The organism is Streptomyces sp. NPDC051909 (assembly GCF_040681095.1).
GTDB lineage: Bacteria > Actinomycetota > Actinomycetes > Streptomycetales > Streptomycetaceae > Streptomyces.
This window is the reverse complement of sequence record NZ_JBFAYA010000012.1, coordinates 56,448-166,208: the sequence shown is the minus strand read 5'-3', so window position 1 is coordinate 166,208 and position 109,761 is coordinate 56,448. Positions and strand designations below refer to the sequence as shown.

At 73.8% G+C, this 109,761-nt stretch carries 110 protein-coding genes and 6 pseudogenes (2 of these 116 running past the window's edge); 63 read left to right on the top strand and 53 right to left on the bottom strand.

The window, feature by feature from the left end:
* Window positions 1–1,160: the 3' portion of an aminotransferase class V-fold PLP-dependent enzyme gene (locus tag AB0M18_RS20855; RefSeq protein WP_365760061.1), read on the top strand. 190 nt of this gene lie to the left of the window's left edge; the window shows 1,160 of its 1,350 coding nt (coding positions 191–1,350); its start codon lies off the left edge, out of view; its stop codon occupies window positions 1,158–1,160.
* A gap of 405 nt (window positions 1,161–1,565) precedes the next feature.
* On the opposite strand, the gene AB0M18_RS20850 is transcribed toward AB0M18_RS20855, so the two are convergent.
* Window positions 1,566–2,555, bottom strand: coding sequence for a winged helix-turn-helix domain-containing protein (locus AB0M18_RS20850; RefSeq protein ID WP_365760059.1), 990 nt, complete (start codon window positions 2,553–2,555; stop codon window positions 1,566–1,568).
* A 120-nt stretch (window positions 2,556–2,675) separates the two neighbouring features.
* On the opposite strand from AB0M18_RS20850, the gene AB0M18_RS20845 reads away from it, so the two are divergent.
* The 6 genes and pseudogenes from AB0M18_RS20845 to AB0M18_RS20820 all read left to right on the top strand — a co-directional run.
* Complete coding sequence (locus tag AB0M18_RS20845) at window positions 2,676–3,188, top strand: DUF2690 domain-containing protein (protein WP_365760057.1); 513 nt, start codon at window positions 2,676–2,678, stop codon at window positions 3,186–3,188.
* 341 nt (window positions 3,189–3,529) lie between these two features.
* A complete protein-coding gene (locus tag AB0M18_RS20840; RefSeq protein ID WP_365760055.1) occupies window positions 3,530–4,759 on the top strand; it encodes an MFS transporter in 1,230 nt (409 codons plus the stop codon).
* Between the two features lie 32 nt (window positions 4,760–4,791).
* Window positions 4,792–5,151 carry a nuclear transport factor 2 family protein gene (locus tag AB0M18_RS20835; protein ID WP_365760053.1) on the top strand — a complete coding sequence of 120 codons (360 nt, stop codon included), beginning with the start codon at window positions 4,792–4,794 and terminating at the stop codon, window positions 5,149–5,151.
* A 17-nt stretch (window positions 5,152–5,168) separates the two neighbouring features.
* Window positions 5,169–6,017 carry an aldo/keto reductase gene (locus AB0M18_RS20830; protein ID WP_365760051.1) on the top strand — a complete coding sequence of 283 codons (849 nt, stop codon included), beginning with the start codon at window positions 5,169–5,171 and terminating at the stop codon, window positions 6,015–6,017.
* A gap of 160 nt (window positions 6,018–6,177) precedes the next feature.
* On the top strand, window positions 6,178–6,339 hold the full coding sequence (locus AB0M18_RS20825; RefSeq protein WP_365760205.1) for a hypothetical protein: 162 nt from the start codon (window positions 6,178–6,180) through the stop codon (window positions 6,337–6,339).
* Window positions 6,291–6,656, top strand: a pseudogene (locus tag AB0M18_RS20820) (LLM class flavin-dependent oxidoreductase); the annotation flags it as partial. The gene AB0M18_RS20825 and the pseudogene AB0M18_RS20820, both read left to right, overlap by 49 nt.
* Before the next feature lie 197 nt (window positions 6,657–6,853).
* Here the strand turns inward: AB0M18_RS20820 and AB0M18_RS20815 are convergent.
* The 3 genes from AB0M18_RS20815 to AB0M18_RS20805 all read right to left on the bottom strand — a co-directional run bounded on the left by AB0M18_RS20815 (window position 6,854) and on the right by AB0M18_RS20805 (window position 10,331).
* The gene (locus AB0M18_RS20815) at window positions 6,854–8,530 is read right to left on the bottom strand and encodes an ADP-ribosyltransferase domain-containing protein (RefSeq protein ID WP_365760049.1); all 1,677 of its coding nucleotides are present in this window, start codon (window positions 8,528–8,530) and stop codon (window positions 6,854–6,856) included.
* 82 nt (window positions 8,531–8,612) lie between these two features.
* Window positions 8,613–9,290, bottom strand: a complete 678-nt coding sequence (locus AB0M18_RS20810) for a macro domain-containing protein (RefSeq protein ID WP_365760047.1) — start codon at window positions 9,288–9,290, stop codon at window positions 8,613–8,615.
* Between the two features lie 165 nt (window positions 9,291–9,455).
* The gene (locus AB0M18_RS20805) at window positions 9,456–10,331 is read right to left on the bottom strand and encodes an MBL fold metallo-hydrolase (protein ID WP_365760045.1); all 876 of its coding nucleotides are present in this window, start codon (window positions 10,329–10,331) and stop codon (window positions 9,456–9,458) included.
* Window positions 10,332–10,437: 106 nt separating this feature from the next.
* Here AB0M18_RS20805 and AB0M18_RS20800 point away from each other — a divergent pair, with 106 nt between their 5' ends.
* The 3 genes from AB0M18_RS20800 (at window position 10,438) to AB0M18_RS20790 (ending at window position 12,885) form a co-directional block, all read left to right on the top strand.
* Window positions 10,438–12,033, top strand: a complete 1,596-nt coding sequence (locus AB0M18_RS20800; protein WP_365760043.1) for a carboxylesterase family protein — start codon at window positions 10,438–10,440, stop codon at window positions 12,031–12,033.
* Between the two features lie 226 nt (window positions 12,034–12,259).
* Complete coding sequence (locus AB0M18_RS20795; RefSeq protein ID WP_365760041.1) at window positions 12,260–12,604, top strand: hypothetical protein; 345 nt, start codon at window positions 12,260–12,262, stop codon at window positions 12,602–12,604.
* Window positions 12,601–12,885, top strand: coding sequence for a hypothetical protein (locus AB0M18_RS20790; protein ID WP_365760039.1), 285 nt, complete (start codon window positions 12,601–12,603; stop codon window positions 12,883–12,885). Before AB0M18_RS20795 ends, AB0M18_RS20790 begins: the two co-directional genes overlap by 4 nt.
* 45 nt (window positions 12,886–12,930) lie before the next feature.
* On the opposite strand, the gene AB0M18_RS20785 is transcribed toward AB0M18_RS20790, so the two are convergent.
* Window positions 12,931–13,521 carry a hypothetical protein gene (locus AB0M18_RS20785; protein WP_365760037.1) on the bottom strand — a complete coding sequence of 197 codons (591 nt, stop codon included), beginning with the start codon at window positions 13,519–13,521 and terminating at the stop codon, window positions 12,931–12,933.
* Window positions 13,522–13,612: 91 nt separating this feature from the next.
* Window positions 13,613–15,094 carry a glutamate-cysteine ligase family protein gene (locus AB0M18_RS20780; protein ID WP_365760035.1) on the bottom strand — a complete coding sequence of 494 codons (1,482 nt, stop codon included), beginning with the start codon at window positions 15,092–15,094 and terminating at the stop codon, window positions 13,613–13,615.
* Window positions 15,095–15,303: 209 nt separating this feature from the next.
* Between AB0M18_RS20780 and AB0M18_RS20775 the strand changes: the two genes are divergently transcribed.
* Together AB0M18_RS20775 and AB0M18_RS20770 are read left to right on the top strand one after the other, a co-directional pair.
* Window positions 15,304–15,528 (top strand): hypothetical protein, encoded by a 225-nt coding sequence (locus AB0M18_RS20775; protein ID WP_365760033.1) that lies wholly within the window; start codon window positions 15,304–15,306, stop codon window positions 15,526–15,528.
* Between the two features lie 40 nt (window positions 15,529–15,568).
* A pseudogene (locus AB0M18_RS20770) lies at window positions 15,569–16,261 on the top strand (2-phosphosulfolactate phosphatase).
* A gap of 246 nt (window positions 16,262–16,507) precedes the next feature.
* Here the strand turns inward: AB0M18_RS20770 and AB0M18_RS20765 are convergent.
* A complete protein-coding gene (locus AB0M18_RS20765) occupies window positions 16,508–17,725 on the bottom strand; it encodes an MFS transporter (protein ID WP_365760031.1) in 1,218 nt (405 codons plus the stop codon).
* Window positions 17,726–17,830: 105 nt separating this feature from the next.
* Window positions 17,831–18,628 (bottom strand): DUF4389 domain-containing protein, encoded by a 798-nt coding sequence (locus AB0M18_RS20760; protein ID WP_365760029.1) that lies wholly within the window; start codon window positions 18,626–18,628, stop codon window positions 17,831–17,833.
* Between the two features lie 280 nt (window positions 18,629–18,908).
* On the opposite strand from AB0M18_RS20760, the gene AB0M18_RS20755 reads away from it, so the two are divergent.
* The gene (locus tag AB0M18_RS20755) at window positions 18,909–20,072 is read left to right on the top strand and encodes a nitric oxide synthase oxygenase (protein WP_365760027.1); all 1,164 of its coding nucleotides are present in this window, start codon (window positions 18,909–18,911) and stop codon (window positions 20,070–20,072) included.
* Between the two features lie 10 nt (window positions 20,073–20,082).
* Window positions 20,083–20,439, top strand: a complete 357-nt coding sequence (locus AB0M18_RS20750) for a VOC family protein (RefSeq protein ID WP_365760025.1) — start codon at window positions 20,083–20,085, stop codon at window positions 20,437–20,439.
* Between the two features lie 88 nt (window positions 20,440–20,527).
* Here AB0M18_RS20750 and fusA read toward each other — a convergent pair whose 3' ends face one another.
* The 5 genes from fusA to AB0M18_RS20725 form a co-directional block, all read right to left on the bottom strand.
* Window positions 20,528–22,561: an elongation factor G gene (fusA, locus tag AB0M18_RS20745; RefSeq protein ID WP_365760023.1), complete on the bottom strand. Its 2,034-nt coding sequence runs from the start codon at window positions 22,559–22,561 to the stop codon at window positions 20,528–20,530.
* 387 nt (window positions 22,562–22,948) lie between these two features.
* A complete protein-coding gene (locus AB0M18_RS20740; protein WP_365760021.1) occupies window positions 22,949–24,037 on the bottom strand; it encodes a tetratricopeptide repeat protein in 1,089 nt (362 codons plus the stop codon).
* Window positions 24,034–25,377, bottom strand: coding sequence for an ATP-binding protein (locus AB0M18_RS20735; protein WP_365760019.1), 1,344 nt, complete (start codon window positions 25,375–25,377; stop codon window positions 24,034–24,036). The genes AB0M18_RS20740 and AB0M18_RS20735 overlap by 4 nt, the downstream gene beginning before the upstream one ends.
* Window positions 25,378–25,459: 82 nt before the next feature.
* Window positions 25,460–25,675, bottom strand: coding sequence for a DUF5708 family protein (locus AB0M18_RS20730; RefSeq protein WP_365760017.1), 216 nt, complete (start codon window positions 25,673–25,675; stop codon window positions 25,460–25,462).
* 139 nt (window positions 25,676–25,814) lie between these two features.
* Window positions 25,815–26,492: a hypothetical protein gene (locus AB0M18_RS20725; RefSeq protein WP_365760015.1), complete on the bottom strand. Its 678-nt coding sequence runs from the start codon at window positions 26,490–26,492 to the stop codon at window positions 25,815–25,817.
* Window positions 26,493–26,738: 246 nt separating this feature from the next.
* Here AB0M18_RS20725 and AB0M18_RS20720 point away from each other — a divergent pair, with 246 nt between their 5' ends.
* From AB0M18_RS20720 to ehuA, 9 genes are all read left to right on the top strand, one after another.
* Window positions 26,739–27,206 carry a DUF5709 domain-containing protein gene (locus AB0M18_RS20720; protein ID WP_365760013.1) on the top strand — a complete coding sequence of 156 codons (468 nt, stop codon included), beginning with the start codon at window positions 26,739–26,741 and terminating at the stop codon, window positions 27,204–27,206.
* 413 nt (window positions 27,207–27,619) lie between these two features.
* The gene (ectA, locus tag AB0M18_RS20715) at window positions 27,620–28,198 is read left to right on the top strand and encodes a diaminobutyrate acetyltransferase (protein ID WP_365760011.1); all 579 of its coding nucleotides are present in this window, start codon (window positions 27,620–27,622) and stop codon (window positions 28,196–28,198) included.
* A gap of 55 nt (window positions 28,199–28,253) precedes the next feature.
* Window positions 28,254–29,522: a diaminobutyrate--2-oxoglutarate transaminase gene (gene ectB, locus AB0M18_RS20710; protein ID WP_365760009.1), complete on the top strand. Its 1,269-nt coding sequence runs from the start codon at window positions 28,254–28,256 to the stop codon at window positions 29,520–29,522.
* Between the two features lie 147 nt (window positions 29,523–29,669).
* The gene (locus tag AB0M18_RS20705) at window positions 29,670–30,086 is read left to right on the top strand and encodes an ectoine synthase (protein ID WP_365760007.1); all 417 of its coding nucleotides are present in this window, start codon (window positions 29,670–29,672) and stop codon (window positions 30,084–30,086) included.
* A gap of 52 nt (window positions 30,087–30,138) precedes the next feature.
* The gene (gene thpD, locus AB0M18_RS20700; protein ID WP_365760005.1) at window positions 30,139–31,038 is read left to right on the top strand and encodes an ectoine hydroxylase; all 900 of its coding nucleotides are present in this window, start codon (window positions 30,139–30,141) and stop codon (window positions 31,036–31,038) included.
* Between the two features lie 57 nt (window positions 31,039–31,095).
* Entirely contained in the window at window positions 31,096–32,013 is a 918-nt protein-coding gene (gene ehuB / locus AB0M18_RS20695; RefSeq protein WP_365760003.1) for an ectoine/hydroxyectoine ABC transporter substrate-binding protein EhuB, read from the top strand.
* Window positions 32,014–32,066: 53 nt separating this feature from the next.
* Complete coding sequence (gene ehuC / locus AB0M18_RS20690; RefSeq protein WP_365760192.1) at window positions 32,067–32,720, top strand: ectoine/hydroxyectoine ABC transporter permease subunit EhuC; 654 nt, start codon at window positions 32,067–32,069, stop codon at window positions 32,718–32,720.
* 16 nt (window positions 32,721–32,736) lie between these two features.
* Window positions 32,737–33,381 carry an ectoine/hydroxyectoine ABC transporter permease subunit EhuD gene (ehuD, locus tag AB0M18_RS20685; protein ID WP_365760001.1) on the top strand — a complete coding sequence of 215 codons (645 nt, stop codon included), beginning with the start codon at window positions 32,737–32,739 and terminating at the stop codon, window positions 33,379–33,381.
* Entirely contained in the window at window positions 33,365–34,207 is an 843-nt protein-coding gene (gene ehuA / locus AB0M18_RS20680; protein ID WP_365759999.1) for an ectoine/hydroxyectoine ABC transporter ATP-binding protein EhuA, read from the top strand. The genes ehuD and ehuA overlap by 17 nt, the downstream gene beginning before the upstream one ends.
* 25 nt (window positions 34,208–34,232) lie before the next feature.
* On the opposite strand, the gene AB0M18_RS20675 is transcribed toward ehuA, so the two are convergent.
* Together AB0M18_RS20675 and AB0M18_RS20670 are read right to left on the bottom strand one after the other, a co-directional pair.
* Window positions 34,233–35,054 (bottom strand): SigB/SigF/SigG family RNA polymerase sigma factor, encoded by an 822-nt coding sequence (locus tag AB0M18_RS20675; protein WP_365760190.1) that lies wholly within the window; start codon window positions 35,052–35,054, stop codon window positions 34,233–34,235.
* Between the two features lie 99 nt (window positions 35,055–35,153).
* Window positions 35,154–35,579: an ATP-binding protein gene (locus tag AB0M18_RS20670; protein ID WP_365759997.1), complete on the bottom strand. Its 426-nt coding sequence runs from the start codon at window positions 35,577–35,579 to the stop codon at window positions 35,154–35,156.
* A gap of 423 nt (window positions 35,580–36,002) precedes the next feature.
* On the opposite strand from AB0M18_RS20670, the gene AB0M18_RS20665 reads away from it, so the two are divergent.
* Window positions 36,003–36,743 carry a beta-glucanase gene (locus AB0M18_RS20665; RefSeq protein ID WP_365759995.1) on the top strand — a complete coding sequence of 247 codons (741 nt, stop codon included), beginning with the start codon at window positions 36,003–36,005 and terminating at the stop codon, window positions 36,741–36,743.
* Here AB0M18_RS20665 and AB0M18_RS20660 read toward each other — a convergent pair.
* Window positions 36,731–37,279 carry an HPP family protein gene (locus AB0M18_RS20660; RefSeq protein ID WP_365759993.1) on the bottom strand — a complete coding sequence of 183 codons (549 nt, stop codon included), beginning with the start codon at window positions 37,277–37,279 and terminating at the stop codon, window positions 36,731–36,733. The two genes, AB0M18_RS20665 and AB0M18_RS20660, sit on opposite strands and share 13 nt — an antisense overlap.
* A 260-nt stretch (window positions 37,280–37,539) precedes the next feature.
* On the opposite strand from AB0M18_RS20660, the gene AB0M18_RS20655 reads away from it, so the two are divergent.
* The 4 genes from AB0M18_RS20655 to AB0M18_RS20640 all read left to right on the top strand — a co-directional run bounded on the left by AB0M18_RS20655 (window position 37,540) and on the right by AB0M18_RS20640 (window position 40,193).
* The gene (locus AB0M18_RS20655) at window positions 37,540–38,559 is read left to right on the top strand and encodes an aldo/keto reductase (protein WP_365759991.1); all 1,020 of its coding nucleotides are present in this window, start codon (window positions 37,540–37,542) and stop codon (window positions 38,557–38,559) included.
* Between the two features lie 90 nt (window positions 38,560–38,649).
* A complete protein-coding gene (locus tag AB0M18_RS20650) occupies window positions 38,650–39,495 on the top strand; it encodes an N-formylglutamate amidohydrolase (protein WP_365759989.1) in 846 nt (281 codons plus the stop codon).
* Window positions 39,496–39,566: 71 nt separating this feature from the next.
* Window positions 39,567–39,827, top strand: coding sequence for a DUF6296 family protein (locus tag AB0M18_RS20645; RefSeq protein ID WP_365759987.1), 261 nt, complete (start codon window positions 39,567–39,569; stop codon window positions 39,825–39,827).
* A 9-nt stretch (window positions 39,828–39,836) separates the two neighbouring features.
* Entirely contained in the window at window positions 39,837–40,193 is a 357-nt protein-coding gene (locus AB0M18_RS20640) for a hypothetical protein (RefSeq protein WP_365759985.1), read from the top strand.
* A 178-nt stretch (window positions 40,194–40,371) separates the two neighbouring features.
* Here AB0M18_RS20640 and AB0M18_RS20635 read toward each other — a convergent pair.
* Both AB0M18_RS20635 and AB0M18_RS20630 read right to left on the bottom strand, forming a co-directional pair.
* A pseudogene (locus AB0M18_RS20635) lies at window positions 40,372–41,064 on the bottom strand (chitosanase); the annotation flags it as partial.
* A 114-nt stretch (window positions 41,065–41,178) separates the two neighbouring features.
* A pseudogene (locus tag AB0M18_RS20630) lies at window positions 41,179–41,508 on the bottom strand (discoidin domain-containing protein); the annotation flags it as partial.
* 350 nt (window positions 41,509–41,858) lie between these two features.
* On the opposite strand from AB0M18_RS20630, the gene AB0M18_RS20625 reads away from it, so the two are divergent.
* Entirely contained in the window at window positions 41,859–42,680 is an 822-nt protein-coding gene (locus tag AB0M18_RS20625) for a hypothetical protein (protein ID WP_365759983.1), read from the top strand.
* Between the two features lie 61 nt (window positions 42,681–42,741).
* Complete coding sequence (locus AB0M18_RS20620) at window positions 42,742–44,070, top strand: tryptophan 7-halogenase (RefSeq protein WP_365759981.1); 1,329 nt, start codon at window positions 42,742–42,744, stop codon at window positions 44,068–44,070.
* A 94-nt stretch (window positions 44,071–44,164) separates the two neighbouring features.
* Here AB0M18_RS20620 and rpmG read toward each other — a convergent pair whose 3' ends face one another.
* Complete coding sequence (gene rpmG / locus AB0M18_RS20615) at window positions 44,165–44,329, bottom strand: 50S ribosomal protein L33 (protein WP_365759979.1); 165 nt, start codon at window positions 44,327–44,329, stop codon at window positions 44,165–44,167.
* A gap of 233 nt (window positions 44,330–44,562) precedes the next feature.
* On the opposite strand from rpmG, the gene AB0M18_RS20610 reads away from it, so the two are divergent.
* Window positions 44,563–46,533 carry a protein kinase gene (locus tag AB0M18_RS20610; protein WP_365759977.1) on the top strand — a complete coding sequence of 657 codons (1,971 nt, stop codon included), beginning with the start codon at window positions 44,563–44,565 and terminating at the stop codon, window positions 46,531–46,533.
* Window positions 46,534–46,597: 64 nt separating this feature from the next.
* On the opposite strand, the gene AB0M18_RS20605 is transcribed toward AB0M18_RS20610, so the two are convergent.
* Together AB0M18_RS20605 and AB0M18_RS20600 are read right to left on the bottom strand one after the other, a co-directional pair.
* Window positions 46,598–47,494 carry a sigma-70 family RNA polymerase sigma factor gene (locus AB0M18_RS20605; protein ID WP_365759975.1) on the bottom strand — a complete coding sequence of 299 codons (897 nt, stop codon included), beginning with the start codon at window positions 47,492–47,494 and terminating at the stop codon, window positions 46,598–46,600.
* Window positions 47,495–47,552: 58 nt separating this feature from the next.
* The gene (locus AB0M18_RS20600; RefSeq protein WP_365759973.1) at window positions 47,553–47,945 is read right to left on the bottom strand and encodes a nuclear transport factor 2 family protein; all 393 of its coding nucleotides are present in this window, start codon (window positions 47,943–47,945) and stop codon (window positions 47,553–47,555) included.
* A 160-nt stretch (window positions 47,946–48,105) separates the two neighbouring features.
* On the opposite strand from AB0M18_RS20600, the gene AB0M18_RS20595 reads away from it, so the two are divergent.
* From AB0M18_RS20595 to AB0M18_RS20580, 4 genes are all read left to right on the top strand, one after another.
* Window positions 48,106–49,020: a diiron oxygenase gene (locus AB0M18_RS20595; protein ID WP_365759971.1), complete on the top strand. Its 915-nt coding sequence runs from the start codon at window positions 48,106–48,108 to the stop codon at window positions 49,018–49,020.
* Between the two features lie 50 nt (window positions 49,021–49,070).
* Complete coding sequence (locus AB0M18_RS20590; protein WP_365759969.1) at window positions 49,071–50,729, top strand: FAD-dependent oxidoreductase; 1,659 nt, start codon at window positions 49,071–49,073, stop codon at window positions 50,727–50,729.
* A gap of 205 nt (window positions 50,730–50,934) precedes the next feature.
* Window positions 50,935–51,861 carry a universal stress protein gene (locus tag AB0M18_RS20585; protein WP_365759967.1) on the top strand — a complete coding sequence of 309 codons (927 nt, stop codon included), beginning with the start codon at window positions 50,935–50,937 and terminating at the stop codon, window positions 51,859–51,861.
* Between the two features lie 139 nt (window positions 51,862–52,000).
* Entirely contained in the window at window positions 52,001–52,384 is a 384-nt protein-coding gene (locus AB0M18_RS20580) for an STAS domain-containing protein (RefSeq protein ID WP_365759964.1), read from the top strand.
* A gap of 76 nt (window positions 52,385–52,460) precedes the next feature.
* On the opposite strand, the gene AB0M18_RS20575 is transcribed toward AB0M18_RS20580, so the two are convergent.
* The 5 genes and pseudogenes from AB0M18_RS20575 to AB0M18_RS20555 all read right to left on the bottom strand — a co-directional run.
* Complete coding sequence (locus AB0M18_RS20575; protein WP_365759962.1) at window positions 52,461–53,189, bottom strand: GNAT family protein; 729 nt, start codon at window positions 53,187–53,189, stop codon at window positions 52,461–52,463.
* 362 nt (window positions 53,190–53,551) lie between these two features.
* Window positions 53,552–54,271, bottom strand: a complete 720-nt coding sequence (locus AB0M18_RS20570; RefSeq protein ID WP_365759960.1) for an RNase H family protein — start codon at window positions 54,269–54,271, stop codon at window positions 53,552–53,554.
* The gene (locus AB0M18_RS20565) at window positions 54,268–55,308 is read right to left on the bottom strand and encodes an adenosine kinase (protein ID WP_365759958.1); all 1,041 of its coding nucleotides are present in this window, start codon (window positions 55,306–55,308) and stop codon (window positions 54,268–54,270) included. The genes AB0M18_RS20570 and AB0M18_RS20565 overlap by 4 nt, the downstream gene beginning before the upstream one ends.
* An 84-nt stretch (window positions 55,309–55,392) precedes the next feature.
* A complete protein-coding gene (locus AB0M18_RS20560) occupies window positions 55,393–55,737 on the bottom strand; it encodes a GNAT family N-acetyltransferase (protein ID WP_365760188.1) in 345 nt (114 codons plus the stop codon).
* 30 nt (window positions 55,738–55,767) lie between these two features.
* Window positions 55,768–56,676, bottom strand: a pseudogene (locus AB0M18_RS20555) (pirin family protein); the annotation flags it as partial.
* Window positions 56,677–56,815: 139 nt separating this feature from the next.
* Between AB0M18_RS20555 and AB0M18_RS20550 the strand changes: the two are divergent.
* Entirely contained in the window at window positions 56,816–57,286 is a 471-nt protein-coding gene (locus AB0M18_RS20550; RefSeq protein WP_365759956.1) for a carboxymuconolactone decarboxylase family protein, read from the top strand.
* Window positions 57,287–57,297: 11 nt separating this feature from the next.
* Here AB0M18_RS20550 and AB0M18_RS20545 read toward each other — a convergent pair whose 3' ends face one another.
* The 5 genes from AB0M18_RS20545 to AB0M18_RS20525 form a co-directional block, all read right to left on the bottom strand.
* Window positions 57,298–58,032 carry a YoaK family protein gene (locus AB0M18_RS20545; protein WP_365759954.1) on the bottom strand — a complete coding sequence of 245 codons (735 nt, stop codon included), beginning with the start codon at window positions 58,030–58,032 and terminating at the stop codon, window positions 57,298–57,300.
* A gap of 82 nt (window positions 58,033–58,114) precedes the next feature.
* Window positions 58,115–59,797 carry a serine/threonine-protein kinase gene (locus AB0M18_RS20540; protein ID WP_365759952.1) on the bottom strand — a complete coding sequence of 561 codons (1,683 nt, stop codon included), beginning with the start codon at window positions 59,795–59,797 and terminating at the stop codon, window positions 58,115–58,117.
* 61 nt (window positions 59,798–59,858) lie between these two features.
* Window positions 59,859–61,175 (bottom strand): radical SAM protein, encoded by a 1,317-nt coding sequence (locus tag AB0M18_RS20535; protein WP_365759950.1) that lies wholly within the window; start codon window positions 61,173–61,175, stop codon window positions 59,859–59,861.
* Between the two features lie 198 nt (window positions 61,176–61,373).
* Complete coding sequence (locus AB0M18_RS20530; protein WP_365759948.1) at window positions 61,374–62,300, bottom strand: AAA family ATPase; 927 nt, start codon at window positions 62,298–62,300, stop codon at window positions 61,374–61,376.
* Between the two features lie 2 nt (window positions 62,301–62,302).
* A complete protein-coding gene (locus AB0M18_RS20525) occupies window positions 62,303–63,520 on the bottom strand; it encodes an RNA ligase (protein WP_365759946.1) in 1,218 nt (405 codons plus the stop codon).
* Between the two features lie 318 nt (window positions 63,521–63,838).
* On the opposite strand from AB0M18_RS20525, the gene AB0M18_RS20520 reads away from it, so the two are divergent.
* The 3 genes and pseudogenes from AB0M18_RS20520 to AB0M18_RS20510 form a co-directional block, all read left to right on the top strand.
* Window positions 63,839–64,045, top strand: a complete 207-nt coding sequence (locus AB0M18_RS20520; protein WP_365759944.1) for a hypothetical protein — start codon at window positions 63,839–63,841, stop codon at window positions 64,043–64,045.
* Window positions 64,046–64,088: 43 nt separating this feature from the next.
* A complete protein-coding gene (locus AB0M18_RS20515) occupies window positions 64,089–64,820 on the top strand; it encodes a class I SAM-dependent methyltransferase (protein WP_365759942.1) in 732 nt (243 codons plus the stop codon).
* A 241-nt stretch (window positions 64,821–65,061) separates the two neighbouring features.
* Window positions 65,062–65,283, top strand: a pseudogene (locus AB0M18_RS20510) (cytosine deaminase); the annotation flags it as partial.
* A gap of 1 nt (window position 65,284) precedes the next feature.
* Here AB0M18_RS20510 and AB0M18_RS20505 read toward each other — a convergent pair.
* A complete protein-coding gene (locus AB0M18_RS20505; RefSeq protein WP_365759939.1) occupies window positions 65,285–67,378 on the bottom strand; it encodes a prolyl oligopeptidase family serine peptidase in 2,094 nt (697 codons plus the stop codon).
* A 74-nt stretch (window positions 67,379–67,452) separates the two neighbouring features.
* Window positions 67,453–67,878: a nuclear transport factor 2 family protein gene (locus AB0M18_RS20500; protein ID WP_365759937.1), complete on the bottom strand. Its 426-nt coding sequence runs from the start codon at window positions 67,876–67,878 to the stop codon at window positions 67,453–67,455.
* Window positions 67,879–68,174: 296 nt separating this feature from the next.
* Here AB0M18_RS20500 and AB0M18_RS20495 point away from each other — a divergent pair, with 296 nt between their 5' ends.
* Together AB0M18_RS20495 and AB0M18_RS20490 are read left to right on the top strand one after the other, a co-directional pair.
* The gene (locus AB0M18_RS20495; RefSeq protein ID WP_365759935.1) at window positions 68,175–70,244 is read left to right on the top strand and encodes a phosphocholine-specific phospholipase C; all 2,070 of its coding nucleotides are present in this window, start codon (window positions 68,175–68,177) and stop codon (window positions 70,242–70,244) included.
* 201 nt (window positions 70,245–70,445) lie between these two features.
* Entirely contained in the window at window positions 70,446–71,813 is a 1,368-nt protein-coding gene (locus AB0M18_RS20490) for an NAD(P)/FAD-dependent oxidoreductase (protein WP_365759933.1), read from the top strand.
* On the opposite strand, the gene AB0M18_RS20485 is transcribed toward AB0M18_RS20490, so the two are convergent.
* Window positions 71,758–73,053, bottom strand: a complete 1,296-nt coding sequence (locus AB0M18_RS20485; protein ID WP_365759930.1) for an MFS transporter — start codon at window positions 73,051–73,053, stop codon at window positions 71,758–71,760. The genes AB0M18_RS20490 and AB0M18_RS20485 overlap by 56 nt on opposite strands.
* Window positions 73,054–73,109: 56 nt before the next feature.
* Here AB0M18_RS20485 and AB0M18_RS20480 point away from each other — a divergent pair, with 56 nt between their 5' ends.
* Window positions 73,110–73,715, top strand: coding sequence for a CGNR zinc finger domain-containing protein (locus AB0M18_RS20480; protein ID WP_365759928.1), 606 nt, complete (start codon window positions 73,110–73,112; stop codon window positions 73,713–73,715).
* Here AB0M18_RS20480 and AB0M18_RS20475 read toward each other — a convergent pair.
* The 3 genes from AB0M18_RS20475 to AB0M18_RS20465 all read right to left on the bottom strand — a co-directional run bounded on the left by AB0M18_RS20475 (window position 73,694) and on the right by AB0M18_RS20465 (window position 76,002).
* Window positions 73,694–74,161 (bottom strand): hypothetical protein, encoded by a 468-nt coding sequence (locus AB0M18_RS20475; protein WP_365759926.1) that lies wholly within the window; start codon window positions 74,159–74,161, stop codon window positions 73,694–73,696. The two genes, AB0M18_RS20480 and AB0M18_RS20475, sit on opposite strands and share 22 nt — an antisense overlap.
* 131 nt (window positions 74,162–74,292) lie before the next feature.
* Window positions 74,293–74,955, bottom strand: a complete 663-nt coding sequence (locus AB0M18_RS20470; RefSeq protein ID WP_365759924.1) for a helix-turn-helix domain-containing protein — start codon at window positions 74,953–74,955, stop codon at window positions 74,293–74,295.
* 273 nt (window positions 74,956–75,228) lie between these two features.
* Complete coding sequence (locus tag AB0M18_RS20465; RefSeq protein WP_365759922.1) at window positions 75,229–76,002, bottom strand: hypothetical protein; 774 nt, start codon at window positions 76,000–76,002, stop codon at window positions 75,229–75,231.
* 309 nt (window positions 76,003–76,311) lie between these two features.
* On the opposite strand from AB0M18_RS20465, the gene AB0M18_RS20460 reads away from it, so the two are divergent.
* The 3 genes from AB0M18_RS20460 (at window position 76,312) to AB0M18_RS20450 (ending at window position 79,785) form a co-directional block, all read left to right on the top strand.
* A complete protein-coding gene (locus AB0M18_RS20460; protein ID WP_365759920.1) occupies window positions 76,312–78,129 on the top strand; it encodes a hypothetical protein in 1,818 nt (605 codons plus the stop codon).
* A gap of 100 nt (window positions 78,130–78,229) precedes the next feature.
* Window positions 78,230–79,309, top strand: coding sequence for a dihydrodipicolinate reductase (locus tag AB0M18_RS20455; protein WP_365759918.1), 1,080 nt, complete (start codon window positions 78,230–78,232; stop codon window positions 79,307–79,309).
* The gene (locus AB0M18_RS20450) at window positions 79,306–79,785 is read left to right on the top strand and encodes a carboxymuconolactone decarboxylase family protein (RefSeq protein WP_365759916.1); all 480 of its coding nucleotides are present in this window, start codon (window positions 79,306–79,308) and stop codon (window positions 79,783–79,785) included. The genes AB0M18_RS20455 and AB0M18_RS20450 overlap by 4 nt, the downstream gene beginning before the upstream one ends.
* A gap of 66 nt (window positions 79,786–79,851) precedes the next feature.
* Here AB0M18_RS20450 and AB0M18_RS20445 read toward each other — a convergent pair whose 3' ends face one another.
* The 3 genes from AB0M18_RS20445 to AB0M18_RS20435 form a co-directional block, all read right to left on the bottom strand.
* Window positions 79,852–81,507, bottom strand: coding sequence for a GMC oxidoreductase (locus tag AB0M18_RS20445; protein ID WP_365759914.1), 1,656 nt, complete (start codon window positions 81,505–81,507; stop codon window positions 79,852–79,854).
* Between the two features lie 198 nt (window positions 81,508–81,705).
* A complete protein-coding gene (locus AB0M18_RS20440; protein ID WP_365759912.1) occupies window positions 81,706–81,987 on the bottom strand; it encodes a hypothetical protein in 282 nt (93 codons plus the stop codon).
* A gap of 91 nt (window positions 81,988–82,078) precedes the next feature.
* Complete coding sequence (locus tag AB0M18_RS20435; protein ID WP_365759910.1) at window positions 82,079–82,843, bottom strand: alpha/beta hydrolase; 765 nt, start codon at window positions 82,841–82,843, stop codon at window positions 82,079–82,081.
* 189 nt (window positions 82,844–83,032) lie between these two features.
* On the opposite strand from AB0M18_RS20435, the gene AB0M18_RS20430 reads away from it, so the two are divergent.
* From AB0M18_RS20430 to AB0M18_RS20420, 3 genes are all read left to right on the top strand, one after another.
* Window positions 83,033–85,555, top strand: a complete 2,523-nt coding sequence (locus tag AB0M18_RS20430) for a SpoIIE family protein phosphatase (RefSeq protein WP_365759908.1) — start codon at window positions 83,033–83,035, stop codon at window positions 85,553–85,555.
* A 136-nt stretch (window positions 85,556–85,691) separates the two neighbouring features.
* Window positions 85,692–85,943, top strand: a complete 252-nt coding sequence (locus AB0M18_RS20425; protein WP_365759906.1) for a type B 50S ribosomal protein L31 — start codon at window positions 85,692–85,694, stop codon at window positions 85,941–85,943.
* 109 nt (window positions 85,944–86,052) lie between these two features.
* Entirely contained in the window at window positions 86,053–86,814 is a 762-nt protein-coding gene (locus AB0M18_RS20420; RefSeq protein WP_365759904.1) for an alpha/beta fold hydrolase, read from the top strand.
* 113 nt (window positions 86,815–86,927) lie between these two features.
* Here the strand turns inward: AB0M18_RS20420 and AB0M18_RS20415 are convergent, their stop codons facing one another.
* Window positions 86,928–87,425, bottom strand: coding sequence for a peptidylprolyl isomerase (locus tag AB0M18_RS20415; RefSeq protein ID WP_365759902.1), 498 nt, complete (start codon window positions 87,423–87,425; stop codon window positions 86,928–86,930).
* 67 nt (window positions 87,426–87,492) lie between these two features.
* On the bottom strand, window positions 87,493–87,732 hold the full coding sequence (locus AB0M18_RS20410; protein WP_365759900.1) for a hypothetical protein: 240 nt from the start codon (window positions 87,730–87,732) through the stop codon (window positions 87,493–87,495).
* 189 nt (window positions 87,733–87,921) lie between these two features.
* Between AB0M18_RS20410 and AB0M18_RS20405 the strand changes: the two genes are divergently transcribed.
* Window positions 87,922–88,446, top strand: coding sequence for a hypothetical protein (locus AB0M18_RS20405; RefSeq protein WP_365759898.1), 525 nt, complete (start codon window positions 87,922–87,924; stop codon window positions 88,444–88,446).
* Between the two features lie 59 nt (window positions 88,447–88,505).
* Here AB0M18_RS20405 and AB0M18_RS20400 read toward each other — a convergent pair whose 3' ends face one another.
* From AB0M18_RS20400 to AB0M18_RS20390, 3 genes are all read right to left on the bottom strand, one after another.
* The gene (locus AB0M18_RS20400) at window positions 88,506–89,006 is read right to left on the bottom strand and encodes an NUDIX domain-containing protein (protein WP_365759896.1); all 501 of its coding nucleotides are present in this window, start codon (window positions 89,004–89,006) and stop codon (window positions 88,506–88,508) included.
* 102 nt (window positions 89,007–89,108) lie between these two features.
* On the bottom strand, window positions 89,109–89,990 hold the full coding sequence (locus AB0M18_RS20395; protein WP_365759893.1) for a YhjD/YihY/BrkB family envelope integrity protein: 882 nt from the start codon (window positions 89,988–89,990) through the stop codon (window positions 89,109–89,111).
* Window positions 89,991–90,107: 117 nt separating this feature from the next.
* Window positions 90,108–90,581: a helix-turn-helix domain-containing protein gene (locus tag AB0M18_RS20390; protein WP_365759892.1), complete on the bottom strand. Its 474-nt coding sequence runs from the start codon at window positions 90,579–90,581 to the stop codon at window positions 90,108–90,110.
* Between the two features lie 130 nt (window positions 90,582–90,711).
* Between AB0M18_RS20390 and AB0M18_RS20385 the strand changes: the two genes are divergently transcribed.
* Window positions 90,712–91,200, top strand: a complete 489-nt coding sequence (locus AB0M18_RS20385) for a PaaI family thioesterase (RefSeq protein WP_365759890.1) — start codon at window positions 90,712–90,714, stop codon at window positions 91,198–91,200.
* Between the two features lie 31 nt (window positions 91,201–91,231).
* Here AB0M18_RS20385 and AB0M18_RS20380 read toward each other — a convergent pair whose 3' ends face one another.
* Window positions 91,232–91,609 (bottom strand): luciferase family protein, encoded by a 378-nt coding sequence (locus AB0M18_RS20380; protein WP_365759888.1) that lies wholly within the window; start codon window positions 91,607–91,609, stop codon window positions 91,232–91,234.
* A gap of 108 nt (window positions 91,610–91,717) precedes the next feature.
* Entirely contained in the window at window positions 91,718–92,905 is a 1,188-nt protein-coding gene (locus tag AB0M18_RS20375) for a PP2C family protein-serine/threonine phosphatase (RefSeq protein WP_365759886.1), read from the bottom strand.
* Window positions 92,906–93,085: 180 nt separating this feature from the next.
* On the opposite strand from AB0M18_RS20375, the gene AB0M18_RS20370 reads away from it, so the two are divergent.
* The 3 genes from AB0M18_RS20370 (at window position 93,086) to AB0M18_RS20360 (ending at window position 96,074) form a co-directional block, all read left to right on the top strand.
* Window positions 93,086–93,955, top strand: a complete 870-nt coding sequence (locus AB0M18_RS20370; protein WP_365759884.1) for a MoxR family ATPase — start codon at window positions 93,086–93,088, stop codon at window positions 93,953–93,955.
* Window positions 93,952–95,355 (top strand): VWA domain-containing protein, encoded by a 1,404-nt coding sequence (locus AB0M18_RS20365; RefSeq protein ID WP_365759882.1) that lies wholly within the window; start codon window positions 93,952–93,954, stop codon window positions 95,353–95,355. Before AB0M18_RS20370 ends, AB0M18_RS20365 begins: the two co-directional genes overlap by 4 nt.
* A 134-nt stretch (window positions 95,356–95,489) precedes the next feature.
* Window positions 95,490–96,074, top strand: a complete 585-nt coding sequence (locus AB0M18_RS20360; protein ID WP_365759880.1) for a nucleosidase — start codon at window positions 95,490–95,492, stop codon at window positions 96,072–96,074.
* A gap of 39 nt (window positions 96,075–96,113) precedes the next feature.
* Here the strand turns inward: AB0M18_RS20360 and AB0M18_RS20355 are convergent, their stop codons facing one another.
* The 3 genes from AB0M18_RS20355 to AB0M18_RS20345 form a co-directional block, all read right to left on the bottom strand.
* A complete protein-coding gene (locus AB0M18_RS20355; protein WP_365760186.1) occupies window positions 96,114–97,052 on the bottom strand; it encodes a PP2C family protein-serine/threonine phosphatase in 939 nt (312 codons plus the stop codon).
* A gap of 65 nt (window positions 97,053–97,117) precedes the next feature.
* Complete coding sequence (locus tag AB0M18_RS20350; protein ID WP_365759878.1) at window positions 97,118–98,659, bottom strand: MFS transporter; 1,542 nt, start codon at window positions 98,657–98,659, stop codon at window positions 97,118–97,120.
* Window positions 98,656–99,282 carry a TetR/AcrR family transcriptional regulator gene (locus AB0M18_RS20345; RefSeq protein WP_365759876.1) on the bottom strand — a complete coding sequence of 209 codons (627 nt, stop codon included), beginning with the start codon at window positions 99,280–99,282 and terminating at the stop codon, window positions 98,656–98,658. The genes AB0M18_RS20350 and AB0M18_RS20345 overlap by 4 nt, the downstream gene beginning before the upstream one ends.
* 326 nt (window positions 99,283–99,608) lie before the next feature.
* Between AB0M18_RS20345 and AB0M18_RS20340 the strand changes: the two genes are divergently transcribed.
* The 7 genes from AB0M18_RS20340 to AB0M18_RS20310 all read left to right on the top strand — a co-directional run bounded on the left by AB0M18_RS20340 (window position 99,609) and on the right by AB0M18_RS20310 (window position 106,042).
* On the top strand, window positions 99,609–100,196 hold the full coding sequence (locus AB0M18_RS20340) for a TMEM165/GDT1 family protein (RefSeq protein ID WP_365759874.1): 588 nt from the start codon (window positions 99,609–99,611) through the stop codon (window positions 100,194–100,196).
* Window positions 100,197–100,352: 156 nt separating this feature from the next.
* The gene (locus AB0M18_RS20335) at window positions 100,353–100,970 is read left to right on the top strand and encodes a TetR/AcrR family transcriptional regulator (protein WP_365759872.1); all 618 of its coding nucleotides are present in this window, start codon (window positions 100,353–100,355) and stop codon (window positions 100,968–100,970) included.
* Window positions 100,954–102,606: an acyl-CoA dehydrogenase family protein gene (locus AB0M18_RS20330; RefSeq protein ID WP_365759870.1), complete on the top strand. Its 1,653-nt coding sequence runs from the start codon at window positions 100,954–100,956 to the stop codon at window positions 102,604–102,606. Before AB0M18_RS20335 ends, AB0M18_RS20330 begins: the two co-directional genes overlap by 17 nt.
* A 100-nt stretch (window positions 102,607–102,706) precedes the next feature.
* A complete protein-coding gene (locus AB0M18_RS20325) occupies window positions 102,707–103,381 on the top strand; it encodes a M20/M25/M40 family metallo-hydrolase (RefSeq protein ID WP_365759868.1) in 675 nt (224 codons plus the stop codon).
* 117 nt (window positions 103,382–103,498) lie between these two features.
* Window positions 103,499–103,813: a polyprenyl synthetase gene (locus AB0M18_RS20320; protein ID WP_365759866.1), complete on the top strand. Its 315-nt coding sequence runs from the start codon at window positions 103,499–103,501 to the stop codon at window positions 103,811–103,813.
* Window positions 103,803–104,858: a polyprenyl synthetase family protein gene (locus AB0M18_RS20315; protein WP_365759863.1), complete on the top strand. Its 1,056-nt coding sequence runs from the start codon at window positions 103,803–103,805 to the stop codon at window positions 104,856–104,858. The genes AB0M18_RS20320 and AB0M18_RS20315 overlap by 11 nt, the downstream gene beginning before the upstream one ends.
* Window positions 104,859–104,878: 20 nt before the next feature.
* On the top strand, window positions 104,879–106,042 hold the full coding sequence (locus tag AB0M18_RS20310; protein ID WP_365759861.1) for an oxygenase MpaB family protein: 1,164 nt from the start codon (window positions 104,879–104,881) through the stop codon (window positions 106,040–106,042).
* A gap of 4 nt (window positions 106,043–106,046) precedes the next feature.
* Here the strand turns inward: AB0M18_RS20310 and AB0M18_RS20305 are convergent, their stop codons facing one another.
* Complete coding sequence (locus AB0M18_RS20305) at window positions 106,047–106,184, bottom strand: hypothetical protein (protein ID WP_365759859.1); 138 nt, start codon at window positions 106,182–106,184, stop codon at window positions 106,047–106,049.
* Window positions 106,185–106,286: 102 nt separating this feature from the next.
* On the opposite strand from AB0M18_RS20305, the gene AB0M18_RS20300 reads away from it, so the two are divergent.
* Complete coding sequence (locus AB0M18_RS20300; protein WP_365759857.1) at window positions 106,287–106,619, top strand: cupin; 333 nt, start codon at window positions 106,287–106,289, stop codon at window positions 106,617–106,619.
* On the opposite strand, the gene AB0M18_RS20295 is transcribed toward AB0M18_RS20300, so the two are convergent.
* Both AB0M18_RS20295 and AB0M18_RS20290 read right to left on the bottom strand, forming a co-directional pair.
* Window positions 106,609–107,490 carry a cache domain-containing protein gene (locus AB0M18_RS20295; protein WP_365759855.1) on the bottom strand — a complete coding sequence of 294 codons (882 nt, stop codon included), beginning with the start codon at window positions 107,488–107,490 and terminating at the stop codon, window positions 106,609–106,611. The two genes, AB0M18_RS20300 and AB0M18_RS20295, sit on opposite strands and share 11 nt — an antisense overlap.
* The gene (locus tag AB0M18_RS20290) at window positions 107,444–108,229 is read right to left on the bottom strand and encodes a GntR family transcriptional regulator (protein WP_365759853.1); all 786 of its coding nucleotides are present in this window, start codon (window positions 108,227–108,229) and stop codon (window positions 107,444–107,446) included. Before AB0M18_RS20290 ends, AB0M18_RS20295 begins: the two co-directional genes overlap by 47 nt.
* Window positions 108,230–108,453: 224 nt before the next feature.
* Here AB0M18_RS20290 and AB0M18_RS20285 point away from each other — a divergent pair, with 224 nt between their 5' ends.
* Both AB0M18_RS20285 and AB0M18_RS20280 read left to right on the top strand, forming a co-directional pair.
* The gene (locus AB0M18_RS20285; protein WP_365759851.1) at window positions 108,454–109,506 is read left to right on the top strand and encodes an ABC transporter ATP-binding protein; all 1,053 of its coding nucleotides are present in this window, start codon (window positions 108,454–108,456) and stop codon (window positions 109,504–109,506) included.
* Between the two features lie 142 nt (window positions 109,507–109,648).
* A protein-coding gene (locus AB0M18_RS20280; protein ID WP_365759849.1) for an ABC transporter substrate-binding protein crosses the window boundary here: on the top strand, window positions 109,649–109,761 show its beginning. Its footprint extends 1,087 nt past the window's final position; 113 of the gene's 1,200 nt are visible here — the first part of the coding sequence; it begins with the start codon at window positions 109,649–109,651; its stop codon lies beyond the right edge, outside the window.

Sequence of the window (109,761 nt, the reverse complement as noted above, 5' to 3'; positions counted from 1 at the left end):
CCGCCGTCAACGCGACCTGCGGCATGGGCGACAACGCCCTCATGGATCTGGAACGCGGCACGGTGCGCATCCTCGCCGACCTGGCCGCACTCCCCGCCACCACAGGAGGGGTCCTGACCAGCGGCGGTTCCATGGCCAACCTCCTCGCCCTGGCCACCGCCCGCACCTGGTTCCTCACCCGCCACGGCTCCGGTGACGGACCCGCCTACGACCGCGACCACGCCCGCCTCACTCTCTACTACAACGCCCAAGCCCACATGTCCGTGGCGAAGGCCGCAGCCTGCATCGGCATCCCCGCCCACCGGCTGCGCCCCATCCCCAGCGATGCACAGCACCGCCTGGACCCCGCCGCACTACGCGCCGCCGTGGCCGCGGACCAGGCCGCCCGGCTTCTGCCGTTCTGCATCGTCACGACGCTGGGCACCACCGCCACCGGCGCCGTCGACCCGCTCGAACCCGTCACCGACCTGTGCCGGCGCACCGGGATGTGGCACCACGCCGACGGAGCATGGGGCGGACTCGGCGCCATGGTGCCTGACCTGGCGCCCCTCTATCGGGGCGTCGCCGACGTCGACTCGATGACCGTGGACCCGCACAAGACCCTCAGTGTGCCGGTCGGCTGCGGCGCACTCCTGGTCACCGACCCCGAGCACCTGCACACCGCCTTCGCCCACCGCGCCTCCTACCTCACCCCCGGCGAGCCCGACGCACTCCCCTGGCTCTCCCACGCCACCATCGAACTCACCCGCCCCGGCACCCGGGCCCTCGCCCTGTGGGCGACCCTGCACCACCTCGGACGCGACGGCGTGACCGCCCTGCTCCAGCACTACCTGACCCTCGCCGACCGCCTGCGCGACAAGATCACCGCCGATCCCCGCCTGGAACTCGTGGCCGGCGGCCCCTGGCCGGTCGCCTGCTTCCGCCTCACCGATACCGACACACCCGACCCCGACGCCCTCCACACCCACGTCGCCCATCACATCCAGACCGCCGGACGGGCCTACCTCGCCACCGTCACCGTTCACGACCGCACGGTCCTGCGCGCCTGCCTCTGCAACTACCGCACCAGCGAGAGCGACCTCGACCTGCTCCTTCGCGAAGTCCTCCACGCCGCCGACTCCGCGCACCACGCAGCACCCACCCGATGCACAGCCGAGTGACCACTCATCGCCGAGAACGCCTTGCCCGCGGGAAGCCACGGGCAAGGCGTCGACGTCGCTTCAGGCGATCAGCACGTGACCCAGTAGCCCGGGAGGTCTCCTTGATGGTGCTGTTGGTGTAGAGGTTCCACAGACCGAGGTTCCGGTTCGAACCGTCGGCGTAGGCATCGCCACCGGACTGGTGGGCCCGTCCGGCTTGCGTGTGGGCGTAGTTGCCGGCCGTCACACACGTGCAGCGAGCCGGTGGCGGGTGCCGGAACGGCCGCTGTCGCGCCACCGGCCGTCGTCGCGGCGATTCCGAATGTCGTTCCACCACTTCGACGGATCGCGATGTGGCGCGCATTACCGTGGAATCGAAGAGAACAGGCCTCCAGGCTGTGCCGTGAGCCGAGCCCACGGCCGCAGTCATCGACCGCGTCCCGCCTCACGCAGCAGCGCCGCCCCCAGGGGGGTGAGCGTGTGCAGCACATGGGCGGCGACGCGTTCGCTCGCGATGAGCCCCGCGTCGCGCAGGGCGCGGGTGTGGAAGCTGACGGTGGTCGGCGACACCCCGGCCGCTCTGGCGGCCTCGGTCGAGGTCACGCCGTGCGCGGACGCGAGCAGGACCGCCGTCCGCGTGCGCCCCAGCAGCGCGTCGAGCGCGGGTTGCCCGCCGCCGTAGGCCGGGTCGGGCGGTGCTTTGTGGAGCAGGGGGTAGACCAGGACCGGGGGGAGATCCGGGTCCGCCAGGGTCACCGGGCTGTGCCAGATGAAGTAGGACGGGAGGAGGACGAGGCCGCGGCCGTTCAGGTACAGGTCACCACCCACCATGTGGTGCTCGACCTCCAGCACCGGGCGCCGCCAGTTCATGTGCGGCGCGAGGCAGGACAGCAGGCCCTCGGCGCCGCCGTCGAGGAAGGCGCGGGCTCGTACGGCCCGGTCGGCGTCGATACGGGCCTGTATCTGCTCCTCGTACGGCCTGATGGCCGTCTCGTGGTACGCCCGGAGGGCTTCGGTCAACGTCCTGCGCTGCTCTGGCTCGGCCAGACGCGGCAGCCAGGGGTGGTGGCGGGTGGCATCGGCGACCAGCGCCACCTCGCGGAGCACCCGGTCCCGGGGCGTCGCCAGGATCGCCTCGAGGCCGGCCGCCAGGCCCTCCTGCGACTCCGGAGGCGTCAGGAAGTCGGGGTAGTACGCCGCGCGTGGGAACGCGGGGAGCAGCAGGGACCTCACTGTGGGCGCGAGGCCGGATTCGGTCAGCCGGTGCACCGCCGACTGATACCAGCCGGAGTACGCCCACCTGCCGCGGCGGGTCTGGAAGCGGTGCAGGCTCGATGCGATCTCCCACATCGGGTCAGGGCGTGACGCCAGGCGCGTCCGGGCCAGGTCGACCTCGGTGAAGTGGATCCGGAGCAATGAACTCCCCCTCGCGGCCTGCGCACTTCGAGCCTGTTCGCAGAGTCTGGGGCCCGCCGGGACCGGCTGACAAGATGGCCGCGTTCCGCATCCGCGGATGATGACAGAAGGGGGCAATCCGTGCAGCGAGTGCGTGTCAAGGCGCTGCTGAGCGCGCTGACCTTGACGGCGGCGACAGGCGTCGCGTGGCTCGGCCTGGCGACACCCGCCCAGGCGGCCACCTGCTACTGGTACTCCGGGCAGACCGGGACCTCGTCCAATTGCGACAACAAGGACCCCGATGTCCTCGCCGCGTCGTGCGGCGGGCAGACGATCTACTCCACGCGCTTGAAGCGCAGCTACGACGGCGTCGCCGACGGTCCGTTGCTCGAACTCCGCTACAGCTCGAGCTGCCGCACCGTCTGGGGCCGTCTGACCGGCGCCTGGGGTACCGACTACGACCAGGGCGGTTGCACCGTCACCGTCCACCGCAACTCCGACGGCCAGGAGTACTCGCGCAGTCCCGCGTTCGGGGCCACGAACACCACGGTGTGGTCGAACACCGTCTACGACGCGGGCGTGACCGCGTATGTCAAGGCGCACTGCGACACAAGCCCCGGCTACCAGTACAGCGGGCAGACCGCCGGCTACTGAGCGACACCGTCTGATCGGCCGCAGGCCGAGCGCTCGGCGGGGCCGGGAACCGGCACGGTGGCTGACGCCCCGTGCTCCGTCCCGGCCCCGCCTGGCCGTCCAGCCCAGGTCAGCCGATCGGGCGTGGCCCGCGGTCTGCTTCCGCGCGGGCGTCCCGCTCACGGTAGGCGCCATGCGCCGGCCCCTGGCTTCCCGACAGCCGACAGCCGACAGCCGACAGCCGACAGCCGACCATCGTTCCCATCCGAAAGCATGTAATCCGCGTTTGCACTTATAGCGTGTCTGCAACTATTGTTGTGGCACGTAAGCAGCCTTCTCAAGCAAACACGGATGGATATGCCATGCCGCTCGCTCTCCTTGCGCTAGCCGTCGGAGCCTTCGGGGTTGGAACGACCGAGTTCGTCGTGATGGGGCTGCTGCCCGAGATCGCCGGCGACTACGGCGTCTCCATCCCCACCGCGGGACTGCTGGTCACCGGGTACGCACTCGGCGTCGTCCTGGGTGCGCCGCTGCTGACCGTCCTGGGCAACAAGGTGAGCCGCAAGCGGATGCTCATGGTCCTGATGGGCCTGTTCGTGGTCGGCAACCTGCTCTCCGCCTTCGCGCCGAGCTTCGGGATGATGCTGACCGGCCGCGTGGTCGCCTCTCTCGCCCACGGCTCGTTCTTCGGCATCGGCTCCGTCGTCGCCGCCGGGCTCGTCGCCCCGGAGAAGAAGGCCGGCGCCATCGCCACCATGTTCACGGGACTGACCGTCGCCAACATCGTCGGCGTACCGCTCGGCACGTCCATCGGGCAGGCGGTCGGCTGGCGCACCACCTTCGCGATCGTCGCCGCGCTCGGCGTGATCGGACTGCTCGGCATCGCCCGTCTGGTGCCCGCGATGCCGCGGCCCGAGGGTGTGCACCTCGGCCGGGAGCTGACCGCCTTCCGCAACCCGCAGGTGCTGCTCGCGATGGCGATGACCGTGCTCGGCTTCGGCGGTGTCTTCGCCGCGATCACCTACATCGCGCCGATGATGACGCACGCCGCCGGCTACTCCGACGGCGCCGTGACCTGGCTGCTCGTGCTCTTCGGCATCGGCATGTTCCTCGGCAACCTGCTCGGCGGGCGCTTCGCCGACCGGGCGCTGATGCCCCTGCTGTACGCCACCCTGGGCGGCCTCGCGGTCGTGCTGGCCCTGTTCACCGTGACCGCGCACCACAAGATCCTCGCCGCGATCACCATCCTGCTCGTCGGTGCGCTCGGCTTCGCGACCGTGCCGCCGCTGCAGAAGCGCGTCCTCGACCAGGCGCACGGCGCGCCCACGCTGGCCTCGGCCGTGAACATCGGCGCCTTCAACCTCGGCAACGCGCTCGCCGCGTGGCTCGGCGGACTCGTCATCTCCGCCGGCCTCGGCTACACCTCCCCGAACTGGGTCGGCGCCGTCCTGGCCGCCGCCGCACTGCTCCTCGCCCTCTGGTCCGCCGCGCTGGAGCGCCGGGCCCCCGCGAAGGGCGCCGTCCCGAAGGACACCGACGCGGACCGGGTCGCCGCAGCCACGGCGCCCGCCCCCTCCCCCGTGCACCTCTGATCGCCTTCCACACCCGCAGCAGGAGCTTCGCCATGGGCACCCGCCACACCCGCACCCCACAAGAGGTCTTCGCCGACCACGGCAAGCGCCTCGGCACCGGCGACCTGGACCTCATCAGCGAGAACTACACCGAGGACGCCGTGTTCCTCACTCCCGAACGCGTCCTGACCGGGCGCGCGGGAGTCCGCGAAGGGATCAGCCGACTGCTCGCCGACCTTCCCGACGCCGAGTGGCAGCTGACCCCGCGGTTCGCCGGGGACGTGCTGTTCCTGCAGTGGACCGCCGCCGGCAGCGCCCACGAGGTCACCGACGGCGTGGACACCTTCGTCTTCCGTGACGGGCTCATCAGCGCCCAGACCGTCCGCTACACCCTCTCCACCCGCACCAAGTGAAGGAGCACCCGCACACCATGGCACCGGCCACCATCCCCGCCACGCCCGCCGTCCCCACGGTCACGCTGAACAACGGCGTCGAGATCCCCCAGCTCGGCTTCGGCGTCTTCCAGGTCGCCGACGACGCGACCACCGCCGCCGTCACCTCCGCCCTCGAGGCCGGTTACCGCAGCATCGACACCGCCGCGATCTACGGTAACGAGGCCGGCGTCGGCCGTGCCCTCGGCACCTCCGGGCTCGCCCGTGAGGAGCTGTTCGTCACCACCAAGCTGTGGAACGCCGACCAGGGCTACGACTCCACCCTGCGCGCCTTCGACGACAGCCTGGCCAAGCTCGGCCTGGACTATGTCGACCTGTACCTCATCCACTGGCCGACCCCGGCCCGTGACCTGTACCGCGACTCCTGGCGCGCCCTGGAGCGGCTCGCCGAGGAGGGCCGGATCCGCGCCGCCGGAGTATCCAACTTCCAGCCCGGCCACCTGCGCCGGCTGATGGACGGTGCCACGCTGACCCCGGCAGTCAACCAGATCGAGCTGCACCCCGCGCTCCAGCAGTCCGAGGCGCGTGCCTTCCACGGCGAGCACCGGATCGTCACCGAGGCGTGGAGCCCGCTGGCACAGGGCGCGGTCCTCGACGACCCGGCGATCGCCGCCATCGCCGCCGCCCATGGCAAGTCACCGGCGCAGGTCGTCATCCGCTGGCACCTTCAGCTCGGCAACGTGGTCATCCCCAAGTCGGTGACCCCGGCCCGGATCCGCGCCAACGTCGACGTGTTCGACTTCGTGCTCACGGACGAGGAGATGGCGTCGATCGCCGGTCTCGACCGCGGCCTGCGGACCGGCCCGCACCCCGACGAGCTGAACTGACCCGTGCGCCCGCACCGGGCGCATCCCCTCTTCCCCTCCCCCTGTTGGCTCGCGCGCCGCGGGCCCCGTTCCGGGCCGACCGTCCGGAACGGGGCCGGGGCCCGGGCGCGGGCGCGGGCGCGAGCGCGGGCCCGGGCGCGGGCGTCCGGAAGGACCCGCCGTGCCCACCCCCACCTCCCCGGCCCCCACCTCCCCTTCTCTCCCCTCGCTCGCCCGGCTGGCTCCCGCCGCCGGGCGTCTCACCGTCGGTCTCGAACTGCCCCTCGACAACGACTGGGGCGTCGAGCGCGGGCGCGCCGGCCCTTCGGTGTCCCCGACCTGACCGCGCGCACCCGGCTCGCCGGGCTCGCCGACCGGCTCGGCTTCGCCGCGCTGTGGCTGCGCGACGTCCCCCTCTACGATCCCGTCGCCTTCGGCGACGCGGGCAGCGTCTTCGAGACCTTCACCCACCTCGGGCACCTCGCCGCCTTCACCGAGAACGTCGTCCTCGCGACCGGCGCGATCGTGCTGCCGCTGCGCGAACCCCTTCCCGTCGCCAAGGCCGCGGCCACCGTCGACGTGCTGTCCGGCGGCCGGATGCTGCTCGGCCTCGCGAGCGGCGACCGGCCGGTGGAGTACCCGTTGTTCGGGCGGGACTTCGCCGGGCGCGGCGCCGCGTTCCGCGAGGGTGTCGAGACGCTGCGCGCCGCCTGGCGTCCCGGCCCGCGCGAACCCGGCCTCTGCCCCGGCGGCGGCCTCTGCGGGGGTGCAGCTGGAATCGGCGACCACCCCCTTGCATTGACCCGCGCGCAAACAGTGGCTCTGGAGCGCCTGCGGCGGGCCGGGGCGCCGGTGTGTCAGGAGACGAGCGGGGCGTCCACCTCGGTGAGCTTCACCGTGCACAGGCCGCCGCGCTCGGTGGTCACGTCCGTGACCTCCAGCTGGGTGCCCGGCGCGAGGATGTACTCCTCCTCTCCGGTGAACGCGGAGAAACTGCGGATGCCGACCGCACGCGCGGGGGTCACCTCGAACAGGGTGCGCTTGCCGCGGCTGCCGAGGAAGGACCGGGCGATACTCAGCTCGGAGGTGCAGGAGGAGACGCCCCACCAGGTGACCGTGGATCCGAGGGGGTACTGGCGGCGCAGGTCGAGGGCGACGCCGCGCCACAGCGGTTCGGTGCGGGCGGGGAGTCCGGAGACGGCGGAGAACAGCAGTCGCAGATAGGGCAGATAGGGCTCGACACGGCTGCGGTCCGGGGAGCGCAGCACGGCGTTGATGTTGCGGTAGAAGCCCGACTCGCAGGTGTAGAGGAAGAGCGCGGCGATGGCGTCGGCGGACAGTCCCGCGCCGGCCTGCTCGTCGGCCCGGCGCTTGCCGAACTCGCGCGAGCGGTCGATGTGCCGGCCGAGCCCGGCGAGGACTTCGGTGACCGGGGCGACGGCGTCCTCGAAGGGCATCAGCGGAGTGTCGAACACGCCGGTGACCGGCGGCAGGACGTGGCCCTCGTCCCGGACGCTCGTGAGCCGTTCCAGATACAGCTGGTGCAGTTCCATCGTGGAGGCGATGAAGGCGCCCATGCGCGCGGCGACATCGGCGTCGGGGCCCGCGGATCCCGTCCCCGTCCCTGTCCCCGTCCCCGTACCGGCTCCGTCGGCACCGCCGCCGACGGAGGGCTTGTTCCAGCCCTTGCTGGGCAGCCAGTCGACGGGGTCGGCGCCGAGTGACAGCAGGGCGTCGTTGACGGTGGCGAGATGGTCGCCCTCGCAGAAGATGTCGCCCTGAGCCGCCGGGTTGGCGTGGTCGATGTGACGGACCTCCACGCCCGGGTACTTCTTCTCCAGGCGCAGCACGGTGCGCTTCAGGCTGCGGGCGTGGGCGCCCCACCAGGCGAAGACGACTCCGCGGTCCTCCGGGTCCTCGGCGTCCTGCTTGGCCCGGAGTATCTCCTCGACGATCCGCTCGGCGACCGGCCGCCAGAAGGAGGTGTGCTGGTCGGTGCCCATGGCGCCGTCGGCGCTCGCGGTCAGCGAGGCGTTGAGCAGCAGCACACCCTGGGTGAGCATGGCCTGGAACCACTCGGGCGGCTGGACCGTGTCGCGTTCCTTGAGGAGGGCGCGGACGTCGGCGATGGGTGTCTTCTTGACGATGCCGTACTTCCACATGGCTGCCGCCTTGATGAGGCAGCGGATGCTGACGACCCGCCCGAACTGACTGTCCTTCCAGTCGTTGAAGGTGTTGTCGAACATCGCGATGCCGGTGGCGCTCTCCGGCCGCGGGTAGGGGTTCTGGCCGAAGACGACGACCTTCCACTTGTGCGGCGGGTTGGGCTTGAGCGCCTGGAAGGTCAGTTCCCGGACCGGTACGACCTGGGGGCTGCGGCCGGGCCCGATGAAGTGGCCGGCGTCGGGGCGGGCCTCGATGACGGGCTTCAGGACGGGCAGCCAGGCCTCGCCGCCGCCGGTGAAGAGTTCGGCGAGGGCCAGCGGGTCGTTCGGGTCGGGCTGGGGTGCGGGCGTGGCGGTGGCGTCGCTCAAGGAGGAACTCCCGGTCGTGGTGCCTGAGGGGTCGGGGTGGCCGGCGGCGGTGGTGCCGGTCGAGGTAGCGGTCGAGGTGGCCTCAGTGGCGAAAGGAATGCCCTTTCGGCGGCATGATCCGCACCCTCGTGGTCGGCGGGGCCTGGTCGATGCCGGCGAGCTGGGCGGTGATGGTGGCGCGCAGCTCGTCGTCGTCCTCGAACCAGTGGTCGTGGAAGAGGGTGTAGCCGGTCCACATGAGATTGGCGCAGATCCGGGCCGGGACGCGACCGGTCGCGGCGCCCATCCCGACCAGCGCGACCGAGCGGATGCTGCCGGGCGTCTTCCGGTTCTGCCGGTGCACGGCCTGGAAGGCCGCCGCGCAGGCCATGGCGACGTTGAGGGTCTCGCTCACGTTCTGCGAGGAGTCCACCATGGTCGGCGTGGAGATCACGAAGCGCGGCACGCGCGCCCCGGACGGCACGCACACGGCGCTGCCGACGGGCATCCTGCCGGCGAACCGGTCGCGGATCGCCCGCTGCACCCGCAGCTGGATGCCCGCCCCGAGGTGCCGCTTGATCACGGCGTCGACGCCGCCGTCCATCCGCCCCGCCGCGTTCGTCGGCGTGACCCACGCGTCCACGTCCTCGTCGAGGATCGAGCCCCGCCGGATCTCGATCCCGGGAGTGTCGGCGAACGCCGCCCGCCAGGCCTCCACCACACCCGCGTTGACGTCCGTCAGAACCACCCGCAGCGTGGTGTCCGCGCAGCCCATGGTCATCGATGCCCCCTGTCAGGAACGGTCTCTTCCAACACCCCCGACGCTATCGGCCACCACTGACAACGCCCCTGGCCGCAGGGGCGCTGACCTGCCGTCACCCGGTGCGCAGTGCACGGCGGTCGTGGCGCCTGGCGTGATCCTGGAAGAAGGGCGGGGCCGCCCCGTTCACGGGTGCTCGGGCAGCGGGACGAACGGGCGGTTGAGGTGCGGGGTGGCCAGGAGGGTGCCGGAGCGGGCGGCGTCGGCGAGGAGGTCCTCGCGGGTACGGCGGGCGAGGGCCGGGTCCGCCTCGTACACGTAGCGGACGGAGGGATCGGCGAGCTGGACGGCGTGGACGAGGACGTCGCCGGTGACCAGGAGGCGCTGTCCGGCGTCCTCGACGAGGAGGGACTGGTGGCCCGGGGTGTGGCCGGGGGTGGCGAGGAGGGTGAGGCCGCCTGCGGGGGCGTACGGCAATGGGCTGCGCCCGTCGACCTCGTGGAGCTGTCCGGTGCGCCGCAGGGGTTCGACGACATGGCGCCGGGCGGTGTGTTCGGCGTCGAGCGCGGCGGTCTCGGCGCGCTGGACGACGTAGCGGGCCTCGGGGAAGACGGGGATGCCGTCGGTGGTGACGGACCAGCCGTAGTGGTCGTCGTGGAGGTGGGTGAGGACGACGGTGTCCACGTCGCTCGGGCGGATGCCGGCGGCGGCCAGGGCGTGCGGGAGGCGGCCCGGGACGGGGGCCCAGTCGGACGCCGGGCTGCCGGCCGGGCCGATGCCGGTGTCGACGAGGGTGATCCGGTCGCCGGGGCCCTGTATCAGATGGCAGCGGAAGTCCAGCTCCCAGCCGTCGTCGGGGCCGAACGCGGCCGGGTCGAGCCGCCGGGCCCGGTCCCAGGCCTCCGGCGTGGCGTCCGGGAAGGCGGCGGAGGTCTGGTCGGGAAAGGTGCCGTGGGCGTCGAGGAGGGCGAGCACCCGGTAGCGGCCGAGGTGCCGCTCCGCGGCCCAACTGCCTTGGGCCGCAGAGGTGTCGGAGTGCGCGGTCGTGGGGTCTGACCTCATCGGCGGTCCCTTCCTGAGGGCGGGCGGCGTGTTCGCCCGGTCCGGTACAAAGGATCTTCGGCGCTCCGAGGGACGGTACGCCGTGGAACGGGGAGGCGGGTGGCGCATGGGCGACACGTCAGCGGCGGGGATCGAGTTCCGTACGTCGAAGGGCCGGGTGCGGGGCCGGCGGGCGGACGACGGGGTCGTGGCCGTGCTCGGCGTCCCGTACGGCGCGCCGCCGTTCGGTGAGGGCCGGTTCCGGCCGCCGCGTCCGGCGGCCGGGTGGAGCGGGACGCGTGACTGCACGGCCTTCGGACCGATCGCGCCGCAGTCGGCGCGGCTGCCGGGCGCGCCGGTGTGGAAGCCCGGGGACGAGGACGTCCTCACGCTCAACGTATGGGTGCGGCCAGGGGCCGGTGCCGGGCCGCTGCCGGTGCTGGTGTGGATCCACGGCGGTGCGTACACCTTCGGTTCGCCTGCCCAGCCCGACTTCGACGGCGCCGCGCTGTCCCGTGCCGGGGTGGTCGTGGTGAGTGTCGGCCACCGGATCGGTTTCGAGGGTTTCGGCCATGTGCCCGGCTTTCCCGACAACCGGGGGCTGCTCGACCTCGCGGCGGCGTTGCGCTGGGTCCGGGACGAGATCGCCGCGTTCGGCGGCGATCCCGGGCGGGTCACGGTCGCAGGGCAGTCCTCGGGCGCGGGGGCGGCCGTGTGCCTGATGGCGATGGAGGAGGCGCGCGGGTTGTTCCACCGGGTGATCGCCCACAGCGTGCCCAGCGCCTTCTTCGCGCCCGAGGTGGCAGCGGCGGTCGGCTCGGCCGTAGCGGCGGAGGCCGGTGTCGCGGCGACGGCCGACGGGCTGCTGTCCGCCCGGCCGGAGCGTCTTGTGGCCGCGGCCGACCGGATCGCGGCGCGCTGCCGGGAGGGCGGTCCGGTGGCGGCGGTGCAGGCGTATAACCCGGTGGTGTTCCAGCCCGTGATCGACGGCACGGTGCTGGCGGCGAACCCGCTGGACGCGCTGGCGGCCGGTGCCGCGCGGGACGTGGACCTGCTGGTGTGCCACGCCCTGGAGGAGTGCTGGTTCCTGCACCGGGTGGGGGCGATCTCGGACGTCGCCTCCGAGGCCGAACTCGACGCCTTCGCACGGGCCTTCCCGCTGCCCGCCGCCCTGCCGGCCGCGTACCGGGAGCAGATGCCCCAGGCGCCGGTACGGGACCGCTACCTGGCGCTGTTCGGCGACGCGCAGTTCGGCGAATACAGCAGTCGGCTCGCCGAGCGGCACGCCCGAGCCGGCGGCCGCGCCCATCTGTCCCGCTTCGCCCGTACGCGCCCCGTCCCGGACGGCCGGGCCCGGCCCTGGCACACCGCCGACGTGCCCTTCGCCTTCGGCAACCTCGACGCGGAGGGGGCCGACTTCCTCCTCGGCGGCGCCCCGGACGCGGACGACCGCGCCCTCTCCGCGCGCATGGTGCGCGCCTGGGCCGACTTCGCGGCGACCGGCGCGCCCGGCTGGCCCGCGCTCACCCCGGACGCCGCTCCGGTGCACCACTGGGCCGTGCCTGGGGACCATGTGACGGACGACGTCACGGCATCGGGCCGCCGGGCGCTCTGGAGGGAGATCGCCTTCGGCCCGATCCGCCTCCCGAAGCCGGAGATCGAGCCGGAGACGGAGATCCAGCCGGGAACGGAGGGTCGGCCCTCACCCTTGACCGGAGGGTGAGGGTTCACTCGACGAGAGGTGGCAGGCTGTCACCGGCGCGTGACCGCCGCCGTGAAGCCGGTGGGCCATGCGCCGCTGCCGACGGGCCGGCCCCTGGGAGCCGCTCAGCGGTCGTCCTAGGCCCGCCGAACGCCCGTACCCCGCCGTATTCCCGGTGTCCGGCACCTCCCGCCGGGGGCCGGTCCCGCAGTACCGTGGGAGCCGTACGAGACGAGGAGGCACGCGCATGAGTCCTCTGCCCCGCGACACCGCTTCCGCAGCCGCAGCCGGCGCCGTCTACGCCAGCCCGTACCGGCTCGAGGACCACGAGGGTCCGCAGACGCTCGCCGAGCTGCGCGCCGCGCTCGCGGACATCGATCCCGCCGAGCTGACCGCCTTCGACGCGCGCCTGGAGGCCGCCCGGTTCGGGTCCGGGCACCGTGCGGTCATCACGCAGGCCCGGCAGCTCGTGGCGATCCGGACCCGCCCGGAGGTGCGGGAGGCGATACGCGCCTCGCTGGCCGGCGAGACGGAACTGATCACCGTGGAGGACCTGTTCGCCGAACTCGACAAGGGCGGCCTCGCCTCGTGACCCACTGGATGGTCGAGATCCCCCGCCGGCTCTACAACGAGATCGCCCATCTCTCCCCCGGCGGCCGTCGCGCCCTCCACGACGCCCTGGCCGCGCTCGCCGAGGACCCCCGCCCGCCCGAGTCCCGGCCCCAACCGGTGCGGGGCGCGGAGTTGCGCCGCGTCGCCACCCTGCCGGCCGGCGACAACGGTCTCACCATCACGCTCCTCTACCGCGTCCACGACCCCGTCGGCGACGAGCCGGGCCGCGTCGAGATCATCTTCCTCGTCGCCGGGCCGTAGCCGTATCCGTAGCCGTAGCCAAGCTCGATCCCGGACTTCGGCTGATCAGAACTTGCCCATGTGCTGCGCCGTACGGTGGCCGAGGCGGGCCGTGAGGTCCACGACGAAGGCGTCGGACAGCGGGGGCCAGCCCCAGAACTCGAAGCAGACCGTGCCCAGGACGTAGGGGTCGCCCCACTCCCAGTCGGTGATCGGCGAGGGCGTGGCACAGGCAGGGCAGGTGGCCTCGCCCGTACCGGTGGTCTCCCAGGCTTCGACGGCGGAGCGGAAGGGGGCCCAGGCCGGCTCGTCGGCCTCGATGGAGTTCGGGTAGTCGATGAAGGTGGTGCGGGTGGCGCAGCGCGGGCAGACGGCGTATTCGGCGTCGTCCTCGCCCTGGCCGCCGACGAAGTGGTGGCGGCCGGTGATGACGGCGAGCGCGCCCGGGGGCCTGCCGAGGTCCGCCTGTATGGCGCGGGTCCACTGGGGGCCGGGGGCGTAGCCTTCGTCCGCGTACCGGCTGTACATGCCTGTGCTGTCCGGTGCGCGGGTGATGACACCCTCGGCGACGAGCCAGTCGACGACCCGGTCCGCAAGCGGCCCGGCTTCCTCCGCCGTCGCGTCGATGTCGACGATCCGCTCGAAGTAGTCCCCCACGCTTCCCGCTCCCTCCCGTCCACGGCCGCGGTCCGGCCTCGTACCCACACTCTGGCATCCGGCACTGACAACCCCTCCGGCGGCCGCCCGGTCAGTCCACCGGCCAGGTGTGCGCGGGGGCGTTGAGGTGCATGTACTCGATGTACTGACGGGTCATCCGGCGCAGCGCCTCGGGGCGGGGCAGGTGGGTGACGTCGTGGAGGTGGTGGAAGGTCTCGGACTGCCACACGGCACCGTTGCGGGCGCTGACGCAGCGCTGCTCGACGACCCCGAGGAGGGGTTCGCGCCACTCGGTGCCGAGGCCGAGGCGTTCCAGGCCGCGGTGGGCGAGCGGGAGCAGGCGGCGCAGGACGAGTTCGGTGACGGGGATCTGGCCCATGCCGGGCCAGAAGAGTTCGGCGTCGATGCCGCGGCGGGCGGCGGTGTGGAGGTTGTCCTCGGCGGCGGAGAAGGACATCCGGGTCCAGACGGGGCGGTCCTCGTCGACGAGGGCGCGGAGGAGCCCGTAGTAGAAGGCGCCGTTGGACATGACGTCGGCGACGGTGGGGCCGGCGGGCAGGACGCGGTTCTCGACGCGGAGGTGCGGGACGCCGTCGACGACGGCGTAGACGGGCCGGTTCCAGCGGTAGACGGTGCCGTTGTGGAGGGTGAGTTCGGCGAGGTGGGGGATCTCGCCGCGGTCGAGGGTGGCTTCGGGGTCCTCGTCGTCGACGAGCGGCAGCAGGGCCGGGAAGTAGCGGGTGTTCTCCTCGAAGAGGTCGAAGACGCTGGTGATCCAGCGTTCGCCGAACCAGACGCGGGGGCGCACGCCCTGGATCCTGATCTCGTCGGGGCGGGTGTCGGTGGCCTGCTCGAAGAGGGGGATACGGGTCTCGCTCCACAGTTCCCGGCCGAAGAGGAAGGGGGAGTTGGCGGCGAGGGCGATCTGGACGCCGGCGATGGCCTGGGCGGCGTTCCAGTGGTCGGCGAACTCCTCGGGGGCGACCTGAAGGTGGAACTGGGTGCTGGTGCAGGCGGCCTCGGGGGTGATGGTGTCGGCGTAGGTGCGGAGCCGTTCGACACCGTCGATCTCGATGAGGAGGTCCTCGCCGCGTGCGGCGAAGACCTGCTCGTTGAGGAGGTGGTAGCGGGGGTTCTCGGAGAGGGCGTGGTGGTCGACGTCGGCGCGGTCCAGGGTGGGGAGGGTGCCGATCATGACGAGGTGGGCGCCGACCGCGGAGGCGCGCTCCTCCGCGTGGTCGAGGGCCGCGCGGATCTCGCTCTCCCAGGCGTCGGGGCCACCGCCCTCGGCGAGGCGCCGGGGCGCGAGGTTGATCTCCAGGTTGAAGCGGCCGAGCTCGCTGGACCAGGCGGGGTCCGCGATGGCTTCGAGGGCCTCGCTGCTCCGCATGGCGGGGCGGGCGGTGTCGTCGACGAGGTTGAGTTCGATCTCCAGACCGACCTGCGGCCGCTCGACGTCGAAGCGTGACTCGCGCAGCAGACGGGCGAGCACGTCGAGGCAGGTGTGCGTGCGGTCACGGAACCGGCGGCGGTCGTCACGGGTGAACGTCTGCGCCGGGACGTCTCGGCCCATCGGGTCCTCCCGCGTGTCGTCGGGGTGCGGAACCCTCTTCTTCCTCCTCTCAGCGTGCCACTGGGTGGCGTACGGCTGCCAGCGCGGGCCCGCGGGCTGGAAGAATGGCGCCGACCACGCAAGATCCCGGAGCGCCGGGAGTTCCCGGGACACCAGGGACCGGGGCACCGGGCACCGGGCACCGGGAAACGAAACAAGGGGGAACGCGCATGATCCTGCTCGTCCTGAGCGGTGTGCTCGTGCTGGCCGCCGTGGGCTGCGGCTGTGTCGTCTGGGCGGCGCGCGGCGGTCCGCGCTGGGTGCGGGGCGTGGCGGCCGTGACGCTCGCGGCCGGTGAGCTCGTCCGTGGTGCGCAGCGGTCGAGCCGCAAGGGCCGCTCGTCGGAGCAGCAGTTCCTCGGGAACGGCGGGGGCGACGGTGGTGGCAGCGACTGAGGGTGCGCCTGCGGCGGGCCGCGGCCACCGCTTCCTCGGTATCCCCGAGCTGACCGGCCACCCGCCCCGTGTCGCCGTCGTCGTCGACGTCCTGCGCGCCTTCACCGTGGCCGCGTGGGCCTTCGCGCGCGGCCCGGAACGGATCGTCCTGGCAGCCTCGGAGGACGAGGCCCTCGCCCTCAGGCCGCCCACCCGGGCTGGCTGGCCCTGAAGGACGGGGCGCCGGCCGAGGGTTTCGACGCCGTGAACTCGCCCGGCCTGATCCGCGCCGCCGAGCCGGCGGGTCGTGCGGTCGTGCGGTCGTGCAGACGACGACGGCGGGGACCGTGGGCGCGCTGGCCGTCGCCGACGCCGAACTCGTGCTCTGCGCGGGCTTCGTGGTGGCGGGTGCGACGGCCGCGTTCCTGCGGAACAGGAGCGTCGACGGGCCGGTGACGTTTGTCGTCACCGGCGAGGGTGGGCGCGCCGCGGAGGACCTGGCCTGTGCGAGTACATCGCGCGGCTGCTCGACGCAGGCGACGCCCGGGCAGACGTGGCTCCGTACGTACGGCGGGCGCGGGACTCACGCGCGGCGGCCGATCTGGCCGAGGGGCTGCGCCGGGGCTATCGCGGCGTACACCCGGACGATTTCGCGCTCTGCCTGGAGGCGGACCGGTTCGGGTTCGCGTTGGTGGCGCGCCGCGAGGGCGCACTGACAGTGCTGCGGCCGGTCGACGTGCCCGGGCGACCCTGACGCGCGGGCGCCGGAGGCCGCCCCGTGTCCCTGGGCTTCCGTCACCGCGGCCGGCGTCGGCTGGCCAGGGGTGGCCGAGTCGCTCGGCGTCCGCCGAGCCTCCCCGCACCGGCGACGGCTGCGGGTTCCGTGGCCATGGGTCGATGGGGCGCGGCGGGGCCGGGCCGCGGCCGCCTGTCATGCGGGCATCCGGCGCATGTCCGCCGGCCCTGGCGCCTCCCGGGCCCCCTGCCCGCCGCCCTTACGTCACCGTCTCGATTCCACCCGCACCGGCCGCCGCAGCAGATAGCCCGCCGCCAGGACGATCAGCACCAGCATGCAGGCGATGAAGACCAGGCCGGCGCCTTCGAGGCCGAGGGGGTCGGCGAGGAGCCCGACGCCGATGACCGGGACGGAGATGCCCGCGTAGGCGACGACGAAGAGGGTGGAGATGACGGCCGCGCGGCGGTCCGCCGGGGCGGCCTGGGCGACGGCGGACATCGCGGCACGGAAGGCGAGGCCCTGGCCGGTGCCGCCGACCAGGGCGGACAGGACGACGAGGGCGAGGGTGTCGGTGTAGAGGGCACCGGCCAGGAGGAGCAGGCCGGCGAAGAGGACGGCGCAGCCGACCGGCAGGGAGCGGGCGACGCCGACGCGACTGACGGCGAGCTGTCCGGCGGTGGAGGCGAAGAAGGCGAGGGCGACGACGAGACCGCTGACGGCGTGGTTGTCCACGTGGAGGTAGCGGGCGAGGAAGGCCGGGCTCACCGAGGTGAACACACCGAAGAGCGCGAAGCCGACGAAGGCGGCGACGGCGGACGGCACGAACACCGCCCGGACCTGCGGGGGCAGGGCGGGCCGCTGGGGACGCACGGCGGACAGCGGGCGCCGTTCGGTGACGGTCTCGGGCAGGCGGAGCAGGACCAGCACGGAGACGGCCACCAGGACGAGGTGGACGACGAAGGGCAGCGTGAGGGGGTCGGGGGCGTATTCGGCGAGGAGGCCCGAGAGGAGGGGGCCGCAGCCGAGGCCGCCCATATTGGCGGCGGTGGCGACGAAGGTGGCGCGGGAGGCGCCGCCGGGCGGGGCGAGTTCCAGGACGTAGGCGGTGGCGGCGCCGGTGAAGAGACCGGCCGACAGACCGGAGAACAGGCGGCCCGCGTAGAGCCAGGGAAGCCCGTCGGCGGCCAGGAAGCAGCCGGCACTGGCGGCGGCGCAGCCGAGACCCCAGAGCAGGGCGGGGCGCCGTCCGACGGTGTCGGAGGCGTTGCCGGCGAGCAGCAGGACACCGATGACGCCGAACGCGTACACGGCGTAGACGACGGTCACGGTGAGCTCGGAGAAACCGAACTCCTGCTGGTAGAGCGGGTAGAGCGGGGTCGGCAGGGTGGTGCCGGCCATGCAGACGACGAACACCGCTCCGGCGAGCAGGCACGGCAGCCAGCCCCGCCGTGCCGACAGGTCCGCACCGCCGTCTTCACGCATGGCGCCGACCGTAACCCGGGTGCTCCGCCGGGCCCTGCGGGACGCACCGTGGCGGCCCCCGCCTTTCCCCCTCCCCGCGCTCCGGGGGAAGGCCCGTGCCGTGGCCTAGGACGCGACCCGCACCGGCCCCGCCGGGCGGTCGTCGTAGTAGTCGTCGTCGCCGCTGGTGACCGTGCCGTTGGTGATCTGGCTCGCGAGGCCGAGGATCAGGAACACCCAGACCAGGACCTTGGCGGGGGTGCCGAGGACCAGTGGGCGGGTGGCCGAGACGGGCTGCTGGGCGGCGGGCGCGGGCTCGTCGCCGAAGACGCCCTTGGGGTACACGGGGGTCAGCATCATCGCGTACGCGCTGAACCGCATGCGGTAGCGGACGACTGCCGCCGTCGCGGCGAACACGGGCTCGGGCAGTCGGCCCAGGACGACGGTGATGATCCAGAACACCCAGCCGATGGCGAACCAGCCGGACTGGGCGAGGCCGCTGACGATGGCCGCCGGGATCATCAGGATGATGCGGAAGAGCACGGCGAGCCGGTTGAGCGGGGTCTGGCGCAGTTCGATTCGTACGGGGTAGTCGGGGACGTCGAAGGCGAACGGCGGGTAGCGGTCGACGAGCAGCGTCGAACTGGCCGTCACCCGGGTCTGGTAGGCGAGGACGTCGCCGAGGAAGGAGTGGATCGGATCGGGCAGCCGGCCGAGGACGAGGGCGGCGAACCAGCCGACGATCGTCACGAAGAACGCGGCGATGGACAGCACGATGACCACCACGAACTGCGGGATGAGCAGCAGCCAGCGCAGGAACACCGTCCAGCGGCGCTGCCGCCCCGGCGCGGGCACGTCGAGTGGCGGGCGGAACTCGCCCTCGTCGGTGTCCGCCGTGGGACGGGGTTCCCAACCTGCGCTCATGGCCGCCGCCTCCGTGTCCCTGGGTGCCGGGTCTGGGTTGCCGGATCCCCTCGATCCTGGCGCGGCGGCACGGGCCGCGCACGGCCACGGGGGCCACGTGGGGCAACGGCGGCGCTGCGGCGGGGGCCGGGCACCATATCAGCGCAGAGGCCGCGTCAGCCGCGTTTTCGACTACTCTCCACATCTGTGCGCATGCGTACGGTAGTCATGGGGCCAGGGAGGGAACACCTTGGTCTTCAGTCTGAGTCGTCGCCGCAAATCCGCCCCCGCTGCCCCCGCCGTGCCCCCCACGTCCACGTGTCCGTATCCGCACGAGGCGGTCCGTCAGCCACCGCCCGCGCCCGCGCCCGCGCCGCTCGCGCAGGAGGCGGAACGGTTCATCCGCCAGTTCCACGAGGAGCAGCCGCACGCCGGTGACGCGGAGTCGCGCGTACGCGAGGTACTGGCCGAGATCGAGCGGACCGGGACCTACGTCCACTCCCCGGCCGAGCTGGCCTTCGGCGCGAAGGTCGCCTGGCGGAACGCGGCGCGCTGTATCGGGCGCCTGTACTGGCGGAGCCTGGTGGTGCGCGATCTGCGGGAGGTGACGGCCCCCGACGAGATCGCCGAGGAGTGCTTCGAGCATCTGCGGCTCGCCGCGAACGGGGGCCGGATCCGCCCGGTGATCTCCGTGTTCGCGCCGGACCGGCCGGGGCGGCCCGCGCCGCGGATCGTCAACGACCAGCTGGTGCGCTACGCGGGGCACCGCCCGTCCGGCGGGTCCTGGGTCGGCGACCCGCGCGGCGCCGCGCTCACGGACGAGGCGCGGGCGCTGGGCTGGAAGCGGGACGAGGAGAGGTTCCAGGTGCTGCCGCTGATGGTGCGGGAGCGGCCCGGCTCGCGGCCCGAGTGGTTCGAGCTGCCGGACGGCACGGTGACGGAGGTGCCGCTGCGCCATCCGGACCACCCGTTCTTCGCCGAGCTCGCACTGCGCTGGTACACGGTGCCGGCGATCAGCGACATGGTCCTGGAGATCGGCGGGATCCGGTATCCGGCGGCACCGTTCAACGGCTGGTACATGGGCACGGAGATAGGCGCCCGGAACCTGGCGGACGGCGAGCGGTACGACCTGCTGCGCCGGGTGGCCGACGGTCTGGGCCTCGACCGGTCGAGCGAGCGCACGCTGTGGCGGGACCGGGCGCTGGTCGAGCTGAACGTGGCGGTGCTGCACTCCTTCGAAGAGGCGGGCGTGACGATGGCGGACCACCACACCGAGTCCGCGCGGTTCCTGCGGCACATCGCGCAGGAGAGCCGGCACGGCCGGCCGACCCCGGCCGACTGGAGCTGGATCGTTCCTCCTGTCTCCGGCTCGGCCACCCCGGTCTTCCACCGCTACTACGACCCGGTGGACCCGTCGCTGCGCCCGGCCTTCCTCCCCCGGGCTGATCACCCGCACACCGCCTAGGCTCGGTGACATGACCGTGGCTCTCTTCGCCGGAATCGCCGTCAGCGACTACGCGGCGGCGCTCGCCTGGTACGAGCGCCTGCTCGGTGCGCCGCCCACGTTCCTGCCGAACGACATCGAGGCGGTGTGGGAGCTGGCGGAGCACCGCTCGCTCTACATCGAGCACCGTCCCGGGCACGCCGGGCACGCGATGCACACCCTGTTCGTCGACGACTTCGACACGGTGATCGACGACATCGCCGCCCGTGGGCTGCGCCCGGTGCAGCGCGAGACGTACGGGAACGGGGTGCGCAAGGCCACGTTCCGTGACCCGGACGGGAACGAGATCGGGTTCGGCGGAGCTCCGGCGGAGGAGCACGCGGAGTGACGCGGAGAACGACGCGGGGAGTGACGCGGGGAGTGCCATCGGGCCGGGGCCCGGCGCGGGTGTGCGCCGGGCCCCGGCCTTCGTCGGCTCAGCCCGCCGGGGCGTAGCCCGCCGGGGCGTAGCCCGCCGGGCGGGTGGTGAAGCCGGCCCGGCCCTGGGTACGGCTGCGCAGATGGGTCGCGTAGCCGAAGAGGGCGGCGAGCGGGACGGTCGCGGTGAGGACCGCCGTGTCCGCGTGGGTGGTGGAGTCGGTGATCCGGCCGCGCCGGGCGGTCAGGTCGCCGAGCACCGTGCCGACGGCGCTGTCGGGTGCGGTGACGGTGACCTCGACGACCGGTTCGAGCAGGGTCGTGCCGCCCGTGCGCAGGGCCTCGCGGAGCGCGAGCCGTCCGGCGGTGCGGAAGGCGAGCTCGGAGGAGTCCTTCACATGGGTGGCCCCGTCGGTGAGGGTGACCCGGACGCCGGTGACCGGATGGCCGCCGAGCGGGCCGTCGGCCAGGGCGTCCCGGCAGCCGGCCTCGACCGCGCGGACGAACTCCTGCGGGACCCGGCCGCCCGTCACCGCGGACCGGAACACCAGGTCCTGGCCGGAGGTGTCCTCACCCTCGTCCGCCTCGCCCAGCGGGGCGACGTCGAGGACCACGACGGCGAACTGGCCCGCCCCGCCGTCCTGTTTGACGTGCCGGTAGGTGAGGCCGGTGACGGTTCCGGCCGGGGTCTCCCGGTACGCGACCTTGGGACGGCCCACGGTGACGTCGAGGCCGTGGGCGCGGCGGAGCTTCTCCACCGCGACCTCCAGGTGGAGTTCACCCAGACCGGACAGCACGGTCTGGCCGGACTCCGGGTCGGTCCGCACGGCGAGCGAGGGGTCCTCCTCGGCGAGCCGGGCGAGGGCGACCGCGAGTCGTTCGGTGTCGCGGCTCTGCCGGGCCTCGACGGCGACGGACACCACCGGGTCTGCGGAGACCGGCGGTTCGAGGCGGACGGCGGGCGCGTCGGTGGCGCACAGGGTGGCACCGGTGCGTGCCGCCTTGGGCCCGACGACGGCGACGATGTCGCCGGCCGCGGCCTGGTCGGTCTCGGTGGTGCGGTCGGCCTGGACCCGGAGAATGCGGGCGATGCGTTCGGTGCGGCCGGTGGTGCTGTCGAGCACGGTGTCCCCCTTTCGCAGGGTGCCCGCGTAGACGCGGAGGTAGGTCATGCGGCCGATGGGTGTGGTGGTGACCTTGAAGACGAGGCCGGTGAGCGGCGCCGTGGGGTCGGCGGGCTGCTCGCCCCGTACCGGCGGGAGGTCGGCGGGGGCGGGCAGATAGGCGACGACGGCGTCGAGCAGCGGTTCGACTCCTCGGTTGCGGTAGGCGGAGCCGCACAGCACCACCACGGCCTCGCCGGTGAGGGTGAGGTCGCGCAGTGCGGCGGTCAGGGTGTCCGGGCTCAGGGTGCCGTGGGCGCAGTACTCCTCCAGGGCTCCGGGGTGCAGCTCGGCGACGGTCTCGGCGAGCCGGTGTCGTCGCCGTACCGCTTCCTCGGCCAGCGCCTCGGGTACGGGTCCGGTCTCGTACGTGTCGGAACCGGCCCGCCACTGGTGGGCGCGCAGGTGCACGAGGTCGACGACGCCGGTGAAGGCGTCCTCGCGGCCGATGGGCAGTTGGACGGGGAGCGGTACGGTGCCGAGCCGGTCGCGGATGGAGGCGACGGCGGTGTCGAGGTCGGCGCCGGCCCGGTCGAGCTTGTTGACGAAGGCGAGGCGCGGGACGCCGTGCCGGTCGGCCTGGCGCCACACGGACTCGCTCTGCGGCTCGACTCCGGCGACTGCGTCGAAGACGGCGACGGCGCCGTCGAGGACGCGCAGCGCGCGTTCGACCTCGTCGGCGAAGTCGACGTGCCCGGGGGTGTCGATCAGGTTGAGGCGGTGATCGGCCCAGTCGCAGCTGACGGCCGCGGCGAAGATGGTGATGCCGCGGTCGCGTTCCTGCGGGTCGAAGTCCGTGACGGTGGTGCCGTCGTGGACCTCGCCGCGCTTGTGGGTGGCGCCGGTGAGGTAGAGGAACCGCTCGGTGAGGGTGGTCTTGCCGGCGTCGACGTGGGCCAGGATGCCGAGGTTGCGGATGCGGGTACGCATGGTGACGTGTCCTTCGCGTGCGATGCGGTGGAGATGCAGTGCAGCGCGATTCCCGTGACGGGTGGGGCGTGCGGGAGCACGGGGACAGGGGCGGTGACAGCCGGGGGCTGCGGGCGGGCCTGTTCGGTTCGTCGCGGGTCAGCGGTGGCGGCCGCGCAGCCGGCACCGGGGCGACGAAGAGGCCAGGATCACGTCGTACCGGGCACGGGAGACGACCTGGGCACGGACGGTGGCGGTGGTGATGGCCGTGGCGCGCATGGGTGTCTCCCTTCGTTTCGTGACCGAGGGGGTGTCCGCCGGTACGCGGTGGAGTCTAGGCAGCCGAAGTCCGGCCGCGACAGCGGTTTTTCGCGGCGGCGGGAGCGGGGTCCGAGTCGGAAGGGGGGCTCAGTTCTTGGGGGCGCGGCGCTGGAGGCGGGCCCGGCTGACCCAGTAGGTGATGATCGCGCCCCAGAACAGCGGGAAGGCCAGCGAGCCGAACGCGGAGACCCGCCACAGCACCAGCGTGAGCGCCGAGTGGAGGGCCATCAGGGCCACCGCCACGGCCATGGCGACGACCGGTTTGCAGCCGCGCGAGACGAGGAGCAGCGGTCGGCGCAGCCGGGGCGGGACCCGGCGGGTCAGCCAGAGGAACCAGCCGCCCCAGCCGCCGATCATCACGGTGGCGGCGAGCAGCACGCCGATGATCGCGTCGCTCCCCTCGGCACCGGAGCGCAGGTGTACGGAGGCCATGGAGGCGGCGACGAATCCGGCGAGGGCCACCCAGCGGGAGCCGGCGACCGTGCCCCAGGCCATGGTCTCCAGGTTGTAGCGGGCCTGCCGGTCGTCGAGATCGAGGGCGGCGGACTGGACGAAGCCCTCGGCGGCCTTCGTCCAGGAGCCGGGCCGCCACCAGCGGCGGCGCAGATGGAGCAGCGAGAGGTTGTTGTGCGCCTCGCTGCTCTCGGGGTCGAGCCGCAGGGCGGTCTCGTAGGCCCGCTCGGCGACCTCGTGGTTACCGAGGCGCTGCGCGGTGAGGCCGACGAGGAAGTGGGCGTCGCTCTCCTCGGGGGCGAGGGAGACGGCGGTGCGTGCGGCCTCGTACGCGGCCCGCTTGCGTTCGAGGTGCACGGAGCGGTCGAGGACCGTGCCGAGGGTGTAGTGGGTGGCCCAGAGGTGCGGCGCGAGGGCCACGGCACGCCGGGCGGACTCCTCCGCCTGCTCGTACCGCCGGGTGGAGAGCAGGACGTGCGTGCGCATCAGCCAGCCGCCGACGGAGTCGGGTTCGGCGCGCAGGGCCCGTTCGGCGAGGTCGAGCGCCTCGGCCTCGTCGCCGAGCCGGTGCCGGCAGCGGGCGAGCAGCACGAGCGCGGTCGCGTCGTCGGGGTGCGCGGCGAGGTGGCGGGCGGCGGCCTCGGCGGCCTGCTCGTAGCGCCCGAGGTCGTAGAGCGCGTCGGCCTGGCGCAGGTCCCGGCCCGTCGGGTCGGTGGCCGTCACAGCTTGCGCTTCTTCTTCAGGTGGGCGAGCAGGTCGTCGTACATGCCGCCGTCGTTGGCGAACATGGCCACGTTGCGGGCGGAGGCGAACCAGGACTCGCTGGACGGCTTGATCTGCTTGGCCGCCTGGAGCAGGTCCCTGGTGCTGATCATGCGGATGGTGCCGGTACGGGCGGAGTCCAGGAGCGCGGCCTCGGCGGCGGACTCGCAGACGTGGGCGAGGTCGGCGCCGGAGAAGTCCTCGGTCGCCTTGGCGATCCTGCCGAGGTCGACGGACTCGATGGGCCGTTCGCGCAGGTGGTAGCGGAGGATCGCCTCGCGGGCCGGGGCGTCGGGCGGCAGGACGAGCAGGGTGCGGTCGAGGCGGCCGGGCCGGCGGAGGGCGAGGTCCACGTCCCAGGGGACGTTGGTGGCGGCGAGCACGAACACGCCCTCGTTGCGGTCGCCGTCGACGCCGTCGAGCTCGGTGAGGAGCTGGTTGACGACATTGCGCAGTCCGCTGTGGTGCATCCGGGAGCGCTTGGCGCCCAGCGCGTCGAGCTCGTCGAGGAAGACGACGCAGGGGGCCTGGCGGCGGGCGGTCTCGAAGATGTCGTGGACGTTGCGCTCCGAGGTCCCGATGTACATGTCGAGGATGTCCGCGAGCGACACCGACAGGAAGGACGCGCCGAGTTCGCCCGCGACGGCCCGCGCGATGAACGTCTTGCCGCAGCCGGGCGGGCCGTAGAGGAGCAGTCCGCCGCGCAGCGACTTGCCGTAGAGGCGGCGGAGTTCGGGATTGCGCATAGGCGCCAGGAAGGCGGCCTCCAGGCGCTCCTTGACCTCCCGCATGCCGCCGACGTCGGCGAGGCGTACGGCTCCGGGCGCGTCGACGTCCCAGGCGTCGGCGTCGCCGGGGTCGCCGAAGCCCGTGGAGGTCAGCGGTGCCTCCAGGCCCGCGACGCCGTCCCCGGCGCCGTCGCCGCCGTCGGTGAAGCGGGGGCCGACGAGGTCCGCGACCTCCTGCTCGGCGGCGGCCCAGTCGAAGGCGGGCGGATCGGCCGGGACGTCGGCGGGCGTGGCGTCGGCGGGCATGGCGTCGGCGGGCGTGGCGGCCGGAGTGGAAGGCGTCGGCGGGGGCGGCGGGGTCTGGGCCGGGAGGCCCATCGCACGGGCCATCAGGTCCCGTGCGGCCGGGTCGCCGGGGGCGTGCTGGAGGGCGGCGGCCGCCTGGCCGACGGCCTCGTCGTGGTGTCCCTCCGCGAGGAGCAGTTCGGCGAAGTGCAGCCGCAGCGGAACGTCTGCGGGGGCGGCGGCCACGGCGGCGCGGAGGCTGCGGAGCAGCGGGGACTCGTCGGACATGGGCCCAGCCTAGAAAGCGGCGATGGCCGTCCGTGCACCGGGTGTCAGTCCGTGCACCGGGTGTCAGTCCGTGCACCGGGTGTCAGGAGGAGGTGCCGTCCGCGCGGCCGGCGCGGGCGTCGAGCACGGTCCGCAGCAGGCCGGCGACGAGCGTCGCACCGCCGACGACCATCAGCACCACGCCGACCTTGGTGAGGGTGAACACGGGGATCTCGACACCGGCCGTGAACAGCTTGAGGCACAGGCCGACAAGGAAGGTGACGCCTCCTTCGAGGAGGTTCTTGGTTCCGCGGTGCATCGTGACGGCCTCTCGTGGGCGGGGGTGGCGGTGTCCTCAGCGTAGGCGGCGGGCGGCCCCGGTCTCCTCGCCCTCGTGGACGAGACCGGCCTCCGTCGAACGACGGAGGCCGGGTGGCGCGAGAGGCCGTACGCGGGGCTCAGGAGCGGCCGCGGGCGCGGCGGTTCCCGCCCCCGCCGCCCTGGCCGCCCTGGCCGCCGCGTCCTCCTTGGCCACCGCCGCCGCCACCGCGTCCGCCGCCGCCACCGCCGCCGCGGGAGCGCCTGCGGTGCGGGGAGGGCACGGGGGCCCCGGGACCGCCGGCGGCCTCCGGGGACGAGAACATCATCGGCACGGCGGGCGGGACCGGGGCCCCGGGCGCGGCGGGCGCGGGCGGAGCCGCAGGTGCGGAACCCGCGGTGGCCGCCGTCGCGGCGGCGGCGGCGCGGGCGGCGAGCGAGTCCCGGCCGGTGGAGGCGCCGCCGGCGCCGGCGAGGACGGACGCGTGGGAGATCAGCGGGGCGCAGGCCTGGCAGATCTCGGCGAGGGTCCAGACCTCGGCGATCACCGGGTTGTGGATGAGGACGAGGAGTGTCCGGCCCGTGCAGGTGGTGCGGGCGGTGTGGTGCCGGCAGTCGCTCGCCCCGCAGGCACAGGCGGCGTTCGGGCGGACGGTGGCCAGGCGGGCGTGGGCGCGGACGTGCTCGGCGGCGAAGGTCCGCAGGGACGCGAGGTCCCTGGACCGCGCCGGCATGCGGCAGCCCGGCGTGGTGCAGGTGACCGTCGCCGAGTGGTCGGGGTGACCGGTGAGGCGGATCGTCCAGGTCCGGCCTGGCACACGTGATCCAGGGAGCATGCTCAACGCGCGCGTTTCCGTTCAGGTGAGAGGGGTGTTGGCCATGGTTTTACCCCGTGCGCGCCGCAGGTTCACATCCGGACCCCCTCAGACCGCGCGTGGCGGCCGGATCCGGCCCCCGGACGGGCGCATTTCCACCGCCCGGGCGGTGTGCGGTGGCGGGCCGGGGGCCGGACACGGAGCATGGGAGACAGCTCGTGGAGATCGACGAGTGGCGGGAGTGTCCGCATGAGCGAGAACGAGGCCCAGAACGTGGCCTGGGGCGACGAGGTGTACCAGCCCGACGGCAGCGAGGTCCAGGACGACGCGGGGCTGCTCGACGCCTCGGACACGCTGGACGGGCCTCTCGACAGTCCTCTCGACGAGGGGTACGCGCCGCCGGACCGTCCGTGGGCCGTGGAGCACACCGGGGTCACGGCGGCCGAGCGGCTGCGCGGCGAGTCCCTGGAACAGCGGCTGGCCGAGGAGGTGCCGGACGACGCGGGGAACCCCGACTGGGACGGCGTCGGGGACACCGTGGACACCGACGGCGAGCCCCTGGACGGCGAGGTCGGCACCAGCCGCTCGGGCCGTCTGGTCGCCCTGGACGACGGGCGCGCCCTCTCACCCCTGGAGGGATACGCCCGGGACGTCGGCATCGACGGCGGCGCGGCCTCCGCCGAGGAGGCCGCGATGCACCTGGTCGAGGAGGAGTGACACCAGGCCCCGGGGTGACACCGGGCCTCGCGCCGGCCGGCTCGTAGGGAATGCCGACGCGCACACGGCACGTGCGACGGCACTCGGTGCCGGGCGCTGAGCGGGCCCCGCGCGGGCCCCGTGCGGGCCCTGATGCCGGTCCCCGGCGAACCCGTACTCCTGACCCCGTCGCTCCACTTCAAACGTGAAGCGGGGTAGGTTCTCACGGAAGTCTGAGGGCCGCGTCAAGACTCCGGAAGCCGTTATCCAGTCGTGACAAACGGGCAGTTCGTCCCGGAATCTCCCGATTTACCTGGCATGAAATGCCAGACTTCCCCGGCGGTATCCGCCTGCGCAACTATCGCACTTCGCCTGGTGCCCGCAAGACCGCCGCACCAGGACGTTCGCCCCACCGCTCGGTAGCTTCGGCCCACATGACCGCAGCACACATGACCTCTCCGAAGGCCGCCGTCGACATCGGACCCGCCCGCCCGGCGGACGGCGCGGACCTCTGGCGGATCGCCCGCGGGGCGGCGGGTCTGGACCTCAACTCGCCCTACAGCTACCTGCTGTGGTGCCGCGACTTCGCGGCCACGTCGGCGGTCGCCCGTGACGCATCGCAACGGCCTGTGGGCTTCGTGACCGGCTATCTGCGGCCCGAGGCGCCGGGGACGCTCTTCGTCTGGCAGGTCGCCGTGGACGATTCGCATCGCGGAACCGGGGTAGCCGGAGCACTGCTCGACGCCCTGGCCGGGCGACCGACGGCCGAGGGGCGCGGGCCGAGCCGGCTGGAGGCCACGGTCACTCCGGGGAACGTGGCCTCGGACCGGCTGTTCCGATCGTTCGCACGCCGCCACGGGGCGGCCCTGACCCGGGAGGTCCTGTTCCCCGCCGACGCCTTCCCGGACGCCGGCGACCCTGCCGCCCCCGTCACCCCGCACGACCCGGCCGCCCCGACCGCCCCGGGCCATGAGCCCGAGCTGCTGTACCGCATCGGCCCGCTGGCGCACTGACCCCGCGCCCGCACCGGCCCGACCACCCCCCGAAACACCGAGATACGGGAGAACCGTGACCCTCACCGACATCGCCCCGTCCGTCTTCGAGACCGTCGAATCCGAGGTGCGCAGCTACTGCCGCGCCTGGCCGGTGGTCTTCGAGCAGGCCCGCGGGAGCCGGCTGTACGACGAGCACGGGCGGCCCTACCTCGACTTCTTCGCCGGCGCCGGCTCGCTCAACTACGGGCACAACAACCCGGTGCTCAAGCGGGCGCTGCTCGACTACCTGGCCGGTGACGGCGTCACCCACGGCCTCGACATGTCGACGACCGCCAAACGCGACTTCCTGGAGACCTTCCGCTCGGTGGTCCTGGAGCCCCGTGCGCTGCCGTACAAGGTGATGTTCCCCGGCCCGACCGGCACCAACGCCGTGGAGGCGGCGCTGAAGCTGGCCCGCAAGGTCACCGGCCGGGAGACGGTCGTCTCCTTCACCAACGCCTTCCACGGCATGTCGCTCGGCTCGCTCGCCGCGACCGGCAACGCCGCCAAGCGAGCCGGCGCGGGCGTCCCGCTCCCCCACGTGACGCGGATGCCGTACGACCGCTACCTGGACGGCCGGATGCCGGACTTCCTGTGGTTCGAGCGGCTGCTCACCGACCCCGGCTCCGGCCTCGACCGCCCGGCGGCCGTCATCGTGGAGACGGTGCAGGGCGAGGGCGGCATCAACGTCGCCCGGGCCGAGTGGCTGCGCGGCCTCGCGGAGCTGTGCCGGCGGCACGACATGCTGCTGATCGTCGACGACGTGCAGATGGGCTGCGGCCGGACCGGCGACTTCTTCTCCTTCGAGGAGGCCGGCATCACCCCCGACATCGTCACGCTCTCCAAGTCCATCAGCGGCTACGGCCTGCCGATGGCGCTGTGCCTCTTCCGGCCCGAGCTGGACCAGTGGCAGCCGGGCGAGCACAACGGCACCTTCCGCGGCAACAACCCCGCCTTCGTCACCGCCACCGCCGCGCTCGACGCCTACTGGCGCGACGACGCGCTCCGGGACCGCACCCTGGCCCGGGCCACGCGCGTCGAGAGCGCGCTCGGCGACCTGGTCGGTGAGGACGGGCGCTCGGCTGTGGCGGTCCGCGGCCGCGGGCTCGTCTGGGGCCTGGAGTTCGCCGACGGGAAGCAGGCCGCGGCCGTGTGCGGCCGGGCCTTCGAGCTCGGGCTGCTCCTGGAGACCTCCGGCCCGTACGACGAGGTGGTCAAGCTGCTGCCGCCGCTCACCGCGACGGACGAGGAGCTCGACGAGGGGCTCCGCATCCTGGCCCGCTCCGTACGGCACACCGCCTGACCGGCACGCCGCCAGACCGGCACGCCGCCGACCGCCTCGCCGTCAGAGCGCCTGACCGCCTGACCGCCTGACCGGCGACGCCTCTCCCGTACCAGCCACCGCATCCGTATCGCCCGCCCCACCCCGTACCACCGAAAGGCCCACCGCATGATCGTCCGCAGCTTCGCCGAGATCGAGAACACCGAACGCCATGTCCGCGCCGCCTCCGGCACCTGGGAGAGCAAGCGGATCGTGCTCGCCCGCGAGCGGGTCGGCTTCTCCCTGCACGAGACCGTGCTCTACGCCGGGACCGAGACGTCGATGTGGTACGCCAACCACGTCGAGGCCGTCGTGTGCACCGCCGGCGAGGCCGAGCTCACCGACCACGAGACCGGCCGGTCCCACACCATCGTGCCCGGAACGATGTACCTGCTCGACGGGCACGAGCGGCACACCCTCAAGGTCAAGCAGGACTTCCGCTGTCTGTGCGTCTTCAACCCGCCGGTCACCGGCCGCGAGGACCACGACGAGAACGGCGTCTACCCGCTCCTCACCGAGCCCGAGGCGGACCCGGACCCGGTCTGATCCCCCCTCCCCCGCCCGCACCCCCGTACGAGAAAGGATGGCGCCACCCGTCATGACCTCCGCACCCACCCGTCCCGTCGACCTCTACCCCACCCGCGGCACCGAGGAGCAGCTGATCGGCCGCAAGGACCCCGTGGTGTGGTCCGAACCCGGCACGCCCGGCCCGTTCTGGGCCCGTGAACTGGAGGAGTTCGAGCGCGACGGCTTCGTCACGGTCGACGAGCTGGTCACCCCGGACGAGCTCGTCGAGCTGCGGGCCGAGCTGGACCGGCTGGTCGGCGATCCGGCCGTGCGCGCGGACGAGCGCGCCGTCGTCGAGCCCCGCTCGCAGGAGATCCGCTCGGTGTTCGAGGTGCACCGGATCAGCGAGGTCTTCGCCCGGCTCGCCGCCGACCCGCGGATCGTCGGGCGGGCCCGGCAGATCCTGGGCTCCGAGGTGTACGTCCACCAGTCGCGCGTCAACGTCAAGCCCGGCTTCGGCGCCAGCGGCTTCTACTGGCACTCGGACTTCGAGACCTGGCACGCCGAGGACGGGCTGCCGCAGATGCGGACCGTGTCGGTGTCGATCGCGCTCACCGCGAACCACACCACCAACGGCAGCCTGATGATCATGCCCGGCTCTCACCGCACCTTCCTCGGGTGCGCCGGCGAGACGCCGAAGGACAACTACAAGAAGTCGCTGCGGATGCAGGACGCGGGCACGCCGTCCCACGAGGCGCTGACGACCTTCGCCGAGGCGTGCGGGATCCGCCACTTCACGGGTGCGCCGGGCTCGGCGACCTGGTTCGACTGCAACGCGATGCACGGCTCGGGCGACAACATCACGCCGTACCCGCGCAGCAACGTCTTCCTGGTGTTCAACAGCGTGGAGAACGCGCCCGAGTTGCCGTTCGCGGCGCCGGTCCGCCGCCCCTCCTTCATCGCCTCGCGCGACATCACCCCGCTCGGCTGACCGCTGACCGTCCCCCGCCCTCGCACACTCCCCCGTCGCCCTACCGGAAGGACCGCCATGTCCCGACCCGCACCCCTCGACCGGCGGGGATTCCTCGCCCTGGCGCCCGCGATTGGGGTGGCCGGCCTCCTCGCCGGGTGCAGCCGCACCGAGGTGGGCACGGGCGCGCCGAAGGCGGACGCGGAGCTGCTGACGAGGCTGCGCGACCAGGGCTTCGTCCGGGTCGGTTTCGCCGGTGAGGCGCCGTACGGCTTCCAGGACGGCGACCGGCTCGCCGGCGAGGCGCCGACGCTGCACCGGGAGGTGTTCACGGCGCTCGGGGTACGGGAACTGCGGCCCACGCTCACCGAGTTCGGCTCGCTCATCCCGGGGCTCCTGGCCGGCCGGTTCGACGTGGTGAGCGCCGGGATGTCGATCACGCCCGAGCGCTGCGCCAAGGTGATCTTCTCCGAGCCCGAGTTCGTCTCCCCCACCGCGCTGATGGTGCGCAAGGGCAATCCGAAGCGGCTCGGCGACCTCGCGTCCGTGGCGCGGGCCGGCGCGACCGTGGGCGTCCTGTCGGCCGCGGTGGAGGCCTCGTACGCCAAGGCGGCGGGGGTGCCGGACGGTGCGGTGAAGACGCTGGCCAAGCAGCAGGACGGACTGGACGCGCTGCTCGCCGGCCGGATCGACGCCTTCGCGCTCACCGGTATCTCGCTGCGCTGGCTGGCACGGACGAACGCGGGCGCGGCGGTGGAGGTGACGGCCCCGTTCGTGCCCGAGGTGAACGGGGTGAAGCAGTGGAGTGCGGGCGGGGCGGTGTTCCGGCCGGGCGCCACGGGCCTGCGGGACGCCTTCAACCGGGAACTGGCCCGGATCACCGGTGACCCCGCCCGCTATGTCGGCTTGATCGGGAGCTACGGGTTCACCGAGCGGGAGGCGCCGCCGCGCACCCTGCGCACGGCGGATCTGTGCGCGGGCCGGGGCGCGGCGTGAGCGGGTTCCTGGCGGAGGACTCGTTCCTGGCCGAGGGCTCGTTCCGGGCCGAGCTGGGGAAGGCGCTGCCGCGGCTCGGCGAGGGGCTGCTCGTCACGGTCGAGGCGACCGTGCTCGGCGCGGCCCTTGCGCTGGTCCTGGCGTACGCGCTGGGACTGCTGTCGCGCTCGCGGCGGCGGCTCGTACGGGGCGCGGCGCGCACGGTGGTCGAGTTCTTCCGTGGCACGTCGCTGTACGTGCAGCTGTTCTGGCTGTTCTTCGCGCTGCCGATGCTCGGTTTCCGGCTCGAACCGCTGGCCTGCGGTGTGCTGGCGCTCGGCCTCAACTACGGCGCCTACGGGGCCGAGGTGGTGCGCGGCGCGATCGCGGCGGTGCCGCGCGCCCAGGTGGAGGCGTCCGTCGCCCTGGGCATGAGCCCGGGACAGCGGCTGCGCCGGGTGGTGCTGCCGCAGGCGCATCCGCTGATGGTGGCGCCGTTCAAGAACCTCCTCGTGCAGCTGCTGAAGGCGACGCCGCTGCTCTCGCTGGTGACGGTGCCCGATCTGACCTTCGAGATCGACCAGTTGCGGTCGGCGACCGGGGACACGGCGGCGGCGTATCTGCTGCTGCTCGTGGTGTACGGGGTGCTGGCGGGGGTGCTGAGTCTGCTGATGAACGCCCTTGAGCGGGCCGCCCGGGCGCGGCTGGGTGCGGGGAGCGGGACATGATCACGGGGAGTGGGACATGATCTGGGACGGACCGGCGGCCGTGGACGCGCTGCCCGTGGTCCTGAAGGGCTTCGGGATCACGCTGCTCTCGACCGTCCTCGCCTTCGCGGTGGCGGCGGTGCTCGGTCTGGTGCTCGCCCTCGTCGGGCGCACCGCGCCCCGGTGGCTGGCGGCGCCGGTGAACGCGGCCGCCGCCTTCGTACGGTCGACACCGCTCCTGGTGCAGCTGTTCGCGGCGTGGGTGCTGATCCCGGCGCTCGATGCGCTGGCGCTCGGTGTGCTCGTCCTGGGCGTGCACTACGCCGCGTACCTCTCCGAGGTGTACCGCACGGGCATCGACTCCGTGCCGAAGGGGCAGTGGGAGGCGTGCACGGCGCTCTCCCTGCCCCGCCGGCGGGTGTGGCGGGCGGTGGTGCTGCCGCAGGCGGTGCGCAACGTGCTGCCGCCGCTGGGGAACTACGCGGTCGCCATGTTCAAGGAGACTCCGCTGCTCTCGGTGATCACGGTGCACGAGATGGTGCACGAGGCGAACACCTTCGGCTCCACCCACTTCGCCTATCTGGAGAGCTTCACGCTGGCCGCCGCGGTGTTCCTGCTGGCGAGCTGGCCGACGTCCATGCTCGTACGACGACTGGAGGCACGCCTTGCAGAAGGAGCATGACCGCGACCGGCATCCGGCCGAGGCGGTGCGCTTCGACCGGGTCACCAAGCGGTTCGGGGACCACACGGTGCTCGACGGGCTGGATCTGACGGTCGGGCGGGGCGAGCGAGTCACCCTGATCGGGCCGAGCGGCTCGGGCAAGACCACGATCCTGCGGCTGCTGATGACGCTGGAGCGGGTGACGGAGGGCGTCATCCACGTGGCCGGCGAGCCGTTCTCCCACATGCCAAGGCCGGGATCGGGGCCGGGATCGGGGCCGGGGTCCGGGCCGGGGTCCGGCGCCGGCGGGCTCGTACCGGCGAGCGAGCGGTATCTCGCCGACCGGCGGCGCGGCATCGGCATGGTGTTCCAGCACTTCAACCTGTTCCCGCACATGAGCGTCCTGGAGAACGTCGTCGAGGCGCCGGTGCACGTGCTCAAGGAGGACCGGGAGGAGGCCGCGGTGCGGGCCCGGGCGCTGCTCGGCATGGTCGGCCTCGCCGACAAGGTCGACGCCCGGCCGACGCGCCTGTCCGGCGGGCAGCAGCAGCGCGTGGCGATCGCCCGCGCGCTCGCGATGCGCCCGGAGATCCTGCTCCTGGACGAGGTGACCTCGGCGCTCGACCCGGAGCTGGTGGCGGAGGTCCTGGACGTGCTGCGGGACATCGCGCGGGACACCGACATCACGCTGCTGTGCGTGACCCACGAGATGGGCTTCGCCCGGGACGTCTCCGACCGGATCCTGATGTTCGACCAGGGCCGGGTCGTGGAGTCGGGGCGGGCCGACGAGCTGCTCGACGCGCCCGGGCACGAGCGGACGCGGGCGTTCCTCAGCGCGGTCCGCTGAGGATCGCCGCGCCCGGCCGACCCGGTCAGTTCGCTTCGGCGGGGGCCTCGGCGAGCAGTCCTTCGCGCAGCCGCGCGAGGGAGCGGGCGAGCAGCCGGGAGACGTGCATCTGGGAGACGCCGAGCCGGGCGCCGATCTCCGACTGGGTCATCTCCTCCACGAACCGCAGGTGGAGCAGGAGCCGGTCCCGCTCGTCGAGGAGTCCGACGAGCGGGGCGAGGGTGTGGAAGTCCTCGAAGAGTTCGAGCGCCGGGTCCTCCTCGCCGATGAAGTCGGCGAGCGAGGCGTCCGTGTCGTCCTCGTCGCCGCCGCCTCCGCAGGCGGCGTCGAGGGAGGCGCTGTGGTAGCCGTTCGCGGCGATCTGCGCCTCGACGACCTCGTCCTCGGAGAGGTCCATCCGCTCGGCGAGTTCGGCGACCCGCGGGGTGCGGCCGAGCCGGGAGCTGAGCTCGTCGTGGGCCCTGGCGAGTTCCACCCGGGCCTCCTGGAGGCGGCGCGGGACGTGCACGGCCCAGGTGGTGTCCCGGAAGAAACGCTTGATCTCGCCGACGATGTACGGCACGGCGAAGGTCGCGAACTCCACCTGCCGGGTCAGGTCGAAGCGGTCGATGGCCTTGATGAGTCCGATGACCCCGACCTGGACGATGTCCTCCGTCTCGTCGCCCCGGGCACGGAAGCGCTGCGCCGCGTACCGGACGAGGGAGGTGTTCATCTCGATCAGGGTGTTGCGGACGTACTGATGGTCCTCGGTCCCCTCCTCGCGCACCGCCAGTTCGCGGAGGAAGACCTTCGTCAGGGCGCGTGCGTCCTCGGGCGCGATCTCGCGCGGTGCCTCGAACACGGGCAGGTCGCGGTACGTGCCGGCCGTCGTCGTCGCCTTGACCCTCTCGGTCCGCACGGGGACAACCTCCTGTCTCTCGCGGATCGTTCGTCTGTGCCGCTTCGCCTACCCCCGCTGCGCGGGGGCACGCGTGGCGAGTCCGGGCGCGACGAGGACGGCGGTGACGCGCTTGCCGTGCGGCTCGGGCTCGGTCACGACGTACCGGCAGAGCGCGGCCACGATCTCCATGCCGTGGCCGCCGACCCGCTCGGGGTCGGGTGGCCGGAGCACCGGTCCGGCGGTGGAGCCGTCGCACACCGATATCGCCAGCGTGCCGTCGCGCAGCACGAGTTCGAGGCGGAGCGGGCCGGGGGCGTGCTTGACGGCGTTGGTGACCAGTTCGCTGACGACGAGCAGTGCCGTGTCGGTGTCCACACCGGGGGCGGTGCCGGCACTCCCGTGGAGGAAGCGGGCGGTGGCGTCCCGGGCCACGGTGACCGTGCCGACGCCTCCGGCGTACCACCACCCGGCCTCGGCGGTGTGCTCGGTCATGGCCCTTCCCGCTCCTCTCTGTGCTCTTCTCCCGTCCGTGGATGCGTCGCTCCTGCCCCGGCTTTCCGATCCCACACCTCACGCCCCGTCGGGCGGAGGGGCGCACGGGGCGCGGAGGACTCGAACACGTGCCTCCCGTCCGCCTGCCCGAAAGGATGAACGCCGGGCGTCGGCGGCGTTTCGCGGACGGGCCGCCGTCACCCTGCTGCCGTGCGCATGGAACACGAGATCACCGTGCCCGCGCAGCGGGCTCCGGAACCGGCTGCCGGTGCCGGTGCCGGTGCCGGTGCCGGTGCCGGTGGGAGTGAGCCCGGATGGCGAGTTCACGACACGGAGTGAGGGCCTCCGCATTCCTGGGGTCCCCTCGGGCACCACACACACGAGCCCGCGGCCGGGCCACGGCCGCCGACACGAGGAGCCAACATGCCGAGCCGACAGCCGGCCGAAGAGCCGGTCTCCATCACGGATGTCACGACGGACTTCACGACGGACTTCACGACGGTCTTCACCGCCGACTTCTCCGCGCCGGACCAGTGGGTGGCGGGCCGGTCGTGGGCGTATCCCGACGGCGGGCCGGTCAACCCCGGCGACAACAAGCTCGACTACCTGGTCGAGGACCCGACGTACAGCCGGTCGGGGTTCTTCCGGGCCACCCGCCGCCGGGACGGGCTGTGGGACGCGGGCCTGCTGACCACCGAGGGCAGCCGCGAGGGCTTCCAGGTGCGGACGGGCGACGTCCTGGAGGCCCAGGTGCGGCTGCCGGAGGAGATGGGCGCCTGGCCGGCGATCTGGACCTGGCGGGACGGCGGCCAGGAGGTCGACGTCTTCGAGTACCACCCGGACAACCCGGATCTCCTCGAACTGTCCAACCATGTCCGCGGCACCCATCTCTACCACCGCTCACCGGCGGTGCGGCCGGGCGGATCGATCCGGCTGCGCACCGAGTTCGGCGCCCGGTCGGTGGTGTGGTGGGTCGACGACCAGAAGGTCTTCGCGGACCGACGGGGTGTCGGACGGTCCTGGCACGCCTACCTGATCGTCAATCTGTCGGTGTGCGCGGGCCGCTACCACCCGGCGCCCGACCCGGACGTGGACGAGATGTCCTGCGAGGTGCGCGGTCTGCGGGTGTTCCGGCCGAGCGCCGGCGGCCCTCACCACCAGTAGGCCGGATACCTCGGCGCGCCGCGGCGGAGCCGGGAGACCGCGAACTCCATGAGCACGAGCACGATCGACGCGCCGCACAGCAGCGGCACCAAGCGGGCCGGCGCGGGCGACTGCAGGACGACCACGACGGCGGTCGCGCAGGCGGGCGCGTGCGGCGTGCGGGCGAGGAGGGTGAGGGCCAGCGTCACTCCGACGGCGATCGCGGCGGCCCAGGCGGTGGCACCGGCCAGGGCCAGGATCGCGTAGCCCGCCCCGGCGGCGAGCAGATGGCTCACGACGACGCTGCGCGGCTGGGAGAGCGGCAGCGTGGGCGCGCCGTGCACGAGCGCGGCACTCGCGGCGAGCGGCGGTATCAGCACCGGCTCGTGGATGACCCCACCGATCGCGACGAGCCCGAGCAGGACGAGGGTCACGGCGCCGATGCTGTGGAACGCCGCCGCCGGCGCCGGCCGGGCCGGGGCCCTGACGACGATCCGGGGCTCGGTGGCGCGGTCCGGGGTGGTTCCGGTCTCGGGTGCTGCGGTGTCGGTGCTCATGGTGACGTCAGGTGGTTCCACCCGAGCCCGGACGGGCGGACACCGCCTCGATCACCTGGGGATTCTGGTCTGCCAAAAGGACGTCGAGCGGTGCCTCCGGGAGACGAGGGTGCCGGGCGGCCTCCGCGCGTACGAAGGCCTCGGGATCGGCGGCGAGCCGCCGGAGGCCGACGATCGGCTGCCGGGTGTGGAACTTCTCGCCGAGCTCCCGGACCGATTCCGGCTGCCGGCCGGCCGACGGCCTGTGGGAGGGTGAGGACGTGACCTCGACCGAGACGAATGACGAGCGCCGAGCCAGGGACAGGGACGCGGACGCGGACATGGCCGCGGACGGCGGCCGGGTGGCGCTGGGCTGCATGGGGCTGGGCGGCGACTGGGACAGCGACGCGTACGCCCCAGCCGACGTGGACGCGGCCGAGGCCGTGGTCCGGGCGGCCCTGGAGAGCGGGATCACCGCCTTCGACCACGCCGACATCTACGGCCGCGGCAAGGCGGAGGCGGTCTTCGGCGAGGTGCTCGCGCGTACGCCGGGGCTGCGCGAGCGGATCACCCTCCAGTCGAAGTGCGGCATCCGGCTCGCGGACGGCGACCGGCCCGGCCTGTACGACCTGCGCGGGCCGAGCATCGTCCGCCGGGTCGAGGAGAGCCTGACCCGGCTGCGCACCGACGCCCTCGACGTCCTCCTCCTGCACCGGCCCGACCCGCTCGCCGACCCCGCCGAGATCGCCGCCGCGCTGGAGTCCCTGCACCGGCAGGGACTGGTGCGCCGGTTCGGTGTCTCCAACATGAACGCGGCGCAGATCGCCCGGATCCAGGACGCCCTGGACGGTCTCGGCTCGGGGCTGCGGCTGGTGGCGAACCAGCTCGAGATGAGCCTGCGGCGGCGGGACTGGTTGGAGGACGGTGTGCTCGTGAACACGCCCGCCTCGGCCGGCGTCGGCTTCCCGGCGGGAACGGTCGAGCACTGTCTGCGCCGCGGGATCGCGCTGCAGGCGTGGGGGCCGCTGGCGCAGGGACGTTTCACGGGACGTCAGGAGACGCCGGAGGAGCAGGCCACCGCCGCGCTCGTCGCCGGACTCGCCGCCGCCAAGGGCACCACCCCGGAGACGATCGTGCTGTGGTGGCTGCGGCGCCACCCGGCCCGGATCGTCCCGGTGATCGGCACGACCAGCCCGGACCGGATCCGCGCCTGCCGCGACGCCGCCGTCGCCGAGCCCAGCCTGGACCACGAGGAGTGGTACCGGCTGTGGATCACGGCCCGCGGCGCCGCGCTGCCGTAGGGCCCGCAGGCCAGGCCTGTTCCCCCGGGCCGCTGACGACGCACGACGTCCACGACGTCCACGACGATCGCCACCGAGGAGTCCGACCCGATGACCACCGCCAACGACACCGACACCTCTCCCGGTGCCCATGTGCTGCTCGCCGGCGCGCCGGACTCCCCGGTGCTGCTGCACGTGCCGCACTCCTCGCGCGTGGTGCCGCCGGAGGTGCGGGCCGGGATCGTGCTCGGGGACGCGGAGCTGGAACGGGAGCTCGACCACATCACGGACGCGCACACCGCGGAGATCGCGGCCGTGGCCGCGGCGTCGGCGGGCACGGCGCCCTGGCGGTTCGTCAACCGGCTCTCGCGGCTCGTCGTCGACCCCGAGCGGTTCCCCGACGAGCGCGAGGAGATGCTGGCCGCCGGGATGGGCGCCGTGTACACGCGCACCACGCACCGCGCCGAGCTGCGCCCGTCCGGCTTCGACCCGGCGCCGCTGCTCGCGCGGTACTTCGCGCCGTACGCGGAGGCCGTGACCCGGGCCGTGGACGCGCGGCTCGCGGCGACCGGCCGCGCGGTGATCGTGGACGTGCACTCGTACCCGACGGCGCCGCTCCCGTACGAACTGCACGGGGACGGGCCCCGGCCGCCGGTCTGCCTCGGCACCGACGCCTTCCACACCCCGCCCGCGCTGCTCGCGGCGGCGCGGCGGGCGTTCGCCGGGTTCGGCGGGGTCGGGACGGACAGTCCGTTCGCGGGGACGTACGTTCCGCTCGCGCACTACGCGCGGGATCCGCGGGTCTCGGCGCTGATGGTGGAGATCCGCCGCGACGGCTACATGAGCGAGCCGGGCGGTCCGGCGGGGCCGGGGGCGCGGGCCCTCGGGGTGGCGCTTGCGGCACTGGTGGACGCGGTGACGGACGAGGTGATGAGTGGCGGTCCCGGCGGTTCCTGACGTCGCCGGGAGTCCAGCGGCGGGGTCGCGCGCGCCGGGCGGGATCGGCTCGGGGACGTAAAATGAGGCGGGTGAGCGCACGCAGATACGAGCTGGTGTTCTCCGACGGCGCGGGCGAGGCCCGTGACGCCGTGACCGTCGAGCGGACCCCGGCGGCCGGTCCCGGCGGCCATCCGGTCTATGAAGACGCGACGGGCATCATCCGGGCCGAGATCAGCGATCGCGGCGAGGTGCGGATGCTCGCCTCGGGCGGGCATCAGGAGACGCCGCAGGGCGTCGTCGCCCGGCCGCTGCCGGAGGCCCCGGACTCCGCGGCTCCGAATGTCGCCTAAGCTGCCGAGATGACTTTCGACCCCGCTTCCGCAGCCGCCCCCGGTTCCGCCTCCGCCGCCGAGCCGGCGGGCCCGCGGCACGTCCGCGTCACCATCGAGCTCATCGCCGAGATCACCGACGAGGAGGCCCTCAAGGCCGCCGCGCTCGACCAGGTCCGGGACGACGCCTACATGGAGGACGCGGAGCGTGCCGAAGCCCTTGAGGCCATCGACATCGACCCCTCCGGCTCCCTCGCCCACTTCATCGACCCGGTCGCGCTCCTCGGCTCCGTGCCGGGCGTCGAGCTGGCCGCCGCCACCTGGGAGTCCGCGCGTACGGAGTACGACCCGGACGAGGAGACCTGGGAGGAGCACGACCTCGGCTGATCCCGGGCCTCTCCCGGGCCTCTCCCGGGCCGGTCCGGGTGCACGGGCGGGGAGCGGCCGGGCGGCCGGTGGCGCGCCCGCTTCCGACTGATCCGGCGCGGGCGCGGCACCTGACGACGGCGGCGGCGGTACGGGGCGGACCCGCCACCCCGCGCCGGCGCCGCCACGCCACCGGGACTCAGCTGGTGATGGAGAACGGGTCTCCGTAGACGCTCCAGTACAGCGGGGTGTTGAGGTCGAAGTTGTTCTCGTTGAGGAAGCGGCGCTGGGCGGTGCTCACGCGGGTGGTGTCGCTGTGGGCCTCCTCCTTGCGCATCTCCTCCTCGCGGGCGTCGAGGAAGGCGTTGAGGTACGTCTTCTCGTTGCCGCCGCGCGAAGGCGGCGTCGCCCGGGACATGGCGACCGCGCGGATGGAGCGGAAGCCGTCCTCGCCGTGCATGACGGCGGCGTCGTAGTAGGCGAACTGGCCGAGGGCGCGCAGGCCGTCCGACTTCGCCTGGGAGACGGCGGGGTTGAAGTAGACCCGGTCGCGCTCCTCCTCCTGGGTCTGGGTGAAGACGGAGTCCTGGGCGGCCTGGCGCCAGGCGGAGGTGAAGCCGGGGTCGAGGCCCTCGTGGGAGTCGGTGCCGTTGACCTCGCGGAGGGCGGGCAGGTACCGGGCGAGCGGGTTGCCGGGCTTCTTCTGGGTGTAGCGCTCGACGAGGTCGAGCATGTCGCCGGTGCCGGAGCAGAAGCCGATGATGCCGGCGGTGTAGCCGCGGCCGTCGCCGATGTCCTCGATGTAGGCGAACTGCGCGCGCCAGTCGAGGGAGGAGTTCTCGAAGGAGGACACCAGCTTCATGGCGATCTCCTTCTTCCGCGGGTCGTCCAGGTTGGTGCCGGTCGACGGCGGCGGGGTGGTCGAGCCGGTGCCGTAGGCCTCGACCTCCCAGAGGGAGTAACCGTACGGGGTGCCGCGCTGGGTGCCGAAGACGCGGAGGTAGCGTCCGGTGCCGTCGACGGCGAGGTCGTCGGTGCCGCCGTCGCCGGTGGTGGTGGCGTACACCTGGCGCCAGGTGGAGCCGTCGTCGGAGAGTTCGACGCGGTACGCCTTGGCGTAGGCGGCCTCCCACTTGAGGACGACCCGCTTGACGGCGGTGCCGGCGCCGAGGTCGATCCGTATCCACTGGTTGTCCACGCCCTCGGCGCTGGCCCAGCGGGTGGTGGTGGAGCCGTCGACCGCCTTGCTGCCGGTGAGCGTGCTGGTCTCGTTGGACGAGGTGGTGACCGCCCGGCCCTGCGCGAGGTTCCCGTCCGCCGCGCTGGCGGAGGGCATGAGCCCGGACAGGGCGGGCAGCAGGAGCCCGGTCGCCGCGGCGGCGACGAGGGCGGCGGTGCGGTGGCGGCGGAGGGCGTTGATGGTGGGGGGCATGTGGCTCCACTTTCTCGGGGTGGTCCCGTGTTCAGGTGGACGGATTCCTGACCAAGAACAGTTAGGAAAGCTTCCTAACTTGAGGCTGGAGCGTATGGGTGCCGTGACGTGCCCGCAAGAGGGCGGACGCCGAAGGGAGTTGAAAAACCGCCACCGGGCGCCGGCCCGGCACCGCCGAAATCGCCCTTGACCTGCGCTTCAGCCCGTCGCAGACTTGCCCGGCCCCGGGGAGGGGCGACAGGGAGGGGAATCGCATGAGCACGCTCGACGCCTGGCAGGATCGCTGCGAGCAGCTGTTCGTCGCCGGTGGCCACGCGGCCGCCCGGCGCGCCGCGCGGGAGGGCATCGAGGAGCTCGGGCCGCACCCCGATCTGTACTGCTGGCTGGCGCTCGGGCATGTCGCCGAGGACGACGACGACCACGACGACGAGGCCGAGCGGGCGTTCCGGGCCGGGCTCGCGCTCGATCCGGACCACCTGGGGCTGCTCGCCGGCTACGCGGAACTCTGTCTGCGCGCCGACGGCTTCGACCGGCCCGGGCGGGCCGGCCGCGCCGCCGGTCTGACACAGCGACTCAAGGAGCAGGCCCCCGACTCGGCCGAGGCCGGCCGGATCGAGGCCGTCGAGCGCTGGAGCCGGCGCGGCTACTGGGCCGACATCCGGATGCGTACGGCGGTGCGCGCGGTGGAGATCGAGGACCGGCGGCGCGACACCGAGGCGCAGGCCCGGGCGCTCACCGAGGACCTGTCACGGGGCGGCCCGGCGGCGCCCGTCGACCCCACCGACCGGGAGGCACTGGTGCGCGCGGCGACCGTCGAGGCGCTCGCCGGGCCGTGGAACGCGCCGGTGCGCTTCCTCGGGCGGTACCGCTCGGCCGCGTGGGTGATGTCGGCGGCCCTCTCCCTGATCACCGACGCGGTGCTCCGCCAGACGGGTGTGGTGGACTCCTTCAGCTTCTGGGGCTGTCTGTGGCTGCTCCCGGTCCTGCTCGTCGACCACCGCTTCAGGGCCGTCCGCAAGGAGGCCGAGGCCCGCCATCTCGCCGCCCTGGAGGCCTCGTTCGCCGAACGGACCTGATCAGGGGCCCGCCCACGCGGGCCGGTAGGGTCGCGGCGGGGGCGCCCGGCGAGGCGGCGCCGTGACGGTGGGGGATTGTGTGAAGCGGGCCGTGGTCATGGGCGGCAGTTACGCGGGGCTGTTCGCGGCGCGCGTGCTGAGCGAGTGGGCCGACGAGGTGACCGTCCTGGAGGCCGACGAGATCGGCGCGGACGGGACGGGCCGGCTCGCGCCGCACCGGCGGCAGCTGCACGCCCTGCTCGCCATGGGGCACGCGCAGCTGGAGCGCTGGTTCCCCGGGATGACGGCCGAGCTGGTCGCGGCCGGGGCCTGCCTCGGCGAGGGCGACGACGTGCGGTTCTACGTGGACGGCAGGCTGAAGGCGCCGGCCGGCGGAAGGCGGATGCTCGGGGTCGGCCGTCCGTTCCTGGAGGCGGCCGTGCGCCGGCGGGTCGGCGTGCTCCCCAACGTACGCCTGGTGCACGGGCAGGCCCGCGACCTGGTCCTGGGCGGCGGCCGGGTGCGCGGGGTGCGCACGGCCGAGGGCGAGGTCCTGGACGCGGACTTCGCGGTCGACGCCATGGGGCGGTCGAGCCGGCTCGGGCACTGGCTGGCGGAGGCCGGTTGGCGGCAGGCGCCGGTCGAGCGGATGCGGATCGACCTCGGGTACGCGACCGCCGCGTTCCGGCGCGGGGACGAGCTGGGCACGACGGTCGTCGCCCACAACACGCCCGGCCCGGCGAGCGGCTACCAGCCCACGCTCTGCGAACCGGGCGCGCTCGCCGCCGTGGAGGGCGACCGCTGGTCGGTGGTGCTCGCGGGCTATGCCGGGTACCGGCCGGGGCCCGACCCGAAGGAGTTCCGCGCCCGGATGCGGCGGAGCATCGAGCCGCTGCGCACCGTCGCCGACACCTGCGAGATGACCGGCGAGGTGACGACCTTCCACTTCAGGGAGAGCGTCCGGCGCGACTACGGACGCCTGGACAACTTCCCCGGCGGCCTGGTGGTGGTCGGCGACGCGATGGCGAGCGTCAACCCGGTGTACGGGCAGGGCCTGACCCTGGCCGCCCTGCAGGCCAATTCCCTGGCCGCGCACCTGCGTTCGGGGGCGGACCCCGGCTCGCCGGCGTGGGGGTACTTCCGGCGCGCGGGCGTCGTCGTCGACGCGGCCTGGCAGCTGTCGACCACCGCCGACCTCGCCCAGCCGCACGTCACCGGCCCCTACCCGCCCGGCTACCGGCTGCTGCGCTGGGCCGGCGACCGGCTCACCGAGGCCTCCGTCCTCGACTCGGAGCTCAACACCACGTACCTGAACGTGGTCAACATGGTCGAGCACCCGCGTGCCCTCACCCGCCCCGCCGTCCTGCTGCGCGCGGCCCGGGTGCTGCTCTCGGCGGACGGCCGCGGGTGACCACCGGTCGCGCGCCCGGTTTCGGGGCGCGGTGCCGCAGGGCCCCGGCCCTACGGCACCGCGGGTCGGCCCCGACTGCCCTCGGCACAGGGGGTCAGCGTTCCTCGCGGAAGTCGACGTGGGCGCCGAGGACGGGGTCGTACTTGCGCAGGATCAGGCGGTCGGGGGCGTTCTGGCGGTTCTTGCGGGTCACGTAGGTGACGCCGGTGCCGGCCGTGGACCGGAGGGTGATCACGGGGCGCTGAGTGGTGCGTGACATGGGTGTCGCTACTCCTTACCGGCTGCCGCGGCCGAGTTCGTTCGACTCGGGCATGTCAGCCTCGCGGGTGTGACCACGCTCCTGTCCCCCACATTCCCAGCCCGCCCGGGAGCCCTTCCCGGCCCCCCTCCACCCCGGTCGTCACCCTCCGGGGTCACGGGTACGCGCCACAGCGGATAAGGTGCCGAGCGATAAACCGGGATACGCAGTTCCGCACGGGGAGAAAGAAACTGATGAGTGGTCAGCAGCCGGTCAGCGCCGGCGACGCCGCGGGGATCTTCCAGCCGCTCGCCGCCGACGACCCGACGACCGTCGCCGGTTACCGTCTGGCCGCCCGCCTCGGCGCCGGCGGCATGGGCAAGGTGTATCTGTCGTACACGCCCGGGGGCCGCCCCGTCGCCATCAAGGTGATCCGGCCGGAGTTCGGCGAGGACGCCGAGTTCCGCCGCCGGTTCGCGCAGGAGGTGCGGTCCGCACAGCGCGTGCAGGGGCTGTTCACCGCGCCCGTCATCGACGCCGACGCCGAGGGCACCAAGCCGTGGCTGGCGACGGCGTACGTACCGGGGCCGTCGCTCGCCGACGCCGTCGTCGCGCACGGGGCGATGCCGGCCGAGACGGTACTGCTGCTCGTCGCGGGCATGGCCGAGGCGCTCCAGGTGATCCACGGCGCCGGGCTCGTGCACCGCGACCTGAAGCCGTCGAACGTGCTGCTCGCCTCCGACGGACCGCGCGTCATCGACTTCGGCATCGCGCACGCCGCCGACGCGACCTCGCTGACCGGCAGCGGCGTCACCATCGGCACGCCGTCCTTCATGGCGCCCGAGCAGGCGGCCGGCCGCCGGGTCACCCCGGCCACCGACGTCTTCGCGCTGGGCCAGGTCGCCGTGTACGCGGCGACGGGCGTGCCCGCGTTCGGGGAGGGCACCGGGCACGGGGTGCTGTACCGGATCGTGCACGAGGAGCCCGATCTGAGCGCGGTCCCCGAGCGGCTGAGCCAGCTGGTCACCCGCTGCCTCGCCAAGGACCCGGAGGCCCGGCCGTCGGTCGCCGAGGTGATCCGGCTGTGTCAGGAGGCCAACTCGGCGACCGTGCTGCGCCGTCCCGAGGACTGGCTGCCGGGTGCCGTCTCCGCCGACATCACGGCCCGCGCCGCGACCCCCGCGCCCGTCCAGGCGCCCCCGGCACCGCAGACTCCGCCGCAGCAGCCTCCGACCGCCCCGGCGGGTCCCCCGGCCGGGTACACGCCTTCGGCGCCGGCCGCGCCCGCCCCGGGCTACACCCCGACGGCGCACGCGACGCCACCGGCCGGGTACGCCCCCACCGCCCCGGCCGCCCCCGGTACGTCGCAGGGGCCGGCCGCCGCGCCGCCGCACCCCGGTCACGCCTACGCCCCGACGCACACCGGCGCCGCCCCGACGCCCATGCCGGGCCCGGCCCCCGTCCCGTACCCCGGCTCGGGCACCTATCCGGTCGCCACGGGCACCTTCCCGGCGGGGCAGGGGTACCCGACGCCGTATCCCGGCGCGCCGGGTGTTCCGGGAGCTCCGGGCGGGCAGCCTCCGAAGCCGCCCAAGAGCGCCGCGAAGCGGACGCTGCTCGTGGCCCTTGCCGCCGCGCTCGTCTTCGGCGTGGGCGGCGCCGGCGTCGCGTACGTCCTGACGAAGGACGGCAACAAGGGCAAGGACTCGGCGAACAGCGGCAACAAGACGGGCGGCCAGACCACCGGCAAGGGCGGGTCGGGCGGCTCGTCGTCGGGCAGCGGCTCCGGCGGCTCGTCGGCGTCCGGGAAGCCTTCCCAGCAGCCGACCGAGAAGCCCGACCCGACGCCGGTCGACTACAAGAACATCAACCTCACCGCCGGATACCACCTGACGCTCGGCGACGATGTCGTCCGGCCGCAGGACGGCGAGGACGGTAACTACGAGCTGTCCTACGACACCGGCGGCTACCTCGACGCGGAGTCCACCGGCGGCAACCTGGTGCTGCTCGACCCGGGCCAGGAGGGCACCCTCGACGTCTGCCGGTCGGAGACCCGGTTCACCCGCGAGGTGTACATCAACAAGCTGTCCCCCGGCCGGCAGATCTGCGTCACCACGGGCACCGGCCACATGGGCCTGGTCACGGTGAAGGCCTTCTCTCCGGAGGAGTCGCCCAGCACCTACATGACGCTCGACCTCACGGTCTGGCGCAACGGCGCCGTCTAGGGCGTGCCGGGACCCGAGGTGCGGGTGTCTCGCCCGGGCGGTCCGCGACCGCCCGGGCGAGCGATCAGGCGGGGACCGCCAGTTCCATCCTGGCCAGCCGGTCCGGCTCGGCCACGACCTCGATGCCGGTGATGAGGCCGTCGTCCGCCAACGTGAAGGTGAGGACGAGGTGCAGTCGGCCCTGCGGGGCCATCGCCAGGGCGAAGGCGCCGTCGACGAGGGCGAGGCCGGTGAAGCGGGCGCGGCCCATGGCCGCCATCGCGCCCTCGGCGACGGTCCGCCCGCCGGTGACGGCGATCGGTTCGGGGGTGGGGACGACCATCCGGTCGGCGTGCAGGACGACGTCGGGATGGAGGAGGGCGACCAGCGCCTCGAAGTCGCCACCGCGGGTCGCGGCGAGGAAGGCCTCGACGACGCGCCGCCGCCGGCGGAGGTCGGGGCCCGCCGCCGCCGCGACGGTGCCGCCCCTGACCCGGCGGCGGGCGCGGCTGGCGAGCTGGCGCACCGCGGTCGGGGTGCGCTCCAGCATGGGCGCGATGTCGTCGAAGGGGACGGCGAACAGGTCGTGCAGGACGAAGGCGAGGCGCTCGGCCGGGGCGAGGGTGTCGAGGACGACGAGCAGGGCGACGCCGACGGAGTCGGCCGTCAGGGCCTCCTCCTCGGGGTCGCGCCCGGACGGCCCGGCCCCGGGTTCACCGGGCCGGGCGTCGAGGGGGTCCTCACGGCGCCGGTCACGGGACCTGAGCATGTTGAGGCAGACCCGGGAGACGACGGTGGTGAGCCAGCCGCCGAGGTTGTCGACACCCGCGACGCCGGCGTCGTTCGCGCGCAGCCAGGCCTCCTGTAGAGCGTCGTCGGCCTCGGCGAGCGAGCCGAGCATGCGGTAGGCGACCGCGCGCAGATGCGGCCGGTCCTGCTCGAAGCGCTCCGTCAGCAGCGCGCCGTCGTCCCTCGCCCGCATGTGCCCCCGCTCCCCCGCTCGCCCCACCCTCGTGAACGCCTCATCCAAACACGGCTGTTCAGCCCTCCGGGACGGGGGTGCCCTGGTGGTGGTAGAGCCGCCAGCCGGTGTCCCCGTCGCCCTTGCGCCACAGGGAGCTGCGGCGCGCCCGGCGCCCGGCGATGACGGTCTCGTACGTCAGGTGCACGAGGCCCGGGGCGAGGAGCACCCCGCGCAGGCCGGAGACCTCGATGCGCGGGCTGTCCGCTCCGCCGTGCAGGGTGGGCAGGGCCGCGATCATCTCCTCGTACGTCCAGCGCCGCCCCGAGGCGCCGATCTCGACGAATTCGGGGTCGAACAGCCGGACACCGTCGGCGGAGGCCCGGACGGCGGGGTCGTGCAGGCGCAGTTCGCCGTCCGTCGCGGCGGCGACGGCGTCGCGTTCCTCGGAGGTTCCAGTCGTGTCGATCATGAACGCATCCTCTCCCGCCCCCTACCCCTCGGCAACGAATTTCGGTACCGACGGGTAGGCGCGCGCGCCGTCTTGCTATACGGTCCGTCCAACAGCTTGCTAGACACGGTGTCTAACAAGAGCCCGATTCCCGCCCTCGAGGTCCCCAAGGAGCCGCATCATGGCCAGCAGCACCGTCCAGCCGGCGGACCAGACCCGGCAGCCCGAACGAGAGGCGGCCCGCCGGCTGCTCGAGTCCTCCGCCAAGCTGTCCTACGACCCCGCCACGGAGGTCGACTGGGACACACCGCTGGACAAGGACTTCCACGGGATGAGCCCGGAGTGGAGCACCCTCTACGGCACCCGCTACTGGCAGGAGCTGACCGAGGCCCAGCGCAGGGAGCTGACCCGTCAGGAGTCGGCGTGCGTGGCCAGCACCGGCATCTGGTTCGAGATGATCCTGCAGCAGATGGTGCTGCGGGACATGTACGCCAAGGACCCGACGGACCCGCGCTTCCAGTGGGCCCTGACGGAGATCGCCGACGAGTGCCGGCACTCGATCATGTTCGGGCGCGGCGCGGCCAAGCTCGGTGCCCCCGCCTACCGCCCGGGCCGCTTCGTCCGCGAACTGGGCCGGGCCTTCAAGACACTCGCGGTCGGCGAGGCCGCGTACGCCTCGATCCTCGTCGCCGAGGAGGTGCTCGACGTCATGCAGCGCGACTGGATGCGCGACGAGCGGGTGGTCCCCTTCGTCCGGACCATCAACAACATCCATGTCGTCGAGGAGTCGCGGCACATGAGGTTCGCCCGTGAGGAGACCCGTGCGCGGCTGCGCGGGGCGGGGCCCCTGCGCCGTCACGTCCAGGCGCTGGTCGTCTCCATCGCCTCGTACTTCATCGTGACCAGCATGGTCAGCCGTGAGGTGTACGAGAAGGCCGGGCTCGACGTCGAACGCGCCCTGGCCGAGGCGAAGGCCAACGAGCACTACAAGTCGATGATGCGGTCGAGCTGCGCGGGCCTGATGGAGTTCCTGTCCTCGGCGCGGCTGCTCACCCGGCCGGCCGCGGCCGTCTACCGGCGCGCCCACCTCATCTGACCCTCCCTCCAGACCCCGCCCTCCCCGGAGCCCCGCGAGCTGACGACGCCATGACCTACGCGATCACCCAGACCTGCTGCAACGACGCGACCTGTATCGCCGTCTGCCCCGTCAACTGCATCCACCCGACGCCCGAAGAGCCCGACTTCGGCCGCACCGAGATGCTCTACATCGACCCGAGGTCCTGCATCGACTGCGGTGCCTGCGCCGACGCCTGCCCGGTCGACGCGATCTTCCCGGCGGACGCGCTGCGCCCCGGGCAGGAGGCGTACGCCGCCGTGAACGCGGCCTTCTACGAGGACCGCGCGCCGCGCGAAGCACCGGCGGACGGGCCCGTCTTCCACGCCTGGGGCGCGCCGGCGTTCGCGCGCAGCCTGCCGTCCGACTTCGGGCGGCTGCGGGTCGCGGTCGTCGGCACCGGCCCGGCCGGCATGTACGCGGCCGAGGACCTGCTCCTGCACACCGACGCCGAGGTGACGCTCGTCGACCGGCTGCCGGTGGCCGGCGGTCTGGTCCGCTACGGAGTGGCGCCCGACCACCCCGCGACCAAGCGGATCGGCGACACCTTCGCCCGCCTCCACACCCACCCGCGGGTGCGGATGTACCTGGGCGTCCAGGTCGGTACGGACGTCACGGCCGAGGAACTGGCCGCGCACCACGACGCCGTCGTGTACGCGGTCGGCGCGGCCGGCGACCGGCGGCTCGGGATCCCGGGCGAGGAGCGCGCCGGCAGCGTCTCGGCGACGGCGTTCGTCGCCTGGTACAACGCGCACCCGGAGGTCGCGCCCGACGCGATCGACCTGTCGGGGACCGAGCGGGTCGTGGTGGTCGGCGCCGGGAACGTCGCGCTCGACGTGGCCCGCGTCCTGGTCGCCGACCCGGAGACCCTGGCTGCCACGGACATCGCCGACCACGCGCTCGCGGCGCTCCGCGCGTCCGCCGTGCGCGAGGTGGTACTGCTTGCGCGGCGCGGCCCCGAGGACCTCTCGTGCACCGCGCCCGAACTCCTCGCCCTCGGGCAGCTGCCGGGTGTCCGGCTGGTCGTGGACGACCACGACCCGCGGGTCTGGGCGGCCGTCGAGGCGGCCGGGCCGCGGGACAAGGCGGCGCTGCTGCGGGGCGCGGTCCGCGAGCGGGTGGACTGGGCACGCCCGCCGGGCGAGGCGCGGCGCATCGTCTTCCGCTTCCACTCGGCGCCGGAGGAGGTGCTGGAGGGAGCGGTACGGGTCACGGGCGCGGCAGGCTCGAACGGCGCGGCAGGCCCGGCCGAGATCCCGGCAGGGCTCGTGCTGCGGGCGGTGGGGTATCGCGGACTGCCGGTGGCGGACCTGCCGTTCGACGAGACGACCGGCACCGTGCCGCACACCGGCGGCCGGGTCGAGGGCCGGCCCGGTGCGTACGTGGTCGGCTGGATCAAGCGCGGCCCGTCGGGCGGCATCGGCGCCAACCGCACCTGCGCGGCGGAGACCGTGGGCACCCTGCTCGCGGACGCCGTCGACGGCGTCCTGCCGAAGCCGACCGGCACGGCGCGCGGCTTCGACCGGCTCGCCCGCAGGCGGGCCCGGCACGTGGTGGACGCGCGCGGGCTCGCCGCGATCGAGCGGGCGGAACGGGCGCGCGGGGACGAGGCCGGCCGGCCGCGGGTCAAGCTGGGCACGCTGCCGGAGCTGGTCGCCGCGGCGCGGGGACGGCGCCGCGCGGCAGGCTGAGCAGGCCGGGTCGCAGACCGGGTCGCAGGCTGGACTTCCGGGCTCGGACGGGAGGAGCGGGGCGCGGGGGGTCAGACCCGCGCCCCTTCGCCGTACCGCCGCAGGCACCGCAGGCACCGGAGCTCCGGAATCCACGGAATACACGGAATCCGGCGTGGCACCCGGATCCGGGTGATTCATCCCGATATGAGTGCACAGCATGAGCATGAGTGAGAGTGAGAACGCCGCTGTCGTGGTGGGGGTCGACGGTTCCGAACACAGCCGGCGGGCCCTGGAGTGGGCGCTGCAGGAGGCGCGGAGCCTGGAGGCCCCGCTGACCGTCGCGCATGTGCGCTCGGAGGCGCTGCAGCTGGGCAGCGCCCGGATCGCCTCGCTCGGCCCGGCGCCGGAGCTGCCCGACACGGTCGTGGACGCGCTGGCCGCCGAGGTCGGGCCGCGTGCCGAGGGTCTGGACGTGCGGTACGCCTCGCTGGACGGCTCCGTCGTGGACGCCCTGGTGGAGGCGGCCGGGCGGGCCCGGCTGCTTGTCGTCGGCTCACGGGGGCGCGGCGGGTTCAAGAGCCTGCTCCTGGGGTCGAACAGTCGGTCGCTCGCGGCGGCCGCGCCCTGCCCGGTGGTCGTGGTGCCGCACGAGGCGCGGGCCGCGTCCCTGGAGAGCGGGGCTGCGGCGGGGCGGGTGCTGCTCGGTCTGGAGACCGACGAGACCGCCGACGAGGTCGTGGACTTCGCGTTCGAGGCGGCGCGGCGGAGGGGTGTGCCGCTGGAGGTGGTGACCTCGTATCCGGTGCCGCCCTCCCCCGCGCTGCTCATCGGCGCTCCGGCGCCGGCCCTCCAGGTGCCGCCGCCGATGCCGGACGAGACCCCGGACCTGGTGGAGAGCACGACCCGGCGGCAGGAGGAGCGGCTGCGGCCGTGGACCGAGCGCCGTCCGGAGGTCGAGGTGATCCCGACCATCACGCCGGCCGATCCGGCCGGGCGGCTGGTCGAGGACTCCCGGGAGGCGGGGCTCGTGGTGGTGGGGCGGCACCGTCGGCACCGGATCGAGACGCTGCTCATGGGCTCGGTCGCGCACGCCGTGCTGCACCATGCCCACTGCCCGGTCGCGGTGGTGCCGCCGGCGCCGAAGCGGTGAGCGAGCAGCCGGCGCGGGTGCGCGGGCGGGAAAGGGAGGTATTCACCTCTTCAGGTGATGGCGGATGTGGAGAAACGTGTCTGCCTCCGGAGGTGCCGGGAACCTCGTTGCACGGGGACCGATCCAGTGGAGCGTGTCCATGCATCTGATCCGACACGGCGAGGCCGATCTCGCCGTACGGTCGAGCGAGGGCCTGACCACGGTCGAGCTGTACGGAGAGCTCGACCTGGTGCTGGTGCAGCGCGTCCGGCCCGAACTCGACGTGCTGGCGCGCGAGGCGCCCGCACTCGCCGTCGACCTGCAGCGCGTCACGTTCTGCGACGCGTCGGGGCTCGGGCTGCTTGTGCGCTGCGCGCAGCGCGTCCGCGAGCGGGGCGCGGGCTGGCGGCTGGTGTGCGACCGGCCGATGATCCTGCGCCTGGTGCGGCTCGCGGGCCTCGACGACGTCCTGTGCCCGTCGCCGCCGGCGGCCCCGCCGCCGGGTCCGCGCACCACGGCCCAGCCCGGGCGGCTCCGGGTGTAGCGAGCTGCGGACCCCGCTGTTCGCGGCCACCCGCGAGGGCGGCCACGAGGGCGGCCGCGAACAGCCTGACCGGGTCCTAGGCGGGCAGGAGTTCGCCCGCGCCGCCGGGTTCCATGGACTGGCCCGGGAAGCCCGCGGTCGGGTGCGGGGCCGGCGGGCGCATGCCCGGGAGGCGCAGCTCGATGATGCCGCGGACGGCCGGCCACTCCTCGTCGAGGATCGAGTAGAAGGCGGTGTCGCGGACCACGCCGTCCAGGCCGCGCGAGTGGGCCCTGCGGACCCCTTCGCAGCTGGCGCCGAGCCGCTCGATGGCGACGCGGGAGCGGGTGTTGCGGGCGTCGGCGCGCATCGAGATCCGGCGCACGCCCCAGGTCTCGAAGGCGTGCCGCAGCATGAGGTACTTGGCCTCGGTGTTGACGCCGGTGCCGCGGGCCTCGCTGGAGATCCAGGTGTTGCCGATCTCGGCGGCGTCGGGCACGGCGGTCAGCGGGTCGCCGTTGGGCACCCCGGTGACCGGCGGCCAGATCACCGGCCCGCGCCAGTAGTCGAGTTCCAGGAAGCGGGTCGAGCCGAGGACCCGGCCGGTATGCGGGTCGACCAGGGCGAACGGCAGGGCCCGGCCCGACGCCTGTTCGGCGAGAGCGCGGGCGATGTAGTCGCAGGAGGCATCAAGGCCGTGGGGCACGGAGGTGTAGGCATAGGCCGCACGGTCCAGTGCGCCCGCCCAGGCGATGCCCTCGGCGTGGCGCATGGCCAGCGGCTCCAGGCGCACGGTGCGCCCGGTAAGGACTACAGGTACTGGCACGGGTCCTCGGGTCTTTCACGGGCAGGGGTCATCGCACGCCGGATCGCGGCGGCGACGAAAGGGAGGGGTTCCCGGCCCGGTGACGACCACCTTGCCCAAGGGGAAAAGGGCAAGTGAAACGGTTCGCCATCGGTGGCGGGAGGAACAGTATGCAGCCCCGGGGCCCCTGAGAACAGAACCCCGCGCGAACCCGCGCGCACGACTCGGTGAATGTCCGGTTTACCCCATCCCTCATTCGGCCCAGCGGAGGGTTTCGAGGGCCTTGCGGGGTCCTCCGCGGGCCTGGCGTCAGGCACCGGAAAGGGCTCCGGCGACCGCCCTGGGGGACGGTCGCCGGAGCCCGTGAAATGCCTGGTCAGAGCCTACGAGGCGGCTTCGGCGCAGGCCGGGTGACCCCAGCCGTCGGGGTTCTTGGTGATGGTGTCGCCCTTGGCGTACGCCTGACCGCAGCGGCAGCGTCCCGGGAAGCGGGCCTTGAGGCTGGGCGCGGACGAACCGGAACGCGTACCGGCGCGCGTACCGGCGCGCGTGGAGCCGGTGGCGCCGGTGGCCGTGCGGGGCCGCTTGGCGGCGGCCGGGCGGGCCGATGCGGGCTCCGGCGGGGGCAGCGTCGAGCCCTCGTCCGAACCGGCGGGCTGCTGGCTGCGGGCGGTGTGGCTGGCGGCCCGGTCGGCCGCGTCGTTCAGGGGGTCGCCGTCGACCTGGTGGGCGGGGGTGTAGACGAACTCCACCCGCCGGTCGGCGAGCAGTTCGTCGATGCGCACCACGAGGTCCTTGTTGGCGACGGGGGTGCCGGCGGAGGTCTTCCAGCCCTTGCGCCGCCAGCCGGGGAGCCAGGTGGTGACGGCCTTCATCGCGTACTGCGAGTCCATCCGCACCTCGGCGGGCACGGCGGGGTCGAGGCGCTCCAACAGGCGCAGGAGCGCCGTGAGTTCGGCCACGTTGTTGGTGGCCGTGCCGAGCGGTCCGGCCTCCCAGTGGGCGATCTCGCCGTCCCCGGTCCCGATGACCCAGGCCCAGGCGGCGGGTCCGGGGTTGCCCTTGGACGCGCCGTCGCACGCCGCGATGATCTTCTCTGTCATCCCTCGATCCTGACATGCCGCGCCCCGTGCCCCGGACCACCGCCGGCGGCGCCGAGCCGGGCCGCCTCGGCGAACAGGGCCTCTCGGCCGATGGCCTCGGCGCGGGTCGAGGGGACGGTGCAGGCGTGGGCACCGGCGATGCTGCCGTGCAGGGCGCAGGTACGGGCGGGGGCACCGGCGAGCCAGGCGTGCAGGAAGCCGGCGGCGAAGGCGTCGCCCGCGCCGTTGCTGTCGACGACGGGGGCGGTCGGGGCGACGGCGGGGACGTGCGTGAGCGGCTCGTCGGCGCCGGTGAGGAGGTACGCGCCGGCGGCCCCGTCGGTGGCCACGGCGACCGAGGCCCGGCCGCGGGCGAGGACGTCGCGCAGGGTCCGCTCGGGGTCGTCGAGGGCGGTCGCGGAGAGGAACACCAGGTCGGCGGCGAGGGCGAACGGCTCGTGATAGGCGTCGCGGCCGTCCCAGTCGTGCAGATCGGTGGAGAGCGTGACGCCGGCGGCGCGCAGCTCGGGCAGGGCGTGGGCGCAGGGCTGGGTGATCGAGACATGGGCGTGCCGGCTGCGGGCGGCGAGGGCGCGTACGGTCTCGGGAGGGAGCCGGTCGGCGTCCCGGCCGCGGGTGGCGTCGTAGAGGGAGAGCCGGCGCCCGTCGGGCCCGACGAGGTTGACGGCCCGCTTGGTGCCGGTGGGCTGGGGCACGTCGGTGAGGGCGATGCCGTGGTCGCGGTGGAAGGCGCGGACGAGGTCGCCCTCAAGGTCGGCGCCGAGCAGGTCGAGGTGGTGGGTGCGCAGGCCGAGGCGGTGCAGTCCGAGGGCGACGAAGTCCCCGGTCTGGCCGGCGCGGGTGACGATCCCGGTGCCGATCTTGTGGCTGTCGGCGAGCGGCAGGGGCAGCTCTGGCACGTAGACGATGGTGTCGACGCCGGCGCCGCCGAGGACGAGGACGTCGATGTCCCGGTCGGGGGCGGTCGTCGTCGCCGTGGCCGTGGCTCGGTCGTGGTCGGGGTCGGTGCCGGGGGCCGTGGTGGCGTCGCTGCTCATGCCGGGCAGTCAAACAGCGGCCCGGACCGCGCGCAAGATCTTGCAGTCATTTTCTGCAAGACGGGTGGTCCGGGCCGACGGCGGTCAGCGGCGGGCGAGTTGGGCGTCCAGCCACTCCAGGACCTCGGGGGTGACCGGGTCGGTGATGTCGGCGTACTCCTCGTGCTTCTTCAGGAACTTCGCGACGTACGGGCAGACGGGCACGATCCGCTTCCCGGTGGCGCGCACGTCGTTCAGCGCCTGCTCGACGAGGATCGAGGCGAGGCCCTGCCCGGCATAGGCCTCGTCGACCTCGGTGTGGAAGAAGACGCGCTGCGCGTCCCGGTCGCGGAAGGCGGTGAGTCCGGCGCGCTGTTCGTCGACCAGGATCTCGTAGCGGTGCCGGGGCTCGTTCAGGCGGACGACGGGGGTGGTGGCGGGCTGGGTCATGACGGGCCTTCCTGTGGCGGCGGTGGGGTGCGGGTTCTTGCGGGCCTTCAGCGGGGTGTGGGGGAGTTCGGGGGCCGGGAGGCGGTCTCCGGGGTAGCCGTGGACCTCGCCGAAGCGGTCGCCGGTCGTCCAGTCCTCGCGGGCCTGGCGGATCTCGGCGTCGGTGCGGGCGATGAAGTTCCACCACATGACGATCTCCTCGCCGAAGGGTGCGCCGCCGAGCAGGACGGCGCGGGCGCGGTGCGGGGAGGTGTTGGTGAGGGTGAGGGCGGCGCGGCCGGGGGCGGTGTAGCCGAGTTCGGCGGGGTGGAGGACGGTGCCGTCGAGGCGGATCTCACCCTCGTCGACGAGGAGGCCGTGCTCGAAGCCGGGGTCGACGTCGAGGGTGACGGTGGCAGCAGGGGCGAGGAGGAGTTCGGCGCCGAGCAGCGGGGTGAAGGTGCGGACCGGGGAGGTGTCGCCGGCCAGGGTGCCGAGGAAGACCCGGAGTTCGGCGCCGTCGACGTGGACGGGCCGCGGGGCGTGGTGCTGGAAGTCGCGCGGCGCGTGGCGGTGGGCGTCGGGGAGGGCCAGCCAGAGCTGGACGCCGTGCAGGACGGTGGTCTCGGGGGTGGAGACCTCGGAGTGGCTGATGCCGTGGCCGCCGGTCATCAGGTTGATCTCGCCGGGGCGGACGTACGCGTGGGTGCCCAGGCTGTCGCGATGCTCGATCTCCCCGGTGAACAGCCAGCTCACGGTCTGCAGTCCGGTGTGGGGGTGCGGGGCGACGTCCATGCCGCCGGACTCCGCGACCCGGTCGGGGCCGTAGTGGTCCGCGAAGCACCACGCGCCGATGAGGGTGCGCGACCGCTGCGGAAGGGTGCGTCGTACGGTCATGGCGCGCGGGCCGCCCAGCGGGACGTCCCGGGCGGCGAGGACCTCGACCTCGTTGGCACCCATTCCCGACCCCTCTCCACCCGATCTCGTCGATCGCGCCCGTCTCGCCGAACGCCTCACCGAGCAAGATAGTTTTCTTTTCAACAATCATGGACGATAATAGCCCCGAGGACAACCCGGGACAACGGTGAAGGAGCAGATGGTGAGCGAGCAGCGGGTGTACGTCGACAAGCAGAGCCCCGCCGCCTACCAGGCCCTGGTGAGGACCGCCGAGGCCGTCCGCGCGACCGCCGCCGACGCGGGCCTCGACCGCGTCCTGGTGGAGCTGGTCAACCTGCGCGTCTCGCAGCTCAACGGCTGCGCGTACTGCCTCGACGTGCACACCCGCGCCGCGCTGCGCGCCGGCGAGACCACCCGCAGGATCGGCGTGCTCGCCGCCTGGCGCGACACCGAGCTCTTCACCCCGCGCGAGCGCGCCGCCCTCGCCCTCGCCGAGGCGACCACCCACCCGGCGGACGCCCTCGCCCAGGAGCGCGCCTACGCCGAGGCGCGGGAGGCGCTGAGCGAGAACGAGTTGTCCGCGGTGATCTGGGTGGCCATCGCCATCAACGCCTTCAACCGGGTCTCGATCCTCAGCAAGCACCCGGTCCGGGACACCCCCGTCCGCCGCTAGGGCGCATCCCGCTAAGGCGCGGTGGCCCACACCGCGTCCGGGGTCGAGAGCCGCCACAGCAGCGCGGCGGCGGCCGCCAGGAGGCCGAGGCCGACGCCGAGGACCAGCGGCATGCCGGAGCCGAGCAGGAGCAGACCGCCCGTCAGGCCGCCGAGGCAGAGGGCGATCACCGACAGGACGCGGCGGCCTCGGCGGTGGGCCGCGCCGCCCACCTCGGCGGTGTCCGCCACCAGACCGGTGAGGGTCTGGTTCACCACCGTCGTGGTCACGTCCGGGACGCCGAGCCGGCGGGCGACCGCGTTCTGCAGCCCCATGGCGAGGGCGAGCGGCACGATCACCAGGAAGCGGGCGGGCCTCCCCTCCAGGCTGCCGGCCACCAGGGACACCACGAGCGCCGCGGCGAAGAGCACGGCCTGCACGGTCATCGCCCCGGCCACCAGGCGCCCGCGGTGTGCCGCGAGGCGTCCCCCGAACCGGCCGCCGGCCGCCGCCCCGGCGACGAAGGCCGCGAGGGAGACGCCGGAGGCGAGGACGGAGTGCCCCTGGGCACCGGCGAGCGCGAAGCCGAGGAACACCACGTTGCCCGTCATGTTGGCGACGAAGACATGCCCGAGGCCCAGGTAGCTGACCGCGTCCACCAGGCCGGTCAGCACCGTGAGGGCGAGCAGCAGCGGGGGCAGCGGGCCGTACCGGTCCCCCTTCGGCGGGACCAGCGTGCGGGCCGCGTCGACGAGCAGCGTCAGCATCCTCGTCAGGCTCCTTCCGCGACGGAGGGCGGGGCCCGGCGGCCCCGCTCCCGCCCATGATCCACCTCGGAAGGGCCCCGGCTCAGGACGCCGGGTACGTGGACACGACCTTTCCCTTCTGATCGGCCGCCAGATAGCCGGTCGCGCTGTACTCGTTGATGAGGTAGAAGCGCATCGTGGGCCGGTCCCCGTTGAAGGTCCAGCGGTCGGCGATCACATAGCGCATCGACGGGTTCTCGACGTTCAGTTCGCGTTCGCCCCGGTGGATCAGCGCGGGCAGCGCGTCCCAGGACAGGGCGGCGACGTCGAAGGGCTGCTCGTCGGGGTCGGCGTCGATGGTCCCGCCGGGGCCGTTCTTCTTGACGACACCGCCGCGGTACTCCCAGCGGTCGTAGGTCTTCGCCCCCGGCCGGGTCGGGATCTCGGCGAGGGCGTACTCCTCGTAGACGGTGAGGCCCTTCATGGTGGTGGTGCCGGACGCGTCGCCGAAGGCCTTGACGACCGCCCGGACGTTGGCCGTCGTGAGCAGGCTGCCCTTGGCCGCCGGGGCGGCGGAGCCCGTGGGCGTGCCGGCGGTGCTCGCACCCGGGGTGCGGGCCGCCGTGGAAGGGCTCGATCCGCCCTTCGCGCCGGAGTTCGGGTCGCCGCCGTCGCCGCCGTCCGGGAGCAGCTGCACGGCGCCGACCACCAGGGCGGCGGTGAGGACCGCGGCGCCGGCGATCGTCGCGGCCCGGCGTCCGGCCGTGGCGGTGGTACGGGACCGGGGCGGCGCGGCCGGAGCGGTCGGCGCGCCCCACGGGGAGGGAGCGGGCGCCGGGGCACCGTAGGCGGGGTGGGCGTACGGTGCGCCGAACCCCACCGGAGCCGGGCCCGGGCTCGGGGCCGGGGTCGAGACCGGGGCCGGGGCCGGGCTCGGGGCCCCTGGCGCCTCGGCCTCCGCGAGCAGCCGGTCCAGGAGCGCGCCGTCCGGCCGGGCCGCCGGGTCGCGCACCAGGACCTTGGCGAGGACCGGGGCCAGCGGCCCGGACCGTACCGGCGCCGGGATCGGGTCGTCGAGGACCGCCACGACGGTGGCCAGGCTGGTGGCGCGGCGCAGCGGGTGGTGGCCCTCGGCCGCCACGTACAGGAGCATGCCGAGGGACCACAGGTCGGAGGCCGGGTTGCCCTCCTCGCCGCGCAGCCGCTCCGGGGCGATGAACTCGGCGGAGCCGATGACGTCGCCGGTGGAGGTGAGCCGCGAGGTGGTCTCGCTGAAGGCGGCGATGCCGAAGTCCGTGAGGACGGCGCTGCCGTCCTCACGGAGCAGCACGTTGGCGGGCTTCACGTCGCGGTGCTGGATGCCGGCGGCGTGCGCGGCGCGCAGCGCGGACAGCACCTGGCGGCCGAGGGTGACGGTCTCGGCGGGCGTCATCGGGCCCTCGGCGAGCCGGTCGTGGAGCGAGCGGCCGGGGACCAGCTCCATCACGATCCACGGGTGGGCGCCGTCGCCCGGCTCGACGATGTGATGGATGGTCACGACGTGCGGGTGGGACAGCCGGGCGAGGGCGCGGGCCTCGCGCAGCGCCCTCTCGCGCAGCTGCGCGGTGAAGCCGGGGCTCGCCGCCTCGACCGCCGGGTCCGGCGGCCGGACCTCCTTGAGGGCGACGTCCCGGTCGAGCGCGACGTCCCGCGCCCGCCACACCGTGCCCATGCCGCCGCTGCCCAGCCGGCCGATCAGGCGGAACCGCCCGTCCACCAGCGGTCTGCCGTCCTCACTCGTTCCCATGGGCGGTCATGCTAGGGCCTGTCCACGACACCGCCCACGTCGCCTCTGACGCTGCGCCCGCTCAGTCCTCGGCGGGCAGGCTGTCCATGAAGGAGCTCACCGAGAAGACCGCGCGGCCGGGGCCGGCCGGGCCGTATCCGGGGGGCGAGCTCAGGCCGTTCGACTCCATCGTGGCGCGGTAGGCCTCCAGGAGGCGGATGTGGTACTCCAGGGGCGCGCCGGCGGGGTTGGCCTTGCCGAGCGGGGTGGTGGGCTCGGGGCACCAGGTGGTGAAGCGGGGCGTGATGCCGCGCGACATGAAGTACTCCAGGCCCTCCGTGGTGGAGGCGATGGCCTCGTCGACCGTGGTGAAGCCGAAGGGCTCGGCCATCTCCACGCCGGCCACGAAGTTGGGGATGACGTTGCGCGGGCCGAAGACCTCGGCCGAGTCGAGGATCCGGCGGTGCCACTCGTCACGGCCGACGTAGCGCTCCTTGCCCGGGCAGTAGAGCTCGAACAGGCGCTTGTCCCACACCTCGTAGTTGGGGTGGTAGATCTGGATGCCGTAGTCCTTGAAGCGCTGTACGTCGGCCTTGGGCAGCGCCTGCGCGACGACCTTGCCGATCCAGCGGCCGGGGAAGCGCTCCTCGATGGCCTGCGCGTACTGCCCGTAGAAGTCGGCCTCGTCCTTGCCGCCGACGCGGGAGGTGACGGCGCCGCCGGTGAGGGTGTAGGCGGTGGAGGCGCCGGCCGTGTCGTACTTGTCGATGATCGCGAGCGCCTCGAGCACCTCCTCCACGTCCTTGACGCCCGTGTAGGGGCGCCCGGCGGCCTTGTGCTGGCGCCAGTTGTGGTTGATGTCGCAGTACTGGCACTCCTCCTTGGCGCCGAAGTACTGGCAGACCCGGAAGACCGTCAGATAGACGAGGTAGCCCCACTGGATGGTCGGGGCGACCTCCATCACCGACTTCCCGCTGGGCAAGGTGTGCCGGTAGTACTCCGGCATCGGCGGCAGGCCGACGTCGGCGATCCGGCGCCCGTCGAGGTAGAGGCCGAGCAGACCGTCGTCGCCGGCCGCGACGCGGTACGGCGAGGCGGGGTTGACCCGCACCGAGACGACGGTGCGGCGCAGCTCGTACGGGCCGCCGGTGAGGACGATCTCCTCCGGCGGGCGGCGCAGGGCGGCCTGGCCGAGCTCGGGCAGGGTGCGGTGGTCGAAGGAGAAGATGAAGTACGACTTGGGCTTGACCTCGCCGGCCGCCTCGTCGCCCGAGTCGGTGAGGGCCGAGTCGTCGAAGGCGATGCCGCCGCGCAGCAGGTCCTCCTTGATCACCGCCTCCTTCGGAACGTGCGGGAAGCGGTGCATGAGGTCTTCGACCTCGTCGGTGCGGCGGATCATGCGCGAGTACATCTCCTCGGTCGGGTGGTCGCGAGCCGGTGGGCCGATGACCACCCTAGGACGGCGCCCGGCGGCCCGGCATCCGGCCCCGGTCGCGGACCGGCCTCCGCCGGGCGGCCGAGGCCGGTCCGCGACGCCGTGGCCGTCGACGACCGGCGCTCACGACCGGTGCCTACGGCTGGTGCTCACGACCGGTGCTCAGAAGTTGCCGTAGTTGACCTGCCAGGTCGGCAGGCCCATACGGCGCCAGACCGCGACGACCCGGTCGCGGTCGTCGAGCGACACGCGGACCGCGTAGCGCGGCCGGACGTGGGTGTCGAACAGTTCGGCCTTGACGAGGTCGTCGGAGCGCCCGTCGTCGGAGCCGCGCATCCACAGCTCGTCGTACGGCACCTCGTGGCGGGCGAGCCAGGCCTCGGTGATCTCCCGGTGGTCCTCGCTGCGCCCGGAGAGCAGCACGATCCGGTCCCGGTGCGCGGCGCGGAAGGCGCGCAGGGCGTCACGCACGGGCGGGTTGAGCAGGTCGAGGTCGCAGCGGGTGAAGTCGTACGGGCCGCGGTCGCCGCGCAGCGCGAGGGTGCCGTCGATGTCGCACAGGACGGCGGTGGGCAGCGCGGGGTCGGGGATGTACGGGGTGACGCCGGGCCGCTCGTTGAGCCAGGCGTCGGTGAGCCGCCAGCCGCTGCGGCGGGCCTTGGCGTGCTTGTCGGCGAGGATCCGGATGATCTCCTCGCCGACCGGCCGCTCGCGGGCGGCGTCGCGGCGGACGCACTCCTCGACGGGCACGTCGGTGAAGTCGTGCACGACGAAGGTGGCGTCGCGGCCGGTGAGGGCCGCCTTGAGGCGCCGCGGGATGTGCGGGGTGAGGTGGGTGTTGTCGACGACGACGTCGAAGCCGTCGTCGACGGCGGCGCGGATCGCGGCGTCCTGGATGCCGAGCACGGTCTGCTCGTGGGTGCGGGAGCGGCGGTCGCCGCCGGTGGTGCCGCCGGGCAGGTCGAGCATCCCGCGCAGGTCGTCGAGGTTCACCCGGCGCATCCGGCCCTCGGACCGCTCCTGGAGGGCGCGGGCGGCGGTCGTCTTGCCGGAGGCCGGCAGTCCGGTCATCACATGGACCACGGGCACGGTCAGTTCTCCTCGTCGGCGGTGAAGGGGTCGGCGTTCTCGGGGCGCAGCGAGCGCCAGGTCATCAGGTCGGTGCGGCGCCCGTCGAGGCGCAGGAACATCGCGGAGCGCAGCTGTCCGTCGGACAGTCCGCGCGCGGCGCGGGCGAAGGCGGAGCGGTCGCCGGCGAGGTGCGCGAGCGAGGCGTACGCCTCGTCGACCGCCCGCTCGCGGGCGGTGAACTCGGTCTCCAGACGCTCGACGACGGACCGCACCCAGGCGTCGAACTCGTCGGGCACCTGCTCCAGGAGCGCGTCGAGCGGGCGTCCGCCGTCGGCGCGGATGCCGCCGAGTTCGGCCATGGACAGGCCGAGGCCGCTCGCCAGGATCTTGGCGGAGGTGCCGGCGAAGCGCTGGATGCCGTGGCCGCGCCAGATGTCGCGCTCGGTGACGCCGGTGACGACCTTGTGGAGGCGCACGTACTCGGCGATCTTCGCCTTGGCGCGGACTCCGGACGCGAAGCGCAGCACGAAGCCCTCGGCGTCGGTGCCGGTGGCGGCCCTGCCGTCGGGGAGCGTGCTCGATTCGGTCAGCTTGAGCAGGGCGTCGAGCGCCATCGGCGGGTGCACGGTGACGACCGATCCGATGCCCTGCCAGGCGCCGGCGGCCTCGGTGAGCGGCGTCTCGTTGCCGTCGGGTCCGTAGGCGGCGAGCAGGACGAGGTCGCGGCGGTCGCCGTAGTCCACGACGATCCGGTTCTCCGGGTACAGGATCTCCACGAGGTACGTGGTGCCCGGGACGAGCGCCGAGGTGTCGGCCGCGTCGAGGCGGCGCTGCGCCCAGGTCGCCTGGGTGCTGACGAAGGAGCCCTTGGAGGCGACCCGCCAGCGGTCCTCGTAGTGGAAGAGGACGCCGAGGCTGCCGTCGACCTTGTCGTACACCTCGAAGGGCTCGTCGGGCAGCGCCGGCGCGTAGGCGCGGCCGTGGGTGTGCTCGGAGACGTTGAAGAACTTGGGCAGCGGCAGGGCGACGACGCGGCCGGTGCGGTCGTCGGCGACGAGGCCCCGGCAGCGGACGGTGACCCGGTTCCAGACGCCCTCGTACTGGCAGGCCCGCGTGTACGTGTAGATGGACAGCGGCAGCTCGGGGTGCGACTTGCGCGTCACGTGGCCTGCTGCGACCGCCGCCGCCAGTTCGTCCTTCGGCAGCAGCGCGTCGAGAGTCAGGTGCGCCTGGCTCATGGGTTCCCTCCCGTGTTCAAGGAGGCCCATTCTTCTGTGCGCCCGCGATGCCGACCAGCGAATTTGCGGTCGGCCCGGCCTCCCGGCGGGCGAGGGATAGGACACATCCCACCGGCACCGAGCGGAGCCGGTGCGCGACGGATCCGCGCCGGTCGGGGCCGGTGGGGCCCCTGATACCGGTTGAAAACGGAACGAGTGCCCCCGCCGCGCGGCCGTCCACGCGCGGGTCAGGCTTCCGGGCCGGGGCCCTCGGCGGGGTTCCGGCCCCGTAGACTCGCCGCCCGAAGGACGTCGCAGAACGCCGAGGAAGCGAGCGCAATGAACTACGCGGACACCACCGCCCCGATCTACGCCGAGCTCATACGGGAGCAGGGGGACGTGCCCGGTGATGTACGGCGGACCGCCGAAGAGGTGCTGCGCGACCTCAGCCGAGTGATCCAGATGCCCCCGGCCGGGCTCGGCCCGAACGGCGGCGCGCAGATGGCGCCCATGGCTCCGATGGCACCGATGGGTCCGCTGCGGTAACCGACGCGTTCCGCTCCCCGGGGGCGACGACGAGGGGGGGACCGTGAGCAGAGCGGGCGGCGACGGCACGGACGGCGGCGGTACGGACGGCGGCGGTACGGACGGCGGACCCTGGGGGCCGGGGGCGCACGAAGGCCACGCGGGCCACGAGCGGGTCCGGCGCAGCTACGACACGGTGGCCGAGGAGTACCTCCGCCGCATCGGCGACGAGCTGGACGCCAAGCCGCTGGACCGGGCACTGCTGTCCGCTCTGGTCGAGGAGTCCGGCGAGGACGGCGTCGTCGCCGATCTGGGCTGCGGGCCCGGGCATGTCGCCGGATGGCTGGCGGGGCACGGAGCGGCCGGGGTGGTCGGGGTCGACCTCTCCCCCGCGATGGTGGAGCTCGGCCGGGCCCGGTATCCGGCGGTCGAGTTCCGCGAGGGCGACCTGCTGCGGCTGCCGGCCCGGGACGGCGAGTTCACCTCGGCCGTCGCGCTCTATTCGCTGATCCATCTCGCACCCGACGAGCTGGCGCCCGCGCTCGCCGAGATCGGCCGGGTGCTGCGGCCCGGCGGTGCGCTGCTGCTCTCCTTCCACATCGGTGCCGAGGTGCGGCACCTCGGCGAGTGGTGGGGGCACGCGGTCGACGTGGAATTCCATTTCCTCCGGCCTGCGGCCGTCGCCGAGGCGCTGCGCGCGGCCGGCTTCCGGATCGAGGCCCACCTGGAGCGTGCCCCGTATCCGCACGAGGCCGAGACGCGGCGGGCATATCTGCTGGCGCGCCGCTCGGACTGAACACCACGCATCGGCAGCATCGGCCACGCCCGTTCGGTATACAACATCTGGTATACCAAATGGGCGTCTTCGTGTGCGCCTGTGCGCCCGATCACCCGTGCCGCGTCGAGCCGAGGAGTCCGCCCGTGCCCTCCCAGTCCGCCCCGTCTCCCCGCACCGCCACCGTCTTCCGCCGGGTCCGCCCCCTCGGCGGCCCGGCCACGGACCTCGTCGCCGTCGACGGGGTGCCGGCTGGGCGCTCGACGTGCGCCTGGACGAGGAGCTGGAGGCCTGCTTCGAGCTGGCCGCGCACGGCGGCGCGGAGCTGCTCGGGCTGCCTCGCGCGGACCTGCGGCCGGGCGCGCCCGCCGACTTCATGCTGCTGGACGGCGAGTGCGTACCGCAGGCCGTGGTCGACCTGCCGCGCCGCGAGCTCGTGGTGCGGGCGGGCCGGGTGGTGGCCCGCGACGGCGCGCTGGTGTGAGTCAGCCGGTGCGGCCTCCCAGGGTCCGCCACAGGAAGGTGTGCTCCAGGGCGCTGTTGTACGCGGTCTGCTCGTGGTCGGTGGCCCCCGCGTGGCCGCCGGCCAGGGTCTCGTGCAGCAGCACCCGGTGGCCGAGTTCGCGCAGCCGGGCGGCGGCCTTGCGGGCGTGCCCGGGGTGCACCCGGTCGTCGCGGGTCGAGGTGGTGAGCAGCACCGGCGGGTAGGGCCGGCCGGCCTCCAGGCGGTGGTACGGCGAGAGCGCGGCGAGGTGCGGCCGGTCGGCCGGGTCGTCGGGGTCTCCGTACTCGGCGATCCAGCTGGCTCCGGCGAGCAGCAGGTGGAAACGCAGCATGTCGAGCAGCGGCACGTGCGCGACGATCGCGCCGAACAGCTCGGGGCTGCGGACCAGCATGGCGCCCATCAGCAGGCCGCCGTTACTCCCGCCTGTGATGCCGAGCTGCCCGGGGGTGGTGATGCCCCGGGCGACCAGGTCGCGGGCGACGGCCTCGAAGTCCTCGTAGGCGCGCGGCCGGTCGGCCTTGAGGGCGCTGCGGTGCCACCGCGGTCCGTACTCGCCGCCGCCCCGGATGCCGGCCACCACGTACGTGCCGCCGCGGGCGAGCCAGGCACGGCCGCGCACGGTGTCGTACGAGGGGGTGAGGGAGACCTCGAATCCGCCGTAGCCGTTGAGGAGGGTGGGCCGGGGGCCCTGGTCGCGGGGGCCGACGACGGTGTACGGGACGCGGGTGCCGTCGGCCGAGACGGCGAAGTACTGGCGGGCCTCCAGGCCGGTGGCGTCGAAGCGCTCGGGGGCCTGTTTGATCGTCTCGCCCGGTGCGCCGATCTCGCCGCGGTGCAGGGTGGGCGGGACGAGGTGTCCGGTGACGGACAGGAAGTACTCGTCGCCGGTGTCGGGGTCGGTGTCGGTGAGGCCGGCCGAGGTGAGCGGCGGGATGTCGGCGAGCTCCTGGGTCTTCCAGCCGACGCCGGTGCCGGCGGTGGTGGGGTCGGCGGGCGGGGTGAGCACGTGCAGGCGGCTGGCGACGTCCTGGAGGGTCTCGACGATCAGGTGGTTGCGGGTCCATGAGTGCCCGGCGAGCGCGGTGCGGTCGTCGGGCGTGAACAGCACCTCGGGCTCGCGCCGTCCGGCGAGGAAGGTGTCGAAGCGGAAGGCGAGGAGCGTGCCCGCGGGGTGTCCGAGCCAGGGCGCCTTGGGGGTGACGAGCAGCCACTCGCGGTGCACGGACCTGTCGGCGTCCTCGGGCAGGTCGAGGCGGCGCAGCTCGCCGTCCGGGGTGAGCAGGTGGGTCTCGTGGTGCCAGAAGTCGCGGTAGCGGACGACGAAGTCGCGCTCGAATCCCTCGGTGGGGTCGTGCCAGGCGGAGACGACGAGGTCGGACTCCTGACCCTCGTGGACGAGCTCGGCCGCCTCCAGCGGGGTGCCGCGGCGCCAGCGGCGCACGGTGCGCGGATAGCCGGAGGAGGTGAGGGAGCCGGGTCCCTCGTCGGTGCCGACGAAGACGTGGTCCTCGTCGATCCAGCCGATGTCGGTCTTGGCCTCGGGGAGGGTGAACCCGTCGGTCACGAAGGCCCGTTCCGCCAGGTCGTACTCGCGCACGACCACGGCGTCGCCGCCGCCGCGGGCGAGGCTCACCAGGGCCCGCCGGTACGCGGGCCGCAGCACCTGCGCGCCCGCCCAGGTCCAGTCCTCGCCCTCCTCGGCGGCGAGCGCGTCGAGGTCGAGCAGCACGTCCCACGCGGGCGCGTCGGTGCGGTACTCGTCGAGGGTGGTGCGCCGCCAGACGCCCCGGGTGTGCTCGGCGCTCTGCCAGAAGTTGTAGAGGTACGGGCCGCGCCGCCGGGTGTACGGGATGCGGTCCGGCGCGTCGAGCACCTCCCGCAGCTCGGCGACGAGCCCGGCGAAGCCGTCCCCCTCGGCGAGCTCCGCCGCCGTCTCGGCGTTGCGCTCCCGCACCCAGGCGAGGGCGCGCTCGCCCTCGACCTCCTCCAGCCACAGGTAGGGGTCCGGGGTGCCGATGTCAGTGCCGGTGCCGGTGCCGGTGCCGGTGCCGGTGTCGGCGGTCGCGTCGCTCATGCCGACGATTGTGGACCACGCGCTCGGCGCCGGGCAGGGGCGGGCCCCGGTCGGGGTCCGCCGCGGTCTCGTGCTCAGGGCTGCGGCAGCAGTCCGAGCTGGTCCAGGAACTCCATCTGGTCGAAGTACAGCCGGTAGTCGGTGATCCTGCCGTCCTTGACGGTCGCGAGGTCCGTCCCACGCAGATTGACGGTCTTGCCCGTCGCCGGGAGCGTCTCCCCGGTGGGCAGCTGGATCGGACCCGTGTTGGCGCCGCTGAAGATCCCCTCGTCGATCGCGGTGTCGCCGGTCTCGTACTGGGTCCGCGGCGTGAAGGTCGCCTTCGGGATCGCCTCGGTCATCGTGCGCCAGTACTCCACGATCGCGTCGCGCCCCTTGATCTCGCCCTCGTCGGGGGTGAGAGCGACAGCGTCCTCCGCGTAGAGGGTGGCGATCGTCTTGAGGTCCGAGTGTGTCACCGCCTCGGTGAGACGGTCCATGACGTCGCGTGCCTCGCCCATGATCCACCTCCGTGGTCGGGATCCGGGTGGTGGCCTGTCACCTCATCTTCCCACTGGTGGGGACCCCCGGCTGAGCCGAGGGCGGTCCTCCGCGACCGGGTCACCACGCGAGCCGCCTTCGTATTGGTCCGAAATGAAACCAATCGCCGCGCCCCTCTCACCCGACTCCCCCGTCGTCCTCGGGAAGTTCACCGATCGATTACCGCACGGCTGTATACCTTTGAGCCCGGTTCCCTCATCCTGTCCTCGCGTGCCACCGGGGCACCGCGGGACACGAGAGGCGGGCGAGACGGGGCATGACTCCCATCAGCCGCAGAGGGTTCGTAGGGATCGGGGCGGGGCTCGGAGCCGGGCTGGTCGCCGGGGCGGGCGCGCCGGCCGGCGCGGCGCCGGCGGAGGCGGTGTCGGCGGAGGCGGTGTCGGCGACCGCGCAGGCGGCCTCCGGCGACATCACCGACGTCAAGCACGTGGTGATCCTCATGCAGGAGAACCGGAGCTTCGACCACTACTTCGGGCGCCTGCGTGGTGTGCGGGGATTCGGCGACCGGGCCGCGGGCAACATCCCGGGCGGCTGGGGCATGTTCAACCAGCCCAACTGGGGTGGGCGGCAGTACCCGTGGAAGCTGAGCGCCACTCCCCCGGCGGGCGGCGTGGACGGCGAGACGCTCGCGCAGTGCAACGGCGACCTGCCGCACAGCTGGGCCTCGCAGCACGCCGCGTGGAACAAGGGCCGGCTCGACAACTGGGTGATGGGCGTCGGCAACACCCGCACGCTGGGGTACCTGGACCGCGGCGACATACCCTTCCACTACGCCCTCGCCGACAACTACACCGTCTGCGACGCCTACTTCTGCTCGACGCTCAGCGCGACCGGCCCCAACCGCACCTTCCTGTGGAGCGGCAAGGTCGACGCCTCCAGCAAGGACGGCGGCGAGGAGTCCGGGCTCACCTGGGAGACGTACGCGGAGGCCCTGCAGCGCGCCGGGATGAGCTGGAAGGTCTACCAGAACGCCCAGGACAACTACGGCGACAACGGCCTGGCCTATTTCAAGAGGTTCACCGACGCCCGGCCGGGCGACCCGCTGTACGACCGGGGCATGGGCTCGGTGCCGAGGGTCACCGGCTCGACGCCGGACGACATCGCCGCCGCGATCCGCGCCGACGTGGTCGCCGGCACCCTGCCGCAGGTGTCGTGGGTGGTGGCCGGCGAGGCCTTCTCCGAGCACCCGTACGCCCCGCCCGGCGACGGCGCCCACTTCGTGAACCTGGTGTACCAGGCGCTCGCGGCGAACCCGGAGGTCTTCGACTCCACCGTCCTGTTCCTCAACTACGACGAGAACGACGGCTTCTTCGACCACGTTCCGCCGCCGGTCGCGCCGCCCGGCACGGCGGGCGAGTACATCGACGGGGTGCCGATCGGCCTCGGCTACCGGGTCCCGATGATCGTCATGTCCCCGTGGACCCGGGGCGGCTGGGTGAGCTCCGAGGTCTTCGACCACACCTCGGTGCTGCGCTTCATGGAGGTCTGGACGGCCGCCCTGGGCACCCCGGCGTCCTGCCCGAACATCAGCGCCTGGCGCCGCAAGGTGACCGGCGACCTGACCGGCGTCTTCGACTTCGCCCACCCGGTGTACGGGGTGCCGGCGAACCTGCCGTCGACCGCCAAGGTGATCGGGCAGTCCACCTGCGGCCCGCTGCCGAACCCGGTGCCGCAGGACAACGCCCTGCCGCCGCAGGAGCCGGGCACACGACCGGCGCGCGCCGTGCCGTACCAGGTCAACGGCAATCTGGACCGCTTCGAGTTCGGGGCCGCAGGCAAGATCCTCACGTGGTTCTCGATGACCAACCAGGGCACCGAGGCGCGCCGGTCCGCGCACTTCTCGATCCACCCGCACCAGTACCGGGACACGGCCGCCTGGCAGTACACGGTGGACCCGGGCACGACGGCCACCGACTACTTCAACATCGGGTTCGGCTCGGGCTCCGGGAAGTACGACATCTCGATGATGGGCCCGAACCGCTTCCTGCGCCGCTTCATCGGCGACGCCTCCAAGGCGGGCAAGGACATCGAGGTCGCGGCGCGCTACGCGACGGAGCCGGGCACCGGGAAGACGGCGATCTGGTTCAGGATGACCAACAACGCGTCCACCGCGGTCACCTTCACCATCCGCTCCGACGCCTACCGGTCGGACGGCCCCTGGACGTACACCGTGCCGGCGAAGTCGTCCCGCGAGGACTACTTCAACGCGGTCGCCTACACGAACGGGTGGTACGACTTCACGGTCCTCGCCGACATCGACGGCACCTGGTCGCGCCGCTACACCGGCCACATCGAGACGGGCGCGCCCAGCATCACCGGCAGCTGAGCGCCCTCGTCCGCAAGCCCCGGCGCGCGGTTCGGCGCCGGGGCGGCAGGACCGCGCGGCCCGACCCCGCCAGCCCCGCCACCCCCAGTCACCCTTTTGCCGGATATGGATGATTTCCGCATGATGGGTTCGGTTAGTCAGGCTGGGAGGGCCGCCGACGGCCCGCAGGCAGGACAAGGCGTGGAAAGGCGGTCTTTCACCGTGTCTCGACCGAGAATCCTCGTGGTGGGCGCCGGTTTCGCCGGGGTGGGGTGCGTACGGCGCCTCGAACGGCGGCTGACCCCGCGGGAGGCCGCGATCTCGCTGCTCTCGCCCTTCTCGTACCAGCTCTACCTGCCGCTGCTGCCGCAGGTCGCGTCCGGCGTGCTCACTCCGCAGTCGGTCGCGCTCTCACTGCGGCGCAGCGAGAAGCACCGCACCCGCATCATCCCCGGCGGCGCGATCGGCGTCGACACCGAGGCCAAGGTCGTGGTGGTGCGCACCCTCGCCGGAGAGACGGAGACCGAGCCGTACGACCATCTGGTCCTGGCCCCGGGCAGCGTCACCCGCACCTTCGACATCCCCGGTCTGGCCGAGCACGCCCGGGGCATGAAGACGCTCGCCGAGGCCGCGTACGTCCGCGACCACGTGATCGCCCAGCTGGACCTGGCGGACGCGAGCCAGGACGAGGCCGAGCGGGCCGCGCGGCTGCAGTTCGTGGTGGTGGGCGGCGGGTACGCGGGCACCGAGACGGCCGCGTGTCTCCAGTTGCTCACCCACAACGCGGTGAAGCGCTATCCGCGGCTCGACCCGAAGCTGATCCGGTGGCACCTGGTCGACATCGCGCCCACGTTGATGCCCGAGCTCGGGCCCAAGCTCGGTGGCGCGGCCCTGGAGATCCTGCGCAAGCGCGGGATCGAGGTCTCGCTCGGTGTGTCGGTGGCCTCGGTGGACGACGAGAACGTGACGCTCACCGACGGGCGGGTGCTGCCCAGCCGCACCCTGATCTGGACGGCCGGGGTCGCGGCGAGCCCGCTCATCGGCACGCTCGGCGCCGAGACGATGCGCGGCCGGCTCGTGGTCGGCGCGGACATGGTGGTCCCGGGGCTGCCCGGGGTGTACGCGCTGGGCGACGCGGCGGCCGTGCCGGACCTGGCGAAGGGCGAGGAGGGCGCGATCTGTCCCCCGACCGCCCAGCACGCCATGCGCCAGGGCAAGGTGATCGCCGACAACCTGGTCGCGACGCTGCGCGGCGAGCCGACCCGGCCGTATGTGCACAAGGACCTCGGCCTGGTGGTGGACCTCGGCGGGCTCGACGGGGTCTCCAAGCCGCTGGGCATCGAGCTGCACGGCATGCCGGCGCAGGCGGTGGCCCGCGGCTACCACTGGGCGGCGCTTCGCACCAATGTGGCCAAGACCCGGGTGATGACCAACTGGCTGCTCAACGCGGTCGCCGGCGACGACTACGTGCGCACCGGCTTCCTCGCCTCGAAGGCGGGCACGCTGCGGGACTTCGAGTACACCGACGCCTATCTCACCCCCGAGCAGGTCCGCGAGCACACCGCCTCGCTGCGGACCGCCGCCTCCTGACCGGGGCGCGGCTCAGGGCCGCGTGCGACGCGGCGGCGAGCAGTTGCGCGGCCACCGCGGTGAGCAGTCCCGCGGCGGCCGAGCGGGTCAGGAGCGGCCCCGCGAGGGCCGCACCCAGCGCGAAGGCGGTGATCTTCACGCTGGCGCCGGTGGTGAACACCTGGGCCCGCAGCCCTTCCGGTGCCTCGCGGTGCCGCACCGCGAACAGGGCGGTGAGCTGCGGGCCTTCGGCGGCCCCGGCCAGGAGGGCGGCGGCGACGAGGAGCCCGGGGAGGTCCGCGGCGGCCGCCCCGGAAGCCGTCGCGAACGCGCCGGCGAGGACCAGCGGCGCGGCCCACAGCACGGTGTCGGGCCGGGGAGGCCGGCGCAGGCGGGTGAGCACCGCGCCGGCACCGAGGGCGGCGAGCGCGGTGCAGCCGAGCAGCAGCGAACCGTCGCCCGGTCCGCCGAGGACCCGTGCCCCGAGCAGGGGCACGCAGGCGACGAACACTCCCTGGCCGAGGCAGGAGAGCGTCGAGCCGACCGTGGCCCGGGCCAGCGGCAGGGAGCGCGCGAGGCCGGCGAAGCCGCGTCCGAGATCGCGTACCAGCGCTCGTACGGTCACCGGCCCGGCCGGCCCCCGGCGCTGGGGCGGCAGGCCCCGGACGGCGGGCACGGCGAGCAGGATCAGCGCGGCGGCGGCGAGGACGGCGGCCGGCGCGCCGGTCAGCCGGCCGAGGAGTCCCGCCAGGGCAGGTCCGAGCAGGCTCGCGGCGCTGTACGTCATGGCGTCGAGGGCGTGGATCCGGTGCAGGCGCTCGGGCGGTGCCGCCGCGGCCAGTCGGGCGGTCCAGCCGCCGGCGAGGGCGGGCGCGAGGGTGCCCGCGGCCAGCGCGAGGAGCAGGGTGAGCGGGAACGGCGCGTGGCCGAGGCTGAGCAGTACGGCGACCAGGCCGGTCGCGTAGAGGGCGAGGCAGGCGGCGAGCAGCCGTCCGGGACGTGCGGCGCGGTCCAGGAGCGCGCCGAGGACCGGTCCGCCGAGCGCGGCGGCGGCCGTGATGCCGGCGAGCAACGCGGACGCCGTGGCCGCCGCTCCGGCTCCCGGTACGCGTCCCGCTCCGGCCTCCGGACCCGCTCCCCCGTAGCCGAGGAGGAGCAGCGCGGGGCCGGACATCTCGTCGCCGGTGCGCGCGGTCGCGGCGCCGGCGAGGAGGCGCCGGGTCCGGCGGGTTCCGTCGTCACTTCCCTGGTCGCTTCGCACCGGCACGACGCTACGCAGGTAACTGAGAACTCCACAACATGCGTTACATTCGCCGTATGCCTCCCGCTCCGGACGAGGATTCCGTCCGCCATTCCGTCCTCGCCAACGCCCTGCGCGCCGCCGACCTGGTCAACGTCCTGTGCCGGCCGGACCCGCGACCGTCGCGGCTCGACGAGGTCACGCGCGTGCTGCGCGCGTACGGCGAGAGCGAGCCGCTCGGGCTCGCCGACGAGGACCTGCCGGGACTGCGGGAGGCGGCCGGGGCGCTCCGCCCCGTGTTCGCGGCGGACGACGTCGACGCGGCGGCACGGGAACTCAACGTGCTGCTCGCCGAACGGACCGGCCCGCTGCGGCTCACCACGCACGGCGGTGCGAGTGCCTGGCATCCGCATGTGGACGGCGACGACGACGCCCCGTGGGCGGAGTGGTTCCTCGCCTCGTCCTGTCTCGCGCTCGCCGTGCTCCTGTGGGAGCGGGGTCGCGCACCGGGCGGGGTGTGCGCCTCGGCCGCCTGCGCGGACGTGTTCGTCCCCCGGGGCAGTGGCCGGGAGCGCCGCCGCTACTGCTCGCGCCGGTGCGCCACCCGCGAGCGGGTCGCGGCGCACCGGCGGGCCAGAGCGGACGGGACGGCCGCGACGGATCAGATGTCGATCACGCGGTAGGCGATCGTGTAGACGCCGCCGGAGCCCTCCAGGGAGCGGTACTGGACCTCGGCGCCGACCTCGCTGCCGGTCACGAGGGTCGCGCCCAGCTTGTCGGAACCGAAGGTGTCCTTGTCCCACAGGGTGAGGGTCCGGGCCTGCTCGCGGCCGAGGATCAGCGCCGAGCTGCCGTTGCCGTCGGTCAGGGACCGGACATAGCCGGAACCCATGGTCTGGTACGAGATGCCGTTGCCGGGCCACACCTTGACCTGGTTGCCGTTGGCGTCGGTGATGTTGAGGTAGGCCTCGTCGTGGTTGCCCTCGCTGTTCTGGTGGCAGGTCAGCTCCAGAAGCTCGATCTTCACGTAGTCGATCGGCTCCGCCTGGGCGGTGCCGGCGAAGACCCCGAGGCTGCCGAGTCCGAGCAGCGCGGCGGCGGCCATCCGGACGGTGCGGCTCTTGCTCATGGTGGTTCTCCCCCTTGTCGTGACGTCACCTCAGGTGACGTGCGGTGTGCGTCCCCGCCGTCGCGGCGGGTCCGGTTCGTGCCGTTCCCCCCGGCACGTCCCTCACTGTGCCCGGCCCGCGGGGGCCGGTTCTACGCGCGTTCCGCTGGACGGAACAGCGCGGCGGGAACCACCTCGGGCATCCCCCGGGCGAGGCCGCGGGCCAGCGCTCCGGCCGCCTCGGCGACCGCCTCGGCCAGCGGTTCCAGTGCCCTTCCGGCACGGATCATGCCGGCGACCGCGGCCACGGTCCGGCCGTCCGGGGCCCGTACGGGCAGGGCCGCGCAGCACACCCCGGCCATCACGTCCTCGCGGTCGAGCACGGCCCCCGCGCGCCGGGGCCCGCGCAGTGCCAGGCCCGCCGCCGTGTCGAGGCGGAAGCCGACCCCGTCGCGCACCGGCACCACGGGCTCCAGCTCCCCCGGCACCGAACTCACCGTCAGGGCCTGGTCCTCCCGCATCACGACGAGCAGCACACTCGCCCCGGTCGTGGCCCGCAGCCGGTGCAGCGGCAGCCGGGCGGCGGCCCGCAGCCCCGGGTGCGGCTCCCAGGCGAGCCCGAGGCGGTAGAGCTGCGGGCCGACCCGGTACCGCCGGTCGCGGCGCTCGACGGCGCCGACGGCCACGAGCTGGTCGAGCAGCCGGTGCGCAGTGCCCTTCGGCACCCCGCAGGCCAGCGCGAGTTCGGTGACGCCCGCCGGGTCGTCGCCATGTCTCCGTAACGCCTCCAGAAGGGCGAACGCCCCTTCCAGCACACCCCGGCCGCCCCGGGTCGCGGAGTCCCCGCGTCCCGGCGTGCTGCTGTGACCCGGCGTGCTTCTGTGACCCGGCGTTTCGGCGTGCTCCATGTGTCCCCCTGGACCGCTCCCGCCCGGCCGCGGACCCCCGACGGCGCGGCTCCGGACGCAGGGGACACCATGCGGCAGAACGGACGTACCGGCCAAGCCTTTTCACGGCGTGGCGCGGACGGCGTGGCGCGGGCGCGTGCCGTGCACGGCCTGGGACACCGCGCCGCACCTGGGTGCCGCTCAGCCGGCGAGCACCGTCGCGGGGCCCATGACGACGACCGGTTCGCGGGCCGGGTCGAGGGCGCGCAGCAGCTCCGTCATGTGCTCGCGGGGCAGGGAGACGCAGGCCTGGGTGGGACCGCCGTGGTCGACGTGGATCCACACCCCGCCGCCGGCCTCCGGGCCGAGCGGGCGCTCCTTGTCGAGCGGGGTGGTGCCCGGGATCCGGTTGTAGTCGATGGCGACGACGTAGTCGAAGGAGCCCTCCAGGGGCTCGCCGAGGAAACCGGTGCCCGAGACGGCGAACTCCTCGTCCTGGTCGTACGGGAGGCGCGCGCCGGGATCGGGCAGGCGGCCGCCCGCGTCGCCGATCCGGAAGACGCCGATGGGTGAGCGCAGGTCGCCCGCCGTGTGCTCGTCGGTCCAGCCGCGCAGGGCGTTGTGCCCGGTCCAGGGCCCTGCGGTGCGGTGCCAGCGGCCCGCCGCGTCCCGCTGGTGGAGCACGGCGGTGGCCATGTTGCCGTCAGGGCCGTCGCCGGTCACCACGAGGACCTGGGTGGTGCCGTCGGGGATCCGGCCGTGGGTCTGCGGGCCGATGCCGGGGATACGCGCCGGCGCCCGGTTCGCGGCGTCCGGCCTTGCCTGGGCGGGCGGTGTGGGGGCGGGCGGCGCTGCGGCGGGCGGCGCGGGCCTCGGCTCCCCGGCGGCGCAGCCGGTGAGGACGCCGGCCAGCACCAGAGCCGAGGACAGGGTGCGGGTCAGGAGGGTGACGGTGGTGCCCTTGCGGACGGGCATGGGGAGGGCTCCTCCGGGGCTCGGGGCAATGCCGGGATCCGTACCCGGCGGGCGGCCCCCCTGTCGCCGGGCCCGGGCCGCCTCACCCGTCCGGGCGAGGCCGGATTGCGGTTGACGGTCCGTGAGGGGGTGGGGCGGGAAGCCCGGATGACCGAGCTGCACGAGCCGCACGAGCCGACGCCGTGCCGTTCGTGGCGCTGCGGCTCGTCGACGAGGCGCCGGCCGGGGACGCGTAACCCCCTGGACGACGGCCCCGGGGATACGGCATCCTCGGGGCATGATCAAGAGAATCGAGCACCCCACCAGCCGGTGAGCGCCCAGGACGAGCGCGGAGCGCTCACCGACCGGCCCTCGCTGTACGCCTACGCCCTGAGCCTGATCGAAGCCGGTCCCCGAGAGGGCCCCGCTTCCGGCGCGGTCATTCGCCGCCAGGGTTTCCCGTTGCCCGACGAGCCACCGCTGCCGAACGGCCCCCGACTGCGCGGCAAGAACGGCTTCGCCGCTGTCCGGGCGGCCCTCGGCCCACTGCTCGCCGGACCCGACACCCCCGAGGCGGCCGAGGAGATCCACCGCCGCCTCACCGAACTCCCCATGCACAACGGCCCGGTGGTCGGCGCGGTCCTCGCCATGCCACTGGACGATCCGGCGGCGGCCCGCGCGCTGGCCCGCCGCCTGGTACGCACCGGCACGCACAGCACCCCCGTGAGCGTCGGGCTCGCGCTGCTCCGGCGGCTGGGCGAGCCCGAGGACATACCGGTGCTGCGGGCACTGACCCACCTCGACGGACTGCACGGGCTCGCGCTCACCGCCCTCGAACCGCTCGACCCGCGCACCGCCGCGCTGCGCTGGCTGGACCTCCGGGTGCGGGAGACCGACCGCCTGCGCCCCTTCGTGGACGCGTTGCTCTCCGGCGGGGCGCGCGACCCGCGGGCGTTGCTGATCGGGCTGCCGCTCGACGTGGGCACGGTCGGCCCCGCCCCCGCCCGGCGGATCGCCGAGGCGACCGGCCTCGCCGGGCTGCTGCGCCGCGAGCCGGTAGACCCGCGGCTGGTCGCCCGCGCGGCCCGGCTGCTCGTACGGATGGCGAGCCCGCGCGACTACGCGGCCGAAGTCCGCACGTACCGCGAGGCGGTGGAGGTGTGCGAACTCGTGGTCCGGCGTTCCTCCACGCTCCCGCCGTGCGTCGAGCACGCCGCCGTCCTGCTCTCGCTCGCCGTCGACCTGCACAGCGGGCCGACCCGGCTGCTGCCCTGGCGGGACGGACAGGTCGAGCAACTGCTCGACGCACTCGGTGCGCTGCTCCACTCCCCCGAGTGGGAGGGCGCGTTCACCAGGCCGGACGCCGACGCCTCCCCGGCGGTTCGACGCCGGGCGGAGTGGCTGCGCTACACCCGGGACCGGGTGTTCCAGGACCCGCCGCCGGGCGGCCGACTGCGGATCGAGGTCCTTTCGCACGACCCGGACGACGACGACCCGCTGGAGACCCGCTTCCTGCTCGACGGCGAGCCGCTGGTGCCCGCGGTCTTCGGGCGCGGCGCAGGCCACTCCCCGGAGTACCTATTCGGCGACGAGCGGCTGCGGGCGACGGAGGAGCCCCGGGAGGTGCAGCTCGCCGAGGCCTGGTGCTCGGAAGGCTGCTGCGGCGCGCTGTGGGTGACCATCGCGCGCGAGGGTGACGAGGTGGTGTGGCGGGACTGGCGGCACCCGGAGCGGCTGCCGGGCGGCGAGCCCGCGCCCGTACTCCCCGCGTACCGTTTCGACGCGGTCTCGTACGACGCGGAGCTCGCCCGGACGACCGCGGAGAACCGCTGGTCCTGGCCGGCCCGGACCCTCGCACGACTGGTCAGGGAAAGTCTGAACGCACGCCGGGAACTCCTGGGACGCTGGGACTGCCGCCTCCAGTACGCCGTGTCCCCCACCCGCACGCCGGACAGCGCCGAGGTGTGGTTCCTCTACCGGCCCGGCACCTTCGAGGGCACGGAGGACAAGAACGGTCCCTGGATCCAGTTCGTCTGGTACCTGCCCGACGACGGCTCGCCACCGGCCGAGCGCGCGGCGGCCGCGCTGCGCCGGCTCGCGGCGGAGGACCCGCGTGCGTACGCCACCTGCGTGGGTGGTGTTCGGTGACCGGGCCACCCGGGCCAACTCCGACGCTGTACTGACGATCCGTCAGATCTGCCTCGTCGCACCTCTGGGAACCTCGCGCGCCCGGCGCTACCCTCCGCGCATGATTCCGACCGTGGTATGGGGAACCGGAAATGTCGGGCGCGCGGCCATCCGGGCCGTCGACGCCCATCCGGCGCTCGCGCTCTCGGCCGTTCTCGTCGCGAACCCCGCCAAGGTCGGCCGCGACGCGGGCGAGCTCGCCGGGCTCGGGCGCGTGCTCGGGGTGGCCGCCCGGGACGACGTCGAGGCCGTGCTCGCCGAGGACCCGGGCGCCGTGGTGTACGCGGCGTCCGGGGACGTGCGCCCGGACGAGGCGCTCGCCGACGTGGTCCGGGCGGTGCGGGCAGGGGCGGTCGTGGTGACGCCCTCGCTCTATCCGCTCTACGACCACCGGAACGCGCCGCCCGAGTTCCGGGACCCGGTGCTCGCGGCGGTGAAGGAGGGCGGCGGTTCGCTGTTCGCCTCGGGTGTGGACCCGGGCTGGGGCAACGACGTGCTGCCGCTGCTCGTGAGCGGTCTGGGCAGCACGGTGGAGGCGATCCGCTGCCAGGAGATCTTCGACTACTCGACGTACGAGCAGGAGGAGTCGGTGCGCTTCCTGGTCGGCATGGGCCGGCCGATGGACTACGAGCCGCCGATGCTGCTGCCGTCCGTACCGACCATGGTGTGGGGCGGGCAGCTGCGGCTGATGGCGCGAGCGCTGGGCGTCGAACTGGACGAGATCCGGGAGACGCTGGAGCGGCGACCCCTTGAGGCGCCGGTGCGGACCCGCACCATGGGCGGGTTCGCGGCCGGCACCCAGGGCGCGGTGCGCTTCGAGGTACAGGGGATCGTCGGCGGCGAGCCGCGTCTGGTGATCGAGCATGTGACGCGGATCCATCCGGACTGCGCACCGGACTGGCCGGTGCCGCCGGACGGTTCGGGGGCGCACCGGGTGATCGTGGAGGGGCGGCCGCGGATCGAGGTGACGGTCGAGGCCTCGGACGAGGGTGAGAACCGTTCGGCGGGCGGGAACGCGACCGCGGTGGGACGGCTCGTGGGGGCCGTCGACTGGCTGGTGGAGGCGGAGCCGGGACTCTACGACGCGCTGGACGTGCCGTTGCGCCCGGCGGTGGGAAAGCTGGGAAGGAGCACGCGGTGATCATCGACATTCCCGAGGGGCGGGAGCCGATCGGGTACGTATGGGGCGACATGGTCCCCGGGATCGGGATGGCGGCGGCGAACTTCTCGCTGTCGGTGTACGCCCACACGACGCTCGGACTGCGCGAGTTCGAGGCGGCGCGGCTGCGGATCGCGCAGATCAACGGCTGCCGCTTCTGCCTGGACTGGCGGACGGACCGGGACGGGGAGAAGGTCGAGGAGTCCTTCGCGGACGCGGTCGCGGAGTGGCGTACGGCGGAGGTCTTCGACGAGCGGACGCGGCTCGCGGCGGAGTACGCGGAGCGGTACGCCCTGGACCACCACGGCCTGGACGAGGAGTTCTGGGCGCGGATGACGGGCGCGTACAGCCAGGTGGAGATCGTGGAGCTGACGATGAGTCTGGGGTCGTGGCTGGCGTTCGGCCGGCTCAACCGGGTCCTCGGGCTCGACACGGTGTGCGTGCTGCCGACGCACTGACACGGTGCACGGCGAAGGGGCCGGCCGGGACTCCCCGGCCGGCCCCCTCGCCGTGCGCCGCACCCGTCACAGGTCGGTGGCGATGATCTTCTCGATGTTGCGTTCGGCCAGCGCCGTGATGGTGACGAACGGATTGACGCTGGTGCTGCCGGGGATGAGGGCGCCGTCGATGACGTACAGGCCGTCGTAGCCGTGCAGCCGTCCGTAGTTGTCGGTGGCCTCGCCGAGGACGGCGCCGCCGAGCGGGTGGTACGTGAGATGGTCGCCCCAGATCTTGTAGGCGCCGAAGAGGTCCGTCCGGTAGATCGTCCCCTCCTTGGCGTTGATCTTGTCGAAGATGCTCTTGGCCGCGTCGATGGAGGTCTGCTTCCAGGCCCGGTCCCAGTTGAGGTCGACCCGGCCGGCGGCGGCGTTCCAGGTGAACTCTGCACGGTGCGGGGTGCGGGTGATGGAGAGGTAGAAGGACGCATAGGTCTCGATGCCGGTGGGCAGTGGGGCGACCTCGGCGAAGGCGCCGCCGGCGTCCCAGTTGTCGATGCCGGCGGTGGGCATGGCGGACTGGAGCTTGCCGGTGGGATCCCACATGTGGTTGGCCCGGCCGCACATGACGTTGCCGTTGTCGCCCCAGTTCTTCCCGACCCGGTCGTTGAGGGCGGGCAGGGCGCCGGTGGCCTTCAAGCGGGTGAGCAGCTTGCTGGTGCCGACGCTGCCGGCGGCGAAGAACACCCGGTCGGCGGTGACGGTCTTGGTCTCGACGGTGGTGCCGGTGGTGTCGATGCGTTCGACGGCGACGGTGTAGCCGCCGTCGGCCGCCGGGGTGACCGTGGTGACCCTGTGGAGCGGCGAGACCGCGACCCGGCCGGTGGCGGCGGCCCGGGCGAGGTAGGTCTTCTGCAGGCTCTTCTTACCGTGGTTGTTGCCGTAGATGACCTCGCCATCGAGGGCGGACCTGGGGACGGCGCCGGCGGCCTCCTGCTTCATGTAGTCCCAGTCGTAGACGTTGGGCACGAAGACGAAGGGGAAGCCGGAGCGCTGGGCGTGCTTGCGGCCGACGCGTGCGTACTGGTAGCAGTCGGCGTTCTCCCACCAGGTCTGGTCGACCTCGGTGACGCCGAGTCCGGCGTTGGCGCGCGGGTAGTAGGTGGCGTACATCTCGGCGGGGTCGACGGTGGGCAGCAGGCTCGGGAACACCTCGCGGCGCGGGGTGACGGCCATGCCGCCGTTGACGAGGGAGCCGCCGCCGAGGCCGCGGCCCTGGTAGACGGTGATCCCGGCGAAGTCCTCGGCGTCGAGGATGCCGGTGTAGCGGGGCACGTCCTTGTCGAGCGGGAAGCCGAGGAACTGGCTCAGCGGCTGCTTGGTGCGGGTGCGCAGCCAGAAGGACCGGTAGTCGGGCCTGGTGGTGTTGGCGAAGATCTTCCCGTCGGACCCGGGAGTGTCCCAGGCCATGCCCATCTCGACGAGATGGACGTCGACGCCTGCCTGGGCGAGCCGGAGAGCGGCGACGGAGCCGCCGTACCCGGATCCGATGACGAGGGCGGGGACGCGGGCTCCGGAGGGGATGGGCGCGAGGGCGGCGGTGACCTCGGCGGGGGTGGCGGCGCTCGTCGCGGTGGTGTGCCCGGCGAGCGCCAGGCCACCCAGAATGGAACCGGTTCCACTGACGAACCGACGGCGGGTCAGGCCTCTGGAACCCGAGGCCGAAAAGGATCTGTCACTCATGTGATGTTCCTCACCCTGGGGGGTAATGGGAACATGTTCTACTGGCGTGTTCGTGGGAAGTCACGAGAAACCGACGGGTAACTTGCGGCCGGAAATCACTGGTGGCCGAGCGGCCCGGGCCCGGTAGGTACGTCGAAGGCGCTGAAGGCGCGGCACCGGTGCGGTGCCGCGCCTTCAGCGCCTCTACGACCTCGTCGGCTACTGCCCCTGGTCCCGGGAGCCCTTCCCGTTCCCGGCGGCGGAGGTGAGCCCGGCGACCAGCACTCCGGCGAGCGCCGCCCAGGCGAGTGCGCCGGCACCTGCTGCTCGCCAGGCCGGCCCGGCGAGCAGCAGGCTCGCGAGCAGCCCCGCCGCGAGCGCGCGGGGGTCGCGGGTGAAGGAGAGGGCACGGCGGGCGCTGCCGGGCGCGGCGCGCTCGCGCAGGGCGAGCCGGCAGACGAGCAGGGCGGCGGCGACCGCCGCCGTCAGGGCCAGGACCATGCCGTGCCCACCGCCTCTCCGTGCCGCGCACCGGGCGGGCCGGCGCGTCCGGGACCAGTGTCCCCGCCGCCCGCCGGGCCCGCCCGTCGGATCAGGCGGACAGGAAGGCCTCGATGGCGTCGGCGACGGCCTTCGGGGTCTCCTCCGGCGCGTAGTGCCCGGCGTCCGGCAGCACGGTGAGCCGGGCGTTCGGGTACCAGCGCAGCCAGGTGGCCTCCATGGCCTCGGCACCGAGCGCCGGGTCGTGGGCGCCGACGACCAGGAGGACGGGCGCCGGGTTGTCACGGACCCGCTCGTGGAAGTCGGTGCGCGACCAGGAGTCCAGGTAGGCGCGGAAGGCGGTGGGCGAGGAGCGGGTCAGGGAGCGGTCGACGAGGGCGGACAGCCAGGCGTCGTCGTAGCGGCCGCCGGTGGTGTTGTCGATGATCGCGCGCCGGTTCCCGGGCTGTTCGGCAGCCCCGGCGAAGAGCTCCCAGGTCGCGTCGTCGAGCGGGAAGCCGGCCGCGGAGACCGGGGAGATCCCGACGATCGACCGTACCCGGTCGGGTGCGTCCAGAAGCATCAGCTGGGCGGCCTTGCCGCCCATGGAGTGGCCGACCACCGAGAAGGTGTCCCAGCCGAGGTCGTCGGCGACGGCCAGGGCGTCGGCCGCGACCTCCTCCATCGTGTACGCGCCGTCGGCGTCGATCGCCTCCCCGTAGCCGCGGCAGTCGAGGAAGGCGTAGGAACCGGCGGCGCCGTCCAGATGCTCGCGCAGCGGCGCGAAGCTGCTCCGGTCGCCGAACCAGTTGTGCAGGACCAGGGCCCGGTGCGGCCCGGTGCCCTGGACGTCGTACGGAAGAACCCGGCCGGTCATCTTGCCCCCTGGTCACGAGGTGCTGCGCGCCCGCCGCGGCAGCCGACGACGGGAGTCTGACGAGCCGCGACGGCCCGGGTCAATGCCCCCATGGGGTGGTTCCGGATCGTGCGGAACGGTGCCGGTCGTCCCGGCGGTCCGCCGTCGCTCGGGATGCGTGGCCCTTCCGGCCTGGAGCATCCTGGCTGTGTGACCTCGTACGGCGCGGCAGGCACCGCCCCGTCGGACGGGACCGGGCCCAAGGGCCGGGAACCACGCGCCGCCGGGTGGGCGGCCGACGCCCTGACGGTGGTGCTCGCGGAGTCGGTGCTGCGGGCCGTCGAGGCGGCCGGCGGGTACGCGGGCGGGGTCTACCTGCGCTCGGGCACGCCGGGACTGCTGCGGCTGGCCGTGCTCGCGGGGCTCCCGGGGCCGTTGTTCCGGCCGTGGTGGCGGATGCACGCCAACCGCCCGTTCCCGGTGGCCGAGGCGCACCGCTCGGGCCAGCCGGTCCACCTGGGGGACGTCGACGAGGCCATGCGGCAGTTCCCCCAGCTGGTGGCGAGTCTGCCGTTCCCCTTCGCCTCGCTCTACACGCCGGTGGTCAACGGCCGGGAACGGTTCGGGGTGCTCGTGGTGCTGCGGACGCCCACGCCGGGGGTGCCCGTGGACGCGCGGGACCGGGGCCGGATGCTGGCGGAGGCACGCAGGCTCGGCTCGACGCTCGCCGGTCTGGCCGGGCACGGGACCCGGGTGGCCTGGTCGGGCGAACCGGTGTCCGTGCAGCTGCCGAGCCGGACCGCGCCGCCGGTGCGGATCGGCTACTTCGACTGGGACCTGGACAGCGGCACGCTCCGGGCCGACGCGGGGCTGCGGGACATCCTGGGCGAGACCGGCCCGCTGCCGTGGACGGTGGCCTCGCTGACCTCGCGGCTCGTGCCGGAGGACGCGTACGCGCTGGGGGCGCTGGCCCGGCAGGCCGCCGGCTCGGGCGGCCCGGCGGCCAGGCGGCTCCGGCTGAAGGGGCCGGACGGCGGGCTGCACCTCCTGGAGGTGACGGCGCGGCCGCTCACCGACGGGCGGGCGGGGCACGTCCTCACCGGCTCGCTGGTGGACCTCGGCACCGGGCTCCTCGGCTCGGACGCCACCGACCGGCTGCCCCGGGCGATCCTGGCGATCGACCGGCTCGGCCGGATCACCTACGTCAACGAGCGCACCGAGGGCCTCCTCGGGCTGTCCCGCAGCACACTGGCCGGGCAGCGGCTGTGGGACGCGGTGCCGTGGTTCGCGCACCCGTACCACGAGGAGCAGTTGCGCGGAGCGCTGCTCTCGGACCGGCCGATCCACTTCATGGCGCATCCGGGGCAGGGCGAGTGGCTCTCGGTGTCGCTCTATCCGGGCCGGGACGGGGTGACGCTGGTCCTGGTGCCGGAGAACGACCCGGCGGCGGCCGATCTGCCGCCGCGCCCGGCCACGGCGGACGACGACGGGCTCGCCTCGCCGGAGGGGCGGGCGGCGGCCCTGTACCGGCCGGTGGCGCTGGCCATCGCGCTGTCGGAGGCGGTGACGGCCCGCCAGGTGTCGGCGGTGGTCACCGAGGAGCTGCTCCCGGCCTTCGGCGGACGGCAGCTGGCGATCTATCTGCTGAGCGACCGGCATCTGTACCTGGCGTGGGAGACCGGTTTCCCGCCCGGCTTCCTGGAGCCCTTCGACGGGGTGCGTCTCGACGCCCGGGTGCCGGGCGTCGAGACGCTGACGACGGGGCGGCCGCTGTTCTTCGAGTCCATGGACCAGCTCGGCATGGCCTATCCGGGTCTGCCGCTGGACGCGCACACCGGTGCGCGGGCCTTCCTGCCGCTGATCGCCTCGGGCCGGCCGGTGGGCTCGTGCATCCTCGGCTTCGACAAGCCGCGCGGTTTCACCGCCGAGGAGCGCACGGTGCTCACGGCGCTCGCCGGGCTGATCGCCCAGGCCCTGGAGCGCGCGCAGCGGTACGACTCCGAGTCCGCGCTGGCCCGCGGGCTGCAGGACGCGCTGCTCCCGCACCGTCTTCCGGTGTACGAGGGCGTGGACACGGTGGGCCGCTATCTGCCCGGCACGCAGGGCATGGACGTGGGCGGCGACTGGTACGACGTGATCGAGACGGGTGAGGGCCGGCTGGCCCTGGTGATCGGCGACGTGCAGGGCCACGGGGTGGCCGCGGCGGCCACCATGGGGCAGTTGCGCAGCGCGGTACGGGCCTTCGCGCTGAGCGGGCACCGGCCGGAGGACGTGGTGCGGGGCACCAACCGGTTGCTGATCGACCTGGATCCGGGGCAGTTCGCGAGCTGCTGCTACATGGTGCTCGACCCGGCCACCGGCGAGCTGCAGGCGGCCCGGGCCGGGCATCCACAGCCGCTGCTGCGCCGGGCGGACGGCAGCACGGAGGTGGTGGAGCTGGCCGGCGGGGTCGTGCTCGGGGTGGACGGGGACGCCACCTATCCGGTGACCCGGCTGCGGCTCGCACCGGGCGAGGTGCTCGCCCTGTTCACGGACGGTCTCGTGGAGCGGCCGGGCACGGACATCGACGAGGGCGTGGAGCGGCTGCGCCGCACCTTCGCGGCCGCCGGCTCGGCCGCGCTCGCGGACACCGCCGACCGCCTGATCCGGGAGGCCCGCCAGGCTCTGGACCGGCCGGACGACATCGCCCTGCTGCTCGCGGCGCGGTGGGGCGCGCCGCCCCGCTCCGGGTGAGGCGAGGGCGGTCGGCCGCGGCGGTCACTCACCCGGTCGGCCGTGCGGCGCTGGTCGTGCGGGCGGTGCGCGGGGAGGCTGGGCGCACCGGGGGACGACCGGCGACGGTGGCCCGAGAGCCACCCGAGGAGGACAAGTGCAGCAGGACAGGCAGCCGGAGTACCGGCCCGTGGTGTTCCGTGACCGCTCGGCCGGGTTCGCCTTTCTGACCCGGTCCACGGCGACCAGTGAGCAGACCATCGAGTGGGACGACGGCAACACGTATCCGGTGGTGGACGTGGAGATCTCGTCGGAGAGCCACCCGTTCTACACGGGCAAGGCGCGGACCGTGGACACCGAGGGGCGGATCGCGAAGTTCGAGCGCCGTTACGGCGAGGGAGACGGCTGAGCCGTCCCGTCCCCGGCGCCTGGGCACGGGGGACTGTCAGTGGCGGCCCGTAGGGTGATCGGACCGGTGGGGAGCCGGTCCGACGGGGAGTCAGGGGAAGGCGAGGGCCATGCGGGAGCTGTTTCTGGCGGAGGCGGGCGGGCATGTGCGGTGGATCGATCTGCCGGGCACCGGGGAGGGGCCCGCGCGGGTGTTCGTGCACGGTCTCGGCTGCACCGGCGCGTCGGACTTCGCGCACATCGCGGTGCATCCGGCGCTGGCCGGCCGCCGTTCGCTGCTCGTGGACCTGCTGGGCTTCGGGCTGAGCGACCGGCCGGCGGGTTTCGACTACCGGATGGAGTCGCAGGCGGCGGCGGTGGCCCGGATCCTGGACCACGAGGGGCTGACGGGGGTCGAGCTGGTCGGGCACTCGATGGGCGGTGCCGTGGCGGTGCATCTGGCCGCGTCCCGGCCCGATCTGGTGGACCGGCTGGTGGTGGCGGAGCCGAACCTGTATCCCGGGGGCGGCATGTTCTCCTCACCGGTGGCCGCGCAGACCGAGGAGGCCTTCGTCCGGGAGGGTTTCGCGGCGATGCTCGCCGCGCAGGACCGCGCGGACTACGCGGCGCGGCTGCGGCTCGCCGATCCGTCGGCCGTGCACCGCAGCGCGGTGGCGCTGGTCGAGGGCTCGGTGCCGTCGGCGGGTGAGCTGCTCGCCGGGCTGCGACGGCCGCGGGCCTTCCTGGTGGGCGAGTGGAGCCTGCCGGACGCCGACGCGGAGAAGGTGGCGGCCCTGGGCATACCGGTTCTGGAGGTTCCGGCGGCCGGCCACAACATGATGATCGACAACCCGGACGGCTTCGCCCGGGCGCTGGCACGCGCCCTCGGCTGACCGGTCGGCCGCCGTTCGCTGCCGGGCGTGCGACCGCCCCCGGCCGAGGTCGGCGCGGGGGCGGTGGTCGACGCGCGGCGCGAGCCGCGCGGTCGGAGCCGGGACGTCCCGGCTCAGGCCTCGACGACGCCGGACTTGGCGACGCGGATCTTGGCGTCCGTGGCACCGGAGCGGGAGCCGTGGGACTCGATCTTCTTGACCAGGTCCTGGCCCTCGACGACCTCGCCGAAGACGACGTGCTTGCCGTCCAGCCAGTCGGTGACGATCGTGGTGATGAAGAACTGGGAGCCGTTGGTGTTCTTGCCCGCGTTCGCCATGGACAGCAGGAACGGGCGGTCGTGCTTCAGCTGGAAGTTCTCGTCCTCGAACTTCGCGCCGTAGATGCTCTTGCCGCCGGTGCCGTTCTCGTTGGTGAAGTCACCGCCCTGCAGCATGAACTGCGGGATGACGCGGTGGAACGGGGAGCCCGCGTAGCCGAAGCCGTGCTCGCCGGTGGCCAGCTCGCGGAAGTTGCGGGCGGTCTTCGGGACGACGTCGTCGAAGAGCTTGAAGACGATCCGGCCGGCCGGCTCGTCGTTGATGGTGATGTCGAAGTAAACGTTGTTGCTCATGGGGACATCCTGTCATTCCTCGGCCACTGCGCGCGCACGGGCCACCCCCGTCCGGGGACCGCGGAGGTCAGAGAAGGCCACCGGCCTGCGGAACCTGGGGCGCCTCGGCGGGCGCGAGGCCGTCGCCGACACCCTCGACCGTGTCGTCCAGGAGGGCGTCGACGTCCTGGTCCTCCTGGAGGAGGCCGGTGACACCGGCGCCCGTGTCGCCGGGCTGCGCGGCGGAGGCGTTCGGCGCCGGACTGACGAGGGCGGTGACGACGCCTGCGGCGAGGGAGGCGATGGCGAGCATGCTGCGCTTCTTCATGGCCTGGTCAACTGCCGGGACGCCCCGAGGTTACGGCGCCGGACCCATGGATTCCCCACGGGCCGACGGGGCGCGCATACTGCAGAACAGCGGAGAACTTCGCAATTCGGGTGGAACCAACCTCATCCGGACGGATGTCCTTCCCAGTGACACCAGTGTCCCCACCGCTCGAGAAATCCGGGGGACGTCATGCTTCACCGTCAGAGCCTCGCGGCCGGCGCCGCGGGCATTCTCCTCGCCGCCGGGATCGGCGCCACGATCCCCGCCGGCGCCTCGGCCGCCCCGCCCCGCTCCACGACCCCGCCGGCCATGGCCCAGGTCGTGAACGTGCGCTGGGGCGGCCACCCCACCTTCGACCGGCTCGTCATCGACGTCCGGGGCACGCTGCCCCCGGTGAAGGTGACGCCGGTCAAGGAGCTGCATTACGACGGCTCGGGCCAACGGGTGCCGCTCCCCGGGAAGTACTTCCTGGAGATCAGGCTCTCGCCCGCCGCCGCCCACAACGAGTCCGGACAGTCCGTCTACCGCGGCCCCCGGCTCGTGAAGATCTCCCTCCCCGCGCTCAAGGGTGTCGCCCTCACCGGCGACTTCGAGGGCGTGGTCACCGTCGGAGCCGCCTTCTCGGCCAAGCCGTTCTACAAGACCTTCACCCTGCACTCCCCCGAGCGCTTCGTGCTCGACGTCGCCCACCCGGCGCCCGTCTGCCATCGCTGAACGCCCACGCAGGCAGGGGCGGCGGCCGGCCCGGATCCACGGCCGGCCGCCGCCCCTGTTCAGGACGCGTCCGCGGCTTCCAGATAGATCGTGCCGCCCGACCGGCGGGCCCGGTCGACGGCGGCGAGGCGGCGGAAGGTGCGCGGGCTCATCTCCCGCTCCCACTCGTCGAGCGTACGGACCCGGTACTCGCTGTGCTCGGTCGGGTCGAGGACCACCGCGGCGATCTGCTCGTCGGTCAGCTCACCGCCGTCGAAGATGAAGCCGATGTGGTTGGCCGGCCAGTCCTCGCCGCGGGACGAGGTGAAGTCGGCGCCCAGGAGCCGGGGTTCGCCCGGGTACACCATGCCGGTCTCCTCACGGCACTCCCGCAGCGCCGTCTCCCACGGGGTCTCCCCCGGGTCCATGTTGCCGCCGGGCCACTGCCACAGCTCGGTCGCCTGGGTGGCGCGCAGCTGGAAAGGGCGTCCGCGGGTGTCGGTGAAGTAGAGGCAGGCGTACGCGGTGGCTCTCGGGAGCGTCGCGATGTACTCGGCGGGCGGCAGCCAGGTGTGCGCCATGTGGGCGGCTCTCTCTCGTCGAGGGCGAAAGGATCACCGCCCATCCAAGCGGCCGGACGGCCCCCGTCGGGTCCCGTGCGCCCTCATCACCGGATCGTGTGATCACTTCGGTTCAGGAGGATCGGCGGCGGCTGTGCGGCGGAGGCGGCGCAGCACCAGCCCTTCGTGCACCAGGCGTCCGACGAGGGCGCCTCCGTACACGACGAAGCCGACGCCGACGAGCCAGGACTGCAGGACGAGGACGGTGCCGAACTGGCCGTAGGTGACGGCGTTGGAGGCGATGAGCGGGGAGAACACCAGTTGGGAGAAGACACGCAGGCCGAGCAGGCCGAGGGCGGTGAGGACGGCTCCGGGGACGAGGGCGCGCCAGCGGATGCGGCCGCAGAGCAGGAAGCGCTGGGACCACCAGAAGAAGAGGAAGCTGCCGGCCAGGTCGCCGAGGGCGACGAAGACGGTGACTGCGGCCGGGGAGTTCTCGGGGGCGGGGCCGGCGACGAAGAGGAGGAGCGCGGCGACGAGGACGGCGAGCCAGACGACGTGCCGCCACATCGTGTGCCAGCGGGCGGTGGGGAGGTTCCAGATGCGTTCGTAGCCGGTCTGGACGGCGGATCCGAAGGTGACGCCGAAGGCGGCGAGGGCGGCGAGACCGAAGGCCGTGGTGCGTTGGAGGGCCTGCCCGGGCTGGCCGAAGAGCTGTTCGACCTCCTCCTGGGAGACCTCGGAGACCCCGAGGCCCTGGATGAGCCAGCGGGCGAAGCCCTGGCCGCTGGCGAGGTCGGCGGCGGCGACCACGATGAGGAGCGGGATCAGGGTGAGCAGGCTGAGGGCGGCGAACCCCATGGCGCGGTGCATGAGTTCCATCTCGCGGCCGCGGTTCCAGACGAGTCCGACCGGTGAGGCGAGGACGCGTTCGTGGAGCCGGTGGAACCAGTGGCCGTGCTCGGCGGGGGCGCCGTCGTGGGGAGCACCGGAAGTGGGGGGCATGCCTCGTCGAGTACCCCGCCGGCCGGCCGAACCCGTCCGGGATGCGGCCGAACGGGTGGCGCGGGCCGGGGCGGTTCAGCGTGGGCCGGGGCGGTTCGGCGCGAGCGGGGGCACGGTTCAGTGCGGGCGGGGACGGGCGGCGGGACCGGGGCGGACGGTCACCTCGAAGGGGGTGAGCGGGGCGTGTTCCTCGCCGGTGCAGACGACCTCGACGCGGACGGGTGCGCCGCAGGCGGCGTGGCGGATGTCGAGGGGGGTGCCGTCGGGGTCGGCGGCATGGGTGTCGCCCCACTGCTTGAGGGCGAGCAGGACGGGCCAGAGGTCGCGGCCGCGGGCGGTGAGGCGGTACTGGGAGCGGGTGCGGGCGCCCGGTTCGCGGTAGGGCTCGACGCGCAGGATGCCGGCGCCGACGAGTTTGCGGAGCCGGTCGGCGAGGACGGCCTCGGAGAGGCCGAGGTGGCGGCGGAAGTCGTCGTAGCGGCGCACCCCGTTGAAGGCGTCGCGCAGGATGAGCAGGGACCACTTCTCGCCGACCAGGTCGAGCGCGCGGCGGACCGGGCAGTTCTCGGTGTCGATCTCCAGCCACTCCATCGTCACACTCTAGCCAGCTGGCTTCGCCATTGACAGCCAGCGGACCGGACATCTAGCTTCGATCTTCGAAGCCAGAAGTGACAAGAAGCGAAGAGACCGGGCACACGGCCCCGACGGAGGGACATCGGTGATGGAGCGGACACGCACGGTGCGATGGCATGACGCGGCGGCCACCGCCGAGGCCGCCGGAACGATGGCGGGCCTGGACTTCCTGCACGAGATGATCGCCGGACGGCTGCCGGGACCGCCGATCGGGGCGCTGCTCGGTTTCGCCCTGGAGGAGGTCGAGAACGGCCGGGCGGTGTTCTCGTTCGAGCCGGGCGAGGAGCACTACAACCCGATCGGGAGCGTGCACGGCGGGGTCTGCGCGACCCTGCTCGACTCGGCGGCGGGCTGCGCGGTGCACACCACGCTCCCCCGGGGCACGGCGTACACCTCGCTGGACCTGTCGACGCGCTTCCTGCGCCCGATCACCCTGGACACCGGCAAGGTGCGGGCGATCGGCACGGTGATCAGCCAGGGCCGGCGCACGGCGCTGGCCGAGGCGGGTCTGTACGACGACCGGGACCGGCTGCTCGCCCACGCGACCAGCACCTGCATGCTGTTCCCGGTGGGCTGAGCCGCACGACGCGGCCCGCCCGGGAGGCCGGTCAGGAGCAGACGAACGGGCGACCGGTACGGGTGCAGTGGTCGGGCGCCGGGTCCCCCGCCGGATAGGGGGCGCCGGTGGCTTGGAGGGCGGCGCTCACCAGGGTGGCGAGCAGATCGATGTCCGAGCCGGCGTCCAGACGGACCGTCACCCAGCCGGAGCCGGCGCGGAGCCGGACCGCGCTGGAGCCGAGCAGGGCCGGGCGCAGCCGGGCGATCATGGCGCGGGTGAGATGGACGTCGGCCTCGTGCTCTCCGTGGAAGTGCACGATCTCCTGGGTGGCGGTGCGGAGTCCGAGTTCGGCGCCGCAGGGCGCGCGGTCGGCGATCAGCGAGGGCCAGCTCATCAGGCGTTCACTGGCGTGCCTGGCTGTGTTCATACGAGGAGCGTGCCGCGCCGGACGGGGCGGCACAAGCTTCCTGCGGAAATATTCCCGCGCGGGTATGAAAGCGGGGTCGAGAGCGGGGCGGGAACCGGTCGACTCGGCTCAGTTCGCGGGGCGTTCGCGGCAGCGGGCGGCGAGCACGGCGACGTCGTCCTCGGCGGTGTGCGCGTCGAGTCGTCGCAGCACCTCGTCGACCACTTCCTCGGGCCCGGACCCCGGCGGGAGGCGCAGCGCGGCGAGCCGGGCGAGGGAGACGTCGATGTCCTCGCCGCGCCGCTCGACCAGGCCGTCGGTGAAGGACAGCAGGGTGTCGGCCGGGGCCAGGGTGCGGACGGCGGGTTCGTAGCCGCCGAATCCGGTGCCGAGCGGCGGGCCCACCGGCAGGTCGACGAGTTCGGCGGAGCCGTCGGCGGCGAAGACGACCGGCGGCAGGTGGCCCGCGCTGGCGAAGGTGGCGGTGGAGCGGGCCGGGTCGACCTGGATCAGCAGACAGGTGGCCGGCCGTCGCCCCTCGTCCTCGGCGACCACGGCGTCCAGCTGGCGCAGCACCCGGTGCGGGGGCAGGTCGGTGGCGGCGACCTCGCGCAGGGCGCCCCGGTAGGCGTTCATGTCCACGGCCGCGTCGAGACCGTGGCCCATGACGTCGCCGACGACCAGCAGGCTGCGCCCGAAGTGGAGCCGCACCGTCTCGAACCAGTCCCCGCCGACCAGGGTGCGGGCGCCGGCGGGCAGATAGCGGCCGGCGATCTCCAGATTGGGGTGCGGGCGGCCGGGTTCGGCGACCAGGGCGCGTTGCAGGTGCAGGGCGGTGGCCTCGGTGGCGGCGAGCCGGCGCGCGTGCCCGAGGTGGACGGCGGCGAGGCGGGCGGCGTGGGCCACCACGGCGGTGTCGTGCGCGCCGAACCCGCCGGTCGCCCGGGCGACGCGTACCCGTCCCAGCTCCGTCCCGTCGGGGGCGAGCAGCGGCGCGGCGAACACCGTGGTCCCGTCCGGGTCGGCGCGGTCGAGCAGGGCGGTCTTCCCCGCGGTGGCCGCGGGTCCGGTCGGGGCGAGGTCGCTCGTGTCCGCCGTTCGGAGCCCGACGGCGGTGCCCGCGTCCACCGGCCGGAGCTCGACGGCGGCGGCGTCGGCCACCCGGCGTACGAGGAAGTCGGCGAGCTCGGCGCAGACGGTCCGTTCGTCGGGCCGGGTGCCTATCTCGGTCGCGGCGTGCTCCAGGGCGTCGAGCCGGGCGAGGACGGCCTCGTACTCTCCCTCCGGCAGGGGCCGCTCCCCAGCTCGTCCGGACACCGCGCCTCCACACCCGTTCGCCTCCCCCCATTCCATCAGCGCCCCGCCCGCGCCGCGCGCGGCACCCCCCGGGCGCCCGCTCCGGCGTGGGGGCGCGCCCGGGGGGCGTGACCTGCGGCATACCGGCCGGTAGGCTGCCCCTACTGGTGGGTAACCCAAGGGAACTCCGGGGGAACAGCAATGACGACCGGGTACTTCCGTTCCGTCGACGACGTCGCCGAGCGCCTCGCCACGACCGGCTATCTGGCCTCGCCGGCCGTCGCGACCACGGTCTTCCTCGCCGACCGGCTCGGCAAGCCGCTGCTCGTCGAGGGTCCCGCCGGCGTGGGCAAGACGGAACTGGCGAAGGCGGTCGCCGCCGTCGCCGGGGCGCGCCTGGTGCGGCTGCAGTGCTACGAGGGCGTGGACGAGGCCCGCGCGCTCTACGAGTGGAACCACGCCAAGCAGCTGCTGCGGATCACCGCCGGCCGCGACGAGAGCTGGGACGACACCCGCACGGACATCTTCGGCGAGGAGTTCCTGCTGTCCCGCCCGCTGCTCACCGCCATCCGCTCCGACGAGCCGACCGTGCTGCTGGTCGACGAGACCGACAAGGCCGACATCGAGATCGAGGGGCTGCTCCTGGAGGTCCTCAGCGACTTCCAGGTGACCGTGCCCGAGCTCGGCACCATCACCGCCACCCGCCGCCCCTTCGTCGTGCTCACCTCCAACGCCAGCCGCGAGCTCTCCGAGGCGCTGCGCCGCCGCTGCCTCTTCCTCCACATCGACTTCCCCGAGGAGGACCTGGAACGCCGGATCGTCCGGAGCAAGGTGCCGGGCATCGACGAGGCGCTGGTCGCCTCGGTGGTACGGGTGGTCGGCGCGCTGCGCGCGATGGACCTGCGCAAGGCGCCGTCCGTGGCGGAGACCGTCGACTGGGCCCGCACCCTGCTCGCCCTCGGCGCGAACACCCTCTCCGAGGACGTCGTCCGCAGCAGTCTCGGCGTGATCCTCAAGCACCAGGAGGACATCCGGAAGGCGGCCGCGAAGCTCGACCTGGACACGATGTGAGCGCCCGCCCGGAGCCCGCCGGTCCCGGCGACCGGGTCACCGGTCTCGTACGGGCGCTGCGGGCGCACGGCTTCGGCATCGGGACGGGCGAGACCGTCGACGCCGGGCTGGCGCTCGCCGCCGTCGGCTTCACCGACCGCGAGCGGATGCGCGAGGCACTGGCCGCGACGCTGCTGCACGGGGCGGCACAGCGGCGGGTGTTCGACCGGGTCTTCGACCTGTACTTCCCGCTCCTCGACGGCGTGGACGACGGCGCGGAGGCGGACGAACGGGAGCGGGCCGCCGCCGGCCCCGAGGCGACGGCCGCGCTGCGCGAACGGCTCGCCGCCGCGCTCGCCGCGGGCGACGACGCGGCGCTGAACCTGCTGGCGGGCGAGGCGGTCGGGGCGCTCGGCGGCTTCGGCGCCACACCGGGCTCGGACGGCTGGTCCTCGTACCAGACGCTGTCCCGGCTGCGCCCCGAGACACTGCTCGCCCGGGTGCGGGCGACGCTCCGGGACGCCGGGAACGCCGAGCCGGAGTTCGCCGACCGGCTGACCGACGACGAGATCCGGCGGCGCATCGAGGACTTCCGGGAGCGGGTGCGGACCGAGGCACGCCGCCGGGTGGCCGTGCGGCAGGGCCGGGACCGGGTGGCCCGGCGGGCGGTCGAGGCGACCCCGGACCGGGTCGACTTCCTGCTCGCCGGCCGCGAGCAGCTCGACGAGCTGCGGCGTACGGTGCGGCCGCTGGCCCGCAGGCTGGCCACCCGGCTCGCGGCCCGGCGGCGCAGGGCCGCGCGCGGCGAGATCGACCTGCGGCGCACCCTGCGGCGTTCGCTGTCCACCGGCGGCGTGCCGGTGCGGCCCGTGCTGCGCCGCCGGCGGCCGGGGCGCCCCGAGCTGGTGCTGCTCTGCGACGTGTCCGGCTCGGTGGCCGGATTCGCCCATTTCACGATGCTCTTGGTGCAGGCGCTGCACGACCAGTTCAGCCGGGTGCGGGTGTTCGCGTTCGTCAACCGGGTCGACGAGGTCACCGACCTGGTGGCCCGCGGCCGGGCCGATCCGGCGGGGCTCGGCGAGCGGATCCTCGCCGAGGCGACGCTCACCGGCTGGCACGGGCAGAGCGACTACGGGACGGCCCTCGGCGAGTTCGCCGAACGGTACGTGGACGTGCTCGGCCCCCGGAGCGTGGTGTTCGTGCTCGGCGACGCCCGCACCAACCGCAGCGACCCGAACCTCGCCGCGCTGAAGCTCATCGCGGACCGGGCCCGCCGGGTGTACTGGCTCAACCCGGAGCAGCCCGCGCTGTGGTCCACCGGCGACTCCGCGGCGCACGCCTACGCGGAGCTCGTCGAGATGCGCCCCTGCCGCAATGCCGGCCAGCTCGCCGAGCTCATCGGCCGGCTCCTCCCGGTCTGATCCCCCGGCTCGGTCTCCCGGTCCGATCCCCCGCTCCGGTCTCCCCGTCCGATCCCCTGATCCGGTCTCCCGATCCGGTCTCCCGGCCTGCTCCGATCAGGGTCGATCGGGCGACAGCGGGTAGCGTGACCCGCATGGAACTCATAGGTGAGATCACCGTCGGCCGTCCCCTGCTGGTCCTCGCGGTCAAGGAGGAGGCGCAGCACCTCGACACCGACCTGCCGGTGCTGCTGACCGGCATGGGCAAGGTCAACGCGGCCACGGCGCTCGCCTCCGTCCTCGGCCGTGGCACGCGGCCCTCCGAGATCGTCAACCTCGGCACGGCGGGCGCGCTGCGCCCCGGCTGGACCGGCACCCATGTCGTCGGCACGGTCATCCAGCACGACCTCGACGGCGAGCTGCTCGCGAGCCTCACCGGCGAGACCTACGGCGCGCCGATCGCGCTGCCCGCGGGCGGCGAGGTGGTCCTCGCCACCGGCGACGCCTTCATCGCGGACGAGGCGGCCCGCGAACGGCTCGCGGTGCGGGCCGCCCTGGTGGACATGGAGGGCTACGCGCTGGCGAGCGCCGCCGAACTCGCCGGAGTTCCGCTCCGCATGGTGAAGCATGTGAGCGACGAGGCGGGCGAGGGTGCGGCCCGCAGCTGGCGCGAGTCGGTCGCCGAGTGCGCCCGGGCCCTCGCCGACTGGGCCGAGGCCAACACGCCGTACCGGGGCTGAGGTCCCGGGGCGTCCGCTCGGAGACGTGCCCTCAGGGGGTTACGGGGTGGGCCGGGCGGGCCGGGCGGTCGGCCTGGCGGACACGGCGGCCGGTTCCGGCGGGCGTACGAGGAGCAGCGCGGCCACGTCGTCGTCGAGGCCGGCCTCACCGTAGGCGGTGAGGTCCTGGTGGAGGAGTGGCAGGACCCGGTCGGCGGGCTCGTCGGTCCAGCCGCCCAGGCGGGCCCGCAGCGGATAGAACTCGCCCGCCCGGTCGCGGGTCTCGCTCACCCCGTCGGTGAAGAGCAGCAGCCGGTCGCCGGGCCCGAAGGGGACCTCCTCGACGACATGCCGCGAGACGTACAGGCCGGCGAGGTTGAGGGGCAGCGAGGGGTCGGTGAAGGCGACCGGCCGGACCCGCCCGGCGTGCTGGAGCAGAGGGGCGGGGTGGCCGCAGCTGACCAGCCGGACGACGTCGCTGTCGTCGGGGAGTTCGAGCAGCAGCACGGTGGCGAAGCGTTCGGCGGCGTCGGAGTCGGGGTCCCAGGCGCCGTACTGCTGGAGCCCCGCCTCCAGCCGGTCGGCGAGGGCGGCCAGGTCGGGTGCCTCGGTGACGGAGGCCCGGTAGGAGCCGAGCAGGACGGAGGCGGTCTCGACGGCGCCGAGGCCCTTGCCCTGGACGTCGCCGAGCATGACGCGGACGCCGCCGGGGACCCGTACCGCCTCGTAGAAGTCGCCGCCGATGCGGGCCTTGGCGGCGGCGGAGACGTACAGGAGGTGCAGTTCGACCCGGCCGAGCCGGGGGGCCAGCGGGCGCAGCAGCACCCGCTGGACCACTTCGGCGACGGCGGTCACCTCGCTCAGGTCGCGCTCGTAACGGGTGCGGACCTGGCTCACCCAGACGGACGCGGCGATGACGGCGGCCAGGACGAGCTCCGCGGAGATCGTGTCGGTGGCCGGGTCGCCCTGGGCCACGGCCAGGACGAGCCGGAGCACCATGGCGAGGATTCCGACGACGAGGGTGCCGCGTGCGTTCCACGTGATGGCGGCGAGCGCCGGACCGATCACGAGCAGGCGGTCGAAGTGCTGGGTCTCGGCGGTGACGAGGTCGGCGAGGACGACCAGGACGAGGGCCAGGAACGGCAGCGCGAGGCCGAGGTTGAACTGGGTGCGCGTCCCCGTCGCGCCGGGAAGGCGGTGACCACCGAAGGGCATCTCATGATCGTACGTTCGGGGCGGCGGCGGACCCCGTCGTCGCGGCCCCCGCTGGCGTGTCCGCCGGCCGTCCGGTCGGCCCCCGGCAGGGCGAGGGCGGCGGGGACGGCGAGCGCCGCGGCGGCGGCGAGGACGGGCAGGGCGGTGCCGGAGGGCAGGAGCAGGGCGGCGAGCGCCACGCCCAGGACCGGGCCGGTGTTCATCGCGGTCTGCTGGAGCCCGCCGGCCACCCCGGCGTGTTCCTCGGCGGCCCGGTGCACGACCACGGAGGTGGCCGTCACCATCACCGCCCCGAACCCGGCGCCGATCAGGGCCGCGCAGGCCCCGGTGGCGAGCGCGGAGCCCACGACCTCGGGGCGGGCGAGCAGCAGCACCCCGGCGGCGAGGAGCGCGGCCCCGCCGACGGCCGTGCGCCCTGCCCCGTACCGCTTGGCGAGGACGGCGCTGAGCGGCGCGCCGACGATCATGAGGACGGCGAGCGGCACCATCCGCAGCGCGGTCGGCAGCGGTCCGAGACCGAGGGTGTCCTGGAAGAGGTACGTGGCGGTGAACAGCGTCCCAGAGAGCGCGGCCGACACCCCGAGCAGCGCCGCGAGCCCGGCGGCGACCGGACCGCGCCGGAGCGTCCCGGGCGGCACGAGCGGCTGTGGTGCGCGCCGCTCGTGCCGGACGAAGGCGATCCCGGCCGCGGCGGCGACGGCGAGTGCGGGCAGGGCGCCGGCGGAGGGCCCGTGGACCAGGCCCTGGACGAGGGCGGCGAGCCCGAGGCCGAGCAGGGCGGCACCCGGGAGGTCCAGCGCGCGCGGGCCGGTGGGCACGGAGCGGAGGCGACCGGCCGCCGCGTCCGGAAGGGCGAGGCAGAGCAGGGCGACGGCGAGGGTCGGGGGGACGCCGATCAGGAACACCGCGCGCCAGCCGTACGCGTCGACCAGTGCGCCGCCGACCAGCGGACCGGCAGCCGCGGCGAGGCCGATGGCACTGGTGCGCACGGCGACGGGCATGGCGAGCCGGTCGGGCGGATAGGCGGCGCGCAGCATGCCGAGGGTGGCGGGCTGGAGCAGTGCGCCCGCCACGCCCTGGAGGACGCGCAGGGCGACGACCCAGCCGATGCCGGGCGCGGCGGCGATGCCGGCGGAGGCGCCGGCGAAGCCGAGGCAGCCGAGGACGAAGAGCCGGCGGTGCCCGTAGCGGTCGGCGAGCCGGCCGGCGAAGACCAGCAGGCTCGCGACGGCGACCAGATAGCCGGTGCTGGTCCACTGCACCTGGCCGGTGTCCGCGCCGAGGTCGCGTTGCAGCACGGGCTGGGCGATCGTCAGGACGGTGCCGTCGAGGGCGACGACGGCGGCTCCGGTGACGCTGCAGGCGAGGGCGACGGGGCGGCGCGGGCTCATCGGGGCTCCCCGCTCGCCGGTCCGAGGTGGGCGTCGAGCGCGGCGGCGAGCAGCGGCGCCGGGTCGTCGGCGCCGGTGGCCAGGCGCAGGCTGCCCCAGCGCCAGAGCTGGGCGATGCCGTGGAGGTTGGCCCACAGGGCGCCGGTGGCGGTGACGGGGTCGGGGGTGTCCGGGCGGTGGGCCGCGACCAGGTCGGCGAGCCGGGAGAAGAGCGGGAGGCTGGTGTCGCGCAGGCCGAGCCGGCCGCTCTCCAGGAGGTCGTGCCGGAACATCAGCTCGTACATCCCGCCGCGCAGCCGGGCGAAGTCGAGGTAGCAGCGGGCGAGCGCCTCGATCCGGGCGCGCGGCGCGCCCGCCGGGTCGTCCACGGCCTTCACCCGCTCGCCCAGCTCGGTGAAGCCCTCGCGGGCGATGGCCGAGAGCAGGTCGAGGTGGGTGGGGAAGTGCCGGCGGGGCGCACCGTGGGAGACCCCGGCGCGGCGGGCGATCTCGCGGAGGGTGAGCGCCTGGGCGCCCTCGGCGTCGACGAGCTCGACGCCGGTGCGGACGAGGCGGTCGCGCAGGGTCTCTTCGAGGGTGGCGCCGGATGCGCCTTCGGGGCGGTGTGGTGCGTCTGCGGGCATGGAGGACTGTCTAGCCGATGTTCGTAGACACTGTCTACCACCTTCATAGACAGTGTCTACGAAGATCGCCGGGGTGGTCCGTTACACTGGGCCGAAGCGAAGGGGAGTAGCCCTGCGAACCGGTCGTCGACACACTGGAGCCCCCGGGTTCCCGGTGACCGGGTCCGCGCGGACAGCGCGGGCGGGCGAGACCTTCGGCCAGGCAGTGCGCCGCGTCCGCAGTTCCGTGGGCGTGGTTCGTCATGCCGGGCCGAGTGGTCCTCCCGTCGCCCGCCGAGGCGCCGTGTCGGTCCCGGGCCCGGTCCGAGCAGAGAGCCTCCCCGGTTATGCAACTCGACCCCTTGGCGATCGTCACCGCCTTCGGGCTGATCTTCCTCGCCGAGCTCCCCGACAAGACGATGTTCGCGTCCCTCGCGATGGGCACGCGGATGCGTCCGCTGTACGTCTGGTTCGGCACCTCGACGGCGTTCGTCGTGCACGTGGCCATCGCCGTCGGCGCCGGCAGTCTCATCGGGCTGCTGCCCGACTGGACCGTCAAGCTGGTCTCGGCCCTCATGTTCGGCTTCGGCGCCTTCATGCTGCTGCGCGGCGGCGGGGACGAGGACAGCGAGGACGAGGCGGGCGGCAGGACCGTCACCGGCTTTTGGCCGGTCTACTCGACCGCCTTCATGGCCGTGTTCATCAGCGAGTGGGGCGACCTGACCCAGATCACCACCGCCAACCTGGCCGCCACCGACGGCACCTGGTCGACCGCGATCGGCTCCGCCGCCGCGCTGATGTCCGTCTCGGCGCTCGCCCTGATCGCCGGCCGGTTCATCGCCAAGCGGGTCCCCCTGAAGACGGTGCAGCGGATCGGCGGCGTCTGCATGGCCGGCCTCGCCCTGTGGTCCCTTGTGGAGATCTTCACCGGCTGACCGGGTCCGGCCGCCGGCCGGCCCCGGCCCCTCCCCCGCTCCCGTGGAGGTACGGCGCGGAGCCCTGCCGAAGCTGGGCGCGGAGCCATGCCGAAGCCATGCCGAAGCAAGGCGCGGAGCCTTGCTGAAGCTGTGAATCACTGCTTCACTTCTTGCATGGTCTACCGCCGCACGCCCGCAGTCCAGGCCCGTCTCGACGCACAGCGCACCGCCGTCGTCGAGGCGGGCCTCGGTCTGCTCGCCGAGCACGGCTACGCCGGCTGCACCGTTGCCGCCGTCGCCGCGCGGGCGGGCATCGCCACCGGAAGCGTGTACCGCCACTTCCCCAGCAAGGCCGAGCTGTCCGTCGAGCTGTTCCGGACCGTCGTGGAGCGCGAGGTGGCCGCGGTGACCGAGGCCGCCGCGCTCGGCGCCCACCGGACGGCCGCCGACCGGGTCGTGGCGGTCATCGAGACCTTCGCGCGCCGCGCCCTGAAGGCGCCGCGCCTCGCCTACGCGCTGCTCGCCGAGCCGGTCGACCCGGCCGTCGACGCCGAGCGGCTCGTCTTCCGGCGCGCGTTCCGCGACGTCTTCGCCGAACGGATCACGGCCGGCGTACGGGACGGCGAACTGCCGCCCCAGGACGCCGTCCTGACCGCCTCCGCGCTCGTCGGCGCGGGCGCGGAGGCGCTGATCGGCCCCCTGACGGGCGGGGCCCCCGGGCCCGGCACCGTCCCCGCACTGGTCACCTTCACCCTGCGAGCCCTGGGAGTTCCCGATGCCGACCACGCATGAGGTCACCAACCAAGTTCCGCCGCTCACCGGTTACGACGTCGCCGGCGACCCGGCGCTCCTGGAGGCGCTGCGCCGCGAGGGCGCCGGCTGGGCCGAGGACGAGGTGCGCGAGCTCGGCCGGCTCGCCGGTGACGCGCGGGCGCAGGAGTGGGGACGGCTGGCCGAGCGCCACTCCCCCGTGCTGCGCACCCACGACCGCTACGGGCACCGGATCGACGAGGTCGAGTTCCACCCGTACTGGCACGAGCTGATGACCACGGCCGTCCGGCACGGTCTGCACGCGGCGCCGTGGGCCGACGAGCGCCCGGGCGCGCACGTGGCGCGCGCCGCGAAGGTGTTCGTCTGGGGGCAGGCCGACGCGGGCCACCTGTGCCCGGTCTCCATGACGTACGCCGCGGTGCCCGCGCTGCGCGCCGAGCCGGAGCTCGCCGCCGTCTACGAGCCGCTGCTGACCTCCACGACGTACGACTTCGGACTGCGCGTCCCGACGGAGAAGCGCGGGATCATCGCCGGCATGTCGATGACCGAGAAGCAGGGCGGCTCGGACGTGCGCGCCAACACCACCCGGGCGGTGCCGACCGGCGAGCCCGGGACGTACGCGCTGACCGGGCACAAGTGGTTCACCTCGGCGCCGATGTCGGACGTCTTCCTCACCCTCGCGCAGGCGCCCGGAGGGCTCTCCTGCTTCCTGGTGCCGCGGGTCCTTCCGGACCGCTCGCGCAACGCGATCCGGCTCCAGCGGCTCAAGGACAAGCTGGGCAACCGGTCGAACGCCTCCAGCGAGATCGAGTACGAGGGCGCGCTCGGCCGGCTCGTCGGGGAGGAGGGCCGCGGCGTCGCCACCATCATCCGCATGGTGAACATGACCCGGCTCGACTGCGCGATCAGCTCGGCGTCCGGGATGCGGCTCGGCCTGGTGCAGGCGGTGCACCACGCCACCCACCGCAGCGCGTTCGGCGCTCGGCTCGTCGAGCAGCCGCTGATGACCAATGTGCTCGCCGACCTGGCGGTCGAGGCGGAGGCCGCGACCCTCGCCGCGCTGCGGCTCGCGGGCGCGGTGGACCGGGCCGCCGCCGGTGACGCCGAGGAGGACCGGCTGCGCCGGCTCGGACTCGCCGTCACCAAGTACTGGGTGTGCAAGCGGGCCCCCGCCCACGCGGCCGAGGCGCTGGAGTGCCTGGGCGGCAACGGCTATGTGGAGGACTCGGACCTGCCCCGGCTCTACCGCGAGTCGCCGCTGCCCTCCATCTGGGAGGGCTCGGGCAACGTGGCCGCGCTCGACGTGCTGCGCGCGATGGCAAAGCAGCCGGCCGCCGTGGAGGCCTTCTTCGCCGAGGTGGACCGCGCGGCCGGCGCCGACCGGCGCCTGGACGCGGCGGTCGCCCGGCTCCGCAAGGACCTCGCCGGCCTGGGCGACCCGACGGCCCTGCAGTTCCGGGCCCGCCGTCTGGTCGAGCACCTCGCCCTCGTGCTGCAGGGCTCGCTCCTCGTCCGGCACGGGCACCCGGCCGTCGCCGACGCCTTCTGCGCCTCGCGTCTCGACGGTGACTGGGGCATCGCCTTCGGCACCCTCCCGCAGGGCGTGGACACGGCAGCGATCCTGGAGCGCGCGGCGCCGGTGTTCCCCGGCGCCTGACCCGGTCGGCCGGACGGCCGTCCTCCCCGCGAGGACGGCCGTGGCGTGCCAGGCTGGTCCGCGGACGTCCATCCACGGACCGAGCCCGACGGAGGCCCTGGTGAGCACGGAACCGACGACGGAACCGACCACGGAACCGACGCACGACGAGACCCGCGCCGCGCTCGACCGGGCGGCCCGGGAGGCGGCCGGGCAGGTCGTCGCCTGGCGGCACCATCTGCACCGCAATCCGGAACTCCCCAACCGCGAGGAGAAGACGGCGGCGCTGGTCGCCGGCCATCTGCGCTCCCTCGGCCTCGACGAGGTGCGCACCGGGATCGCCGGCCACGGGGTGGTGGGGGTACTGCGCGGCGGGCTTCCCGGTCCGCGCACCGCCGCGCTGCGCGCGGACATCGACGCCCTGCCGGTGCGCGACCTGTGCGGGGCCGACTTCGCGTCGGAGACGGTCGACCCGGACTATCCGGGCGGTCCGTTCCCGGTCTCGCACGCCTGCGGGCACGACTGCCACACGGCGATGCTGATGGGCGCGGCGAGCGTGCTCGCCGGGGCGCGCGAACGCCTGCCCGGCACCGTCCTGTTCGTGTTCCAGCCGGCCGAGGAGGGCCCGCCGGTCACCGAGGCCGGCGGGGCGCGGGCGATGCTGGCGGCGGGCGCGTTCGCCGACCCGGTGCCGAGCATGGTGTTCGGCCTGCACGTCACTCCGTATCCCAAGGGGTACGTGGGCTACCGGATCGGCAAGGGCGCACTGTCCGTCGGTCCTCCCGGCGTGGCCTGATCCGCTTCACCCGTTGGTGAGTTCCCCGTACGGACCGTCCCGCCCGCCCCCACCGTGGTGCGCGACCACGGCGGATCACGGATCGCGGATCGCGGATCGCGGAGAGCGGGGAACGGTGTGACACGGGAGAGCAGGGACGAGCAGGCGGTACTGCTGGTGGCGGGGCTCGCGGACCTGGCGGTGAGCACGCTGGGTTCGGCCCTGGGGACGGTACGGGGGCTGCTGCGGCGCTCCGACACGGCGCAGTTGGTCGAGGACGCCGAGCAGGATCTGCTGGCACGCGGGCGGCTCGCCCGCGACCGGTACGCGACGGTGCCGCCGGCACATCTGGAGGTGCTGGCCCGGCATGTCCTGAGCCGGCGGGGGGCCGACGCGGGCACGGGTGCGGATGCGAATGCGGGTGCGGGTGCGGGCCGGGGCGATGACGACTGAGGCCTGGGAGCCGGGCGCCTTCCGGGCCCGGATCGACGAGGTGCTGCACCGCTTCGTGGCCGAGGAGGCCGACCTGCTCGTGGACGTCGACCCCTCGCTCGGGCCGGTCGCCGCGCAGCTGGAGGCGGCGGTCGCGCACGGCAAGCGGCTGCGGGCGGCGTTCTGCTACTGGGGCTGGCGCGGCGCCGGGCAGCCGGACAGCCCCGCCCTGCTGCGGGCGGCGGCGTCCATGGAGCTCGTGCACGCGGCGGCCGTGGTGCACGACGACCTGATCGACGACAGCCCGCTGCGGCACGGACGGCCCACCGCGCACCGGGCGCTGCGCCGGGCCGTTCCGCACCACCCACGCGCGGGTGCCGCCGCCCGCTCGCTCGCGATGCTGGTCGGAGACCTGCTGATGTCGCTGGCCGGGCAGCTGTTCGTGACCAGCGGTCTGCCCGCCGCGTACCTCTCCCGGGCCCGCCCGCTGTGGGCGGCGCTCGCGCGCGAGCTGGTCGCGGGCGAGTGTCTGGAGATCCTGCGCACGGGCGCGGCACCGGACACGGCCGCCTCGCTCAAGGTGGTCCGCTACAAGACCGCCAAGTACACGGTGGAGCAGCCGCTGCTGATCGGCGGCACGCTCGCGGGGGCCGCGCCGCGGCTGAGCGAGGGCTACTCCGCGTACGCGCTGCCGCTCGGGGAGGCGTTCCAGCTGCGGGACGACCTGCTCGGCCTGTTCGGCGACCCGGTCCGTACGGGCAAGTCCGACGCCGACGACCTGCGCGGGCGGCGCCCCACCGCGCTGCTCGCCGAGACCTGGCGGCTCGCGGACCTCGCCCAGCGCGGGCGGCTGACGGCGCTGCTCGACGGGGACGGCGAAGACCGGGGCGGTCTGGAGGAGGTGCGTGCGCTGATGCGCGGACTGCGGGCTCCGGAGCGGGTGGAGGCCATGATCGCGTCCCGGGTCGACGAGGCCCTGGGCGCGCTCGACGCTCTCGACGCGCCGCGCGCCACGGTCTCCGCGCTCACCTCACTGGCCCACTCGGCCTCGACCCGGCTGTCCTGACCCCCATGAAGGAGTCCCGCATGATCCCCACCGAGGCGTCGATGGACGCCCTGCGCCTGGCCGGCGACGAACTCGCCGACGCCACGGTCGCCGCCCTCTTCGAGCGAGGGGAGGTCGGAAAGTTCAACACGCTGATGCGGTACGTCTCCACGGCCGGCGCCCCGCTGCCGGACGGGCTGCCCGAGGTGGCCCGCGAGTATCTGCACGCCACCGCCGCGGCGCCGTCCTGGGTCGACTGGGGCGAGATGGAGAAGGCCCGGCTCTTCTTCACCGACAACGACGTGCACATCACCACGGCGCTGTCCTTCGCCGCGATGCCCGCCTGCTATCTCGTCCCGCACGTGGCGAAGCTGCTCGCGACGACGCACGGCCTGAAGTACCCGTCGAAGCGGATGGCGGAAACCGGCCAGTTCACGCTCTATCTGATGCGGCCGGACGCCTTCGAGGCGGGCGGCCGCTTCGTACCCGCCGCGCAGAAGGTGCGGCTGCTGCACGCCTCGATCCGCCACCACCTCAAGCGGGAGGACCGCTGGGACACGGCGGCGCTGGGGGTGCCGATCTGTCAGGAGGACATGATCGGCGGGCAGATGTTCTTCTCCATGCTCGTCCTGGACAGCCTGCACCGGCTCGGCATCCACATGTCCACGGAGGGCGCGGAGGCCTATTACTACGCCTGGCGGGTGGTGGGCGCCATGCTCGGTGTCGACCAGGAGGCGGTGCCGAAGGACCTCGACGAGGCGCGCCGCTTCCTCGATCTGTACATGCTCCGCCATATGGGCCCGTCCGGCGACGGGGTACTGCTGACCCGCCAGCTGATCGACCTGTACGAGGAGGTGGTGCCCGGCACCTTCTTCGACCCGATCGTCTCCGCCCTGATCCGCCATCTCGTCGGCGACACCTGTGCCGACTGGCTCGACGTCCCCCGCACCCCGTGGGACACCGTGGTGAAGGCGCTCCCGCACGTCCTGGGCGTCCTGGAGACCGTCGAGGACCGCTCCCCGCTGGGCGCCTGGCTCCTCGACCGTCTCGGCCACCTCACCACGGTGTTCGAGCTGTCCTCGCTGACCCGGGGCCGGGTGATGCACTACGCCATCCCGGAGCATCTGAAGAAGGACTACGGCGTCTCGTCCACGGTGAACCGCGCACGCCGGTGGAGCCCCCCGCCGGCCGTGCTCGAGCCTTAGCGCCTCAGGCCGAGGCCGCCGCCGTCTCGGCGAAGGCCCTGATCACGGCGTTCTCGCTCGCGGTCGGCCAGACCAGCCCGTAGTCGAGGGCCGGCGCGTCGTGGAAGGGGACGTACGCGATGCCCGGGGCGGCGGGGTTCACGGCGCTCGGACTGCCGGCCGGGGCGCGGTGGTCCCGAGTTGCGTGACGCCCGGTACGCGCAAGGCTGGGTACACCGGTCCGCGCACCCCGCAGGGAGACGCCATGCAGCAGCCCGAACCCTTCGACCTCGGCGCCCTGGTCGACGAGCACCTGGAGAAGGCGCGGGCGGACGCGCACGGCCGCAGCGCTCATCTCGTGGTGCACGACGGGGTGCTGCGGCAGAGCGTGATCGCCCTGATCGGCGGCATGTCCCTCGACGAGCACAACGCGCCGCCGGCGGCGAGCCTCCAGGTGCTGCGGGGCCGGGTGGAGCTGACGGCCTCGGGCCGGTCGGAGGAGCTGGCGGCGGGCCAACTGCAGATGCTCCCGAAGGAGCGCCACGGGCTGACCGCCCTGGAGGACGCGGTGGTGCTGCTCACCGCCGTCAACGACTGAGCCGCTCCGGCTCAGCGGTCACGAGGACCAGCGGTGTGCCGTGGCACGGCGTCAGGCGCAGACCGCCGTGGCGGTGGACGGCCGGCGGTGCGGCGAGGACCGCCGCGAAGTCGGGGCCTTTGGTGAGAGAGCCGGCGAGGTGGCCCGGGTCGGTGGAGGCGGCGACCCGGCCCCGGGCGTTGACCAGGCGGGCGGGAACGGGCAGTTCCTGGAGCACGGGCAGCACGGCCGCCTCGAAGTGGCGCAGGTAGACGTCGGCGGCGGCGACGCCGACGAAGGCGCCGCCGACGCGGACGGGCGCGGAGAGCGTGAGGCCGTACTCGTCGGAGCAGAGGTAGTCGACGTAGGGTCCGGCGACGGCCCGCAGGCCGGTCTCGCGGGGCAGCGTGTACCAGTCCCAATGGGTGTAGTCGGCGTACGCGGAGTGCTCCGGGTCCAGGTCGCGCAGCAGCCGCCGGACCGTGCCGTCGGGGCCGCGCTGCCACCATTCCAGCCAGGCGGGGACGTCGGCGAGGAGGCCGGGCGCGGCGACGAAGCCGATGCCGGAGACGAGACCGCCGAGGCGCTCGTGGAGGCCCGGGCGGAGTACGGCGAGGTCGTCCCGGAGCGGGTGGCGGCCCTCGGTGCCCGTCCGTGCGAGCAGGGCCGCCGTCTCCTCGCCGGTGGCGGCGACGGCCGCGAAGACCCCTTCGAGGGTGGCGCGGACGCGCTCCGCGACGGGGTCCGCGAAAGCGTTCGGGAGGGCTCGGGAGGCACCGCCGCGTGGCTGCGGGGGGACGCCCCCGACGGTTCCGACGCGGCCGGGCGGGACGGCGGGCGGCGCGTCAGGCGCCGCTCCGTCGGGGCGGGCGAGCCCGGTGGTCCTGGCCATCGGAGTCCTCCTCGGGACGCGGCTCGGGAGCGCGGGTGGGCGGCGCGAGGCGCAGGGCGACCAGTCGGCCCACGGTTTCGCGCACACACTCCTCGGCCAGCATTCTGGCCCGCTCGTCGGCCTCGTCGTGCACGGCCGAGATCACGGAGCGGTGACGATCCGCCACCCGGGAGACATACCCCGGATCGTCCAGGACAAGGACCGGGAGGGCGCCCAACTCGGCCTGGAGGGCGATCTCCTCGCGGGTGAGCCGGGCCGACTGGGCCGCGGCGGCGAGTTCGACGTGGAAGCGGCCGTAGAGCCGGCTGCGGGCGGCGGGGTCGGCGGCAGCGGCGAACTCCTCGACGGTACGGGCGGGCTGCCGCAGCTCGCCGGGTTCCGTGCGGCGCGCGGCGAGCAGCGCGGCGGCGCCGGAGACGGCGGCCCAGTGGTCGCCGAGGTCGCGCAGTTCCTCGGTGGACCAGTCGGCGAGGCGGGCGCGGATCCGGTCCTCGGGCGGGCCCTCGGGGACGGTGACGAAGCTGCCGCCGCCACGGCCGCGGCGGGTGGTGACGAGTCCCTGCTGCCGCAGGGCCATGAGGGCCTCGCGCAGGGTGACGGTGGAGACGCCGAGCTGTCCGGCGAGCTCGGTCTCGCCGGGCAGTTGCTCGCCGTCGGCGAGCAGGCCGAGCTCGATGGCGTCACCGAGCCGGCGCACGACGGTGTCGACCCGCGCACGGGTGTCGACCGGGGTGAACACGGCCGTACGGGCGCTCCCTCGCGCGCCCCCGCGCTGTCCGCCCCGCCCGCCGTGTCCGCCCTGTCTGCCGTCCGGCCTCACGCTGCACCACCCTCACGCACCCTCACGCACGCTGACGCGTTGACTCAGGCTTTACCTTACGGGGGTCTTGAGATTTGAACTATGACTTCATATGTTTACGCCCACTCGTCAGAACGTTCCCCGCACGAGAAGGGTTCCCGGCCATGGAGGGAATGGCGATCCGGCTCTCCGGACTGCGCAAGAGCTACGGCCGGACGGAGGCGGTCGCCGGAGTCGACCTGGAGATACCCGACGGCGAGTTCTTCTCGATGCTCGGCCCCTCCGGCTCCGGCAAGACCACGGTGCTGCGGATGATCGCCGGCTTCGAGACACCGAGCGCGGGCACGGTGGAGCTGGCCGGCCGGGACGTCACCCGGCTTGCGCCCTTCGAGCGCGATGTGCACACCGTCTTCCAGGACTACGCGCTCTTCCCGCACATGACGGTCGAACAGAACGTCGCGTACGGCCTGAAGGTGCGCCGCGTCCCCAGGGCGGAGCGGCTGGTGCGGGCCCGGGCGGCGCTCGCGCAGGTGCGCCTGGAGGGCTTCGGCCGGCGCCGTCCCGGCGAGCTGTCCGGCGGGCAGCGCCAGCGCGTCGCGCTGGCCCGTGCGCTCGTCGGGCGCCCCCGGGTGCTGCTCCTCGACGAACCGCTGGGCGCGCTCGACCTCAAGCTGCGCGAGCAGATGCAGGGGGAACTGAAGGCCATCCAGCGGCAGGTCGGCATCACCTTCGTGTTCGTCACCCACGACCAGGAGGAGGCGCTGACGATGAGCGACCGGATCGCCGTCTTCCACCGGGGCCGGATCGAGCAGGTCGGCCCGCCCGGCGAGATCTACGAGCGCCCGGCCACCCCGTTCGTCGCCGGCTTCGTGGGCACCTCCAACCTGCTGAGCGGCGCGACCGCGCGGACCGTGGTCGGCGCCCCCGGCACGTACAGCATCCGGCCGGAGAAGATCCGCGTCGTCAGGGATCCGGACGAGCCCGCCGGGCCGGGTCTGACGGGCGCGGCGGGCACCGTCGCCGAGGTGGTCTACCTGGGCGACGCCACCCGCTTCCTGGTCGACCTGGACGCCGGCGGCCGGCTCACGGCCGTGCAGCAGAACCTGGAGACCTCGGCCGCCGATCTCGCCGCCTTCCGCGGCGCCCGGGTGGGCCTGCGCTGGCGGCCCGCGCACGCGGTGCCCGTGCCCGAGGTGCCGGCCCCCGCGGCGCCCTGACCCGACCGTGCCTCGGCCCCCTCCCGTGCCGCTCCCGCCCTCCCGTGCCGCTCCCGGCCCCTCCCCGGACCGCTCCCGCCCCTGCCCGTACCACTCCTGACTCCCCTGCCCGTACCGTCCCCTCACGCATCGGAGGACCCCCGTGCGTCTGCACCCCTCGCTCCTGACGGCCGCCGCCGTCTTTGGACTGCTGCTCGTCACCGCCTGCGGCTCGGCCGACCAGGCCGGCGGCGGGAAGCCCGGCGGGCTCAACCC

Bases quoted from the DNA above. Each gene is read 5' to 3' on its own strand.
- AB0M18_RS20840 (WP_365760055.1), top strand. From the start codon at position 3,530: ATGCCGCTCGCTCTCCTTGCGCTAGCCGTCGGAGCCTTCGGGGTTGGA.
- AB0M18_RS20835 (WP_365760053.1), top strand. From the start codon at position 4,792: ATGGGCACCCGCCACACCCGCACCCCACAAGAGGTCTTCGCCGACCAC.
- AB0M18_RS20830 (WP_365760051.1), top strand. From the start codon at position 5,169: ATGGCACCGGCCACCATCCCCGCCACGCCCGCCGTCCCCACGGTCACG.
- AB0M18_RS20810 (WP_365760047.1), bottom strand. From the start codon at position 9,290: ATGACCATGGGCTGCGCGGACACCACGCTGCGGGTGGTTCTGACGGAC.
- AB0M18_RS20805 (WP_365760045.1), bottom strand. From the start codon at position 10,331: ATGAGGTCAGACCCCACGACCGCGCACTCCGACACCTCTGCGGCCCAA.
- AB0M18_RS20800 (WP_365760043.1), top strand. From the start codon at position 10,438: ATGGGCGACACGTCAGCGGCGGGGATCGAGTTCCGTACGTCGAAGGGC.
- AB0M18_RS20795 (WP_365760041.1), top strand. From the start codon at position 12,260: ATGAGTCCTCTGCCCCGCGACACCGCTTCCGCAGCCGCAGCCGGCGCC.
- AB0M18_RS20780 (WP_365760035.1), bottom strand. From the start codon at position 15,094: ATGGGCCGAGACGTCCCGGCGCAGACGTTCACCCGTGACGACCGCCGC.
- AB0M18_RS20775 (WP_365760033.1), top strand. From the start codon at position 15,304: ATGATCCTGCTCGTCCTGAGCGGTGTGCTCGTGCTGGCCGCCGTGGGC.
- AB0M18_RS20765 (WP_365760031.1), bottom strand. From the start codon at position 17,725: ATGCGTGAAGACGGCGGTGCGGACCTGTCGGCACGGCGGGGCTGGCTG.
- AB0M18_RS20760 (WP_365760029.1), bottom strand. From the start codon at position 18,628: ATGAGCGCAGGTTGGGAACCCCGTCCCACGGCGGACACCGACGAGGGC.
- AB0M18_RS20750 (WP_365760025.1), top strand. From the start codon at position 20,083: ATGACCGTGGCTCTCTTCGCCGGAATCGCCGTCAGCGACTACGCGGCG.
- fusA (WP_365760023.1), bottom strand. From the start codon at position 22,561: ATGCGTACCCGCATCCGCAACCTCGGCATCCTGGCCCACGTCGACGCC.
- AB0M18_RS20735 (WP_365760019.1), bottom strand. From the start codon at position 25,377: ATGTCCGACGAGTCCCCGCTGCTCCGCAGCCTCCGCGCCGCCGTGGCC.
- AB0M18_RS20730 (WP_365760017.1), bottom strand. From the start codon at position 25,675: ATGCACCGCGGAACCAAGAACCTCCTCGAAGGAGGCGTCACCTTCCTT.
- AB0M18_RS20720 (WP_365760013.1), top strand. From the start codon at position 26,739: ATGAGCGAGAACGAGGCCCAGAACGTGGCCTGGGGCGACGAGGTGTAC.
- ectA (WP_365760011.1), top strand. From the start codon at position 27,620: ATGACCGCAGCACACATGACCTCTCCGAAGGCCGCCGTCGACATCGGA.
- AB0M18_RS20705 (WP_365760007.1), top strand. From the start codon at position 29,670: ATGATCGTCCGCAGCTTCGCCGAGATCGAGAACACCGAACGCCATGTC.
- thpD (WP_365760005.1), top strand. From the start codon at position 30,139: ATGACCTCCGCACCCACCCGTCCCGTCGACCTCTACCCCACCCGCGGC.
- ehuB (WP_365760003.1), top strand. From the start codon at position 31,096: ATGTCCCGACCCGCACCCCTCGACCGGCGGGGATTCCTCGCCCTGGCG.
- ehuD (WP_365760001.1), top strand. From the start codon at position 32,737: ATGATCTGGGACGGACCGGCGGCCGTGGACGCGCTGCCCGTGGTCCTG.
- AB0M18_RS20670 (WP_365759997.1), bottom strand. From the start codon at position 35,579: ATGACCGAGCACACCGCCGAGGCCGGGTGGTGGTACGCCGGAGGCGTC.
- AB0M18_RS20665 (WP_365759995.1), top strand. From the start codon at position 36,003: ATGCCGAGCCGACAGCCGGCCGAAGAGCCGGTCTCCATCACGGATGTC.
- AB0M18_RS20660 (WP_365759993.1), bottom strand. From the start codon at position 37,279: ATGAGCACCGACACCGCAGCACCCGAGACCGGAACCACCCCGGACCGC.
- AB0M18_RS20650 (WP_365759989.1), top strand. From the start codon at position 38,650: ATGACCACCGCCAACGACACCGACACCTCTCCCGGTGCCCATGTGCTG.
- AB0M18_RS20640 (WP_365759985.1), top strand. From the start codon at position 39,837: ATGACTTTCGACCCCGCTTCCGCAGCCGCCCCCGGTTCCGCCTCCGCC.
- AB0M18_RS20625 (WP_365759983.1), top strand. From the start codon at position 41,859: ATGAGCACGCTCGACGCCTGGCAGGATCGCTGCGAGCAGCTGTTCGTC.
- rpmG (WP_365759979.1), bottom strand. From the start codon at position 44,329: ATGTCACGCACCACTCAGCGCCCCGTGATCACCCTCCGGTCCACGGCC.
- AB0M18_RS20610 (WP_365759977.1), top strand. From the start codon at position 44,563: ATGAGTGGTCAGCAGCCGGTCAGCGCCGGCGACGCCGCGGGGATCTTC.
- AB0M18_RS20605 (WP_365759975.1), bottom strand. From the start codon at position 47,494: ATGCGGGCGAGGGACGACGGCGCGCTGCTGACGGAGCGCTTCGAGCAG.
- AB0M18_RS20600 (WP_365759973.1), bottom strand. From the start codon at position 47,945: ATGATCGACACGACTGGAACCTCCGAGGAACGCGACGCCGTCGCCGCC.
- AB0M18_RS20595 (WP_365759971.1), top strand. From the start codon at position 48,106: ATGGCCAGCAGCACCGTCCAGCCGGCGGACCAGACCCGGCAGCCCGAA.
- AB0M18_RS20590 (WP_365759969.1), top strand. From the start codon at position 49,071: ATGACCTACGCGATCACCCAGACCTGCTGCAACGACGCGACCTGTATC.
- AB0M18_RS20585 (WP_365759967.1), top strand. From the start codon at position 50,935: ATGAGTGAGAGTGAGAACGCCGCTGTCGTGGTGGGGGTCGACGGTTCC.
- AB0M18_RS20580 (WP_365759964.1), top strand. From the start codon at position 52,001: ATGCATCTGATCCGACACGGCGAGGCCGATCTCGCCGTACGGTCGAGC.
- AB0M18_RS20570 (WP_365759960.1), bottom strand. From the start codon at position 54,271: ATGACAGAGAAGATCATCGCGGCGTGCGACGGCGCGTCCAAGGGCAAC.
- AB0M18_RS20565 (WP_365759958.1), bottom strand. From the start codon at position 55,308: ATGAGCAGCGACGCCACCACGGCCCCCGGCACCGACCCCGACCACGAC.
- AB0M18_RS20560 (WP_365760188.1), bottom strand. From the start codon at position 55,737: ATGACCCAGCCCGCCACCACCCCCGTCGTCCGCCTGAACGAGCCCCGG.
- AB0M18_RS20545 (WP_365759954.1), bottom strand. From the start codon at position 58,032: ATGCTGACGCTGCTCGTCGACGCGGCCCGCACGCTGGTCCCGCCGAAG.
- AB0M18_RS20540 (WP_365759952.1), bottom strand. From the start codon at position 59,797: ATGGGAACGAGTGAGGACGGCAGACCGCTGGTGGACGGGCGGTTCCGC.
- AB0M18_RS20535 (WP_365759950.1), bottom strand. From the start codon at position 61,175: ATGATCCGCCGCACCGACGAGGTCGAAGACCTCATGCACCGCTTCCCG.
- AB0M18_RS20525 (WP_365759946.1), bottom strand. From the start codon at position 63,520: ATGAGCCAGGCGCACCTGACTCTCGACGCGCTGCTGCCGAAGGACGAA.
- AB0M18_RS20520 (WP_365759944.1), top strand. From the start codon at position 63,839: ATGAACTACGCGGACACCACCGCCCCGATCTACGCCGAGCTCATACGG.
- AB0M18_RS20505 (WP_365759939.1), bottom strand. From the start codon at position 67,378: ATGAGCGACGCGACCGCCGACACCGGCACCGGCACCGGCACCGGCACC.
- AB0M18_RS20500 (WP_365759937.1), bottom strand. From the start codon at position 67,878: ATGGGCGAGGCACGCGACGTCATGGACCGTCTCACCGAGGCGGTGACA.
- AB0M18_RS20495 (WP_365759935.1), top strand. From the start codon at position 68,175: ATGACTCCCATCAGCCGCAGAGGGTTCGTAGGGATCGGGGCGGGGCTC.
- AB0M18_RS20480 (WP_365759928.1), top strand. From the start codon at position 73,110: ATGCCTCCCGCTCCGGACGAGGATTCCGTCCGCCATTCCGTCCTCGCC.
- AB0M18_RS20475 (WP_365759926.1), bottom strand. From the start codon at position 74,161: ATGAGCAAGAGCCGCACCGTCCGGATGGCCGCCGCCGCGCTGCTCGGA.
- AB0M18_RS20465 (WP_365759922.1), bottom strand. From the start codon at position 76,002: ATGCCCGTCCGCAAGGGCACCACCGTCACCCTCCTGACCCGCACCCTG.
- AB0M18_RS20455 (WP_365759918.1), top strand. From the start codon at position 78,230: ATGATTCCGACCGTGGTATGGGGAACCGGAAATGTCGGGCGCGCGGCC.
- AB0M18_RS20445 (WP_365759914.1), bottom strand. From the start codon at position 81,507: ATGAGTGACAGATCCTTTTCGGCCTCGGGTTCCAGAGGCCTGACCCGC.
- AB0M18_RS20440 (WP_365759912.1), bottom strand. From the start codon at position 81,987: ATGGTCCTGGCCCTGACGGCGGCGGTCGCCGCCGCCCTGCTCGTCTGC.
- AB0M18_RS20435 (WP_365759910.1), bottom strand. From the start codon at position 82,843: ATGACCGGCCGGGTTCTTCCGTACGACGTCCAGGGCACCGGGCCGCAC.
- AB0M18_RS20420 (WP_365759904.1), top strand. From the start codon at position 86,053: ATGCGGGAGCTGTTTCTGGCGGAGGCGGGCGGGCATGTGCGGTGGATC.
- AB0M18_RS20415 (WP_365759902.1), bottom strand. From the start codon at position 87,425: ATGAGCAACAACGTTTACTTCGACATCACCATCAACGACGAGCCGGCC.
- AB0M18_RS20410 (WP_365759900.1), bottom strand. From the start codon at position 87,732: ATGAAGAAGCGCAGCATGCTCGCCATCGCCTCCCTCGCCGCAGGCGTC.
- AB0M18_RS20405 (WP_365759898.1), top strand. From the start codon at position 87,922: ATGCTTCACCGTCAGAGCCTCGCGGCCGGCGCCGCGGGCATTCTCCTC.
- AB0M18_RS20400 (WP_365759896.1), bottom strand. From the start codon at position 89,006: ATGGCGCACACCTGGCTGCCGCCCGCCGAGTACATCGCGACGCTCCCG.
- AB0M18_RS20395 (WP_365759893.1), bottom strand. From the start codon at position 89,990: ATGCCCCCCACTTCCGGTGCTCCCCACGACGGCGCCCCCGCCGAGCAC.
- AB0M18_RS20390 (WP_365759892.1), bottom strand. From the start codon at position 90,581: ATGGAGTGGCTGGAGATCGACACCGAGAACTGCCCGGTCCGCCGCGCG.
- AB0M18_RS20385 (WP_365759890.1), top strand. From the start codon at position 90,712: ATGGAGCGGACACGCACGGTGCGATGGCATGACGCGGCGGCCACCGCC.
- AB0M18_RS20380 (WP_365759888.1), bottom strand. From the start codon at position 91,609: ATGAACACAGCCAGGCACGCCAGTGAACGCCTGATGAGCTGGCCCTCG.
- AB0M18_RS20370 (WP_365759884.1), top strand. From the start codon at position 93,086: ATGACGACCGGGTACTTCCGTTCCGTCGACGACGTCGCCGAGCGCCTC.
- AB0M18_RS20360 (WP_365759880.1), top strand. From the start codon at position 95,490: ATGGAACTCATAGGTGAGATCACCGTCGGCCGTCCCCTGCTGGTCCTC.
- AB0M18_RS20355 (WP_365760186.1), bottom strand. From the start codon at position 97,052: ATGGTGCTCCGGCTCGTCCTGGCCGTGGCCCAGGGCGACCCGGCCACC.
- AB0M18_RS20350 (WP_365759878.1), bottom strand. From the start codon at position 98,659: ATGAGCCCGCGCCGCCCCGTCGCCCTCGCCTGCAGCGTCACCGGAGCC.
- AB0M18_RS20345 (WP_365759876.1), bottom strand. From the start codon at position 99,282: ATGCCCGCAGACGCACCACACCGCCCCGAAGGCGCATCCGGCGCCACC.
- AB0M18_RS20340 (WP_365759874.1), top strand. From the start codon at position 99,609: ATGCAACTCGACCCCTTGGCGATCGTCACCGCCTTCGGGCTGATCTTC.
- AB0M18_RS20335 (WP_365759872.1), top strand. From the start codon at position 100,353: ATGGTCTACCGCCGCACGCCCGCAGTCCAGGCCCGTCTCGACGCACAG.
- AB0M18_RS20330 (WP_365759870.1), top strand. From the start codon at position 100,954: ATGCCGACCACGCATGAGGTCACCAACCAAGTTCCGCCGCTCACCGGT.
- AB0M18_RS20315 (WP_365759863.1), top strand. From the start codon at position 103,803: ATGACGACTGAGGCCTGGGAGCCGGGCGCCTTCCGGGCCCGGATCGAC.
- AB0M18_RS20310 (WP_365759861.1), top strand. From the start codon at position 104,879: ATGATCCCCACCGAGGCGTCGATGGACGCCCTGCGCCTGGCCGGCGAC.
- AB0M18_RS20300 (WP_365759857.1), top strand. From the start codon at position 106,287: ATGCAGCAGCCCGAACCCTTCGACCTCGGCGCCCTGGTCGACGAGCAC.
- AB0M18_RS20295 (WP_365759855.1), bottom strand. From the start codon at position 107,490: ATGGCCAGGACCACCGGGCTCGCCCGCCCCGACGGAGCGGCGCCTGAC.
- AB0M18_RS20285 (WP_365759851.1), top strand. From the start codon at position 108,454: ATGGAGGGAATGGCGATCCGGCTCTCCGGACTGCGCAAGAGCTACGGC.